At 52.3% G+C, this 115,343-nt stretch carries 94 protein-coding genes, 2 tRNA genes and 1 pseudogene (2 of these 97 cut by a window edge); 40 read left to right on the top strand and 57 right to left on the bottom strand.

Annotated elements, in window-relative coordinates:
* The 4 genes from IV433_RS03065 to IV433_RS03050 form a co-directional block, all read right to left on the bottom strand.
* Positions 1–918, bottom strand: partial view of a DUF3772 domain-containing protein gene (locus IV433_RS03065; RefSeq protein WP_195812487.1) — the start only. The gene continues 1,515 nt to the left of window position 1, outside the view; only the first 918 of its 2,433 coding nucleotides appear in the window; its start codon is at positions 916–918; the stop codon falls past the left edge of the window.
* A gap of 166 nt (positions 919–1,084) precedes the next feature.
* Positions 1,085–1,903 carry a hypothetical protein gene (locus IV433_RS03060; RefSeq protein ID WP_195812488.1) on the bottom strand — a complete coding sequence of 273 codons (819 nt, stop codon included), beginning with the start codon at positions 1,901–1,903 and terminating at the stop codon, positions 1,085–1,087.
* Between the two features lie 22 nt (positions 1,904–1,925).
* Positions 1,926–3,584, bottom strand: coding sequence for a multidrug ABC transporter permease/ATP-binding protein (locus tag IV433_RS03055; protein ID WP_195812489.1), 1,659 nt, complete (start codon positions 3,582–3,584; stop codon positions 1,926–1,928).
* Positions 3,585–3,663: 79 nt separating this feature from the next.
* Positions 3,664–5,052 (bottom strand): MFS transporter, encoded by a 1,389-nt coding sequence (locus tag IV433_RS03050; RefSeq protein ID WP_229893165.1) that lies wholly within the window; start codon positions 5,050–5,052, stop codon positions 3,664–3,666.
* Positions 5,053–5,223: 171 nt separating this feature from the next.
* Between IV433_RS03050 and IV433_RS03045 the strand changes: the two genes are divergently transcribed.
* A complete protein-coding gene (locus tag IV433_RS03045) occupies positions 5,224–6,144 on the top strand; it encodes a LysR family transcriptional regulator (protein ID WP_195812490.1) in 921 nt (306 codons plus the stop codon).
* Positions 6,145–6,175: 31 nt separating this feature from the next.
* The gene (locus IV433_RS03040; protein WP_195812491.1) at positions 6,176–7,462 is read left to right on the top strand and encodes a DUF445 domain-containing protein; all 1,287 of its coding nucleotides are present in this window, start codon (positions 6,176–6,178) and stop codon (positions 7,460–7,462) included.
* Between the two features lie 191 nt (positions 7,463–7,653).
* Here IV433_RS03040 and IV433_RS03035 read toward each other — a convergent pair whose 3' ends face one another.
* From IV433_RS03035 to IV433_RS02975, 13 genes are all read right to left on the bottom strand, one after another.
* On the bottom strand, positions 7,654–7,902 hold the full coding sequence (locus IV433_RS03035) for a hypothetical protein (RefSeq protein WP_195812492.1): 249 nt from the start codon (positions 7,900–7,902) through the stop codon (positions 7,654–7,656).
* Positions 7,903–8,223: 321 nt separating this feature from the next.
* Entirely contained in the window at positions 8,224–8,961 is a 738-nt protein-coding gene (locus IV433_RS03030; RefSeq protein ID WP_195812493.1) for an SDR family oxidoreductase, read from the bottom strand.
* Entirely contained in the window at positions 8,951–9,208 is a 258-nt protein-coding gene (locus tag IV433_RS03025; RefSeq protein WP_195812494.1) for an acyl carrier protein, read from the bottom strand. Before IV433_RS03025 ends, IV433_RS03030 begins: the two co-directional genes overlap by 11 nt.
* Before the next feature lie 8 nt (positions 9,209–9,216).
* Positions 9,217–9,996, bottom strand: coding sequence for a MaoC family dehydratase (locus IV433_RS03020; protein WP_195812495.1), 780 nt, complete (start codon positions 9,994–9,996; stop codon positions 9,217–9,219).
* A gap of 2 nt (positions 9,997–9,998) precedes the next feature.
* On the bottom strand, positions 9,999–11,249 hold the full coding sequence (locus tag IV433_RS03015) for a beta-ketoacyl-[acyl-carrier-protein] synthase family protein (protein WP_195812496.1): 1,251 nt from the start codon (positions 11,247–11,249) through the stop codon (positions 9,999–10,001).
* Positions 11,250–11,260: 11 nt separating this feature from the next.
* Positions 11,261–12,643, bottom strand: coding sequence for an efflux transporter outer membrane subunit (locus IV433_RS03010; RefSeq protein ID WP_195812497.1), 1,383 nt, complete (start codon positions 12,641–12,643; stop codon positions 11,261–11,263).
* On the bottom strand, positions 12,640–14,589 hold the full coding sequence (locus IV433_RS03005; RefSeq protein ID WP_195812498.1) for an ABC transporter permease: 1,950 nt from the start codon (positions 14,587–14,589) through the stop codon (positions 12,640–12,642). Before IV433_RS03005 ends, IV433_RS03010 begins: the two co-directional genes overlap by 4 nt.
* The gene (locus tag IV433_RS03000; RefSeq protein WP_195812499.1) at positions 14,582–15,754 is read right to left on the bottom strand and encodes an efflux RND transporter periplasmic adaptor subunit; all 1,173 of its coding nucleotides are present in this window, start codon (positions 15,752–15,754) and stop codon (positions 14,582–14,584) included. The genes IV433_RS03005 and IV433_RS03000 overlap by 8 nt, the downstream gene beginning before the upstream one ends.
* Entirely contained in the window at positions 15,751–17,886 is a 2,136-nt protein-coding gene (locus IV433_RS02995) for a peptidase domain-containing ABC transporter (RefSeq protein ID WP_195812500.1), read from the bottom strand. The genes IV433_RS03000 and IV433_RS02995 overlap by 4 nt, the downstream gene beginning before the upstream one ends.
* A gap of 18 nt (positions 17,887–17,904) precedes the next feature.
* A complete protein-coding gene (locus IV433_RS02990; RefSeq protein WP_195812501.1) occupies positions 17,905–18,846 on the bottom strand; it encodes an ABC transporter in 942 nt (313 codons plus the stop codon).
* 415 nt (positions 18,847–19,261) lie between these two features.
* On the bottom strand, positions 19,262–20,017 hold the full coding sequence (locus tag IV433_RS02985; protein WP_195812502.1) for a SapC family protein: 756 nt from the start codon (positions 20,015–20,017) through the stop codon (positions 19,262–19,264).
* A gap of 162 nt (positions 20,018–20,179) precedes the next feature.
* Positions 20,180–34,102, bottom strand: a complete 13,923-nt coding sequence (locus IV433_RS02980) for an autotransporter outer membrane beta-barrel domain-containing protein (RefSeq protein WP_195812503.1) — start codon at positions 34,100–34,102, stop codon at positions 20,180–20,182.
* A 1,027-nt stretch (positions 34,103–35,129) separates the two neighbouring features.
* Positions 35,130–36,227, bottom strand: coding sequence for a glycerol dehydrogenase (locus IV433_RS02975; protein ID WP_195812504.1), 1,098 nt, complete (start codon positions 36,225–36,227; stop codon positions 35,130–35,132).
* 381 nt (positions 36,228–36,608) lie between these two features.
* Here IV433_RS02975 and IV433_RS02970 point away from each other — a divergent pair, with 381 nt between their 5' ends.
* On the top strand, positions 36,609–36,791 hold the full coding sequence (locus IV433_RS02970) for a hypothetical protein (protein WP_152326042.1): 183 nt from the start codon (positions 36,609–36,611) through the stop codon (positions 36,789–36,791).
* A 224-nt stretch (positions 36,792–37,015) separates the two neighbouring features.
* Here the strand turns inward: IV433_RS02970 and IV433_RS02965 are convergent, their stop codons facing one another.
* Positions 37,016–38,674, bottom strand: coding sequence for a glucan biosynthesis protein D (locus IV433_RS02965; RefSeq protein WP_195812505.1), 1,659 nt, complete (start codon positions 38,672–38,674; stop codon positions 37,016–37,018).
* Positions 38,675–39,117: 443 nt separating this feature from the next.
* Between IV433_RS02965 and IV433_RS02960 the strand changes: the two genes are divergently transcribed.
* Positions 39,118–40,542 (top strand): pyridoxal phosphate-dependent decarboxylase family protein, encoded by a 1,425-nt coding sequence (locus IV433_RS02960; protein ID WP_195812506.1) that lies wholly within the window; start codon positions 39,118–39,120, stop codon positions 40,540–40,542.
* Positions 40,543–40,570: 28 nt separating this feature from the next.
* On the opposite strand, the gene IV433_RS02955 is transcribed toward IV433_RS02960, so the two are convergent.
* A complete protein-coding gene (locus IV433_RS02955) occupies positions 40,571–41,422 on the bottom strand; it encodes an AraC family transcriptional regulator (RefSeq protein ID WP_195812507.1) in 852 nt (283 codons plus the stop codon).
* A gap of 261 nt (positions 41,423–41,683) precedes the next feature.
* Between IV433_RS02955 and IV433_RS02950 the strand changes: the two genes are divergently transcribed.
* The 5 genes from IV433_RS02950 to IV433_RS02930 all read left to right on the top strand — a co-directional run bounded on the left by IV433_RS02950 (position 41,684) and on the right by IV433_RS02930 (position 49,015).
* Positions 41,684–43,522 (top strand): DUF2264 domain-containing protein, encoded by a 1,839-nt coding sequence (locus IV433_RS02950; protein WP_195812508.1) that lies wholly within the window; start codon positions 41,684–41,686, stop codon positions 43,520–43,522.
* A 42-nt stretch (positions 43,523–43,564) separates the two neighbouring features.
* A complete protein-coding gene (locus tag IV433_RS02945) occupies positions 43,565–44,851 on the top strand; it encodes an oligosaccharide MFS transporter (protein WP_195812509.1) in 1,287 nt (428 codons plus the stop codon).
* Positions 44,852–44,873: 22 nt separating this feature from the next.
* Positions 44,874–46,064, top strand: a complete 1,191-nt coding sequence (locus tag IV433_RS02940; protein ID WP_195812510.1) for a glycoside hydrolase family 88 protein — start codon at positions 44,874–44,876, stop codon at positions 46,062–46,064.
* 390 nt (positions 46,065–46,454) lie between these two features.
* Positions 46,455–47,069, top strand: a complete 615-nt coding sequence (gene rcsA / locus IV433_RS02935; RefSeq protein ID WP_195812511.1) for a transcriptional regulator RcsA — start codon at positions 46,455–46,457, stop codon at positions 47,067–47,069.
* A gap of 245 nt (positions 47,070–47,314) precedes the next feature.
* On the top strand, positions 47,315–49,015 hold the full coding sequence (locus tag IV433_RS02930) for a methyl-accepting chemotaxis protein (protein WP_195812512.1): 1,701 nt from the start codon (positions 47,315–47,317) through the stop codon (positions 49,013–49,015).
* Between the two features lie 96 nt (positions 49,016–49,111).
* On the opposite strand, the gene dsrB is transcribed toward IV433_RS02930, so the two are convergent.
* Positions 49,112–49,309, bottom strand: a complete 198-nt coding sequence (gene dsrB, locus IV433_RS02925) for a protein DsrB (protein ID WP_104921723.1) — start codon at positions 49,307–49,309, stop codon at positions 49,112–49,114.
* 199 nt (positions 49,310–49,508) lie between these two features.
* On the opposite strand from dsrB, the gene IV433_RS02920 reads away from it, so the two are divergent.
* Entirely contained in the window at positions 49,509–49,754 is a 246-nt protein-coding gene (locus IV433_RS02920; RefSeq protein WP_195812513.1) for a hypothetical protein, read from the top strand.
* Here IV433_RS02920 and cspE read toward each other — a convergent pair.
* The 5 genes from cspE to IV433_RS02895 all read right to left on the bottom strand — a co-directional run bounded on the left by cspE (position 49,747) and on the right by IV433_RS02895 (position 54,082).
* Positions 49,747–49,956 (bottom strand): transcription antiterminator/RNA stability regulator CspE, encoded by a 210-nt coding sequence (gene cspE / locus IV433_RS02915; RefSeq protein WP_013575246.1) that lies wholly within the window; start codon positions 49,954–49,956, stop codon positions 49,747–49,749. The genes IV433_RS02920 and cspE overlap by 8 nt on opposite strands.
* Before the next feature lie 298 nt (positions 49,957–50,254).
* Positions 50,255–51,043 (bottom strand): ion transporter, encoded by a 789-nt coding sequence (locus IV433_RS02910; RefSeq protein WP_229893164.1) that lies wholly within the window; start codon positions 51,041–51,043, stop codon positions 50,255–50,257.
* 239 nt (positions 51,044–51,282) lie between these two features.
* The gene (locus IV433_RS02905; RefSeq protein ID WP_152326032.1) at positions 51,283–51,621 is read right to left on the bottom strand and encodes a hypothetical protein; all 339 of its coding nucleotides are present in this window, start codon (positions 51,619–51,621) and stop codon (positions 51,283–51,285) included.
* A gap of 165 nt (positions 51,622–51,786) precedes the next feature.
* Entirely contained in the window at positions 51,787–52,848 is a 1,062-nt protein-coding gene (locus IV433_RS02900) for an NAD(P)-dependent alcohol dehydrogenase (RefSeq protein ID WP_152326031.1), read from the bottom strand.
* 223 nt (positions 52,849–53,071) lie between these two features.
* Positions 53,072–54,082 carry an AI-2E family transporter gene (locus IV433_RS02895; RefSeq protein WP_195812515.1) on the bottom strand — a complete coding sequence of 337 codons (1,011 nt, stop codon included), beginning with the start codon at positions 54,080–54,082 and terminating at the stop codon, positions 53,072–53,074.
* Positions 54,083–54,265: 183 nt separating this feature from the next.
* Here IV433_RS02895 and IV433_RS02890 point away from each other — a divergent pair, with 183 nt between their 5' ends.
* The 4 genes from IV433_RS02890 to IV433_RS02875 all read left to right on the top strand — a co-directional run bounded on the left by IV433_RS02890 (position 54,266) and on the right by IV433_RS02875 (position 57,952).
* Positions 54,266–54,925, top strand: coding sequence for an epoxyqueuosine reductase QueH (locus tag IV433_RS02890; protein WP_195812516.1), 660 nt, complete (start codon positions 54,266–54,268; stop codon positions 54,923–54,925).
* A gap of 361 nt (positions 54,926–55,286) precedes the next feature.
* Entirely contained in the window at positions 55,287–55,976 is a 690-nt protein-coding gene (locus tag IV433_RS02885) for a DUF969 domain-containing protein (RefSeq protein WP_152326028.1), read from the top strand.
* The gene (locus IV433_RS02880; RefSeq protein WP_195812517.1) at positions 55,973–56,923 is read left to right on the top strand and encodes a DUF979 domain-containing protein; all 951 of its coding nucleotides are present in this window, start codon (positions 55,973–55,975) and stop codon (positions 56,921–56,923) included. The genes IV433_RS02885 and IV433_RS02880 overlap by 4 nt, the downstream gene beginning before the upstream one ends.
* 12 nt (positions 56,924–56,935) lie before the next feature.
* A complete protein-coding gene (locus tag IV433_RS02875; RefSeq protein ID WP_229893163.1) occupies positions 56,936–57,952 on the top strand; it encodes a DUF2891 domain-containing protein in 1,017 nt (338 codons plus the stop codon).
* Positions 57,953–57,970: 18 nt separating this feature from the next.
* Here the strand turns inward: IV433_RS02875 and lpxA are convergent, their stop codons facing one another.
* Positions 57,971–58,759, bottom strand: coding sequence for an acyl-ACP--UDP-N-acetylglucosamine O-acyltransferase (lpxA, locus tag IV433_RS02870; RefSeq protein ID WP_229893162.1), 789 nt, complete (start codon positions 58,757–58,759; stop codon positions 57,971–57,973).
* Between the two features lie 374 nt (positions 58,760–59,133).
* Here lpxA and IV433_RS02865 point away from each other — a divergent pair, with 374 nt between their 5' ends.
* The gene (locus IV433_RS02865; RefSeq protein WP_195812519.1) at positions 59,134–60,768 is read left to right on the top strand and encodes a phosphoethanolamine transferase; all 1,635 of its coding nucleotides are present in this window, start codon (positions 59,134–59,136) and stop codon (positions 60,766–60,768) included.
* A 33-nt stretch (positions 60,769–60,801) separates the two neighbouring features.
* On the opposite strand, the gene IV433_RS02860 is transcribed toward IV433_RS02865, so the two are convergent.
* On the bottom strand, positions 60,802–61,698 hold the full coding sequence (locus IV433_RS02860) for a LysR family transcriptional regulator (RefSeq protein WP_195812520.1): 897 nt from the start codon (positions 61,696–61,698) through the stop codon (positions 60,802–60,804).
* 160 nt (positions 61,699–61,858) lie between these two features.
* Between IV433_RS02860 and IV433_RS02855 the strand changes: the two genes are divergently transcribed.
* Complete coding sequence (locus IV433_RS02855; RefSeq protein ID WP_195812521.1) at positions 61,859–62,365, top strand: phenolic acid decarboxylase; 507 nt, start codon at positions 61,859–61,861, stop codon at positions 62,363–62,365.
* Between the two features lie 76 nt (positions 62,366–62,441).
* Here IV433_RS02855 and IV433_RS02850 read toward each other — a convergent pair whose 3' ends face one another.
* Both IV433_RS02850 and aqpZ read right to left on the bottom strand, forming a co-directional pair.
* On the bottom strand, positions 62,442–63,455 hold the full coding sequence (locus IV433_RS02850) for an alpha/beta fold hydrolase (RefSeq protein ID WP_195812522.1): 1,014 nt from the start codon (positions 63,453–63,455) through the stop codon (positions 62,442–62,444).
* A gap of 105 nt (positions 63,456–63,560) precedes the next feature.
* The gene (gene aqpZ / locus IV433_RS02845) at positions 63,561–64,256 is read right to left on the bottom strand and encodes an aquaporin Z (RefSeq protein WP_195812523.1); all 696 of its coding nucleotides are present in this window, start codon (positions 64,254–64,256) and stop codon (positions 63,561–63,563) included.
* A gap of 271 nt (positions 64,257–64,527) precedes the next feature.
* Here aqpZ and IV433_RS02840 point away from each other — a divergent pair, with 271 nt between their 5' ends.
* From IV433_RS02840 to IV433_RS02830, 3 genes are all read left to right on the top strand, one after another.
* A complete protein-coding gene (locus IV433_RS02840; RefSeq protein WP_195812524.1) occupies positions 64,528–66,057 on the top strand; it encodes an EAL domain-containing protein in 1,530 nt (509 codons plus the stop codon).
* A 202-nt stretch (positions 66,058–66,259) separates the two neighbouring features.
* Positions 66,260–67,036, top strand: a complete 777-nt coding sequence (gene mtfA / locus IV433_RS02835) for a DgsA anti-repressor MtfA (RefSeq protein WP_195812948.1) — start codon at positions 66,260–66,262, stop codon at positions 67,034–67,036.
* Positions 67,037–67,179: 143 nt separating this feature from the next.
* Positions 67,180–67,255: transfer RNA gene (locus IV433_RS02830), tRNA-Asn, on the top strand.
* 78 nt (positions 67,256–67,333) lie between these two features.
* On the opposite strand, the pseudogene IV433_RS02825 reads toward IV433_RS02830, so the two are convergent.
* Positions 67,334–67,941 (bottom strand): annotated as a pseudogene (locus IV433_RS02825) (dTMP kinase).
* 434 nt (positions 67,942–68,375) lie between these two features.
* On the opposite strand from IV433_RS02825, the gene IV433_RS02820 reads away from it, so the two are divergent.
* The 5 genes from IV433_RS02820 to IV433_RS02800 all read left to right on the top strand — a co-directional run bounded on the left by IV433_RS02820 (position 68,376) and on the right by IV433_RS02800 (position 71,965).
* The gene (locus IV433_RS02820) at positions 68,376–68,978 is read left to right on the top strand and encodes a LysE family translocator (protein ID WP_195812525.1); all 603 of its coding nucleotides are present in this window, start codon (positions 68,376–68,378) and stop codon (positions 68,976–68,978) included.
* 198 nt (positions 68,979–69,176) lie between these two features.
* Positions 69,177–69,629, top strand: a complete 453-nt coding sequence (locus IV433_RS02815; RefSeq protein WP_195812526.1) for a GNAT family N-acetyltransferase — start codon at positions 69,177–69,179, stop codon at positions 69,627–69,629.
* Positions 69,630–69,714: 85 nt separating this feature from the next.
* Entirely contained in the window at positions 69,715–70,161 is a 447-nt protein-coding gene (locus IV433_RS02810; protein WP_195812527.1) for a GNAT family N-acetyltransferase, read from the top strand.
* A gap of 143 nt (positions 70,162–70,304) precedes the next feature.
* Positions 70,305–70,802: a hypothetical protein gene (locus IV433_RS02805; RefSeq protein WP_195812528.1), complete on the top strand. Its 498-nt coding sequence runs from the start codon at positions 70,305–70,307 to the stop codon at positions 70,800–70,802.
* A gap of 269 nt (positions 70,803–71,071) precedes the next feature.
* Positions 71,072–71,965, top strand: coding sequence for a LysR family transcriptional regulator (locus IV433_RS02800; RefSeq protein ID WP_195812949.1), 894 nt, complete (start codon positions 71,072–71,074; stop codon positions 71,963–71,965).
* Between the two features lie 53 nt (positions 71,966–72,018).
* On the opposite strand, the gene IV433_RS02795 is transcribed toward IV433_RS02800, so the two are convergent.
* The 6 genes from IV433_RS02795 to IV433_RS02770 all read right to left on the bottom strand — a co-directional run bounded on the left by IV433_RS02795 (position 72,019) and on the right by IV433_RS02770 (position 76,970).
* Entirely contained in the window at positions 72,019–72,870 is an 852-nt protein-coding gene (locus IV433_RS02795) for an aldo/keto reductase (protein ID WP_195812529.1), read from the bottom strand.
* Positions 72,871–72,981: 111 nt separating this feature from the next.
* Entirely contained in the window at positions 72,982–73,572 is a 591-nt protein-coding gene (locus tag IV433_RS02790; RefSeq protein ID WP_195812530.1) for a flavodoxin, read from the bottom strand.
* 11 nt (positions 73,573–73,583) lie between these two features.
* Positions 73,584–74,345 (bottom strand): carboxymuconolactone decarboxylase family protein, encoded by a 762-nt coding sequence (locus IV433_RS02785; RefSeq protein WP_195812531.1) that lies wholly within the window; start codon positions 74,343–74,345, stop codon positions 73,584–73,586.
* Entirely contained in the window at positions 74,323–74,802 is a 480-nt protein-coding gene (locus tag IV433_RS02780) for a (R)-mandelonitrile lyase (protein WP_195812532.1), read from the bottom strand. Before IV433_RS02780 ends, IV433_RS02785 begins: the two co-directional genes overlap by 23 nt.
* A gap of 68 nt (positions 74,803–74,870) precedes the next feature.
* Positions 74,871–76,274 carry a heavy metal sensor histidine kinase gene (locus IV433_RS02775; RefSeq protein ID WP_195812533.1) on the bottom strand — a complete coding sequence of 468 codons (1,404 nt, stop codon included), beginning with the start codon at positions 76,272–76,274 and terminating at the stop codon, positions 74,871–74,873.
* 15 nt (positions 76,275–76,289) lie between these two features.
* Positions 76,290–76,970, bottom strand: a complete 681-nt coding sequence (locus IV433_RS02770; RefSeq protein WP_195812534.1) for a heavy metal response regulator transcription factor — start codon at positions 76,968–76,970, stop codon at positions 76,290–76,292.
* 243 nt (positions 76,971–77,213) lie between these two features.
* Here IV433_RS02770 and IV433_RS02765 point away from each other — a divergent pair, with 243 nt between their 5' ends.
* The gene (locus tag IV433_RS02765) at positions 77,214–78,263 is read left to right on the top strand and encodes an alpha/beta hydrolase (RefSeq protein ID WP_195812535.1); all 1,050 of its coding nucleotides are present in this window, start codon (positions 77,214–77,216) and stop codon (positions 78,261–78,263) included.
* Here the strand turns inward: IV433_RS02765 and IV433_RS02760 are convergent.
* Together IV433_RS02760 and IV433_RS02755 are read right to left on the bottom strand one after the other, a co-directional pair.
* Positions 78,260–79,471: a multidrug effflux MFS transporter gene (locus IV433_RS02760; protein ID WP_195812536.1), complete on the bottom strand. Its 1,212-nt coding sequence runs from the start codon at positions 79,469–79,471 to the stop codon at positions 78,260–78,262. The two genes, IV433_RS02765 and IV433_RS02760, sit on opposite strands and share 4 nt — an antisense overlap.
* A 226-nt stretch (positions 79,472–79,697) precedes the next feature.
* Positions 79,698–80,723, bottom strand: coding sequence for an LLM class flavin-dependent oxidoreductase (locus IV433_RS02755; protein ID WP_195812537.1), 1,026 nt, complete (start codon positions 80,721–80,723; stop codon positions 79,698–79,700).
* 262 nt (positions 80,724–80,985) lie between these two features.
* On the opposite strand from IV433_RS02755, the gene IV433_RS02750 reads away from it, so the two are divergent.
* Positions 80,986–81,061 (top strand) — tRNA-Asn (locus tag IV433_RS02750).
* Positions 81,062–81,464: 403 nt separating this feature from the next.
* A complete protein-coding gene (locus IV433_RS02745; RefSeq protein ID WP_195812538.1) occupies positions 81,465–82,418 on the top strand; it encodes a hypothetical protein in 954 nt (317 codons plus the stop codon).
* A gap of 296 nt (positions 82,419–82,714) precedes the next feature.
* Here IV433_RS02745 and IV433_RS02740 read toward each other — a convergent pair whose 3' ends face one another.
* On the bottom strand, positions 82,715–83,368 hold the full coding sequence (locus IV433_RS02740; RefSeq protein WP_195812950.1) for an ECs1377 family protein: 654 nt from the start codon (positions 83,366–83,368) through the stop codon (positions 82,715–82,717).
* A gap of 127 nt (positions 83,369–83,495) precedes the next feature.
* On the bottom strand, positions 83,496–83,699 hold the full coding sequence (locus IV433_RS02735; RefSeq protein ID WP_195812539.1) for a DUF6434 domain-containing protein: 204 nt from the start codon (positions 83,697–83,699) through the stop codon (positions 83,496–83,498).
* Between the two features lie 193 nt (positions 83,700–83,892).
* On the opposite strand from IV433_RS02735, the gene IV433_RS02730 reads away from it, so the two are divergent.
* Positions 83,893–84,081: a YjfB family protein gene (locus IV433_RS02730; protein WP_195812540.1), complete on the top strand. Its 189-nt coding sequence runs from the start codon at positions 83,893–83,895 to the stop codon at positions 84,079–84,081.
* A gap of 148 nt (positions 84,082–84,229) precedes the next feature.
* Entirely contained in the window at positions 84,230–84,577 is a 348-nt protein-coding gene (yajD, locus tag IV433_RS02725; RefSeq protein ID WP_152325980.1) for an HNH nuclease YajD, read from the top strand.
* Between the two features lie 72 nt (positions 84,578–84,649).
* Here the strand turns inward: yajD and katG are convergent, their stop codons facing one another.
* From katG to IV433_RS02695, 6 genes are all read right to left on the bottom strand, one after another.
* On the bottom strand, positions 84,650–86,860 hold the full coding sequence (katG, locus tag IV433_RS02720; RefSeq protein ID WP_195812541.1) for a catalase/peroxidase HPI: 2,211 nt from the start codon (positions 86,858–86,860) through the stop codon (positions 84,650–84,652).
* A gap of 254 nt (positions 86,861–87,114) precedes the next feature.
* Complete coding sequence (locus IV433_RS02715) at positions 87,115–88,086, bottom strand: chemotaxis protein (RefSeq protein ID WP_195812542.1); 972 nt, start codon at positions 88,084–88,086, stop codon at positions 87,115–87,117.
* 195 nt (positions 88,087–88,281) lie between these two features.
* Positions 88,282–89,259 carry an oxidoreductase gene (locus IV433_RS02710; RefSeq protein ID WP_195812543.1) on the bottom strand — a complete coding sequence of 326 codons (978 nt, stop codon included), beginning with the start codon at positions 89,257–89,259 and terminating at the stop codon, positions 88,282–88,284.
* A 92-nt stretch (positions 89,260–89,351) separates the two neighbouring features.
* Positions 89,352–90,029, bottom strand: a complete 678-nt coding sequence (gene acuR / locus IV433_RS02705; protein WP_195812544.1) for an acrylate utilization transcriptional regulator AcuR — start codon at positions 90,027–90,029, stop codon at positions 89,352–89,354.
* Between the two features lie 138 nt (positions 90,030–90,167).
* Positions 90,168–91,505: an LLM class flavin-dependent oxidoreductase gene (locus IV433_RS02700; RefSeq protein ID WP_195812545.1), complete on the bottom strand. Its 1,338-nt coding sequence runs from the start codon at positions 91,503–91,505 to the stop codon at positions 90,168–90,170.
* A 9-nt stretch (positions 91,506–91,514) separates the two neighbouring features.
* On the bottom strand, positions 91,515–92,501 hold the full coding sequence (locus IV433_RS02695) for an LLM class flavin-dependent oxidoreductase (RefSeq protein ID WP_195812546.1): 987 nt from the start codon (positions 92,499–92,501) through the stop codon (positions 91,515–91,517).
* 240 nt (positions 92,502–92,741) lie between these two features.
* Here IV433_RS02695 and IV433_RS02690 point away from each other — a divergent pair, with 240 nt between their 5' ends.
* The 5 genes from IV433_RS02690 (at position 92,742) to IV433_RS02670 (ending at position 97,371) form a co-directional block, all read left to right on the top strand.
* On the top strand, positions 92,742–93,926 hold the full coding sequence (locus IV433_RS02690; protein WP_195812547.1) for a M20 peptidase aminoacylase family protein: 1,185 nt from the start codon (positions 92,742–92,744) through the stop codon (positions 93,924–93,926).
* Positions 93,927–94,127: 201 nt separating this feature from the next.
* A complete protein-coding gene (locus IV433_RS02685) occupies positions 94,128–95,051 on the top strand; it encodes an ABC transporter substrate-binding protein (protein ID WP_195812951.1) in 924 nt (307 codons plus the stop codon).
* A 17-nt stretch (positions 95,052–95,068) separates the two neighbouring features.
* The gene (locus IV433_RS02680) at positions 95,069–95,572 is read left to right on the top strand and encodes a GNAT family N-acetyltransferase (protein WP_152325958.1); all 504 of its coding nucleotides are present in this window, start codon (positions 95,069–95,071) and stop codon (positions 95,570–95,572) included.
* Positions 95,573–95,596: 24 nt separating this feature from the next.
* Complete coding sequence (locus IV433_RS02675) at positions 95,597–96,511, top strand: amino acid ABC transporter permease (protein ID WP_195812548.1); 915 nt, start codon at positions 95,597–95,599, stop codon at positions 96,509–96,511.
* Positions 96,512–96,525: 14 nt separating this feature from the next.
* Positions 96,526–97,371 (top strand): amino acid ABC transporter ATP-binding protein, encoded by an 846-nt coding sequence (locus IV433_RS02670; RefSeq protein ID WP_229893161.1) that lies wholly within the window; start codon positions 96,526–96,528, stop codon positions 97,369–97,371.
* Between the two features lie 898 nt (positions 97,372–98,269).
* Here the strand turns inward: IV433_RS02670 and kdgT are convergent.
* Together kdgT and fsa are read right to left on the bottom strand one after the other, a co-directional pair.
* Positions 98,270–99,268 (bottom strand): 2-keto-3-deoxygluconate transporter, encoded by a 999-nt coding sequence (gene kdgT, locus IV433_RS02665; RefSeq protein WP_195812549.1) that lies wholly within the window; start codon positions 99,266–99,268, stop codon positions 98,270–98,272.
* A gap of 248 nt (positions 99,269–99,516) precedes the next feature.
* On the bottom strand, positions 99,517–100,182 hold the full coding sequence (gene fsa, locus IV433_RS02660; RefSeq protein ID WP_195812550.1) for a fructose-6-phosphate aldolase: 666 nt from the start codon (positions 100,180–100,182) through the stop codon (positions 99,517–99,519).
* A gap of 141 nt (positions 100,183–100,323) precedes the next feature.
* Here fsa and IV433_RS02655 point away from each other — a divergent pair, with 141 nt between their 5' ends.
* From IV433_RS02655 to IV433_RS02645, 3 genes are all read left to right on the top strand, one after another.
* Positions 100,324–101,223, top strand: a complete 900-nt coding sequence (locus tag IV433_RS02655; protein ID WP_195812551.1) for a glycyl-radical enzyme activating protein — start codon at positions 100,324–100,326, stop codon at positions 101,221–101,223.
* A 5-nt stretch (positions 101,224–101,228) separates the two neighbouring features.
* Positions 101,229–103,661, top strand: a complete 2,433-nt coding sequence (locus IV433_RS02650; protein ID WP_195812552.1) for a formate C-acetyltransferase/glycerol dehydratase family glycyl radical enzyme — start codon at positions 101,229–101,231, stop codon at positions 103,659–103,661.
* Between the two features lie 63 nt (positions 103,662–103,724).
* Positions 103,725–104,468, top strand: a complete 744-nt coding sequence (locus IV433_RS02645; RefSeq protein WP_195812553.1) for a DeoR/GlpR family DNA-binding transcription regulator — start codon at positions 103,725–103,727, stop codon at positions 104,466–104,468.
* 33 nt (positions 104,469–104,501) lie between these two features.
* On the opposite strand, the gene araD is transcribed toward IV433_RS02645, so the two are convergent.
* Entirely contained in the window at positions 104,502–105,197 is a 696-nt protein-coding gene (araD, locus tag IV433_RS02640) for an L-ribulose-5-phosphate 4-epimerase (RefSeq protein WP_195812554.1), read from the bottom strand.
* 403 nt (positions 105,198–105,600) lie between these two features.
* Here araD and osmB point away from each other — a divergent pair, with 403 nt between their 5' ends.
* Positions 105,601–105,819: an osmotically-inducible lipoprotein OsmB gene (gene osmB, locus IV433_RS02635; protein WP_056780657.1), complete on the top strand. Its 219-nt coding sequence runs from the start codon at positions 105,601–105,603 to the stop codon at positions 105,817–105,819.
* A gap of 56 nt (positions 105,820–105,875) precedes the next feature.
* Here osmB and yciH read toward each other — a convergent pair whose 3' ends face one another.
* Positions 105,876–106,205: a stress response translation initiation inhibitor YciH gene (yciH, locus tag IV433_RS02630; protein WP_195812555.1), complete on the bottom strand. Its 330-nt coding sequence runs from the start codon at positions 106,203–106,205 to the stop codon at positions 105,876–105,878.
* A 12-nt stretch (positions 106,206–106,217) separates the two neighbouring features.
* Positions 106,218–106,946 (bottom strand): orotidine-5'-phosphate decarboxylase, encoded by a 729-nt coding sequence (gene pyrF, locus IV433_RS02625; RefSeq protein WP_195812556.1) that lies wholly within the window; start codon positions 106,944–106,946, stop codon positions 106,218–106,220.
* A gap of 190 nt (positions 106,947–107,136) precedes the next feature.
* On the opposite strand from pyrF, the gene IV433_RS02620 reads away from it, so the two are divergent.
* The gene (locus IV433_RS02620; RefSeq protein WP_195812557.1) at positions 107,137–107,424 is read left to right on the top strand and encodes an Arc family DNA-binding protein; all 288 of its coding nucleotides are present in this window, start codon (positions 107,137–107,139) and stop codon (positions 107,422–107,424) included.
* 148 nt (positions 107,425–107,572) lie between these two features.
* Here the strand turns inward: IV433_RS02620 and lapB are convergent, their stop codons facing one another.
* The 3 genes from lapB to pgpB all read right to left on the bottom strand — a co-directional run bounded on the left by lapB (position 107,573) and on the right by pgpB (position 110,070).
* On the bottom strand, positions 107,573–108,742 hold the full coding sequence (gene lapB / locus IV433_RS02615; RefSeq protein ID WP_195812558.1) for a lipopolysaccharide assembly protein LapB: 1,170 nt from the start codon (positions 108,740–108,742) through the stop codon (positions 107,573–107,575).
* Between the two features lie 6 nt (positions 108,743–108,748).
* Complete coding sequence (locus IV433_RS02610; protein ID WP_152326349.1) at positions 108,749–109,060, bottom strand: LapA family protein; 312 nt, start codon at positions 109,058–109,060, stop codon at positions 108,749–108,751.
* Between the two features lie 248 nt (positions 109,061–109,308).
* Complete coding sequence (gene pgpB, locus IV433_RS02605; protein WP_195812559.1) at positions 109,309–110,070, bottom strand: phosphatidylglycerophosphatase B; 762 nt, start codon at positions 110,068–110,070, stop codon at positions 109,309–109,311.
* A gap of 289 nt (positions 110,071–110,359) precedes the next feature.
* Between pgpB and ribA the strand changes: the two genes are divergently transcribed.
* The gene (ribA, locus tag IV433_RS02600; protein ID WP_101076876.1) at positions 110,360–110,950 is read left to right on the top strand and encodes a GTP cyclohydrolase II; all 591 of its coding nucleotides are present in this window, start codon (positions 110,360–110,362) and stop codon (positions 110,948–110,950) included.
* A gap of 77 nt (positions 110,951–111,027) precedes the next feature.
* On the opposite strand, the gene acnA is transcribed toward ribA, so the two are convergent.
* From acnA to topA, 3 genes are all read right to left on the bottom strand, one after another.
* Positions 111,028–113,703, bottom strand: a complete 2,676-nt coding sequence (acnA, locus tag IV433_RS02595) for an aconitate hydratase AcnA (RefSeq protein ID WP_195812560.1) — start codon at positions 113,701–113,703, stop codon at positions 111,028–111,030.
* 198 nt (positions 113,704–113,901) lie between these two features.
* Complete coding sequence (gene cysB / locus IV433_RS02590) at positions 113,902–114,876, bottom strand: HTH-type transcriptional regulator CysB (RefSeq protein WP_152325944.1); 975 nt, start codon at positions 114,874–114,876, stop codon at positions 113,902–113,904.
* 346 nt (positions 114,877–115,222) lie between these two features.
* Positions 115,223–115,343, bottom strand: partial view of a type I DNA topoisomerase gene (gene topA, locus IV433_RS02585; protein WP_195812561.1) — the 3' portion only. 2,477 nt of this gene lie beyond the right edge of the window; only the last 121 of its 2,598 coding nucleotides appear in the window; the start codon falls outside the window, past its right edge; it ends in the stop codon at positions 115,223–115,225.

The raw sequence follows: 115,343 nt of genomic DNA, 5'->3' as shown, positions 1-115,343 counted from the left end.
CGCGGAGAAGTACGTCAGCTCGACCAGCTGTTGGGCGAACTCATTCACCCACGCGGAAGTATCCGGCAGACGGGTAAAGATGTAGCCGATGAGCTGAACGCTGAAACCCAGCGTGAGGGTGGTGCTCAGCGTGGTGAAACAGGCGAGGAAACTGCGGCGGAAGCGGCCCTGCGGCAACCAGCGCGGCAGGATCCAGTTCATCGGTTTATCCAGCACGCGGCGGCCAAAGATGCCCAGTACCAGTGCCAGCAGGAGATATATGCCCGAGCCGGCGCGCCATTCCGGGCTCCACGCCTGCGTCCAGGCATCGCTCACCTGCGAACCAAAATCGCTGAAGCGTGCAGAATCGTCATCGTTAGGGTTGAACAACGGTGCCCAGAAATTTCCGCCCAGAATGCTGCCGGTGTTCAGGGCAATCTGGGTTTTCAGCGCGTCACGTCGCAGGCCGGAAATCTGTGAAGACAGGTTCCGCGCGCCCACGCTGATGGCTTTGGTTTGTTCAATCTGCGTGGTAAGAAGGGTTTTGCTGTTGTTGAGCTTATTACGCTGGCTGATCACCTGAGGCGTTTCGGTCAGCGTTCCCGGCGCAGGCGCAGGGCCAAGAACATCGAGCTGTGCCTGAACCTGCGTCAGATCGGGCGCGAGCGCCGCCGCCAGTTTATCGGCGTCTTCGGCCAGTGCCTGCGCGGCATCGGTCAGGCCGGTGAATTTTTTATCGGTTTTCGCCGAAGAGACCTGCTGTTTCAGCTGATCCAGACGTTTTTGCAACGCGGGCAGCGCGGTGCTGGCGTTAACTTTGACCGGCTGTTCGGTGGCAGATTGACCGGTGCTATCATCGGCCTGACTCAGCGCAGGCGTTAACAGCAGACATGACAACAATGCCAGTAACAAAAACGGCACTCTAAACATTTTTTGCATAGAAGGATGGTTCCGGGAGCTCGTTATTTTTTACGAAACAAAAGTGTTTTAGATGAACGGCGTAAGAATACCCTTTCCTGTTAAGAAGAATAGTAGGGATTGTCTGTTTATGTTGCCGTCAGGCCGCGCCGGGCTGCACGTTCAGACGCGCAGCCCGGCGGGAAATTCAGGGTTTCGCGCCCAGCATCTGGCGCAAGATTGCCGCCGAGTCTGCCGGTTGCAGCGCAAGAATACCGGAATACAGGCTGATGGAAATCTCGCAAACTTTCTCGCGATCGACGTCCGGTTTGGTCAGGTCACTGAACATCTGCAACTGCTCGCCGTACATGTTACCCAGCGCCTCACGCACCGGAGCCATCATGGCAATCACGCGTTCGGTGCTGACCGCCGCAGGTTGTTCGGTCTGCCCGCTGCCGGTCGCCAGCAGTAAGTCATTCATGGTATTGAGATCTTTGCGGAACAGTTCCGGCGGCAGAACCTGCGCGGTATTAATACCGCCGCTGACCTGAGGATACAGGAACTTAAAGCAGCTGCCGTCCTTGCGCGCCTGCAAGGTTTGCATCTCTTCCAGATTCACCTGCATCGCCTCGTTCACGTTGGCATCCGGCGCATGGCTGATGCGCTGCGTGAGCAATACAGAGACCATCGGTTTCACCGTATTAATGGCGTCCTGTTGCGATTTACCTTCTTTACGAAGCTTGAGAATATTGCTGCGGATCTGCGCGTACAGCGCCGGTTCCTGCGCTTTTATCGTGGTGTAAAGCGGCAGTTCAGCCAGCGCCTGATCGACCTTTTGCTCCTCACGGTTACCGGCAAGATGCGGCTTTATCACCGCGCTCCACAGCAGATTGCCACCGATAAACAACACCAGAAACACGATCACCGCAGGCACGCGGCTTAGCACGCCTTTTTTATGCAGCAGCCCGATCAGTAAGCCTGTTACGACGGCACTGACGCCCCACGCCACCCCTTCAGTCCAGTTCATTCCTGTTCCTTTTTATAAACGGTTAAAGGCCGATTTGTGCGACCGCATCACGGCTGGCATCGGCGCGCTCCTGCCCGTGCAGTTCTTTCAGTTTGCCCTGACGCATTTCCAGCAAACGATCGGCGTGTTCAAAATAGTGATCATCGTGGCTGATTGCCAGCACGGTTTTACCCATATCGCGCAATTGTGGCAACAGCTCGCGGTAGAAGGTCCGGCGGAATTGCGGATCCTGATCTGCCGCCCATTCGTCGAGCAGCAGGAAGTCGCGCCCTTCGGCCGCCGCCAGCAGTAAGGCCACGCGTTTTCGCTGCCCGGCAGAAAGCTGAAGGTTGGTCACTTCGTTGCCGGTGAACTGAAGTTTTTCTTTCATGTTCAGGCGTTGCAGCCAGTCTTCCACCAGCAGCGGATCCGGCTGTTTGCCCTGCGGGCCGATGAGCTGGCCGAACAGATGGAAATCGGTAAAGACCGCCGAGAAAAGCTGGCGATACTGTTCGGCGTTTTCCGCCGTGACCGGCACACCGTCGAGCAGGATTTGCCCGGAACGCGGCTGATACAGCCCGGTCAGCAGCATCGCCATCGTGGATTTTCCGCTGCCGTTGCCGCCAATCAGGAAAATCAGCTCGCCACGGGAAATCCGGAGGTTCAGCGGCCCGATACCAAAACCTGCCCCCTCTTCTTTCCCGGCATAGCTGAACGTCAGGTCGCGCAACTCCAGCGTTTGCCAGTTTTTCGCAGCAACCGCAGGTGTGAATGCGTCATTGTGTTCGGCCAGTTTCAGCGCTTTCAGTTTGCCAAAAGCCACCTGCGCGCTGAGCAACGTCGGCAACGCGCCCACGGCCTGCAACATCGGCGTACGCAGGAACAGCAGCGTCAGGGAATAGGTCGCGGCGACGTCTGTATTTGACCAGCCGAGCGTGTTCGCCATGAAAAACACCAGGCCAATCGCGCCCAGCATCATGATATTCGACCAGTTCACGGCGCTGAGATGGAAGGTATCGGCGCGGATAATATGATGGCGGTATTCTTCGGCGTCCTTGCGATAGACGTCGTCGAACAGATGGCGCGCACGTTCGCGGTTCAGCGCCAGCTCTTTGCGCCCTTCAATCACTTTCTGGTAATCCGTTTGCAGCTTGTCTTCGGCGTCACGCACTTTCGCCAGATGGCGATAAACGTGTGAGACCAGTTTGAAACCGCCAAAAATGGTGATCAGCAGCCAGATAACGGTGACCAGCAGCATTTCCGGGGAAAGCCAGGCCAGATAGCCCGCACAGCCGATGGTCAGAATGATGCCCTGCACCAGTTCCGGTAAACGCACGAAGGCCAGCGTGATATTGCGGATGTCGCTGCCGAGGCTGGCGAGCAGTTGCGCGTTACCGATTTGCTCGATGCGCTCGATGTCCGTATCCAGAATACGTTTGATGAATTGCCCGCGCAGGCGGTAGATAAAGTGGTGGCCGAGCACGGTGAGCGCCAGCTGAGAGCCGAGCGTAACAGCCATCAGCAGCAGTAATAATCCGAGAAACTGCGGCAAAACCATCAGGGAACCCTGCGTGGTTTCAATCAGTTTAAGATTGATGAACGCGATCAGGCCGATGCCCAGTATGGCGCTGAGCAGGCTCAGCGCCATTACGCCTAAAAACGGCCAGCGATATTGTTTAAATACAACGCGTAACAACTCCATGAATTGGTCTCATTCTGAATGCAGGGGAATAATGCTGCACGCAGTTTAATGACACACCTTGTCATATCAAGAACAATTCTCATTTTAGGCGCGGTTCCGGGCGGATCACCATGCGTTCGAACTTTCCGGCGACCACCAGATAGCCAAACATGCCGAGTAAACCGTGCGCACCCACGAACCACAGCGCGTAATTAAAGGAACCGGTGACGGCGACGATATAGCCAATCACCACCGGCGTGATTATCCCCGCGACGTTGCCCAGGCAGTTGAATACGCCGCCGCTGAGGCCGATCATTTTTTCCGGCGCGGTATCTGACATTACCGCCCAGCCAATCGCCGAAAGCCCTTTGCCGAAGAAGGCCAGCGTCATTAACGCAATCACTGCCGCGTCCGTGGACACAAAATTCGCCATCGCCAGCATGGCGGCAAAAAACATGCCCAGCACGAACGGTGTTTTACGCGCTTTCGACGGGCTGACCCCGCGGCGGATCATGTAATCCGACATCACGCCGCCCAGTACGCCACCGGTGAAACCGCAAATGGCGGGTAACGCCACCACCCAGCCCGCCTGCATCACCGTCATCCCGCGTCCTTTGATCAGGTAAATCGGGAACCAGGTCATGAAGAAATAGCTCATCGATGTAATGCAATATTGCCCGATATAAATGCCCCACAGCGTACGGCTCTGGAATAGCTGCATCACTTCACCGAAGGTGAATTTCTGCCGTGCGGCGCGGCGGTTGAGTTCCAGGTCGACCAGTGCCCCGTTGGCGCGCAAATGCTCCAGCTCTGCCGGTTTTATGTACGGACTGCTGTGCGGTTCTTTATAAAAGGCAAACCACGCAATGCCCGCAATCAGCCCCACCGCGCCCATCCACAGAAAAACGTGTTCCCAGCCGAGCGCGTGTGTGAGCCACGCCATAATCGGCGTAAAAACGCCAATCGCCATGTATTGCGCCGAATTAAACAGCGAGGTGGCGGTTCCGCGTTCGTTGGTCGGGAACCAGCAGGCGACGATGCGCGCATTGGCCGGAAACGCCGGGGATTCCACCAGTCCGAGCATGAACCGCAGGAAGAACAGCATGATGGCGGCGGAAATCCCGCTGACGCCAAACCAGCCCACGGTGCCCTGCAACATTGTAAACACCGACCACAGCACCAGGCTGCACCCGTAAACACGCCGTGCACCAAACTTATCCAGCAACCAGCCGCCGGGGATCTGACCAATCATGTAAGCCCACGCGAACGCCGAGAACACCATGCCGAGCATCACCGGATCGAGGCTGAGAACCCGTGACACTTCCGTACCGGCTATCGACAGCGTGGCGCGGTCGGCGTAGTTGATCACGGTTATCGCGAAAATCATTCCAAGGACGACATAACGAAAATGGCCCGGTCTGGCACTTTCGCCTGCGGCTTCACGGGTGGCCGTATTTTGGGTATCTGACACATCTGTAGGGGACGTCATGTTTTCTCTCCAGACTTATGAGTGCACTCCCTGCTTTTTGTGACCTGATGCACAAATTTTTGCGTTTGGGCCACGCCATCCAGATCTAAAAAATCCAAATTAATTAACAGAGTAGAAACATCTGACGATACGGTCTAAGTTAAAAAGACAATGGAACAAGTCAAAAATTGAATGATTGAATTAAATCAACTGCGGTGTTTTGTGGCGGTGGCGGAGGAATTGCATTTTGGCCGGGCGGCAAAACGTCTGTTTATGACGCAGCCGCCGCTGAGCCGTCAGATTCAGTTGCTCGAGCACGCGCTCGGCGCACGTCTGCTTGAACGCAGCAACCGGCATGTCAGTCTGACGGCGTCCGGCAGCGCATTTTTGCGTGACGCGCGGATGATCCTTGAATTCACCGGACAGGCGCAGGAGACGGTGAAGCGCGTTGAAAAAGGCGAGATGGGACGTCTGATGATGGGCTTCACGGCGGTCAGCGGTTACTGGCAAATCCCGCAGATTATTGCGCTGGCGACGCAAAAACTGCCCGCCATCACCCTGATCCTGAAAGAAATGGTCTCTTCCGCGCAACTTCAGGCGCTGGCTGCCCGTACGCTGGATATCGGATTTGTCCGCCAGCCTGTGCCGCTGTTCCCGCTGGCCTATCAGTGCGTGTTGCGTGAACCGTTGTGCGTGGCGCTGCCGCCCGCGTCGCCGCTTGCGGCCAAAGCCCGGCTGCGCGTGCGCGATTTCGCCGGGCTCCCTTTCATCATGTATTCCGCGACTGAGGGAAAATACTTTTACGATTGCGTGGCTGGGATTTTTGCCGGGGCGAACGTCGTGCCACATTACGTTCAGCATTGCAGCCAGACGCACACTATTCTCGGGCTGGTGCGCGCCGGTGTCGGGCTGGCGATTGTGCCGGACAGCGCACGGCATCTGGGTTTTCCCGGTCTGGAATTCCGCCCGCTCAGCCACCCTGACGCCATCGCTGAAATCTATATGGCCTGGCGACAGGACAGCGATACGCCCGCACTGAGCGCCTTCCGGCAACTGGTCACCGCGCATTCCGCCGCATTCCTAAAACAAAGCCGCAGACAAGAAAAAAGCTGACAGCCTGCATGACGCTTCCTAAACTGAGCTAATGGATAAAGAACAAGAACTTCGCCGAAGTAAACGTAACGCGCTCGGGCTGCTGCTGATTGCCGCCGCCCTGTTTGTCATCACCCTTTTCCTGCCGCCCAACTTCTGGGTTTCCGGCCTGAAAGCCATTTCCGAAGCCGCGATGGTCGGCGCAATGGCGGACTGGTTCGCCGTGGTGGCGCTGTTTCGCCGCGTGCCGGTGCCGTTTGTGGCGTCCCACACGGCCATTATTCCCAGGAATAAAGACAAAATTGCCGATAATCTGGCGGTGTTTGTGCAGGAAAAATTCCTCGCGCCCGCGACGCTTATCAATCTTATCCGCCAGCACGATCCGGCGCGGATGCTCACGGACTGGCTGAACGCACCGGACAACGCGCAGCGTTTCGCAAAATACGCGGTGAAGATGATCCGCGGTTTTCTCGATGTGACGGACGATCAGCGCATCGCGCAACTTATCCGCCGCGCGCTTTACCGCGTCATCGATAAAATCGATCTTTCAACGTCTATTGCGACCATGCTGGAAAGCCTGACCAAAGGCGGCCGCCATCAGCAACTGCTGGATCAGGCAATGGATCAGCTGGAAATCCTGCTGGCAAAAGACAGCACGCGGCAGTTTATTTCCGCGCAAATTGTCGGCTGGATGAAACGCGAACATCCGCTGACCGCCAAACTTCTGCCCACCGGCTGGCTGGGGCGAAACGGTGCCGATCTGGTGTCGAACGCGGTGAATTCGGTGCTCGATGATATGGGCAACGACAAAACCCATGCTTTCCGCAAAGGCTTCGACCGTTCGGTACAGAACTTTATCTGGAAGCTGCAAAACGACCCGGAAACCGCGCAGAAAGCCGAAGAGATTAAGCAGTATCTGAAAGATGACGAGAAGCTGAATGTTTACGTGTTGCAGCTGTGGGGCGACATGCGCAACTGGCTGAAAGAAGATCTGGAAAGCGAAGATTCGCGGGTGTTTGCGAAAGTCACGGAATCCGGCCAGTGGCTGGGAAATGCGCTGGCGCAGGACGAGAAACTGCGCAGTTCGCTGAATCAGCAAATGGAAACCATCGCAGAGAAAATGGCACCGGACTTCGCGCAATTCCTGACGCGTCACATCAGCGACACGGTAAAAGGCTGGGATCCGCGGGATATGTCGCGGCAAATCGAGCTGAATATCGGGAAGGATTTACAGTTTATCCGCATCAACGGCACGCTGGTCGGCGCGTTTATCGGGCTGGCGTTGTATCTGCTGTCGCAACTGCCGGTTGTGGTTCCGTGGGTGATGGCGCGGGTTTAATTGCATCCTGTCCTGCACTGAACTTCTACATTCAGTCGCGTTAAAACGTACTTACTCGCCCCTTAATAAACGATGATTTAGGGGTGAATGAGTACGTAAAGTGTTGTTACTTTGCATGTTGATAATAAATAATTCGCAAAAAAAAACCAGCCATTCAAAAATGGCTGGTTTAATTATTCATTATTTAAATATTAATAACGATTTGACCATTCTTTTGTCGGGCAAGATGCCAACATTGAAGGAATGTTATCTTTGGTGGTTGAACCCAACCATTGATAAATTTTCTGAACGTTATGCTTATTTGGCTTCGTTAAAGAATAACGGGAAGTCACAGTAAAACAGTTACGCTGGTCAGCAATATAACGTTGAGAAGTCCAAACTTCTACAGTCTTATAACCACCAACAATAGATTCAGCCTGCTCATTTGAAATACTAATCATTTAATAAATCCTTTTAATTTATTATTACTTAAGTGATAACCATTTAGATGAAAATGGTTTTGATGAACTTTAATGCAAAGAAGAACAAAGCACAAATATATACCGTATGCATTGGGAACGTAAAATACCCTAATACATTTTAATATAAATGCACATATTATTTCCTGCAAATTTCAGTTCGAAAAAATTATAACACCCCAATTTTAAAATACAACTATCAACGTTCATTTATTTTAATAATTAAGTCGGGTAATTTATTTTTTAATAAAAACAAAAATCAAAACCTGGACCTAATGTTATTTAATTGATCCCTTTATTCTCTTATATTGTAATTCCACCATCGACAACTAAACTTTGCCCGGTGATATAACTGCTTCCGTCGCTTAATAAAAAGCCAACTACCTGAGAGACTTCCTCCTTCCTGCCAAACCTGCGCATAGGAATCCCCTTCCTTAATATTTTTTTCTCAGCCTCAGCCATAACCTGAACCATTTCTGTTTCAATCAGGCCTGGCAGGACACTGTTGACCCGCAGATTAAACCGGGCGACTTCTTTCGCCAGTGATCGCGTCATACCCAGCATCGCAGCTTTTGTTGCGGCATAAGCCACCTGCCCGGCATTGCCCTTAATGGCAGAAACCGAAGACATCATCACGATACTCCCTTCACTTTTCGTCATCATTGCGGGTAATAAAGCCTGATTCCAATGAAATATCGCATTCAGATTCGTATTAATGACGGCATGCCAGTCTTGAGATGTTTGCCTGAAATGCAATGCATCACGAGTGATCCCGGCATTATGAATAATGCCAAAAGGCGCGCCATGTTCAGAAAGTAAGTTTGCTGCAAGTGTATCCACTTGCGCTGCACACGTTCCGTCGCAACGAAAACCTATTACCTTTCCGGCAAATTGCGCGCATTCAGACTCAAGCGCCCTGGCCTGTTCTTCCTCCCTGAGCCAGGTAAATACCACGTTATATTTATCCGCAAGGTGTTCCACAACGGATTCGCCAATTCCACGACTTCCGCCGGTCACCAAAACCCACTTATCAGGCTTCATTCATTTTCACTCGCTGGTCTTCCAGCATCTGAGACATTTCGCCAAGTGTTAACTGAGGATTTTCGATAAAGATATCGCCACTCAATGTCACATTAAATTCACGCTTAGCTAAGACCATCAGTTCGACATAATCCAGGCTATCAAGTTTAAGTGCCTGAACGCGTATATCCGGTGTCAACATATCTGCATCAAGATCTTTGGCATCACAAAGCATCTCACAAATAAGGGTATAAACTTCCTGTTTCATTTTATTTCCTAATTAATAATTGACCATAATTTCAAAGTAATAATGGTGGTTATACGGGAGCCTGCAGAGCAACTCCCGTGTATTGCAAGACGTATGAGCAATTCCTTTTCGGAACCACCCACGATTAGCGGAGTTAACAGGCCGTACTGGAATTCCACGTTTTCAGGCCACGCCGAACCTTTGGCCAGCAATCCACCGGTGAAAAATACTTCATGATGCGTTTGAACAACCCTGGCCTGGTGAAAAACTTCCGCAAGCGTGGAAGCTTTTAATGTCGGTAATACCTCGCGAACCGACGCCAAAACCTCAGGGCCCTGAATGATCTGCCGGAACAAAAGCGCATCAAGGAAACACCACTGCGTAAGGTCGTCATGGCCCGGACACTCTGCGCGTAACGCCCTGAATTGCGTCGCAGAAACTCTGTGCGTCAACGGTGCGGCTTCCAGGAGAGATGCAGAGGCTTTTCCCAGTTTTCCGGTAAAGCAGCGAAGCCCAGAATCCGCTTCCTTCAGGTGACTTTGACCATTTGCACTCTGCAATAAATAGGGTGTATGGCATTTTACCGTTTCACGCAGACGCGCATTAAAGCGGTAGCAGTGGGATATATTCTGGTCATCCAGCGCCTGACTCAGGTGTGATTTCATATCCAGCAATACCCGCATACCGTGGGCGGGTAAGTTGTCCATCCCCGCCGCTTTCGCCTTTTCAGAATCAAAATGTAGCGGGTTGTTATCACCTGAAAACAGTGCCCATTCAGACGCATGCTGAGGTCCGTAGCTTACAAACATGGTTACCCCCTGCCGATCACGAGAGCTGCATTTGCACCACCGAATCCAAAGCTCAGATTCAGGGTATTTTCTACAGGCTGGTAACGGTGCCCTTCAGCGATGAAGTCCAAAGCGCATTGTGGGTCAGGCAAATGAAGATTGCAGGTGGCCGGAACCCGCTGATGTTCGATGGCTTTCAGGCAGATAATTGCCTCAAAGCTCCCTGCGGCACCGATCAGGTGCCCGGAATAACTTTTCGTGCTGGAGATGGAAATGGTGTGCGCCTGTTCACCCAGCGCCATAATGATGGCTTCCGTTTCGTTGCGGTCATTGAGCTGGGTAGACGTGCCATGTGCATTGATATAATCAAGATCGGCTGCCTGGAGCCCTGACTGTGCCAGCGCGGCATGGATAGTTTTAACGCGTGCCAGTTTATCTTCCGCAGGCGCAGTGAAATCTACCGCATCCGAAAAATTGCCATATCCTTTAATCTCACCCAGTATTATTGCCCCACGGCTTATCGCGGACTCACGTTCTTCGAGGCAAACAATAGCCGCCCCTTCCGACAACACAAAACCGCTACGGTCGAGGCTAAAAGGGCAACTCGCCTTCGTAATATCGTGTTCTTCACGCGTGAGCGCCTGGAGTACATCAATATTCCAGATAGCAGAATCGCTTCTCAGTGATTCCGCGCCGCCCGATAGCATCATATCTGCGCGTCCGCTGCGGATAATCTCAAAGGCCTCGCCAATAGCCATAGTTCCGGTAGCGCAGGCCGCTACGGGTGAGTTCTGATATCCACGCAGTCCCCAAAGCTGGCTACACGCGGCGGTGGCGATACTTGGCATCGAATAAAAGCAGGCAAAAGGTGAACCGACCCCGGAGGATTGATATTGCTCATGGGAGGCTAATGTTTCATCAATGCCACCCCAGCCGGTTCCAACCACAACCCCGCTTCGCAGAGAAGCGTAATAGTCGTTTGCCGTTTTGTCGCCAAACGCCATTTGCATCGCTTCACAAGCCGCGATCATTGCCAGATGGGCAAATCGTGGAAGACGACGCCGTATTACCGCAGGTAAAAACCTGAGATCCAGTTTTTCGTCGATCACGCCAAAGAAACGGGATTTAATTCCTGCCTGGCGTTTGTCGATCAAACGATATCCCAGCTGATTAGCCATTATGGCTTCCCAATTTTCGGATGCTGTCAGGGCAAGCGGGGTTATCGCTCCGTAACCGGTAACAACGACTCTGCGAGGCGGAGGATTATTTTTCATAGACAAGATCCTTATGCCGAAGGAGGCTCGGGAATATTTTCACCCCCGAGCGCCATCCAGAGCTGGAGGGTTGAATTAAGGTAACTATTTTGAATATCAGCCAACTGATTTTCGACAGCGAGCAGATTGTCCTGAGCATCCAGCCAGCTTTGTATCGATACCGCACCGGAAAGATATTGGCTCTTTGCCAGCACCAGACGCTGCTGGCTCATTGCCAGTGATTGCAGGGCATTTTGCCTTTGCAGTTCACTGGTCTGACGCTGAGTTATGGATTTTTCGACATCGGCCAGCGCGGCGTAAACTTTGTCCCTGAAAGTGGCCGCAGCAATATCGACATCCAGCCTTGAGCGCTTCACTGTCAGTTCTACGGTATTCCATTGGATAAATGGCAATGCGACCGTACTGCCCAGCGTTCTGGCCGGGTTAGTGAACCATTGAGTGAATAAATTGCTACCCGCCGCGAGAGATGCATTGAGTGAAAGTGAGGGATAAAAATTCAGTTTCGCAACGTCCGAACCTGCAAGGGCCGCCCGTAATTGCCATTCAGCCGATTGAACATCAGGCCTGCGGCTGATCACCGTCAATGGCAACTCCGGCGATAACGCAATAGTTTGGCTGAGATCCAAACCAGCCCGTTCTGACAAACGCACCGAAGAAGGACGATTAAACAAAATCGCCAGAGAATTCCTGGCCTCTTCCCGCTGTTGAACTAAATCAGCAAGATTATTTGTCTGGTCGAGGCGTGACTGTGTAGCCTGAAGCAGATCAAGTTTGCTGACATAACCCGCATGGTAACGGGAAGTAATGATACTTTCTGTTTCATTGGCCAACTCGAGGCTGCGCTGATTATTGGCAATCTTCTGGTTCAAATTGCCTATCAGCCAGTAATACTGTGACGTCGTTCCGATCAGCATCAATGCTGTATTTTGCCGATCCAATGCTGAAGCCTCAGCAAGCCATGCAGATTGCTCACGCGTCCTGGCGAGTTTCCCCCATAAATCAAGTTCATAGCTTAAGCCGACAGATACACTGTAGTTTTCAATAGCATTAGTATCCCGACGAGTATTCTTGCTGTTACTGGCGCTACCGGACGTGGTGACTTCCGGCGTCAGGTTGGTGTTCGCCAGCTGGCTATCAAGACGCGCCTGCTGTAACCGGAAACCCGCAGCCGCCAAATCATTATTAGCGACAAGGACATCATTTATTGCACGGGAAAGCTGGGGATCCTCAAAGGTGTCCCACCAATGGCTCGAGTGAGCCACCCAGCTTGTACCGGTGTTGCGTTGATTCCAGTGTTCAGGAATTACAACCGCCGGACGCTGGTATTCAGTTTTCAGCAATGCCCCGCAACCCGATGACAAAAAAATCATGATAATTAACGTTAAATTTTTCATTCTCTTTTCAGCGCTTCAGTGGGATTTAAACGGGCAGCATTGAGCGCTGGGAAATACCCAAACACCAATCCTATAAAGACTGACGACCCACAAGAAAAGAAAATGGGTGACAACGTAAATTTCAAGTTGAAATCATCAATAAATAATGAGAGCAGGCTTCCTGCACTCAGCGCCAGTAAGACGCCGGCTACAGAACCTAAAAGGCAGATAACCACCGACTCAATAAGAAACTGGTTAAGAATATCTTTTTCTCGTGCACCAATGGCTAAACGGATGCCAATCTCAAAAGTGCGCTCGGTAATTGAAACGAGCATGATATTCATCACGCCAATGCCGCCGACAATAAGTGAGATACCGGCAATAGCAGCAATAAGCATCGTTAATGATTCCGATGTTTTCTTAATTGTAGAAACCATCATCTCATCCGTTTGCAAATAAAAGTCACGTCTGCCATGCGCAATATCTAATAACTCTTCCACGATATTTTGAACGCCTTCAACTGAAACTCCTTCACGGACTTGTAACTCAATGGCGCTCAGCGAGGTCTGACCCTGGAGTCGGTCCTGAAACGTCGTATAAGGGATCCATCCCTGAGGCCCGTCGCCGCTAATATGCAATCCCAAGTAATCTGTGATGCCGATAATGACGAAAGGCACACCGGAGAACTGGATAATCTCGCCCACAGGATCCGCTTTCATAGGAAATAATGTATTGGCTGTTTTGCGGTCGATGATTAGCTGGGCAGAACGTTCATCGATATCAGCCTGATTAAAGTATCTTCCTTCTGTCACTCTCATCCGGTGTATAGCAAAAAAGCTATCGGCAACGCCGTTAAGCGTGAACGCAACATCTTTACCATTGATCTGTGCTCCCAGCGTGGCGTTATAAACAGGGGTTACCCTGTCGCCATAGGGTTGACGTGCCAGTAATTCAACGTCCCGGGATGAGAGTGAAAATGCCATATCCTGGCGCGGGTTTTCCCACCCAAGCCCCGGCTTAATTGAAATAGTCCGTGCACCCAGCTGGCTTATATTTTTCAGTATTTGCTCTTTAGTGCCTTCGCCAATCGCCATAGACATCATGACTGACACAACGCCGATAATAATGCCCAGCATGGAAAGTAAGGTGCGGATGCGGTGACCCCTTAATGCCTGCAAGGCCATAGAAACCGTATCTTGTAAGCTCTGGATCCACTCAGGGCGACCAGTGTTTGAGACCTGAGGTAAGGTAACGCCCTTTTGTTTGTCATGGCTGGGCGTATTAGAACGGTCAGAGATAATTTCCCCGTCGTTCAGCGTGATGATTCTTTCGGACTGACTGGCAATAAGGGCATCATGCGTCACTAAAATGATAGTGTGCCCGGCCTGATGCAACCCATGAAGAATATCCATAAGCTCATTACCGCTCGCAGCATCAAGAGCCCCTGTTGGTTCATCCGCCAGAATAATATTGGCGCCGTTCATCAAGGCACGAGCGACACTGACACGTTGCTGTTGCCCTCCGGACAGTTGCTCGGGCCGGTTATCTATCTTGTCCGCAAGCCCAAGACGGGTGAGTAAGAGTTTGGCCCGTGTTTTTTGAGCGTCCTTCATCATTGCGGTATACCGGGCAGGGACGGTGACGTTGTCGCATGCACTCAGGTAAGGCATCAGATGATAGCGTTGGAAAATAAAACCAATATGCTGGCTTCGCAAAGTAGCCAGCTGGTTGCCCGTCGCATGACAGGTATTGACGCCTGCAATGCGGACCGCTCCCGCCGATGGTTGATCGAGACAACCCATGATATTCATCAGCGTCGATTTACCCGAACCTGACGGGCCGACGATAGCAACCATCTCACCTTTATTGATCGTCAGTGAGACCTCTTTCAGCACCGATAGACTCTGTTCACCAGAGTAAAAAGTGCGAGTGATGCCGGTCAGTTCGATGATGGGTGCGTTATTCATCCGCAGAGTTCTCTAAAGGCAATTGTGAAATCTGGATTTGATCTCCTTCAGACAAACCCTTTTTCACTTCAGCGAAATTATTGTCGCGGACGCCAATCTCAATATTACGCGAGACTTTTTTAGTCCCTTGAATAACGGTCACTTCGTACTGTTCTGGCTTATTACTTTTGGTTAAGGCAGAAAGTGGAACGCGCAAAACGTTCTTTGCTTCTTTTACAACAATGAACACTTGCGCAGTCATTGCAGTTTTCAGCAAATGCTCACTGTTAGATATTTCGAAAACTCCGCTGTAGTAAATGGCCGAAGCCGGTTGAGAAATAACGGAGCTATCGCCGGAATTATTGAGAACGTCATCCGGTGCGTTTTTAATTTCTCCCATCACAGTGTCATAACGTTGATCTGGCTGGGCCAAAACATAAAACCATAGTGGCTGACCTGATTTTACTTTGAGAATATCGGTCTCTGAAATACGTGTCTGAATACGCATTTTGCTGAGATCGGCGAGCACCAGGATCGTTGGAGCCGTCTGCGAAGAGACAATGGTTTGGCCCTCCTGAGTGACAATTCCCAGTACTTCACCCTCTATCGGCGCGGTCAGACGAGTAAAACCAACGTTAGCGCGGGCCGTTTCCACGGCCATTTCTGCCTGAACAATCTGTGCTTCATTAACCTTGACTTGCTCAGTTTGAGAATCAAACTGAGACTGTGCTGCTTCAAGATCACTTTGAATTCCCGATCCCTCTTCGCCCATTTTCTTTTGCCGACGCAGCGCCAGCTTATATTGGATGAGCTGAATCTGAGCAGAGCTAAATTGCGCTTTTGCACTTGAAAGTTCCGCTTCAGATTTACGCAGTTCATTTTGCTGCAGTACGGGATCAATTTCGGCCAGCAGCTGCCCTTTTTTAACGACGTCTCCCTGCCGGACATACAATTTTTTTAATTGCCCGTTTACCTGAGCACCAACACTTATTTGGCTCACAGGTTTGAGGGTTCCTGTCGTAATGACCGTATTTTGGATATCACCCTTCGTCACGGTTTCTGAGCGCGTAAGCACATGCGGTTCGCTTTGTGATTGATAAACAAACGCAGCCACGCCACACGCCAGCAGAATACACAAAAGCAGCAGAATCTTAGCCCTGGCTTTCCCTGTCCATTTTATGTTCATGCGCAACACTCTTGTGTCATATCCTGGCAAGGATCAAGTTCAGAGATTCGGCCCTGCTCGATTAAAAATACGTGCTGGAACAGAGGCAAAATTGACGTGCTGTGCGTGACGGCAATTAATGTTTTATTTTCCTGACGACAATGATCCACTAAGGCTTTCGCAACCTGCATAGCCGTTACGTCATCAAGATTTGCCGTCGGTTCATCGAGAACCAATATCGGACGACTGCTGTACATTGCACGTGCAAGCAATAACCGCTGACGTTGACCCAGTGAAAGACCGGTATAACTTTCACGAACCTTGGCCATTAAACCGCCCGGTAGTTGAGCGACAATTTCAAGCATCCCTACTGCATCAAGTAATTTTTGAATATAGTGAATTTTGCTTTCATCAAGATTGGGATCAAACAAACTGATATTTTCTGCCACGGACGCATTAAACATAATATCTTCCTGACTGAGGAGGTATGACAGAGAACTAATTTGTGTCGAATGCACTTCCTGTCCGTCAATTTTTATTTGCCCCTGTTGTGGAGGAAGAATTCCTGACATCACTTTAATCAGTGTGCTCTTCCCTGCGCCAGACCCACCCACAATCGCTAATGTTTCGCCCCGTTTCAGGGTTAATGAATTATCCTTTAGCGTGATGTTTTTACTGTCGTAACTAAAAGAGATATTGTCGTAGCTCAGGGAGTGGGAAAACTCCAGATATTGCTGTTTTGGCTCTTCTGCTGCGGACGTCTCTTTTTGTGTCGGGAAAATATCTTCCGCGCGGTTATCAATAACCTGAATCTGATTCTTTTGAATAATTGCAAAGAAAATTTTAGTTATGTATGAGGAGAATATTTCTCGCACAAAGCTGTAGGCAAAGAAATCCCCTAATGAAAGCTGCCCCGCCTTGAGCAAGGGTAATGCCAGCAGCATAAACAGAACCATTTCCAGACTGCCGACCAATTGATAAATTGTATTTTTTATTTGTTCATACATATTTTTCTGGCGAATAGAGCTGAATAATGCATCGGTGAATTTCGCAAACACCGTTTTACGGTATTCAACCAGTCCGGATGATTTTATCGTTGTGAATCCCTGAAGGGTCTCCAGAATAAATTCATTTTGTTCGGCGGATTTTACTTGCAGTATTTGAGTGAAATGGCGGTCGCGATAAATGGCCCAGACACTCACTAATCCCATTGCCGTGACACCGCCAAGTGAGACAAGCGCTAAAATCGGGCTCATATAGGCCAAAACACCCAATGCCAGAATACCGATAATCCATTCCGTTCTAAGGCTATTATCCAGTTCGATCTTTTGGCTGGCAGCAGACTCCCAGGCAGTAAAACGACTAAAGACATCACCAGGCGCCCGACGCTCAAAGAACCGTAATGGATTATTTAATAACCGGGCAAAACCTGCAGTGCTATTCAGGAAAACAAACTGTCTGACAAAACGTTCGGTAACATAACGGACAATTAATGCCAGAGACGTTGAAACAACAAAGGCCATCAAAAAAAGGCCATAGGGAAAATCAGTTTTCCCCGCAGAGATAAAGACATCATTAATTGCACGACTCACCATGACAGGCATAATAAAAAGAGTCAGTGAAATAATAAAAGCCAAAGTCATAAGCCGATAAATACCTTTAACTTTTGCCGTCTCCCGCAAACTCATCACGGATAAAAATTTACTCTTCTCTGTGCCAGAAGTTTTCTTTTTCCGTGGATTGTTTTTTTCCTTAACGTCATCAATAACCAGTGCATACCCGCTAATATCTCTTTTCAGGGCATCAAACGTTAGAAACTGCTGGCCAATTGCCGGGTTCATTACACAAACATGGCGGCCTTTCCGATAGGCTAATACCACATAGTGCCCGGCACCATAGTGCAGAATGCAGGGTAATGGGATCGCATCGAGTTCATCATGGTTAAACATAACCGGGTATGTATTGATACCGAGGTTTGACAGGATATCCCCCATATTAGCCAATGATGTCCCATGGCCAGAAATAGGATATTCCTCACGTAATGTTTTAAGTGAAATGTCTATTCCTTGAGTGCTTGCCAGCATCGCGACGGAGGCAAGTCCGCATTCGTTTATTTCGCTCTGGAATACCATGTCGGGGATATTTTTTTTCATATAATTCTACTGCTTAACTCATTTATTGATGAAATATAATGAATGAAGATGCCATAACAACCAATCCTGAGGGTGTCGTGTAATAGCACTTTCAATCAACTTAGGGATTTCTACAGGAGCATCCTTGCTCTCCAAAGGAGTGTGTACGTAGATCTTTAATCCATCGTCAAAATAAAGATGATAAAACACTATTTTTGCCGATAGAGTTCTGGCTAGCCGATATACACCGCTGTGTATATTTGCTGAGCGATTAAATAACTTGCATTTTATTTTCGAAGAAAACTGGGCTCCGGAACTGTGCGTATACTCAGGAACAATATCAGGAAATAAAATAATATTCGTTTTATGCTCAGCCGCATCAAAACAGGTCGACATGATATTATTAGCAATTCCTTCATTATTACTGTGTATTGAACAATATGTGAGATTTACCCCTGCCTTCGATCTGTCTTTCTCCTGATAATCCTCTGCATTAGATGAAACAATGATCGTCCCTTTTCCGGGAAAAACATTTGCTGCAATAATGCCTGCAAGGATATCTGAAACCATATGCATCGGAGCAAGAACGACCGGTATACCTGAATCATGCAGTGGTTTAACGACTGCACTAAGCTGGTCAGAAAAACTATTAAGCTGCGCAATTATTTCCTTGTTCTGGCCGTATGTCGCCGCATAATCTAAAATTTCTCTCCTCTCAGAGGCCAGAGTAAAATCTATATGAATTTTATCGCCAAGCAGACAGCGTTGATTTTCATGAGCAACGTTAGCAAGTCTCCTCTGGTGAGGTGATGAAATCCTGAATAACCGTTTTGCATTTAAAAAACGCAATAAAAGCTCAACCGGGATATGTTTTCTAAATGATAACCTTTGTAGAAATAACAAAAAAGAATATAGATACCCAAACAACCGGTCTTGCAAGCACTTTAAATTAATGGACAACCACACAGTAAAAAATTGCATTATTATTCGCTACATCTTCTATTTATTTTCATGAAACACAATTCCCTCGGCGATAAAAAATTTAACTCAGAGGGTTTAGATTACATGCGCCAAACGTCAAATATTAATCATTATGCCACGTTTAATTTATACAGAGTTTGGGTCTGCATAAACTGTAGAAGCGAACTTAAAAGTGTGAACACATCAATACATCATGTAAAAAAAGTCAATAATCTTTAGTGTCAAAATAATAATCATCCACATTATTGAAGTCAATTTAGATAATCCAGAAATAATATGCTAAAGATAAATAATCACCGACTGGCATTACAGCAAAATATGAAATAAAAATCATATAAGGCCATCATTCTGCATTGAATTATGGCCATATATTCTCAATAACTCTATTGGTGAGTCATTGATTAACCTTTAAATGTTATGCTTTCTTTTCGTCTTTCTTCTCTAAATGCATATCTAAAAGCTTAGGCAGGTTGCTCAGCGACATTAAATGGGCAACAATCCAACCCAAATAACCCTTTTGGTTAAGCTCTTCTAATGCCTTACCTTCCAGTTTTGCCATTTTTTCTTCACTGACGACCAGGAAGTCCTGAACGTTAAATGGCACTTTTGAGCTACTTATAATTTGAGCAGAACGCTTTTCAAGCAGCTGGTGTTTATTCAGGCAGTCTACAAACTCGCGGGTACGTTTCATTTCCGCATTAAAGCCATTAATGAACTGGATTGATTCCTCCAAAAATTCGCTGTTTGAACCATCTTTGCTAAATAACGGTTTACCTTTTTTCTCATTAAAACCAGCGAAAGCGGAGTCAAAACAGAGGGTGAATTCTTCTGCATCCTGGTTTTCAGCAGCAATGACGAAAGGATAACGTCGAATAAACGCGGGTAAATAGGTTCCAGATTTCCAGGAGAAATCTTTTGCCACGTAATCATTTTTCCCGGCTTCCAGGCCTAGCAGAATAATGGGCATTTCTGCCGTTTTATCTTCATTACCATCAGCCACAAACACAATAGGGTAATGCGGAGATGCCTGATAAAACTCAACACCCGCAGTGGGTACCCAGTGTGTGTTAGATGCAACTTCAAAACCGGTAACAGGCTCTAATTTTAATGCTTTATGTGTTTCACGAGATAAAGCGGTAACATTTTTATAGAACAACATAGTATTAGACATTTTCAATCCTGACAGAGTCCACAGACTCATTTATATATAAACATTAATGGGACTTAACCATTCTTAGTTAAATTCGTTTGAAAAACATTATTTATTTAAGCAAATAAAGTGTAAGCACTCTGTGAATAACAGGTGCTTACTTCTCTATTAAATAAAATATTCTTACCAGGAATATTTTATTCCGACTTGTCCTTGTACTGATGAGAAGTGGCTATCGCCCGCCTGCCCGCCTACTTGCGCAGAAACTTGCAGATTTCGGCTGACTTCGCTAACAACACCCGCTTTCATTTCGCCATAAGATTTCGGCGATCCATTCGCTATGTCGTCATTATCCATTACGACATGGCCAGTATTTTGTGTGTACCAATAATTGACTTCTACATAAGGTTTCACGGTCTGGCCGCTTTTCAACGAGTGAACGCTGTAAAGACGTGCGCCGGCGCGGGAGGTCAGACCATTACCGCCTTCAAGGCGAACTTTTGTTCCCCCAGCTTCAGTGTGATGATCAGCACGGTAAGATGAATACTCCACCTGCCCTTGTGGCTCCAGGAACACTTTGGTGGTATCGCTATCACTCAGTTTAAAAGCATAGCCTGTTTCTAAAGACATAGTGTCTGACTGGGCACCATAGGATTCGCCCCGTAAACCATCGCCATGCACTTCATTGTTAAACCAGTCATGCTGTGCCCAGGAATCGACATACGCGCCACCGAGGCCTTTGTCTTGTTCATACCAGGTGCTGTAAACGCCCATGGAATAACCATTCACAGAGCCACCAGATTTCTTATGCGAATAACGGTTCTCTGAAGAGGTTTTTGCATTACCCCAGCCGCCCATAACTCCGGCATATAATGAACCGTACTGCGTGTTCGGGCGGCTAAGCAAGTCAACGCCCATCTGAGTTGATACCATGTCAAAGCCATTAGAGAGAGTACCATCAGCCATATGACTTGCTGAGTGATTCCCTGTCACACGGGCCCAGCTAGAGTGTTCGCTCTCCGTTCCTTTCTCACCCATTGCACGGGTGTAAGCTTCACGATCGTGCAACGTCATCTGGAACATGTTCTGTGCAGCCAGCATATTGGCAGCATAGACGCCAGGCTCAGGACGAAGATTTTCAGCGTCACCGCCTGTATCCCCCGCTGCTCCGGAACTCAGGTACCAACTTTCTGCATTACCGTTATTGCCACCACGCACCAGGCTGTAGTCATACGCACCTGCTGCCAGTGTGCCCGTAGTACTGCGGAACCCTGTAGACGCGGATGAAAGTGCAAATGACCCGCTTTCTGTCGTCGCGCCATTCACCGCGTCGATAACCAGTATCCCTTGATCCGTCTTCGCGCCCACCCCACCCTGATTATTAATAATCAGTGAGGTTGTCCCTGTCGTCTGGCCGCCATCGAGGATGAGTTTGTCCGTTACAGATGAATCGTTTCCAAGCTCGGTATTGAGCACTATCGTGCCGCCCGCGCCAGTCAGGCCACCGGTGACCGTTAATGTGTTACCGACTTCTGCCCCCGCCAGCTGAATTAAACCTGGGTTGGTTAATGGGCCGACTGTCAGATTCGATACTTCATTGTCGCCAGCACCATTAATGCCCGGTAACACGTTGTAAGAAACAATGCGTCCCTGGTTAACCACAGAACCGTTGACATTACCCATACCGGAGAACGTGCCGTTGGCACCAATCGCCAGATCACCTGCCATTGTTGAACCCGTGGTTGAGCGGTCACCCAGTATTAACACGCCTTCACTGACGGTCGTTTTGCCTTTGAAGTTACTGAACGCCGAGTCAGTCAGCAGTGTGCCACCGCCCGTTTTCTCAAACTCACCGTTGCCAGTGATGGCGTTCTGGAATGTCCAGTCGAGGTTGTTATTGGCGACAAAATTGCCTTCAAGCTGGATATCTGCGCTGCCCACATTCTTGGCTTCAGAAGCTCTCAGGTACGTGCCACTGGCAACATCAAACGTGCCGCTAAACGCCGAGCTATCACCGGTTACCGTAATATCTGAACCATCACGCAGTTCAACGTTGCCCATCCCTGAGAAGCCCACTTTGGCGACGCCATTCAGAGCCGATGTCCATGTGCTATCTACTCCGGAGATATCCGCGAAGGTCACCCGGTCACGTTCTGTGAGTAAAGAGATACCCCTTGCGTTGTCCAGCGCATCTGCGCTGTTGAGCATTAACTGTGAGCCATTGTTAACGTCAATCTGGCCAGTAAAGCCCATCTGTGAACCATTCATATTCACAACGGATGGGTCGATAACAAGAGTGCCGCCGCCGAACAGGGTATTTTTATCAATACGCCCGCCCGCTGTGTCAGCCGCATCAGCCCGCAGACTATCGTTAATTGTCAGTGTTCCGTCGAGATTCAGCACACTTCCGGAATAGGCAGAAAGCGCACCCACACTTTGTGACTGATTATTCATATCGACAGTGGCGCCTCCGTCGATAGCAAGGTGAGTCGTGTTGCCCAGGACATTATCAGCGGCAAGTTTCAATGTGCCGCTCTGTACTACGGTTTCACCCAGATAGTTATTGGTGCTGTTAGAGAGTGAGACTGTCTGCCCGGCACCGGCGTTAATTGCCAGACTGCCACTGCCTGTGACTTTGGCACTCAGATCTGAGGCCGCGCCCGTTGCCCCGGCGTCCGGCGTTAAGGTCAGTTGCTCACCCGCCTGGATATCAAGCTGCTTCAAACCATAACCGGCATACAGACCGTCATTGTTATCACCAAACGTAAGGGTGTAGTCAAATGTTGCCTGCGCCACCCTGCTACCATGTTCAATGACATCAGTAGTGCTTGAATCTGTGATCAGATTGCCATTCTCATCAACCATCACAAGATTGCCCGCTGATGAACCTGCAGCAATAGCTGCCGCGTCGATCAGCTTGATTTGAATATCGTCATCCTGCTCCAAAATGCTCATGGATCCGGAAGGGTTCGGGTTAATGATTTGCGTAGCCGAGGTCGCATTGATCACAACCTGACTTTCACCGGTGACCGCAAGCGTCCCCGTAGAAATACTGCCTGTCGCACTGTCGTCTGCCGGAATAGTCGTGCTGCTGAAATCGATCGTACCGCCTGCCAGCGTCACATTCCCCACGTGCTGAATACCCTCGCCCACGGTCGTGACGTTGTTCTTGCCAATCGACAAGGTGGCATTCTTCAGCGCCGTGGTGTTATCGCCGGACAGATCAAAGGTACTGTTGCTCAGCGCGGCTGTCCCTGCCCACGCACTCCCGGTACCAATGCCGAAGCTGAACGCTTTGCCGCTATCAGAGATATTCAGAACACCTTGCCCGGTCAGCGCATTGTTAAAGACAAATGCATCCGCCGTGATGATATCCAGAGAGCCTTTCGCTGTAAGGTCTACGCCACCTGTACCCAGATTGGTATTGCTGTTCTGTGCCAGTGAATCAACCGCCGCCTTGCCTGAAATATTCCATTTACCGGTATAACCTGCATTAGCCCCCGCAATGGTGGCAATGCCCGCTCCTGTCACGGACGTTATTCCTGAACCGGCCAGGTCGTTAACAAAACGCTGTGCCGTGTCGAAGGCAAGATTCAGCCCCTGAGCGGTATCAGCGGCGTTACTGTCAACGTTGACTGAACCAGACCCTAATGCGTCGGTATTAGTCAGCGTTAATTGACCGGCCATGATGGCTGTTTTGCCGCTGCGGTTATTCGCCCTGTCAATCGTCAGATTGCCGGTACCGTTTTTGGTCAGCAGACCGCTACCGGTTAACGCATTTCCCAGCGCCCAGTCGGTGCTGGATCCCACGTTAAATTGTCCGCTGTTGTTGATCGCGGCAGAGCCAAGATTTTGTGCCGCAGAAGCGGTCAGCGTGTTGTCTGTAGCAATATTCCAGCTTCCTGCCAGGGTATTATTACCGGACAGTATGACTTTGCTGCCTGATGACAGGTTAACAGTACCGGCACCTGCAACAGTTTTACTGAGCGTTCCGGTCGCACCGTTGAGAATCAAATCACCCGATGTGTTGATCGTTCCTGTATCACCCAGCCCCGAAACATTGTTCAAAGTGGCAGAAGCACCAGAGGCAATCGTCACATTTGCAGTCAGGTCTTTATTCGCATCCGTCACCGCAAAATCACTGCCGTTAAGGGCAAGTGTGCCTGCACCCGTTAATTTGCCAGCAGAACTCCCACCCTTGGTGAGCGCCAGTGTACCGCCGCTCAGGTTAAGCATTGACCCCAACGCGCCGGTAAAGCTGCCGGCAGTTTGTGTGTAACCATTAATATCCGCCAGGCCGTTCTGTGCCAGGCTGAGATTCGTGGTATTCCCCAATGCATTATCAGAGCCCAGTTTTAGTAACCCGCTGGTCACTGATGTGGCGCCGGTATAGTTGTTTGATGAGTTCGTCAGGGAAACAGTATTACCCGCACCCGCAGTAATATTCAGATTACCGCCACCCGTTATCGTCGCGGACATATCCGTCGCTATGCCGGTACTACCCGCGGTTGGCGTGAAGGTCAGTGTCTGACCATCAAGTAATTCCAGGCCTTTCAACGCATAGGAAACATATAACCCATCATTGTTATCGCTGGTATTCAGACGATAGTCATAGGTACCAATGGCGACTTTCGTTGCGCCGTTGAACACGCCAATCTGCTCGTTGTCGCTGATAACCTGACCGTTTTGATCGACTAACGTTACCGCACCGCCCGCACCGATAATCGAACCCGCTGCCGCAAGTTTGGTGATAGCGCCTGAATCATCTTGTGATAACAGGTTAGTTTCCGTCGGCAACGCAGGATGGGCATTTTTTACGTCCGGAGTTGAAATCTGCACGGTCCCGGAATCATTGATATTCAAAGACTGCGCGGTAACGATGCCGTTTGCCTGAGTCTGAGCGGGGATCGTAGCGTCAAAAATAATCTTGCCGCCCGCCAGATTCAAACCGCCAATCTGCTGATTACCGGCACCGACGTTAATCACTGAACCCGCATCGGCTTTCAACACAGCGTGAGTTAGCGCGGCAGTATTACCGCCGGACAGCATGAAAGTACCCTGCTTCATATCAAACGTACCGGCAAAGGCATTACCGGCTGTCGATGCGAAATCAAAGGTGTTTTTAGTATCTGTCAGCGACGTCATCAGGGTGCCAGTTCCCGTAAGCGCATTGCCGAAGGTGGCATTACCTGTGACAGCCGAATAATCCAACAGACTCGCGGTGCCATTAAGATTAACGCCAGCGGCGCCCAGATTAGCCGCTGAATGTGCACTGGCGCTTCCTGTAATGTCCCACTTACCGTCTAAGGTGTTCGTGCCGGTAATCGCCACCTGACTACCAGAAACGCTAACTGTCCCCTGGCCTGCAAGCGTATTAGCAAAATCTAAATCACTGAACGCGAGTTCCAGATTTGCTCCTGAAGCCACTGTCACGACCGAGTTGCCCAGAGACTTATTGTTGAGGGCTTTAATACTGCCGGCATTGATTTGTGTTGCGCCGCTCAGGGTATTCACTCCGGATAACGCAAGTTGGCTATTGCCCGTTTTCGTCAGGCCGCCATTACCATTCAGCAAACCGCTAAAAATTGTGTCTGCTGTGTTATTGACCGTCAGTGCGGCCGAAACCAGGACAGAACCTGCACCGGTTAAATTATTCAGCAACTGCGCATTGAGGTTCATATCCAGCACAGCGGATTGTTTGACATCGACAGCACCGCTGCTGGCAAATACGTTTGCGGCTCCGGCTTTTGCAGTCCCGGATGTCACCGTGGTTGAGCCGCTGTAACTATTGTTGGTGTTAGAAATCGTAATCGCTTTGGTTGCTGCGATATCCAGATTGCCCGTACCTGCGACTTTGGCTTTTAGTTCAGCCGCCGCGCTGGTCGCACTTCCTTCATTGAGTGAGAGCGTCTCACCTGCCTGCAGATCAACCTGATCGAGTTGATAAGAAATGTAGATCCCACTGCCACCGGCTCCTGTGCTTGAAAGAGATTCGGAGTACGTACCTTTGGCGACAACATTCCCACCCTGAGTAATATTTTGCGTGCTGGTGGCGCCTAAGACGTCACCGCTGGCATCAACCATTTGCAGGTTTTTGATATCGCCAGCCAGTGAATTAGCGGCCACAAGCTGCGCATTCACACCATCATCGGCACGCAGAATTCCCGCCGATGTATTGAGCGGTGCCAGATCCAGCAACACGTTCCCGCTATTCAGAGTTAACGTGTTGGTAGCGATTTTTCCATCAAGTGCACCGGTCGCAACATCCATATTGGTCAGCAATGTGCCGCCGTTAAACGTCATGTTGCCTACAGAAGAATCGCCCGTGGTTTGTGCTTTACCGCCAGCATCAAGTTTCAGCGTGGCGTTAGCCAGTGCACTCGATGAATTAGCATCCAGTGAGGCAATACCGCTGGAAATGGCTGCTGTTCCGGTAAAGGCCGAGCCGGTATGAGTGCCAAAGGTCAGGTGCTTATCGCCCCCCCCCAGCGCAACAGACAACACGCCGGTGCCGGTAAGCACATTGTTAAACATAAAGTCAGCGTCATCCGGTGCCAGCGTTAACAGGCCATTGCCGTTAAGGGCAATACTGGCATTACCCAGATTAACGCTATTTATCACTTCTGCTGATGCGTTATCCGCAACAGCCAGCACACCGCTAAATGCCGAGTTATCTGCCGCCACGTTGACGTGGGTGCCGGTAATGTTAACGGTACCTGCGCCGCTGAGCGCATTGCTGAGTGTGGCATTAGAGAAATTGGTATTCATTGCGGCCGCTGCGGCGACATCAATTTTTCCTGAACTCGCAGCGCCGGCATCATTAAGGTTCAGCGTGCCTGCTTGTACAGAAGTATTTCCGTTATATGAAGAGGCGGCGTTAAGCGTTAACGCACCGGAACCAGTTTTGACAAAACCACCCTGCCCGGAAATATTACTGTTCAATGCAAGGTCATGATTACCTGTCGAAATCGTCTGAGCGCCAGCACCTAACATAATCTGATTTGCCAGAGTCAGCCCGTTTACGTTCGCGGCAAGCGTTGAACCGTTATTTAACGCCAGTGTCCCCACACCTAATCCATTATTGACGCCCACACCTACGGTGCCGCGTTGAGCAATGACGTTGCCGGAGAAACCTGAGCCATCAGAGTTAAAGTTAAGCGTGCCCGCCCCAACTTTGGTCAGATCAGTGACGCCAACCAGCGGAAGATTATTGCCAAAGGTCAGTGAGCCTGCGGCATTTTGAATATCCAGCGTTGAAGCTTGAGTTAATTTGCCCGTCGTGCCGAAACCGCCCGCCAGTGTTAATGCATTATCGCCCAAAACAATCAGATCGCCGTTTAGCGTCAGTCCGTTATGCAACGTCTGCTCACCATTAATGGCCTGAATCGCCGCCCCCTCATTCAGGGTCAGTTCACCAATACCGGCCGGCCCTCTCAGAATACGATTAGTATTGTCCACTACACTCGACGCGCCGATTTGTAACAATCCTCCGGAGACATCTAGGCCATTAGTGAAGATTGATTTATCGGACGTTAACGCCAGCGTGCCGATCCCCGTTTTGGTGATACCGGTATTCGCACCGCTGATTGCGCCGCTAAAGGTCAACGAGGAACTCGCCTCAAGCTCGTTGATATTAAGATTGCTTATCAGGTTAACCGCTGAAGCAATGATAGGTGCCGAGTTATGCAGTACGCGGATCAATGAAGAACCGTTTTCTACAGCGCTGTCGAAAGTCAGCGTTCCGTCCGCAATGGTAAAGGCCTGATTTTGTGTACTCTCGAACGACAACGCACCGAGGGTTGCACCGCTGCCCATCGAGATAGTTCTGCCATTAAGATTCGAATCAATATCGCTAAATACCGCAGCACTGCCACTGATCGTTGGTGCACCCGGGTTATTCCAGTTTGATGAAGTCCACATGGCATTGCTTGAATGATTATCCCAAATGTACGCGACGCCACTAGGGACCAGTTCATTCAGGCCTGTCTGGTTGATCAATACTTTGGCCCCCGGTGCATACCCGCCCGTGAACCAGATATTCTGGATTTTTTGTCCATCAGCCAGGCCATTTGTCACGATAAAGCGATCGTTACCGCTTCCCGAGACGACATTACCGTCCCAGTTATCGAGGTTTAAGGTGAAGTCAGAACTGCCGACAGATTTCCCGTCAGCGCTCATGCCCAGTGAACCTACAGTGACAATCGCTGAGCCCGTACCAAAGTCGATGTGGCTATCTGCACCCAAAATGAGCTGAGTTGAAGGACTAAACGTTTGGCTGAGTCCATTCACGGCCAGCGTGCCGCCGTTCATGTTCAGTGTGCCCACTCCGCTGACCAGATTGGCATTAGTCAGGGAAAGAATGGATTCATGCGAAATCACCAAATCAGGCGTGATCAGTTTTGCGCCCACCTGAGTGGTCGTGCCTGCGCCCTCTTTGATCAGACGCCCGGACGTTGTAATCGACCCTGATGTATTGGTGCCGGTAAAATATGAGTTGGTATCAAAAACGGTATCGGTATCCGCGCCAGCATCAATAATCAGTTTGCCGGCATTATTCATGGCAATACCGTTACCCGACAGGCGCACGGTGGAACCATTTCCGGTCGCAATTTTTATCGTTCCGCTACTGACCGTTAATGGCCCGGTGCCCAGATAGTTATGGCCTTCATCAGCGACACCGGTCGTCACATCACCTGCCGCCGTTGCCAGCAGAGTAGCATCGGTCGAATTAACGATGACGCCTTCTGAAATCTGGTTACTTCCGTTTTTCAGTTCAAGCGTGCCGGTTCCACCTAAAGTGATACGATTGGTAGCCGCAGAAGCGCTATCAGTAATCTGAGATTCAATAGAAAGTTTTACGTTCTTCCTGACATTTATTCCCAGGTCTGGTAAAGCGAGAGTTTTAGCGTCCCAAACTAATGTATTGGCATCGCCTTCATCGCTGACGTTGACCGTTGTTTTATCGGTAAGCTGTATCTGGTTAGATAAACGGCGCGTTGTGATACCGCTGCCAACGTCACTCCAGGAATACAATGTCCCGCCATTAAACGCAAACGCCCCTGTGCCCACAGGGCCGCTAATTAATTTGCCCGATTCGTCCAGGGTTGAACTGGCACCAAGATAAAGATAACCAGAAGAAAAATTGACTCCGCCGGTAAAGGTATTTTGCCCCAATAATTGGATACTGCCGCTATTGGTATAAGCTGAATTTCGGCCAAAGTTAAAACCACCCGTCCCTGTGAGGATATGGTCCTTACCAAAGGTAATAACGGTACCATCGTAAAGTGAAATATCGTTTCTGTTGCTGACATTACTGGTGCCATGATGATCAAAGTTAATCAATCCTGTCGCCGAGAATCCACCGCTGAAATTGAGTTCATTACTCAAATCAAGCGTGTCTGCCGCCGTTGAATTGATTCGGTTACCCGTTGTGTTTCCGTAAATGGTGATAATACCCGTGCCGAGCCCCTGATCCTGAGAAACCGTTACGCGGCCGGACGTCGAACTACTTCCGTTGAGTGTCACTCCCCCGGAGAAAGTATTATTCGCGCCGTTGATCACCAGATTAGAACCAGTAACTGATAAACCGCCCGTTCCCGATATGTCACCATTCAGATTGAACATACTCGAGCCGCTCGTGCTAATGGTATGCATTCCATTAGTTAGCGTTGTGTCACCGGTAAACGTTAATGCTCCACCCGTACTACTTGCCGAAGTAATACCTAAATCCGTGGCATTTTGTAATGCCAGATTGCCATTAATAATTAACGGGTTGCTTACAGTGTGGCCTTGTCCGATATTTTGCAGAGTATAGTTTTTGTTGGTTCCGTCGCCCACGGTCAAACCGGCGCTGCCAAACAGAGCACCATCGGCATTAATTTGTATTAACGAGGAATCTTTCCATAGGAACCCACCTGAATAAGTATTGTCACCCACGCTTGAAATACGTAATGTGCCCACACCTGTTTTGGTCATTCCACCGCTGCCATCAACATTCCCGGACCAATTTAAATATCCGGAAGTATTATTAACAGAATCATTATATTGAAGGTTACTGACCAAATGGCTATTTGCAGCTATGGTCGCCACACTATTACCCGTGTGGTTTAACTGTGCAGCATCTGAGGCACCCTGATTAAAAGTGAGAGAACCTGTGCCACCCAATGTAAAACGCTGACCATAAACGGCATCAAGGTTAAGGTGGCCCAGGGTATAGTCAGCGTCAACATCAATCGTTTTACCCGTAAGCGCGGTGTCAATATCACGGATAGTGGCGCTTTGCCCCACGCCATTCGGCGTAATACCGGTTAACCAGTTCCCAACCGTACTCCACTTGCTGTTGGATTCTGAACCATCCCATTCCGTCGTTGCTGCACCAGTAGGTAACAAACTAAAATATCCCGGATAAAGATCGACAGAAACGTGGGAACCATTTTCATAGCCAGTGAACGCAATGTTGGCAAATTGACTGGCAGTAAAATTAGGGTTACTGATAAAACGTACATAGGACGCCCCGGGTTGATTCCAGTCAGAACCATCATTCTCAAGCGTCAGCCTCTTACCATCGATCCAGTAACTGGCTGAGTTACGCGCGGATGAGAAAGTCATGCCGCCGTTATTGCCAACCAGAATGGCTGCGCTATCCAGCAATGATAGCGTACCGACTTGTTGTCCGTAATCAGTCGAATCAAGTGCACTGCCGCTAAGAATGAAGTTTGTCGTTGAGCTGACCTGGTTATCTGCTCCAAATTGCAAAATACCCTGAGTAATGCTCACATCTATAGCAGCAAAATTGGTAATGCTGCTATCAAGTATTACCCTGCCGGTTCCTGACGTCGAGAAATGCCCTAGCCCAGAGACATTACCACCGTTGGTCGAGCGTAAAGTGCTGGTGCCATTGGTATTGACAGAGATATCGGGTCTGTAAGCCAGTGTCGTTGCGCCAAAACTGAGATCGCCTTCGACATTAAGGAGGCCACTTTTACCCGTCGCACCGCCATCCAAAACACCACCGGCCAGCGTAAACAGGCCACCACCCAGATAGTTAAAAATACCCCCCGTGTAAAGATTCAGTGCTGACCCATTAAGCGCGCCGTCAAAACCATTGCTCTTGACATCAATGCTGTGCGAAGTACCGGTGACAGTAATATTTCCTGAACCCAAATAGTTATGGCCGGGATCTAACTGGCCGATATCCAGCGTGCTGCGTAATGAGGTTGTCGGGCCGCCGGAGCTGCCGTTATTTAACACAAATAACCCGCCGCTGAAGGTGTTATCAGCACTTAGCAAGCTCAGTGATGTGCGTGCGCTGCCCGAACTGGTTTGTGTTAATGAACCTGTACCGGTCAGGTTCGCATCAGCGCCAAAGGAAACCGCCCTGCTGGTCTGAATGGTCGTATTTGCATTAGCCAGGTTAATATCGCCGGCCTGGGTAAAATCGATACTGGTCGCTTCAAAATCCCCCCCAATTGCCAGCTTATTGTTCACCACGGCGTTGGCAGTGAAATTGCTCTCAATGCTTCCCCCGTTGATCAATAAATCTCCGGAGCCAATAGTGCCCACGGTGACTAAGCTTCCTGAGTTCAGCGTAACCCCGCCGCTCAAATTGGTTGTAGTAGCTGTAATTTGGGTTGTGCCATCACCCTGGATAATTAAACGACCGGGGCCTGAAAGCGTAGACCCAAAATAGGCGTATGAATTTTTGCTGACAGGATTGACTAAGGTATCGCTGTTGAGCTGAACGTTAGTATTAAAACTCGCCCAGGGGTTATTCAGCGCATTCACCGTAATAGACGATTGCTTATCAATGCTACCGCTATCAAAGATCAACGTACCGTTGGAAAAAGTAGGTGCTGCGTTTGTGACTTCCAGAGAACCGAGTGTGCGCGTATTGCCAGCTAAAGAGATGCTGGCAGACTTCATCGGATTGCTCGCAGGGTTGTCAAAGAAGACCTGTGTCCCTGCGTGGTCGGGCACGTTATAGCTATCCCCACCCACCCAGTTGGCACCGGTATCCCATAAATTATCACCAGCCAGGCCATTCCACGTTGCTGACATATACTCAAACGGACGTAAATCATCGCCTACCTGAATGGCGCCCTGAGTAAAGCCTTTAAACCAGATCGAACCGAGTTGTTCGGCGCTGAGCGTTCCCGCCACCTTGATGTGGTCAAATGAGCTATCGAGCGTGCCGTCCCAGTTACTAATGCGCAATGCCTTCGCTGCGCCGGACAACGTCCCTAAAAAGAGCGAATTTGAGGTCGAAGATGTACCGCCAAGATTGAATGTCAGAGCGCTGTTATTGGCCGAATTCACCCCAGCAAGGGTTTGATCAAAGCCATTTAAATTTAATGTTGAATCAGTGTCTTGAGTGAGATTTAGCATTGCATCTGCCGAAATCTGATTCGCCTGATGCAAAGCCATTGTCCCGCCACCCAGATTGACGCTGTTGGTCGTTATCAAAGCATTACCGAGATCCAGCGTTCCCTGCAAGACCGATAACGACAAGACCCCCAACCCTGCCAGACCGCTTTGCACGGTTGCAGTGCCCTTGCCCGTTTTAGTCAGATTGCCCATCCCGGACAAAACACCTTGCCCGCTGATTTTTTGCGCGCTGCCTGAGTTCAGCATCAGATCGATACCCGACTGGGCGGCAGCTGAACCCGACAAGAATGTCAGATCTTTCACGACTGTCAGGACAACCCCGCTGGCGTTCACCAGACTGGTGTTACCCAACGTCAAATTACCTGCAATGTTTAAACGGCCTTTGGTTGCGGTATTACCAAAGTCAATCGTCCCTCCGGACAACGTCGTCGAAGCACCGTTGAGCACGTTAATCGCAGCACCGTTCGACAGGCGAACAGAACTGCCGGCAAAATCAATATTGCCGCTGGATGTGGAATTAATATTTATGTTCGAAGAAGAATCGGACAGGGTGATATCACCGGTTCCCAACATATGGTTTGTACCAGCGGTGCTACCAATAGTCAGCGTATCGGTGAAAGAGCCCGTATTGACGGCCCCCTGGTTAACAATCAGTCCGCCAGAAAAATCGTTTTTCTTCGACTCGAGTATTAATGAACCAAACCCGTTTTTATTGACACCGGCGGCTCCGCTGAGATTGAACCCTGAACCAAAATCTAAAGTTGTACCATTACCTACGTTAAGACCCAGATTCTGTTGAAGAACCTGAGTTTCAGAAGCATTCAACTTCAGCGAGTTGCCGACACCAGTGACTGAGAATCCATCACTGAGAGTTATTTGGTTAGCAAGCGTACGGCTTCCTGATGAAACATCGAAAGTCTGGTTTCCGCTCTTAGCCATCAATATCTGAGAAGAACCAAAGGCCTTATCATTACCAACACCGATAGTGCCTGCATTAAAAGTGAAATTTTTATTAAAGGTATTGGCATTGTTCAGTTCAAGAATACCCAGCCCATCTTTAACGACAGAGCTTGTATTTGAAATAACGCCATTGGCAATAATGGAAGAATTGACAATATTTTCAAAAGTCACTTCATGCCCACCACCGTTTATTTCACCACTCAACGTCAGTTTCCCTGCATAGGCACTGCCGTTGCTGAAAATGAGGTCATTGGCGGTAGTAATGTTGGAGCTAATGGTTGCACTGCGGTTGTCCGTTAAGGAAATCGCGGATAAACGGCCAAGATTATCAAGGTTGAGCGTGCCATCGACAATACTGAAACTCTCAAAGGACGTGTTATCCATTGAAGCAATAGTCATTGTACCAATGGTAAAAATCGATGAACCCAGTGAGATTGAAGAGCCATTAAAATTAGGATCGCTATCCAGAAACAGAATCTGATCCCCGGCAGCGTTAGGTGCGACTAAAGAGGACCAGTTTGAGTTATTTCCCCAAAGATCATCACTCTCACCGCCCCAAACAGAAATGGCTGCGTAGGAACCGCTGCTGAGTAAAATAGCGCTGGCACCGACCATTTTGACAATCAGATTACTACTCAGGCTTTCATTAGATGTACCCATTTTTTTATGCTGCTTAGTAACAGGTTCATTACAATTTGCATATAAAATATTTGATAGTGCATTTGATAACTGACTGTATGTAAAAATTTTTTTGCTTTTCATTTATTGAATTCACTTTCAATTTAGTGGGTACATCTAAATACTTATGAGCAATCTATTCTCATTAAGCCCCGGTGCTTACAAGCGCACATTGAATGCAGTGATTAGAAATAATCACATTCATACTTAAATGCGGATTTTTTAATCTTTTGTTTTCTCATGCGTTCTGGCGGATTTTTTGAATGAATAGATGACTCATATTGCATAATTTAATTCACTTGAAGACAGGGTTGTTTAAGTCGGATATTTCTTACTGGCGACAATTCTATGATCCCAGTTTTTTTGGAGAAGGTGGCAAATCGAAATAATACATGTAGGAAAACTAAAACACGTTTTTCATGGATTTGAATGAATAATTAACCCACTGTTTAAAAGGTTCTTTTTAAAGACAGGCATTAAGATGCTGTCTGATTAACGTGAACAGCTCACAGGAATTAAGCACATTTTGTTATTTTGTAATTCCGAAAAAAACATCTTTTTATTATCATTTTATTAACAAGTGACTTAACCTTACTTACAATTCAATAATGATAGAAGTTTAACGAGCGGAAGTTTAAAGAGGTAAATTTCAAGATGGGGGATTATAGATACTGAATACAAAAGAAATTATTAAAATGCCTTTAGGAATTTTACTCCGAAACGTTTAAATAGTTTTCTCATAAAAACAAAAAATCAACAAATCGCATAGATTCTTCTGAAGTAGCTTTAAAGGACAAGTATTGTATAAAAAGCAGATAAACCGATGTTCGCTTAGCGCTGTAAATAAAAAATGATAAATAAAACTTAACATTTGATGGCTTATTATATGTTTCAGCATAAATCTTTTACCGTGCATACTGGGGAGTTAAAAATCTTTGCGCCGTAAATAAGGCATTGTTAAACATGAAATATCTTTACTTACCTACGCTTAGGCCAGATAGACAAAAAAAATGGACCACGAAATGTGATCCATTTTTTTCCTGACGATACGTCAAATTTTGATTAGCACAGGCTCAGGTTGTCTGCGAGCCTTAAAGCATGTCAGCGGTAGCTACTTCACGGTTTTACTGAACGCGTCCACGGCCAGAATCGCATTCGCGACATCTTCGGCAGACAGGTTGCGGTTCAGGTTGCCGAGCGTATCGCCCTCGCCGCCTGCCAGTGCACCGATTTTCACCAGACTGGCGAACGATTCGTTTTCCAGATGCATCTCTTTAAGCGTGGTCGGCATTTTGATGGAACGGTAGAAACGCACATAACGCGCGATTTCTTCGTCCGGGCGCTGCTCAAGCACCATCTGCGTCAGCGTGCCGTACGCCACCTTTTCACCGTGCGTCAGGTGGTGAATGTCACCGGAAATCGCCGTGAAGCCGTTATGGATGGCATGCGCCCCCGCCAGACCGGCGTTTTCAAAACCGAGACCGGAAAGCAGCGTGTTGGCTTCCACGACGGCTTCCACCGCCGGTGTCACCAGTTTCTGCTCAACCGCCGTGTACGCGCTGTAACCGTAAGTCAGCAACGTTTTCTCGCAGGCTTCGGCAATCGCCATACCGGCAATTGTCGGGTCACCGCCGACCATGGATTGCGAATGGGAACGCAGCACCGCCTGCGCTTCCACAAAGGTCGCCAGACCGTCGGCAATGCCGGATGCAAACAGACGAACCGGTGCCTGCGCGCAAACGTGTGTATCGACCAGCACCAGATCCGGGTTTTTGTGGTAGAAACGGTAAGATTCAAAAACACCGTTGTCAGAATAGATCACCGACAGCGCGCTGCACGGCGCATCCGTGGACGCCACGGTTGGCACAATCACCACATTCTGTTTCAGTTCATCGGCAATGGCTTTGACGGTATCAAGCGTTTTACCGCCGCCCAGACCGACCACGACGTGGGTCCCGGCCTCGCGGGCAATTGCCGCCAGACGGGTAATTTCGCTGGCAGAGGCTTCACCGTTAAAACGTTCGAAATGGAATTCAACCTGGGCTTTATTCAGCGACGCTTTCACGCGATCGCCGATAATTCCCCAAACGACATCATCAGCTATCAGAAATGATTTTCCGCCTAACGCAGGCAGATAATCACCCAACTCATCCAGAACACCGCTGCCCTGAACGTATTTTCCTGGCGAAGAGAAGATAAATTTACTCATGATAAAAACCTCTTTTCGTTGATAATGATCCGTGGATAACTTCCCTGAGGGTACCCCAGCAGGATGTAAAGCCCAACCCTTTTAATTCACATTAACAGCATGACTCGCAAAGAAATTTTATCTTTCATGAAGTTGAATTTTTCGCCACGCCAGATAGCCACCTGATGAATTAATCACCAAAAATGACTATTCAGATTTGCAATCAAAAAACCCTTATGAGTTAGGTTTTAACTATTGAATGCATAAACAACACCAACTTTCACTTATCAATCATTTCCGTAGAATGCATTGCATTGGCAGCACGTCGTAAGCAGTGGTTATAAGCCAGCTCGCTGTTCGCCATCCCGTTAATATTTTTTTGATTAATAAGGAACTGACAGCATGTATAACTTCCAACGTTACAACGCCAAAGAACTGGCCCTGGCCTACATGAGCGGCAAATCACACGATTTCTCGCCACAAGAATTCTTACAACAGTTGAAAGAGATCGAGAGATCCTTCGATGCGGCGCTGAAAAATCCTCAGCAACAACCGCAGAACGGAATGCTGGTGAAGGCGTTTTGATTGCCATCTTGGCCTTCAGCAGTTGAGTACCGTGCGTTACCCTTGCTTTAACCTTTGAAGTATTTTTGCAAGATCCTGTGTCTGGTTCACCTGCAAATGACAGATAAACAGAAAAGTAAGAAAGCAAAAGCCCCGAATCGGGGCTTTTTGTTTTTCTGATCTTTCGATCCTCAAAATCATTCAGATTGCAGTCAGCAGCACTGCAGCCTGATTGATGAAGGGGATTATTTGGTCATCTGACGGTCATCGATGTATTTGCGTTTATCCGGCGCTGGCGGGAAATACTGATACAGCCAGGTTTCCGACAACGCTTTCTGGCCGGAACGCAGGAACATGCGCAGTTCGACCGGCGCGACGGAATCGCTGTCCGGATACCAGTCGAACAGGATCCGGTAACCGTCGAACGGTTGCACATACAGAATTTCGATGTTCTTAATTTTACCCGCAGAGACGTTAATCACCGGCTCGATGCCTTTATCGGCAAAGGCTTTCAGCTCGCCGCCGGTGAAATCAATGGCGAAACGACGCGCCCAGACTTGCGGATAATTCTCGCCCGGTGCCCAGCCTTCCGGGAAACCGCCCATACCGGTGCGGGTCGCCAGTACGTTAGCCATCGGGCTGCGGTGCGGTGGCTCGCCACTCCAGTAAAGTTTGTAGCTGAAATTGAATTCAGAACCGGCCTTCACCGGGGTTTCCGGCTGCCAGAAGCAGACGACGTTATCGAGCGTTTCGCCGGTGGTCGGGATTTCCATCAGATTGACGGCCCCTTTCCCCCAGTTTCCGACCGGTTCCACCCACAGGCTCGGGCGTTTGTTATACCAGCCAATCACGTCCTGATAATTATTGAACTCGTGATCAAGCTGCAACAGGCCAAATCCTTTCGGATTGTTATCGCTGTAGGCATTAAATTGCAGACGCTGCGGGTTATTGAGCGGACGGCAAATCCATTCGCCGGTGCCGGTCCACATTTGCAGGCGGTCAGAGTCGTGGATCTGCGGATGAATCGTGTCGCAGCGCCCGCGTTCGTTGGTCCCGCAGCTGAACATGCTGGTCATCGGAGAAATGCCCAGCTGTTTGATGTCTTCGCGGGCGTGAAGATGGTTTTCAATCTCCATCACCACGCGGGTCGGTTCGCAGTGGATCAGGAATTTATAGGCACCGGTAATGCTCGGGCCATCCAGCAACGCGTAAACCGTAAAGGTAGTGTCGCCCGGTTTGGGTGTATCAAACCAGAAAGCGGTGAAATCCGGGAACTCTTCCGGCTGGTCGGTGAAAGTATCCACCGCCACGCCGCGCGCTGACAGGCCGTACTGATACGTGTCGTCCACCGCACGGAAATAGCTGGCTCCGAGGAATGACACCACGTCGCGGCGCGTCAGCTCCGGGGCTTTATTGACTTTGAAACCGGCGAAACCGAGATTCGAGAAGCCTTCCAGCTGTTTGGTATCAACACCGGCGTCGTGATAATTGAACAACTCCGGGCGGAAATGAATCTCGCGCGCGAGATGCTTCACCGGATCGACGGAATACATGCGCACACGGCGGCGGAAACCCATGCCGACATGGAATAATTCGACGTCAAGCTGGCGGTCCGGCAGGCCATTCCACAGGGAATGCGCGTGATCGTACTGAATGGCGTTATAAGCCTGTGGCGTTAATTCTGCCAGCGTCTTGGGTAAAGGAAGAGGCGCGCCGCCGTAGGGCTTATCCGCTAACTCTTTCGCCATCTTTTGCAGCGCGTTGAAATCAAATGGCAATTCGCCGCCGTCTGCCACATTCGCCTCTGCCGCCTCAGCGGAACGGGTGAACAGTGTGGACATTGCCGGCACACCACACCAGGCGGCGAATGCCATTGATGCTTTAATAAATGCTCTTCGTTCCATGCCAGAATCGTTTCCTGTACTGGGCAAAAATCTGGGGGCACCGCCTCACGACGTGGCCCCCGCGTATTCAAAAAATTTCGACCCTAAGGCTAACGTAAAATTCACAAGCCGAGTACAAGAAATTGAATGCATTCAGCTAATATTTTACTTGAAAAAGTAAGCACATCTGACAGCGTCATTCCCCGCCAGACAAGGGCTGCGCGTGATTTGGACAACCGGTGTTCAAAGGGCGAGCACTGCCCCGTTTTAGGGCAGAAATTGTGCCTTATTTTAGGAGCATTCTGTTACAGAAAGGTTATTTACCGGCGAATCCCTTTCTTAGTAAAGTGACAACGTCACTCCCTCAGCGGGGTAAGCGAGGTGAAAATATGTCAATTTGCCGCAGCCGGGTAATCGGGTAAGTTAAAGAATGGTATTAATCATCTGAACCTTAATGGAATTTTATGCACCCACTGCTTCAGCACGATCTGGACACCCTGCCTGAAATCCTGCGGCAGGCCTGTGACACGGCGGTTTCTTTTCTCGAAACGCTGCCTGCGCGTTCCACCTGCCCGCCCGCCAGCGCGCAAAATCTGCAAGACGGAGACGAGCGGTTGCCGGAAAGCGGCATCGGCGCGCAGGCCGCGCTGGAACATTTCTGGAACCGGTACGCCAGCGGAATGTCCGCCAGCGCCGGTCCGCGCTATTTCGGTTTCGTGACCGGCGGCGGTACGCCCGCGTCTCTGGCCGCCGACTGGCTGGTCAGCACCGTCGATCAAAACACTCAGCTGAATTTTGATTCGGTTTCCGCCGCCATCGAGCTGGCCACTATTGATCAGCTCAAACAGTTATTCGGCCTGCCGGATGCGCTGTGCGGCACGTTTGTCAGCGGCGCGACCATGGCGAATTTTGTCAGCATGGCGATTGCCCGCCAGTGGCTGGGGCAGCAGTGCGGCGTGGATATCGCGCAACAAGGGCTGGCGGCGCTGGGGCCTATCCGCGTGCTTTCCGCCGCCGCGCATTCGAGCAGCGTAAAAGCACTGAGCATGTTAGGCATCGGGCGCGACGCGCTGGTGACGGTGGCAACGCTACCCGGCAGCGAAGCGATTGATCCGGCTGCGCTGGAAGACATTCTGGCCGCCGACCCTGATCGCCCGACGATGGTGCTTGCCAGCGCCGGAACGGTGAATACGGTCGCGTTTGATGATTTGCCCGCCCTGCTGCGGCTGCGTCAAAAATACGGTTTCTGGCTGCACGTTGACGCCGCGTTTGGCGGTGTGGCGGCGGCCTCGGCGCGTTATGCCCCGCTTCTGGCCGGTTGGGAAGACGCGGATTCGATTACGGTCGATGCCCATAAATGGCTGAACGTGCCGTATGACAGCGCGGTTCAGTTTACTCAGGAGCGTCATCTGGCCTTGCAGGTTCAGGTTTTCCAGAACCATTCGGCGTATCTCGTTCTGCCCAGCGTGCGTCCGGACAATTACCTGCATCTGACGCCGGAAAACTCACGGCGTTTTCGTGCGTTGCCGGTGTGGATGGCGCTGAAAGCCTATGGCCGCGACGGGCTGGCGGAAGTGGTGGAGCGCAACGTCGGGCTGGCGCATTTGCTGGGCGAGAAACTTGCCGCGACGCCGGGCTTTACGCTGCTCGCACCGGTTAATCTCAACGTGGTGTGTTTTGCGCTGGAGGGTGCCGACGGCACGCCGGAAGCGCTGGCGAAGCGCAACCGGTTCCAGCAAAGGCTGGATAACGCGGGTGTGGTGCGCTGTACGTCAACCTCGCTGAACGGCAAGCCGGGCATACGCGCCGCGCTGGTGAACTGGATGACTGAAGAAGCGGATATTGAGCTGGCCGTGAATTCCATGAAAACCTGCTACGCGGAGATCTGATAAGCATCACTTTTCAGGTGGTTCCGGGTCAGGTCAGTAACGAAAACGCCGCCTTGCGATATTGCAGCGGCGTTTTACCTATCATCTTTTTGAACCGCGTAATGAAATACGGCGCGTCAGAAAACCCGCATTGCAGGCCGATGGCCTCGATGGAACGATCAGTTGAACGCAGCAGTTCGCAGGCGCGTTTCACCCGCCGCGTCGCCAGATAATCCTGAATGGAACCCCCGGTTTCCTCGCCAAACACCCGCGAAATATAACTTTCCGATAGACCAATCGCCGCCGACAGTTCCGCCAGCGAGAATTTCTGCACGTAGTTTTCTTCAATCCACTGCATCACTTTTGACGCCGTGGTGCGGCTGACCGTTTTCGGTAACGCATCTTCCGCAGGCATAAACGCCATCAGCTGCAAAACCAGCATGGCGATCTCTTCCCACTGATGCTGGCGGCTTTCCGGCAGACGGTGGAACTGTTCGAGGATCACTTCGATATGGCTGGCGTGTTCGGTGAGGTCATAAATGTGCGCGGCGCGGTCGGCGTCCCACAAACTGGCAAACCTCGCCCGCCGCTGCGGGAAGGATTGCAGGCAGCCGTCGAGCAGAACGTGGTCGAGATGCATAGTGGTGCGTAAATAGGCATTTTTCGCATCGGCTTCCACAAATACCTTGTGCAGTTTGAAAGGCGGGAAAACAAATAACCGCCCCGGCCGTAACGTGTATTGCTGGTTATCGACAATGACGATGCCGTAACCCTGGCTGACAAAGAGTAATTCCAGACACTGGTGCCAGTGAAAATAATTGGCGCTGCCGCGGTTCATCCGGTTAAAAGAAACCTGACGATCGGTAAGGGCAATACGTTCAAGATAATCGGATGCCGGCATTGCGGGGTTCCTTGCGTTATTTAACACCGGATTTTTGCCGGGACAACAAAACACAATTTTTCGTCTGCTTTTTATAATTTAAGCCGTTTTACCGCCAGTTTAATAATCACAATTTCAAAAATCACCGCATTCTGTGAAGCACGTAACAATCAGAGATCGCCAGTTCTCTATATTTCACTCGCGACACAGAGAACTGAAATAATATTTCAAATTAATAAACCCTTATTTTCTGGTACCCATCATGTCACCGGGAGTCCCTTTATGACGCTGAAAAAAATAAATACCGGCAATCCGCTGCGTACCCGCGACGATGTACAACATCTTCTAAACGATCTGCTGGCCGCCGTTTCGCCCTACACCGAAGAAGGCAAAAGTGGAATCGACCTCGGCAATACCACCACGCATTACGGTAAAGGGATTGCCAAAATGGAAGCGCTGTCACGCATGCTGTGGGGGATTTTCCCGCTGCTCGCCGGTGGCGGTGAATGCCCGGATTTGCCGTTTTACATTAATGCGATCCGGTTCGGTACCGATCCGCAGCACCCGCAATACTGGGGAAAAATCCGCGATTTCGATCAGCGATGCGTAGAAATGGCAGCGTTTGGCGTCGGGCTGACCCTGCTGGATAAACGTCTTCTGAGCCATTTTTCGGTGCAGGAACAGCAAAATCTGGCTGACTGGCTGAATCAGGGACGCGACGCCGTGATCCCCAATAACAACTGGAATTTCTTCCCGATCATGGTGCAGATGGGCTTCAAACAGGCCGGAATGCCGTGGGATCAATCCGCCGTGGCCGCACGCTTTGCGCTGATGGAAACCTATTACCTCGGTGACGGCTGGTATTCCGACGGACCGGGGCGCCCGCGTGATTACTATATTTCGATGGCCTTTCATTATTACGGCCTGATTTACGCACAGAATATGGCCGACGTGGATGCCCCGCGCGCCGCCGTGCTCAGGGAACGCGCGCAGCAATTTGCGCAGGATTTCATCACGATGTTCTCCGCCAGCGGTGCCGCCGTACCGTTTGGCCGCAGCCTGACTTACCGCTTTGCCGAAGCCGCGTTCTGGAGCGCTGCCGCCTACAGCAAACTGGACGTGTTCACGCCGGGCATCGTGAAAGGGGTGATTTTGCGCCATCTGCGGCACTGGCTGAAAGAGCCGATTTTCGACCGCGACGGCGTACTCAGTATTGGTTATCACGCGCCGAATCTGGCGATGGCCGAAGACTACAACGCGCCGGGCTCCCCTTACTGGGCCTGCAAACTGTTTCTGGTGCTGGCGCTGCCGCACGACGACGCTTTCTGGCAGGCAGAAGAAGCGCCGTTGCCCGATATTCCCGCCACACACTGCATTGCGCACGCCAGCCAGATCCTGACGCGCGACGCACAGGGCCAGCACGTGGTGATGCTCACGTCCGGGCAAATCGAGCTGAATAACTTCGTCAATACCGAAGCCAAATACACCAAATTCGCCTACTCCAGCCAGTTCGGTTTTACGATTGACCGTGGCCGCTATGGGCTGAATCACGCCGGTTGCGATTCCCTGCTGATGTTCTCGGAAGACGACGGTTATTACCGAGGACGCCGCGACTGCGCAGAAACGCACATCACGGAATCGATGATTTATTCCCGCTGGCTGCCGTGGCACGACGTCACGGTGCGCACCTGGCTGATCCCGTGCGGCGACTGGCATCTGCGCGTTCACCATGTCGAAAACCGGCGGCCACTGACCTCGGCGGAAGGCGGTTTTGCGGTGATTCAGGAACCGGCGACGCGCACAGATATGACGGCGGACACACGTGCCGTCACCGTCAGCGCACGCAACGGCGTCAGCCGGATTGTGTGTCTCGATGAGGCCACACCGCGCGACGCCGCCACCGTCATCACCCCGCCGAACAGCAGCATTATGTTTGCCGAAACCGCCGCGATCCCGGTGCTGACCGGCGCACTTCCCGCCGGTCAGCACTGGCTGATCACCGCCGTTTGTGCCTCATCAACGCAGGATATCTGCGCGCAAGGTGTGCCGGAAGTGATCCGCGAGGGGCAGCAATTACGCTGGCACTATCAGGGGCACAGCGGGCAAATCACGCTGCGTTGAGAGCCGCCGTCAGGGCTGCCAGAACAGTCTTCAGGAGTCATTATGAAAGCGATAAAAACCGCCAGTAAACCGGCGTATTACAAAATGAGTGGCTTTATATTTCTCTACTTTTTCACCTGGTCTTCCAGCTTCGGGCTTTACGCCTTGTGGCTCGGCCAGAAAGCCGGGCTGGACAGCGTCACCATCGGCACGGTCTTCGCGGTCAACGGCGTATTCGCGGTGATCATGAAACCGGTCTACGGCTACATCATGGATAAGATCGGCATGAGCAAATCCCTGCTCTATTTTGTTGTGCTGGTCTCAGCCCTGATGGCGCCCTTCTTTATCTTTGTGTATCAGCCGCTGCTCGACAGCCATCTGATGACCGGGATTATCGTCGGCGCGCTGTATCTGAGCCTGGGCTGGTACGCCGGTGTGGCGGCGTCGGAATCTTATGCCGACCGCTTCAGCCGCCTGTATCACATGGAATTCGGCCAGGTGCGGATGTGGGGCTCGCTTGGCTGGGCGCTGGCCGCGTCGTTTTCCGGCGTGCTGTTTAACCTGTCTCCGGCCTGGAACTTTGGCCTGAGTAGCGCGACGTCACTGGTGATGCTGGCAGTCCTGTTGTCACTGAAAATTGGTGATGAAGAACTCAAAGACAATGATGTGATTTCCCAGCAGAAAATCATGTTCAGCGATGTGATTCTGTTGCTGAAAAACCGCAAATTCTGGATGTTCTCGCTGTATGTCGCCGGTGTCGCGTGGATGATGTTTGTCGCCGAACAACAGTTCTCGCGCTACTTCGTCACTTTCTTCGATACCAAAGAGCAAGGCAACGCGTGGTACGGCTATCTGAGCACCGTGCAGTCCGGTCTTGAGTTTCTGATGATGATGGTGATCCCGTTCCTGGTGAACTATTTCGGGGCGAAAAAGAGCCTGCTGCTGGTCGGCGCGCTGGTCGGGCTGCGCCTGATTGCGTCCGGACTGACCAGCGATCCGCTGCTGATTTCCATTATCAAACCTTTCTACGGGCTGGAAATCGCGCTGCTGCTGGTATCGGTTTTCAAATACATCGCCGAACATTTCAGCAAACGCGTGAATGCCACCATGTACCTGCTCGGCTATCAGGCGATGATTTACGTCGGTTCCATCGTCGTCGCCCCGCCTGCCGGATATTTCTACGACCGCATCGGATTTGAACACACTTATCTGTTTATGGGCGGCATCGCGCTGTGCTTTACGCTGATTTCCGCCTTTACGTTATCCGCCTGCCAGAGCCTGCGTCACGGCTCACCGGCCCCCGCTGAAACTCCTGAACACAGCCCTGAACTGGCACCGTTAAAACGCTGAACACGTTAAAAAGGAAGAACTGATGACACTGAACATCGCTAATGAAAAGTTACGCCCTGTAGAACTTAACCAGCTGGACCGGATTGCTTTCGCGCAAAAAATGCAGCGCGCCCGCGAGACTGTGCTGAGCAAAATCTCGCGCAATCTGGATAAATTCGGCGATAAATTCCCGGCGGAGAACTGCGAGAAAGGCCATTATCCGCTGACCGACAATGTGGAATGGACCACCAGTTTCTGGACCGGACAGCTGTGGCTGGCGTGGGAAATGACCGGCGATGACCGTTATCGTGCGGCGGCCGAAAAACAGGTGACGTCTTTCGGCAACCGTATCGCCAACCGGATGGATACCGCGACGCACGATCTCGGTTTTCTTTACAGCCTGTCGTGCGTGAGCGCTTTTAAGCTGACCGGTAATCGTCAGGCGCGCGGTTTTGCGCTGCTGGCCGCCGAAGCGCTGATGGAGCGTTTCAACACAAGAGCCAAAATCATTCAGGCCTGGGGAGATTTGAACGATCCGGAACAGGCCGGGCGCATGATTATTGACTGCAATATGAATCTGCCGCTGCTGTACTGGGCCGGTGAACAAACCGGGGAACCGCGCTTTGCCGACGCCGCGCGGGCACATGCGGAACAGGCGGCGAAGTATATCGTTCGCCCGGATGCCTCGACTTATCACACGTTTTACATGGATACGGTGACCGGTGAGCCGCGTTTCGGCAATACGCATCAGGGTTATTCCGACGATTCCTGCTGGTCACGCGGTCAGGCTTGGGGGATTTACGGATTCCTGCTCAGCTACCGTTACACCGGCGATGCGGAGCAGGTCGAGCTGTCACGCCGTCTGGCGCATTATTTCCTCAATCGTTTACCGGAAGACGATGTGTGTCACTGGGATCTGGCGCTGCTGGGTACCGATGCGGTCCGCGACAGTTCAGCGGCGGCGATTGCGGTTTGCGGATTGCTGGAACTGGCCATCACGCTGCCCGCCACCGACGATAAGCGCGCTTATTATGAAGAGATGGCGCTGCGTATCATGGATTCACTGACGGAGCGTTATCTGGCGGGGAATCAGGAAGATTGTGACGGGTTGCTTAAGCATTCTGTCTATCACATGGGCAGCGGAAAAGGCGTGGATGAATGTTGCAGCTGGGGAGATTACTTTTACGTTGAGGCGCTGACACGGCTGACGCAGTGCTGGCAATCCTACTGGTGAGTTTTCAGACGCGGCGTTTACACGCTGCGTCTGGTTTTATTGCCATTTTTCATTCGTGAATTATTTTAAAGGATAATGTGCCTCATCATTTTACTGCGAACAGTTCCCTCGTGTTACGGTAACACGCCGTGAAACAAGCACTTCTTGTATGTCATTACATCTATTAGGAATAGTCTTAATTTATGTTAAAATTTTGATCAGTATCAAAGTTAAGCGTGACATAAACCAAATTAATCTAAGCACCTGCCCCTGTGAGCCCTCAAAAAATAAGGCTTCCACGCTGACGTTTTTCATGCAAAAAGTAGGTTCAGCACGCTGTATTAAGAATTTGTGCTGACCCTATCGCGTCCAATCATTATGCAGAACAAGGACGTCCTATGAGGACTTACTATGCAAACGATAATCTTGGATCCATGCCGGTATACCCGACTCGGCCTGCAACAATTTCTCACCAGCGAACGGGAGATCACTGACGTTGATCGCTTCGATCAGCTTCAGGCGGGATGTGCAAAACTCAATCCCTCCGTGGTATTCATTAATGAGGATTGCATGTCTTCGCATCCGGACAGCAAAGAACGTCTGGGCGCACTGATCACCGAATACCCTGACACGTTATTTTTTATCTTTATGTCACGCACGCGTATTCATTTTGAAGAATATATTTTCGTTCGTAAGAACGTCATTATCACCTCGAAATCCATTAAGGCGGAAACGCTCAAACAGCTGTTAAATCACCCGTCACTGCCTCAGGCGCAAAACCCGGCCAGCTGTGCCGTGCTGGATATCCGGCCGGTTATGCTCAGCCGCTCTGAATCTGCGATGCTGAAAATGTGGATGTCAGGCGACGGGACCATTGAAATATCCGATAAACTACAAATCAAAACCAAAACGGTGTCTTCATACAAAGGAAATATTAAGAGGAAGATTAAATCACCGAACAAACACATTATTTATCACGTCGTCCGTTTGTGCGACCAGCTCAATAACGGCATCTACGCGATTTGATATTTCCACCTCTGGTTTTCGCTACAGGCTGAGCGCGCGCTTCGCCTGTAGCGCCCCACTTAAACCCTGAAATGCGATCCAGCTCTCATATATAAATTGAATCCCTGCGGCGAAATGCCGATGTCCTTTATATGGCGTTTTCTTTTCGTCACGGCCGGACTTGCCCCGCTGGCAATGCCTTTATCGCTGTTTATCACCGCCGGGAACAGGCGGTATGCAGGATCAATTGAGCGGAACAAAATAAAATGGATACTCCTACATTCTCTACAACGCGCACCTCTTTTATCAGTAATATCCGACTTATCACCCTGATCAGCCTGATTCTCACCGGGATCCTCTTTCTGTTCGCCCTGTCCATCGGGTCATCCAGTTTTTTCTTAAAGCAGAGTAATGCGGCGCTGGCGAATGCCACGCAGGAATTGCAAATCCGTCTGGCGCTGTCGAACAGTTCTAACCATTTACGCACCGCACGTCTGTTACTTATTCAGGCAGCAGCCGCGGCGCGGATCGGCGATCAGGACGTCTTCAAACAAAACCTGACGGATGCGGCCAGCCGCATTAAACAATCGCAGTCGAGTTTTGACAGTTATATCAACCGCCCGAATAAGACAGACAAAGATCTGGCGCTGGATGAACCGCTGAAAAAAGCCTACACCGCCTATCTGACCAAAGGCATGGCGCCGATGCTGGAATCCGCGCAGCAGGCGCATTTCGAAGAAGTGATTTCACAGGAAGCGGAGACCGTACGCGGGCTGGATCTGGCCAACAACGTCCCGCTGCTGGCGGCGATTGCGTACCGTACCGACACGGCTAATGCGATTAATGACAAGGCGCAGCGCAATGCGGTACTCGGCTATATGCTGATGGGCGGCGGGTTTGTGATTGCGCTGGTGCTGACGTTCATCACTTATCTGGTGATGCGCAAAGTCATCATCAACCCGCTGAACCGTCTGGTGACGCGTATTCAGAAAATCTCTGAAGGCGACCTGACCCAACCGGCAGAAAGCCATGGCCGCAATGAAATTGGCGTGCTGAGCAGCAATGTCGAGCAGATGCAAAGCTCGCTGTCTTCAACGGTCAGAACCGTACGTGAAGGTGCGGTATCGATTTATCAGGGTTCGACAGAAATTGCGTCGGGCAATACCGATCTTTCTTCCCGCACCGAACAGCAGGCCGCCGCGCTGGAAGAAACCGCTGCCAGCATGGAACAGCTGACCGCAACGGTGAAACAGAACTCCGAGAACGCCCATCACGCCAGCAAACTGGCGGCAGATGCCTCGAACAAAGCGCAGAAAGGCGGCGATATCGTGGCGGACGTGGTGACGACTATGGATAAAATTTCGCGCAGCTCGTCTAAAATCGCTGAAATTACCAACGTCATCAACAGCATTGCTTTCCAGACCAACATTCTGGCGCTTAACGCCGCCGTCGAAGCCGCCCGTGCCGGCGAACAGGGCCGCGGTTTTGCCGTAGTCGCCAGCGAAGTGCGCAATCTCGCGCAACGCAGCGCACAGGCCGCCAAAGAAATCGAAGTGCTGATTGAAGAATCGGTAGATTACGTCGGTGAAGGTTGCATTCTGGTGGGCGATGCCGGGGATACAATGTCGGAAATCGTGACCGCCGTCAGCCATGTCACCGACATTATGGGCGAAATCGCCTCGGCGTCTGATGAACAAAGCCGCGGGATCAGCCAGGTAAGTCAGGCAGTTTCAGAAATGGACGGCGTGACCCAGCAGAACGCTTCGCTGGTGCAGGAAGCCTCGGCGGCCGCTGCGTCACTGGAAGAACAGGCGGCGCGTCTGACCCAGGCTGTCGCCGTATTCCGCCTCGATGCGCATACGCAGAGTTCATCTGCCAAGCGCCAGCCACCCACGCGCGCGCTCACATCCCCTTCTGCCCGCGCGTCGAAAAACGTGAACGAAGAGCCAAACTGGGAAACGTTCTGATGCGTCATCACGCCGGTTAACCCGGTTTAAAGACAAAAAAATACCGGTGCATGGCTACCGGTATTTTTTTATTCAGAATTTGTGCTGGTGCGCGATTTACTCAGTGCCTTCGCGCGGTTCGACGAACGTGCCGTCTTTGGTATCGCCTTCATTGAAGAACCATATGCCTGCCGGATAATCTTCCAGCGACACCAGATACATGACGCCTTCGTAAAATTCCTCTACGGCTAACACTTTACCTTCGCGACGCGGGCCGCCGTCGGTTTTCACTGTCACAAGATCATTAACTTTCATCAGGTTATCCCATGGTTTTCAATTATCTTTATTGTAGTACAGACCGCCCCACAAAGGCACCGCGCAAGCAGAAAGTCGGGCTGAAAATGAGAAAATGACCCTGCGTTACTAATTTGCATTTCCTTAACCTTTTGATGCCAGAATCCTGACTTTCATTTCTTCTATACTGCCTGCGTGCTCACCCCCGAGGGAGTACATAATGAATGTCATAAGAAATATTTTTGCCCGCCTCTATGCGGGCATTTTTTTGCCTGCAATTCAGGGAGTTTTTTTCGAAGACAGGGATGATGCGGGGAGCTATGGCGGGATTCTGAACGGATATTCGCAAACTGTCGCTATTCACGAACAACCGATAACAAACAACAGACGTAAAAAAACCCGCGCATGCGGGTTTTTGTCATCTTTGCAATTATCGCTGAAACAGCGAGAAAGCAAGATTAGATAGCGGTAACGTTAGCCGCAGACGGACCTTTAGCACCGTTCTCGATAGTGAACTGTACGTTCTGGCCTTCAGCCAGGGTCTTGAAACCTTGATCCTGGATAGCGGAGAAGTGTACGAACACATCTTTGCTGCCGTCAGCAGGAGTGATGAAGCCAAAGCCTTTAGACTCGTTAAACCACTTAACCTGACCTTTCATCATTGACATAGGAATTACCTTTTAAAAATAAATTTCGCCACCATGGGCATGTTATAGCCGGATTTCAGTCGTTACTTATGGAGGCACTAAGAAGGAAATTCGTCAGAGCAGGGTTATCATGGATAACGCTTTAAATTGGAACAACTTTACTCAGGATGTCGTGCATAAATAGGTCTGTACCACAGGCCGGTACGTATTTACTCATGACTGCCCTTTAATAGCAACTCTTTTTAATGCAATGCGTGGGTAAAGTCTAAAATTAGCCAGTTTATGTACCACATAGTACAATTCGCGTACAATTAACGGGCTATTTTTCAATAGGTTGAGAAGTTTCCGAGGCCAGAACCGCGCCACAGTGCGCGCAAAATTTAGCGTCAATTTCATGGCCGGAATGCAGACAAGTCTGACAAGAACGGGCGGCACGCCCTTTTTCCAACTCTTGTGACATATAAGCCGTTAAAATCCCGGTCGGTACGGCAATGATGGAATACCCCAGCAGGATAAGTACCGACGCCAGCATTCTGCCTATTGCCGTATGCGGCGTAATATCGCCATACCCCACCGTCGTCAGCGTCACTACCGCCCAGTAAACGGAGGCACCGAGCGAGGTAAATCCGTCCTTCCCGCCTTCAGCGGCAAACATCAGGCCGCCAAACAAACACAAGATAATCGCCACGAAGCCAAAAAAGATGCCCAGTTTGCGTTTTGCCCGCATCAGGCTGCGCCACAAAATCCCGGCGTCGCTCATATACCGCAGCAGTTTCAGCACACGCAGGACGCGTAAAATCCTCAGCAACCGTATTAGCACAATCAAATCCGTGGCGGTGCCAAAGGACGGGATCAGCCAGATGATGTACATCGGCAAGATAGTCAGCAGATCGATAATGCCGAAAAAGCTCAGCGGATAACGCGTTTTGCGCGGGGATGAAAACACCCGCAGAACGTATTCCACGGTGAACAGCGCCGTAAAAGCCGCTTCGGCCAGACCGAACCGCCAGAGAATATCCGGCGTATTGGGGAATAAATCGGTGGCGCTGGATTCGAAGAACAAAATAAACACGCTGAGCAACGACGCCACAATCCAGAACGTTTCCATTCGGCGGCCGCTGCGCGTGCGGTGCTCAAATAAAAGCGCGTAACATCTGCGCCGTGGGGAAGCCAGAAAACGAAAGTCCTGTGACATAGTCAGCACCAGCAATAAAGATATCCTGAAGAATAAACGCTTTTTGCCGCGCCGCCTATCGCAGCCGACGCCAAAAAAAACGCCGGTCACACAATGTCTTGTAAGACGTGGTGTGACCGGCGTTTGTTAAAACGTGATGTGCTGGCGGGATATTAATCCATCAGCTCAGAGACAGCATTGCGAACGTAAGCCGTAATCTGCGCGACGTCTTCTGCGTCAGCGCTGCCGCCGCCAATGGACCGCACCGTGCTCTCCAGATGGCCAATATCCTGCTCAACTTTCTTCGCAATCTGCACTTTCACAATGGTGTCGACTGACGAGATAAAAGCCCGCATCACGGCTTTCAGGGCGAAAATCTCACCGAAAGAGTCGTACGCAGGTTTGTCAGCAGCTGTTGGTTGAGCTGCCCGTGGTGGCAAGTTTTTCAGCCTGTCCACATGTTCAATCATCAGATCCATGTCTCTGATGAGTTCATCAAAACTCTTAGCCACTGGTTTTCCTTCGCCCGGCGAAAGGCAGCAGGATACCACCGCGCTTACAAACCGAGAAGCCACAGAAATGCGTAAAGAGTAAATTTCGTCACAATGCGCCCGCCCTGCCGTTCGCAATGAACATCAGGAAAGGCGCATCAGGTCGCTATTTAATCAGATTGCTGATTATCCGGCGTTTTTCAATGAAGCCATGTCAACAACAAAGCGGTATTTCACGTCGCTTTTCAGCATACGTTCGTAAGCGCCATTGATGTCCTGCATGTCGATCATTTCAACATCACAAGAAATGTCGTGTTCAGCACAGAAATCCAGCATTTCCTGAGTTTCTGCGATGCCGCCGATCAGAGAACCTGCAACGGTTTTGCGGCCCATAACCAGTTTTCCGCTGTGCAGCGCAGGTTCGATTGGCTCAATCAGCCCAACCAGAATATGCGTACCGTCGCGTTTCAGGGTATCCAGGTAAGGATTCAGGTCATGTGGATTCGGCACGGTATCAAGAATGAAGTCAAAGTGACTTTTCACCGCAGCCATTTGTTCTTCATCGGTAGACAGCACAACGTGGTCTGCGCCCAGACGGTACGCTTCCTGCTCTTTGCCTTTAGAACGCGTGAACAGGGTGACGTCTGCGCCCAGCGCTTTGGCAAATTTCAGGCCCATGTGGCCCAGACCGCCCAGCCCCACGACGGCCACTTTATGCCCTTTACCGACTTTCCAGTGCATCAGCGGAGAGTACGTGGTGATACCGGCGCACAGCAGCGGTGCGGCAGATTTGATGTCCAGTTTTTCAGAAACGCGCAGAACGAATTTTTCTGAAACAACGATTTGCTCGGAATAACCGCCGTAGGTCATCATGTTGTCATGACGATCATGGCTGTTATAGGTCATGGTAGCGCCTTCTTCACAGTACTGTTCCAGGCTTTCCGCGCAGGACTCACAATGCTGACAAGAATCGACCATACAGCCTACACCGACAGTATCACCGACTTTGAAGCCGGTCACTTTTGCGCCAACCTGCTTCACGCGACCGATAATTTCGTGCCCCGGAACCATCGGATAAATGCTTTGATGCCATTCATTACGGGCCTGATGGATATCTGAGTGGCAGACGCCGCAATACAGAATGTCGACAACAACGTCGGTATCACGCGGGTCACGGCGAACAAAATTATGAGGCGCAAGAGGCGCATCCGCTGAAAGTGCAGCGAAACCACGAACGTTAAGAGTCATTTTTATCTCCTGATAGGCTAACGGAATACAGCATGCCAGCAGAAACTGGCACCGCGAAAGTATGCCCCTTTACGATGACAGACAGGTATAACGATTCTCGCCATTACTTGCCTGAATCTGTTTTTTTCAGGATTTTTGGCGGAGGGAAGGAGTATTGCAAAGAGATGACAAAGAAAGGATAAACCGTGACGACGCGAGAGTGCGGCGCCACGTTAACGTAAACTCAGATCAGGCCCGCGTCTTTCAGTTCGCTTTTCAGATACGCGTAATAGATAGGTGCAGCGACCACGCCGGGAATGCCAAATGCGGCTTCGAACACCAGCATCGCCAGCAACACTTCCCAGGATTTCGCCTTGATGCGGCCGCCGACTATCCGCGCATTCAGGAAGTATTCCACTTTATGAATAATGATGAGATACGCCAGCACCAGCGCCCCGACCCACAGTGACAGCGAAAGCCCGACGATAAAAATCAGCGTATTCGAAATCAGGTTCCCCACCACCGGCAGCAAACCACAGACAAACGTCACGACGACCAGCGTTTTCGCCAGCGGCAGATGAATACCAAACAGCGGCAAAATCCCGAACAGGAAAACTGCGGAAAGCACGGTATTGATGAGGGAAATCTGGAACTGCGCAAACACCACATTTCGGAAAGCGTCACTCAGTAAACGTACGCGCTGAAGCAACTCTTTTTTCAGCGGCGCGTGATGCTCGCCCTGCGTGTGGTGCTGAAGTGAAATAATCGCGCCGAGGATCATCCCGATCAGCATGGTGACGAAAACGTGCGCGGCGTTCTTACCGAAGGTCTGAATCATCACGATATGTTCACGCAGCCATTGCAGGAAACTGCGCTGCAACTCTTCGATATTGGCCGGAAGGTAATGCAGGAGCACCGGCGACAAGCGGCTTTGTGCATCCGTCAGCAGCCGCGACACCATCGCGTTAAAGGCCACCGGGTTTTTCATATCTTCCATCAGGAAATCGGCCAGTCCGGCGACAGCAATGGTCAGGAAACTCACTACCACCGTGCTGATAAACGCCACCACCACCCAGCGCGCCCGTTCGCCGCTGATAATTTTCTGAAAATACGGCGTCAGTCCGTTGACCAGTTCATACACCAAAAAACCGGCGATAAAACATGCCAGTAAATGAAGAGGAAGAACCAATAAAAGCCCGCCCATCACAATGAATACACTGAGCCAGCGAATCTGATTCGATCTCACAATTTGCATTGCCTGCATCCTTAATCCTTTGAGTACCGGTCATAACCCTGATGAATCACATCATAGCACCGAACTGGAAAGCACAATCCGCCACAAACTTAAACAGTTAACGAATTTTTGACAGTCCGGCAGGATCTTCTATTATCCCCGATGAACATTACATAAAGAAAATCTTAGAATCTGGTGAACAGTATGTCTGAATTACTCCGTGAAAAACTCGAACTTCCGAAAGGGCACGATAAATTATTGCTGCATTCCTGCTGTGCGCCGTGCTCGGGAGAAGTGATGGAAGCCATTCAGGCATCGGGGATCGACTACACGATTTTCTTCTACAATCCGAATATTCACCCGCAAAAAGAATATCTGCTGCGCAAGGAAGAAAATATGCGGTTTGCAGAGCAGCACGGCATTCCGTTTATCGATGCCGATTACGACACGGATAATTGGTTTGCGCGCGCGAAAGGCATGGAAAATGAACCTGAGCGCGGCGTACGCTGCACAATGTGTTTCGATATGCGTTTCGAACGCACGGCGCTGTTCGCCTGGGAACATGGTTTCAGCGCAATGACCAGCTGTCTGGGTATTTCACGCTGGAAAGACATGAAACAAATTACCGGCAGCGGCGAGCGCGCCGTCGCGCCTTATCCGGGCATGGTTTACTGGGATTACAACTGGCGTAAAAAAGGCGGTTCCTCGCGCATGATTGAAATCAGCAAGCGTGAACGCTTTTACCAGCAGGAATATTGCGGCTGCGTTTACTCCTTACGCGACAGCAACTTACACCGAAAATCCCAGGGCCGCGGGCTGATCAAACTCGGCATCAAATATTACGGTGATGAAGACGACGAATAACGCCGGTTTATTCCCCTTCCCGCTAGCCCGTTTTCTGTCGTTTGTTTTCATTATACCCGGCCAAATCGCCGGGTTTATTACTCTGATATTCCCCGCCGCGACCCGTCAGATTCTCCGGAAATAAATCGCCAGCCAGTGGTTTATTTTGTCCGGTAACAAAGCCTCTGAATAATAGAATAATTTCCTATGACGCCCTTTTGCTTTGCATCTTGCGTTCACTGTTAACGCTTGTTACTTTCCGCCTCACGCATTTTTATGCTAATTAGCACTGACTTATTACACGCAGTAATTACCTGCGTATTTTTACCGCCGATATTCACCAAAAAAATAAAGCAAACACAACATTATTGAGGGACAAATCATGTGGGTTTTAATTGGCATTCCTATCGTCGTGCTGGGTTTTGCGCTGCGGTTCAATCCATTATTAGTGGTCACTGTGGCGGGAATTTCCACCGGGCTGGCGGGCGGTATGCAAACCGTCGAGATTATCAGTGCTTTCGGAAAAGCGTTCACCGATAACCGCTATATGGGCCTGATCTGGCTGACATTGCCGGTCATCGCCCTGCTCGAACGCAGCGGGCTGAAAGAACAGGCCAGACACCTGATTTCCAAAGTGCATGCGGCGACCACCGGCCGCGTGCTGATGTTGTACTTTTTCCTGCGCCAGATGACCGCCGCGCTGGGGCTGAACTCTCTGGGCGGACACGCGCAGATGGTGCGCCCGCTGATTGCGCCGATGGCCGAAGCCGCCGCTACCACCAAATACGGCGATTTGCCTAACGACGTGCGCCAGAAGATCCGCGCGCACGCTGCCGCTGCCGACAACGTCGCGGTGTTTTTTGGCGAGGATATCTTTATCGCCGTGCAGTCCATCCTGCTGATTAAAGGTTTTCTGGATCAGTACGGCATTAACGTCGAACCCCTGCACCTTTCCGTGTGGGCGATCCCGACCGCCATTGCTGCGCTGATTATCCACTTTATCCGGCTCTGGCTGCTCGACCGCTCGCTGGCAAAACGCTTTGATACCCAACACGGGAGTGCCGCGAAATGATTACTTTGCAAACCGTGTACATCCTTGCCGGGCTGATGTTCTGCGCTTACGCCTTTTTTAACCTGCGCGATAAAAGCAATGCACGCCGTTATGTCAACGCGCTTTTCTGGGGCGTTTACGGCATCACTTTCCTGTTTGGCGGCGAGTTACCGCATTTCGTCACCGGCTGCATGGCCATTTTGCTGGCGGTCATTGCCGGAACCGGCAAGCTGGGCAAAGGTAAATCTGACAGCGAACAACCGGAGCTGGTGGAAAAACGCGAAGCCGGTGCGAAGCGTTTCGGCAATAAGCTGTTTATCCCTGCCCTGCTCATTCCCATTGTGACGCTGATTGGCACGCTGACGCTGAAATACACGCCGCTGGTGGAAGCCAAAAACGTCACGCTGATTTCGCTGGTGATCGGCACGCTGGTAGCGTTTATCGTCGCGCTGGTGATGCTGCGTGATTCGCCGGTAAAAGCCATTAAAGCGGGCGGTCAGACGATGGATACCGTCGGTTGGGCAGCTATTCTTCCGCAGATGCTGGCCGCACTCGGCGCGCTGTTTGCGCTGGCAGGCGTCGGTGGCGTGGTGTCGGAGCTGGTCAAAAATATTATTCCGCTCGGCTCACCGCTGGCGATTGTAGTGGCGTATACCTTCGGCATGGCGTTGTTCACGATGATTATGGGCAACGGCTTTGCGGCGTTCCCGGTGATGACTGCCGGTATCGGATTGCCGCTTATCGTCAATCAGCTCGGCGGCAATCCGGCCATTATGGGCGCCATCGGCATGCTTTCCGGCTTCTGCGGTACGCTGATGACGCCGATGGCGGCCAACTTCAATATCGTGCCTGCGGCGTTGCTCGAATTGCAGGATAAAAACGGCGTGATCAAGGCGCAGTGGAAAACCGGCGTGCTACTGCTGCTGGTTAACACCGCGTTCATGTACCTGTTTGTGTTCCGCTTCTGATAAGGAAATGAGATGACGATGACAACTTCACTGACGCCGGAAATGGCGTCGCGCTTTGCCTCGCTGGCGCTGAATCATTTGACGCGTGAGTTTCCGAATAAACTGATGCACGCCATGAGCAGCGCCGCCGATGCGCAGACGCCACGCCAGCTGCACCCGATTTTTTACGGCAGCTACGACTGGCATTCCTGCGTCCACGGTTACTGGCTGTTATTACGTTTGCTGGATCGCTTCCCGGATTTACCGGAAGCCGGTGCGATTATCGCCGTGGTCAGCGCACATTTCACCGACGAGAACGTAGCCAGCGAGATGGCCTATCTGCGCCAGCCGCAGCACGCCGGATTTGAACGGCCTTACGGCTGGGCCTGGTTCCTGGCGCTGACGCAGCAGCTGCACGAAATGGCGTTGCCGCAGGCGGCGCAGTGGGCAAAAACGCTGGCACCGATGAGCCGGTTCTTTGAGAAAAGTTTTGCGGATTTCCTGCCGAAAGCCACCTATCCGCTGCGCGTCGGCAGCCACTTCAATACGGCCTTTGCGCTGGCACTGACGCTCGGTTACGCCCGCTGCGTGAAGCATCACAAACTGGCGGAACTGATTGAGGAAACGGCGCTGCGCTGGCATCTGGAAGATGTCCATTGTCAGGCGTGGGAACCGGGCGGCGATGAGTTTCTTTCGCCGTCGCTGATGGAAGCAGAACTGATGCGCCGCGTGTTACCCGCCGATGCGTTTGTGACATGGTTCGGGCGTTTCCTGCCGGACTTAGCGCACAGCCAGCCTGCGACACTGTTCACCCCGGCCACGGTCACCGACCGCAGCGACGGGAAAATCGGCCATCTTGACGGGCTGAACCTCAGCCGCGCCTGGTGCCAGCGTTCCCTTGCAGCGGCATTACCGGCAGGCGATCCGCGTGCGGCGCTGCTGCGTCAGACCGCAGAAGCGCATCTGCACAGCGCGCTGGATCACCTCGACAGCACCTATATGGGTGAGCACTGGCTGGCGACGTTTGCGCTTTTAGCACTCGAAGCCTGACGCCTTCATTTCACCCGTTCAGCGAATAATACCGCGCGCTGAACGGGTGAAAAATTCATTGAAATGGCGCAGTAAAGGATATTCCTGACTGAGCCGTTCAATCTCCTGCTTCACCGCGTCGACCGCCGCCTGCTGGTGATACAGCAAATCGTACAAATGCCTGATCACCTTCTGCTGCATCACATCGCTGCCGATAAAGGCTGCCGCCTGTTCATGAATGCCTTGCGGCACGGCGCGGTTGCCATCGGCCAGTACGTAAGGCGGCACATCCTGCACCACGCAGGTACTTTGCAAAAGCCGTGCGCCCGCCCCCACAATACAGAACTGATGCACGGCGCACATGGCGTCGATCCGCGCTTCGTCACCCAACGTAACATGCCCTGCCAGCCCGCTGTTTTCGCCGATAAACGTGTCGTTCCCCACCTGGCAGTCATGTCCGATATGCACGCCGCCGTCGAAAATATTCCGGTGGCCAATCCGCGTGAAACCGCCGCCCTGCGCGGTGCCACGGTGAATTGTTGCGTGGCGGCCAATCCGGTTGTCGTCGCCGATTTCCAGCCCGGCGGCTTCCCCGGCATATTTCAGATCCTGACTGACTTCCCCGATTGAAGATTCCGTTCCTATCATGTTGTTACGCCCGATGCGGGTGTTGCCGTTAATCACGACGTGGGAGGCAATTTGCGTCCCTTCACCGATGTGAACACCGGCGGAAATAAAGCAGAAAGGCCCGATAACCACCTGCGGGCCGATAACGACACCGGGTTCAATGATACTGCTGGCCGCAATGGCGGCCGAAGATGAAATCAACGCGTACATCCTTCTGATAGCTGAGGCGCTACCAGTAGTGAATTAAGCCTGTCGGGATTAATCAGGGAGGGAAGGTCAAAATGAGCGGAGGAAACGCGCCCAGAAAGGTTTAAACGAAGCGGTTATTTTTTCACCACACACTTCGCCATGCCGCACAGCATAAGGGTTTCAGGCCGCTAACCCAGCCTGTTATATTTTATTTATTTTCTGAACCTTTTCTATAAATGTAAACGGTAAGGAAAGGATCAGTATTTTGTTACAGCAGCATTAAGGCTTTCTTAAGCTTGCAGTTATATGATTCGCGGCAAATCATTTCTGCACGTTATGTTTCCATCACATTAACGCCCGCGACCTCAGCATGTTGGGAGTTTTCATTGCGCTATTTATTGCCGAAGATCAGCTATTTCAAGCTGACTTTACTGTTGACACTGTATTTTACTTTTGTCGTTAACTTGCCGATTTTGTTGCACTTTTATCGCATTCTTCATGCGTTACCTGCCTACAATCTTTTGTTCGCACTGACCATTCCGGTGGTGCTTTTTGCCGCGCTGAACTTTGTGTTCACGCCGTTCACTTTCCGTCCGCTGCTTAAGCCTTTCTTTATCATTGTGCTGCCGGTCAGTGCGCTGGCCAGTTTTGCGATGATGACCTATCAGGTGGTGTTTGACCGCGGCATGATCGAAAACATTCTGGATACCCAGTCTGCCGAAGCGACGTCTTACCTGAATTTGAAAGTGGTGCTGTGGTTTGTCTTCACCGGCATCCTACCCGCGATCCTGTTATTTTTAACCCCCGTCACCTATGAAAAAACCGTGCTGCGCCGTCTGGGCGTGCGTCTGGTATCGATGGTGATTTCCCTGCTGGTGGTCACGTCCATTGCCGGTGTGTTCTACAAAGATTACGCCTCCGTGGGCCGTAACAACCGCACGCTGAATCTGGAAATCGTGCCGACGAATTACCTGTACAGCGCATTCCAGTACATGAATCACCGTTATTTCACGCCAAAAGTGCCGTTCCAGACGCTGGGCAACGACGCAAAACTGGTGCAGCAGCCGGGGCAGAAACCCAATCTGGTCTTCCTGGTCGTGGGTGAAACTGCGCGTGCGCAAAATCAGTCGTCGAACGGTTATGCCAAACCGACCAATCAGTACACGCAGGCCATCCCGGATGTGGTGTATTTCAATAAAATGACGTCCTGCGGGACGGCGACGGCGATTTCCGTTCCGTGCATGTTTTCGAATATGAAACGCACCAACTACGACGCCAACCGTGCGCGTAACAGCGAAGGGTTGCTGGATATTCTGCATAAATCCGGCGTCTCCGTGTTCTGGAAAGATAACGACGAAGGCTGTAAAGGCGTGTGTGACCGCGTGCCGAACGTCATTATCGACACCAAAAAAGACGGAAAATATTGCGATGGCGATACCTGTTACGACATGGCGCTGATGCAGGATATCGACGACGACATCCGCCCGGACGGTAAAAATACGCTGATTGCGCTGCACCTGATTGGCAGCCATGGCCCGACGTATTACAAACGCTATCCGCCGGAATTCCGCAAATTCATGCCCGATTGCGAGCGCAGCGATATCGAAAACTGTTCGCAGGAACAGCTGGTAAATACCTACGATAACACCCTGCTCTACACCGATTATCTGGTGTCTCAGGTGATTGAAAAGGCGAAGCAGTATCAGGATAAGTACAACGTGGCGGTGATTTATCTTTCCGATCACGGCGAATCGCTGGGTGAAAACGGCCTGTATCTGCACGGTACGCCGTACAGCGTGGCACCCGCCCAGCAGACGCACGTTCCGATGCTGTTCTGGCTGTCTGACGGCTACACCAAAGCGCAGGGCATTGACCTGCAATGCCTGAAAGCCAGTGCGGCAAAAGACGATGTGTCGCAGGATAATCTGTTCCACACCGTGCTCAGCGTCATGAACGTGCAAACCACGGAACGTGACCCGCAGCTGGATATTCTTGCAGCCTGTAAAGCCCCGCGCGCCTGAATCTCGCTTTAACCTGAGGGTTTGCTGCCTGCTTCAGGGCAGCAAACCACATTCCGCCACAATGCTTTTTGCCAGCGCGCTGACGGTCTGATCAAACCGCTCCGATTCATTATCCTGCACCATATACAACGCCGTTTGCCGCACCGTTCTGGCCGATAACGCCAGACGACTCAGTTGCCCGCTATCCAGCGCACTTTGCACACTTTCCAGCGGCAGCCAGCCGTATCCGACGCCCACCGCAATCGCCTCCATCGCTGCGCCAACGGTGGTAAATGTCCAGTTCGCAATCGTCCCGGAAGAGTGATTGTCAGTGCGCGGCATATGCCGGTCCGCGACGCTGATCAGCGGGAAACGCGCCAGATCCTGCGCCGTCAGCGGAACGGGAAGTTGCAGCAACGCATGATCGCTTTTCGCTACCGGCACAAAATCGACATCCAGTAAAAAGCGCCCGTGGATTGCATTCTCCGGCGCCAGCGTGGTGATGTACAAATCCGCCGACCGCTCGTTAAGCTGTTCAATGCTTTCCCCGCGCAGGATCTCCGTCAGATGAACCCGCGTATCAGGGAACTGCTGTTGAAACGCTTTCAGGGCGCGGAACAGACGATTTTTCGGGAATACGCTGTCCACCACCAGGCTAAGCTCCGTGCGTACGCCGTCTTTCAAACCGGCGGCGCGATGCTCCAGTTGCAAAAACGCGGTGATCAGCGGGCTGGCCTGAACCAGCAACGCACGCCCCTGTTCGGTGAGCACCGCCTTACGTCCGTGGATTTCCAGCAGCGACAGCCCGAGGCGTTCCTGTAAACCACTCAGTGCGTAACTGACCGATGACTGGCTGCGGTTAAGCACCTGCGCCGCCTGAGCATAACTGCCCTGCTCGATAACCGTTTGTAAAACCACCCATTGTTCAAGCGTCGTACGCGGAAGTGCCATAGAGTTCTCCTTGTCCAATGCGTTTTTCAGCGCATAACCGTTCTGATTTTCAGATGATTTATATCGGAAATCAGCGTTTTTATATCTGATTTATGAAGTGTAATCTTCTTCTCAACGAAACGAAACGTTTCATCCCAACACTGAGTTAAGGAGAATTACAATGAGCAGCTTCGATAAACATGACCTGAGCGGTTTTGTGGGCAAACACGTTGTTTACACTTACGACAACGGCTGGAATTACGAAATTTATGTGAAAAACGCCGAAACGCTGGACTACCGTATTCATAGCGGCCTGGTGGGTAATCGCTGGGTGAAAGACCAGCGCACTTATATCGTCCGTGTGGCGTCCGACGTCTACAAAATTTCCTGGACTGAACCGACCGGCACCGACGTCAGCCTGATTGTGAATCTGGCCGACAACGTGTTCCACGGCACCATCTTCTTCCCGCGCTGGATCATGAACAATCCGGAAAAAACCGTCTGCTTCCAGAACGACCATATTCCGCTGATGAATTCTTACCGCGACGCTGGCCCGGCGTATCCGACCGAAGTGATCGACGAATTCGCCACCATCACTTTTGTACGTGACTGTGGTGCCGATAACGATACCGTCATCGACTGCGCCGCCAGTGAATTACCGGCTAACTTCCCGGATAATCTGCGTTAATTCATGCTATTAGCGCAATAAAAAAGCCGCAGCGCGTCATGCACTGCGGCTTTTCTTTCTGCTGAGTTTCTTTAAATCAGCGCGCCAGCGTTTTCAGCAACGCCGCGTTGAATTTCTCCGGTTCTTCCATCTGCGGCGCGTGCCCTAATCCGGCAAACTCAATCAGCTTCGCGTGTGGGATCAGCTTCGCAGCCTGTTTACCCAGCACTTTGTAATTGCCGATTTTCGCTTTCACCGCAGGCGGCGCGATATCACTGCCAATCGCCGTGGTATCGGACGTCCCGATCATTAAGGTTGTCGGAACGCGGATATTTTTAAATTCGTAAAACACCGGCTGCGTGAAAATCATGTCGTAAATCAGCGCCGAGTTCCACGCCACCAGTTTATGCCCCGGCCCGTTATTCAGCCCCGCCAGCATATCAACCCAGCGGTCATATTCCGGTTTCCATTTATTCACGTAATAGGTTTTCAGCTCGTACTGCTTAATACTGTCCGCCGAGGTTTTCAGCTCGCGGTCATACCACTGATCGACCGTGCGGTAAGGCACGCCTTTGGCTTTCCAGTCTTCCAGCCCGATCGGATTGACCAGCACCAGTTTTGACACTTCCGGCGCAAACATCAGGCTGTATCGGGTCGCCAGCATCCCGCCGGTGGAATGCCCGACAATCACCGCTTTCTTAATATTGAGGCTTTTCAGCAGGTCATGCGTATTGTTCGCCAGTTGCTGGAAACTGTACTGATAATGCCCCGGCTTGGTGGAGGAACAAAAACCAATCTGATCGGGCGCAATCACGCGGTAACCTTTCACCGCCAGCGCGCGGATGGTATCGCCCCAGGTCGCGGCGCAGAAATTCTTGCCGTGCATCAGCACCACCGTCTGGCCATTTTTATGCCCGGTCGGCGCGACGTCGAGATACCCCATTTGCAGCGGCGCACCCTGCGAGGTAAAGGAATATTGTTTGATCGGATAAGGGTAATCAAAACCCTGTAATTGCGGACCGTAGGAAGGCGCATCGGCAGCAAAAGCGGGCGCGGTGACACAAAGGGATAAAGCAGCAGCGCAAAAAAGCAATTTCAAACGGGGAAACATCGTTCAGTCCTATTGTCGTTTATCGGACAGGCGGCTTAAAGTCTTATGCTATAAACTTTAAGCCGCCAGTAAAACCCGATAAAACCGAAACAGCACGAACTGGTTTTAGTCTTTAGAGGCCAGAACACAGCGGTAAATCAGGCCGCCGATCACGCCGCCGACAACAGGCATCAGCCAGAACATCCACAGCTGATCTAACGCCCAGGTTCCCTGGAAAATCGCCACCGCGGTACTGCGCGCCGGGTTAACAGAGGTATTAGTGACAGGAATGCTGATCAGGTGAATGAGCGTCAGCGCCAGACCAATCGCGATCGGAGCAAAACCCGCCGGTGCGCGTTTGTCGGTTGCGCCGTGGATAACGATCAGGAAGATAGCCGTCAGAACGCCTTCCGCCACCATCGCTGCCGCGAGGCTGTAGCCGCCCGGTGAGTGCTCGCCGTAACCGTTGGAAGCAAAACCGCTGGTCGTTGCGTCAAAACCAGCATGACCGCTGGCGATAACGTACAACACCGCCGCTGCCGCAATCCCGCCAATCACCTGCGCGATGATGTAAGGCACAACGTCGCGGCCCGGAACGCGTCCGCCTGCGAATAATCCGAGCGTGACCGCCGGGTTAAAATGGCCGCCGGAAATATGGCCGACGGCGAACGCCATGGTCAGAACGGTCAGACCGAAAGCCAGCGCCACGCCTGCAAAGCCAATCCCCAGGCCGGGGAAGCCCGCCGCAAAAATCGCGCTACCACACCCACCAAATACCAAAACAAATGTGCCGATAAACTCGGCAGATAATTTCCTGAACATAACAAGATCCCTGTTAGAATAATCTGATAAATTCACCTTATCCCACACGAAATAACCTAGTAGAAGGTGATCGGCGGGATAATACTCTTGATGTTTCGGAAAAAAACTAAATTTTGGAAACAGTGAAGCATTCATGATTTACATCAAATGCATGTTAATTATCAGGACGGTAAATATCTTAAAAGTGTGGTGTCACAGAGGATTGAGTCTTTATAGGTTATTATTAACTTAACGAAACTTCTTTCTGTGGCGCTCACTGGTGGAACTCCCTTTGGCCTTAAACTGGTTAAACCGACCGTATATCCGGATCTGCCTTTCCGTTCTGGCATTTTTCATTGTGGCTGCACTGGGTGTACTGGCTATTTCCTGGCAAACCTCGCAAGGATTACGCCGCGATACCGCCGCCAGTCTGGCGCAATCTGTCCGCCTTGTGGACATGACACTCAACAACGCCTCAACCGCTGCCGATTCCGTCCAGCACCTGGTCGGCCAGGACTGCGATCAGGACGTCATTCAGGCCTTACGCTGGGAAGTCGCGCGAGTTCCGAACGTGCGAACCGTTAACCTTTATCGCGGCGATACCATCTACTGCACCTCGCTGTTTGGTAAAAAGATCGACTACGTTTCCACCGACAAATACGCAGGCGAAACCTTACTCCTCATGAGCGGTAATCCCGTCACGCCGGGTCATCCGCTGATTGCTTATCGTCGCGATATCAAGGGCAACGGCATACTGATTGGCGTGGATGGCTATTTCCTGCATAACATTCTTGAACTGCTCAGCACGCACGCTTACCTGATTTTGCAGGTCGGCGATCAGTGGATGGACAGCAAGGGCAAAATTCATCAGGGCGAAGGCTGGCCGGATGGCACAAGAATGGCGCTGGCGTCGGCGCGTTATCCTTACAACATGCGGCTGGTGATCCGTAACAGTGACCAGTGGCGCTATGTATTTGATTACGCCACCGTCAGCCTGGTGTTGTTCCCGCTGGTCAGCATTTTTATCGCGTTCATGACCTACATGCTGCTTGGCCGCGTGGGCAGCCCGATCTCCACGCTGAAAGATGCGCTGGCGAAAAAGCAGTTTGTACCGTTCCTGCAACCGGTGGTCGACGGCACAAATCACCGGCTTACCGGCGGCGAAGTGCTGATGCGCTGGCAGCATCCGCAGTCGGGCCTGATCCCGCCGTATCAGTTCATTCCGCTGGCCGAAGAGAGCGGCCTGATTGTGCCGATGACCCGCCTGATGATGGCGCAGGTGCGCGATCAGTTCGGGCCGGTTGCCGCGCAGCTGCCGGATAATTTCCATTTCGGTTTCAACATCTGTGCCGGGCATTTCAAAGACCTGACGCTGGTTGAAGACTGCAAAGCGTTCCTGCACGCGTTCAAAGATAAACCGGTCCTGCTGGTGCTGGAGCTGACTGAACGCGAGCTGATTGAATCGAGTGAAATCACTCACAGCCTGTTCAGTGCGCTGCGCAGAATGGGCGTGCTGATTGCCATGGACGATTTTGGAACCGGTCATTCCAGCCTGACGTACCTGCAAAAATTCCACATCGATATCCTCAAAATCGACCAGAGCTTTATTGGCCGCATCGGCACGGACGCGCTGGCCGGGCATATTGTGGATAACGTGATTGATCTGGCGAAACGTTTGCAGATGGTCATTGTGGCGGAAGGCATCGAGACTCAGGAGCAGATCGACTATCTGACGCCCTTCCATCTCGACTATTTTCAGGGTTATTTTTTCGGAAAGCCGGTGCCGGTAACAGAATTTATGGAAAAATGGCTGCAACGATAACAGCCTTATATTCTGCGACTAGAATAATAACGTGAGCTACGTCTTATAAGATGCGTGCGCTTTTTGCTAAAAATCCGCCGATGTGTAACATCCACACAGACTCAGCCCGGCAGAGCGGCTAACTTGTTGAAGTTACATGTATTGACGTAGTCTGTCAGTGAACCCTGCTGAAAATTCGAATGATCACTTTGCGAGCAAGATGATGATTAAGTGGCCGTGGAAAGCGAATGACCTGAAAATTGAAAAATCAGACGCGTGGAATGACGCTCTGAATATCCCGCTATTATCTTCCCTAAACGAGGACGAGAAACAGCGGCTGGTTCAGGTCGCCAGTCAGTTGCTGAATCAGAAACGGCTGGTTCCCTTGCAGGGCATCGAACTGACGGAACAGATGCAGGCGCGCATCGCCCTGCTGTTTGCCCTGCCGGTGATGGAACTGGGCGCATCCTGGCTCGATGGTTTTCATGAGATTTTGCTTTACCCTTCCCCTTTCGTCGTCGATTCCCCGTGGCAGGATGAAAACGGGCTGGTTCACGCCGGTTCGCAAATCCACGCCGGGCAAAGCTGGGATCAGGGCCCGATTGTGCTCAACTGGCAGGACATCGAAGATTCGTTCGACAACTCCGGTTTCAATCTGGTGATCCACGAAGCGGCCCATAAACTCGATATGCGCAACGGCGGTGAAGTCAGCGGCATTCCGCCAATCCCGCTGCGGGAAGTGGTCGCGTGGGAACACGATTTGCAAGCCGCCATGCAAAATCTGCAAGATGAAATCGACACGGTCGGCGAAGAAGCCGCCAGCATGGACGCCTACGCCGCGACCGATCCGGCAGAATGCTTTGCGGTGTTATCGGAATACTTTTTTAGTGCGCCTGAACTGCTTTCAGAACGTTTTCCGCTGGTATACGGTCATTTCACCCGTTTTTACCAGCAGGACCCGCTGGCAAGGCAACTTCGCGGCCAACGCTGCGATTGTTAACCCGCGTGATCCACAGCGATTTGCAATGGAAAAGTCCTGTTTTATCGCCGTATTGATTAGTTGCTGAGCAGTCGGAGGATTTTCGTGATTTTAGCGTTGACACTCCGCCCCCCTCTGGATAACATGCGCCCCGTTCACACGATTCCTCTGTAGTTCAGTCGGTAGAACGGCGGACTGTTAATCCGTATGTCACTGGTTCGAGTCCAGTCAGAGGAGCCAAATTTAGAAAAGCCCGCTTAAGGAAACTTAAGCGGGCTTTTTGGTTTTTTAGCTCGCGAAACCGGTGCCATCGGAGCATCAAAGCGCTTTGTAAATCTCAGCTATCACCTGCCTCGTTGCGTCTTCAATCGTCCCTTCATTACGGCATAAAACCCGCCCTGACCGGCAATTTCCCGCTCAAACGCCTGAGTACAAGCGACATGTTCTTCCAGCTTATGAATCACCGTACTGCTCAGCCCACGCGTCCGGGCCGCGGCCCTCGCCCATGAAATTTCAGGCGCAGTAACAACCCCGACATGAAGGTCTGGCGTTCTCACGTTTCGTTCAATATTAAGCTGTAAAATCTCTGCGAATGGCACCATCCTGCGAAACGCGGCATCCGACGGGTACCAGCGATCCATCAAGATAATGCTGTCCGGTGGCTGTTTAGTCAGCACATTCCGGGAAATCCAGGCACGGCTATCCGCAAGGCGCTCACAAACTTCCCGTTCTAAATCCAGGGAGGGATTTCTGGCGAGCCTGTTAACGAGAACCATTGTTTCCGCCCTGAAGGGATCGCTTTTTTTCTCGCAAAGTCGGATCACCTTCTTGTTGTCTGCCCTGAGTACTTTCGTCATGGCTTCCAGCAGTGTGGTTTTACCGGCGCCCTTGGGCCCGTCCAGAGAGACAAACAGTTGTCGGTTCATACTTCTGTAGACGATTGATATGCGGTTTTTGTAAAACCTGAATCTGGCAAAAACATCTTAGTTCCTTCGTATGAATAGCGGTCCGCCTTGTTCGTTCATCAGCGATGAAGCTGATAAAGGGCGGTTAAAAACAGACACTGATGAATATTCTGACAATGATTCTAACTCATTCGTTTAAAAACGAGGATGAAAGCCGTCTATGGTCATTGCAGATATGTTGCGACCTGAGCGGTGTTGATTAAGGTAACGGCTTCAGAAACGGGAGACTTCACACGTTAAGCCTGGTTTATAAGCGGGAGAAGTTGACGGGCTGGTTTGAGCGAGGGGCGGGCCTTTCATTCATTGTGGCTATATGTTTTCATTGTGTTAAATACAACATTCCCATAGCGCCTTGACTGGCAATACAGTAGAGCGTCAAAGACTATCAAAAATCTATGGATCTAAACCTTCTTGGCTTTATGCCAGCACTACTCCCTGTTGCACTGTCCCCCGGAGCAAGCTTCACTCTTGTTATGAGCGGTGCTCTTGCAGGCGGTCACAAAGGACTGTTCAGGACTCTTGCCGGAACAGCTTTGGGCATTTATACCCACGCAGTTCTCATAGGGTTTGGTATTACCGCTGTGCTCATATCGTCTCCAGCAACTTTTGCTGTGTTGACATTTTTCGGAACCGCCTATCTGCTCTGGTTAGGAGCGATGCTCATACGCAACGGCATAAGGGCAAACCCAGAAGAGTTTGCTGATACGAAGCATTCGGTGACTTTAAGAGAGGCCTGGATAGCGAATGTTTTGAATCCTAAAGCCATCATTTTCTATCTGACAGTCGTTTCACAGTTCGCAGGGATACAGGGAGGTGTTTGCAACTATCTGACACTGGCATCAGTACATGTGGTCGTGATGAGCGTTTGGCTTTACGCAGTCAGCCAAACACTGATCTTTTCAGTAAAAAAAACCAACCCATTAATGCTCAAAAGATACGTCAACATTGCGGGCGGGATGTTGCTAATTGCTTTTTCTCTGCACAGCCTGATCCCGTAATTCATTACCTGTAGCGACAGCGTCCGTTCTTGGCACGAAGCAGCCAAAGGCAAATTTCAAGGGCTGCTTTGAGCGAGGAGCGGACATTGCATCCCCGATAAAGCCAAGGATCAGGGTTGTCCCATTATCTGTTCCAGCATGGTGATTTTTCAGGCAGCATACTTTATTCTAGTTAAACTCCCTTTGCAGGATATAACCATGATAACAGTAGAGAAATCAGATCCATTTTCTTCAGAATCCCATCGCTTAATCGAAATGCTGTCAGCTGAACTTGCCGCTATTACTGGTGAGAATGGCGAAACCAACTTCAGCGTTGAAACTATGAACAATGACAAAGCATTATGGGTATTGGCAAAAAATGCACATGGCGACGCGATAGGATGCGGTGCAATCCGCCCATTAACACAAAACATAGCTGAGCTTAAAAGAATGTTTTCGGATCGAAGCGAGCCAGGCGTGGGTAGTGCATTACTTACTTTTCTGGAAACCTCTGCAAAGCAAATGGGATATAGAGAACTTAAGCTGGAAACCCGACATATCAACCTTCGGGCTGTCAATTTTTATGAGAAAAATGGATATGTTCGTATTGATAATTATGGCCCATACATAGGCAGAGAAGAAGCCGTCTGTTTCTCAAAGTCATTGTACTGATTGCATTTATCGGATCTAACTGCCGCTCCTGGCGCACAGTCAGCTATTCGGGATACTTAATACTTTAAATGCAAAGGGACTACTCATGAATATTCTTATCGAGAGCATTACCCCGGATAACAAAGGCTTTTTTGCGTTAAAAGCAGAGAGCATGGCTGCTGGATTTAACATGCTACACAGACTGGCAGAAAACTGGCTGAACGGGCAAAACCGCTTTGATAAGGCAGGTGAGAACCTGTTAGGTTTTTATGCCGACGGGCTACTCATTGGCGTGTGTGGATTAAACCAAGACCCCTACACGCCTTCAGTTCGGACTGGACGACTCCGTCATCTCTATGTAGGAATTGAATGGAGAAGAAGGCAAGTTGCCATTGCTTTGCTCAGGGCAATACTGGAGGGTTCTGGCCGCTGGTTTGATTTTATCAACACTAACGCGCCTCAATCAGCGTTCATCTTCTATGAACATGCTGGCTTTATTCCGCTAGTAGATGTCGATAAAGTTACCCACCGTCTGTATCTTACAGATATATAAAGTTAATAACTGTCAATTGATTGATGGGCAATGATGTGACCAACGTCTGCTCCTGGCACAAAGCAGCCTAAAAAGATTTTATTAGGTTGCTGTGAACGATAATCTGTTGTGCTATCTGAAGCTTTCTATGGAGCATGCAAAATATGTTCGACCATTCTACCCAACCCGAAGTCGCCGAATGGTTCGCCTGGTTCGGTGTCGCCGAGGTGTCTTATAGCGGGTGTTCCATCGACCTGACCAACGAACCGCCTGAGCACTGGTTTTACAAGCGCAACAAGCTGCGGCCTGAATGCCTGAAACTGGATTTGCACATCCCCTCTTACGGGAACTGGTTGGTCGACCTGTCGCGTCATGACAACCTGTTCAACGTTCAGTGGCGCCCGAATGATGACTTGCGCATCGAGTCGGAGCAACTGCGCTACCGAAAATTGATCAAATGGCCGCGACTATCCAGCCTCATGGATTTTCCCCTGCTGGCCGGGCAACTGGAGCAATGCCTGGATGTGCACTTCCTGCGACATGCCAATTTCGGAGCGCGCTTGCTGGAACCCGAGGCGCTGTCGTGCAATTCTAAAATCCATCAATGGTTAGCCCCCTGCGCCGACACTTTTGGATGGAACAGAAAAATGCAGCCGGAGTAGCGGGTATGGCGAAGCACTCACATTCATTTCGACAAATTCCAGAAAGGTTCGAATGAAGAGGCTCAATTCTCCCGGACGGTTACGGGTCAGATTTGGAGTGACCAGAGTCTTAATGCAGGTCATGCCCGCTCCTGCCACTTAACAAACTCCCGCATGTTCCAGATCACCAAAATCCCCCAACTTCTCCCCATTCCCGCTACAATAACCCCATCTCCGGCTGTCATCGTAAGTTCTGTATGCGGCTGATCGTATTGAAAAAGGTAATGGCCGTGCTGAAAGAAAACTTTAATGAATTGCAGATGTTTCTTGTCGTGGCGCGAGAGAGAAGTTTTACCAAGGCGGCGAGTAAGCTTGATGTTTCGCAATCGGCCATCAGCCACGCGATAAAGGCGCTGGAAGAGCGTCTGAATATCCGTCTTCTGACGCGCACCACCCGCAGCGTGACGCCAACGGAAGCGGGTGAACGCATTATTGCCTGCCTCGAGCCACGTCTGGCAGATCTTGAGCAGGAGCTGGAAACGCTGCTTCATCTGAACGGCAAGACCTCGGGGAATATCCGTCTTTCGGCGGGAGAACACTCGGCGCGCAAACTTGTGTGGCCGAAGCTGAAGCCGTTTCTGAAACAGTATCCTGAAATCAGTATCGAGCTGGTCGTCGATAACGGGTTTGTGAATATCGTCGAGGGGCGTTATGACGCGGGCATTCGTCTGGGCGAAAGCGTCGATAAGGATATGATTGCGGTAAAAATCGGCCCGGACATCCGTATGGCGGTGGTCGGCTCCCCGGCCTATTTCGCGGAACACCCCATTCCGCAGACGCCGCATGATTTGCAGAATCATCAGTGCATTAATATGCGTTTACCGACCGCCGGTGGCGTGTATCACTGGGAGTTTGAGAAGGACAGAAAACCGCTGCGCGTGCGGGTTGAAGGGCAGCTGACGTTCAACCTGCTGTCCGAAAGAATCGATGCCGTGCAGTCCGGTTTTGGTATTGCCTGCGTGCCGGAAGATATGATTACCGATCTCGTGAAATCGGGCGAGCTGGTGCAGATTCTGGAAGAATGGTGCCCGTATTTCCCCGGTTATTATCTTTATTACCCGAGCCGAAAACAGCATCCGCCCGCTTTCGCGCTGCTGATTGATGCGCTGCGTTATTCAGAATAGAAAACATCCGCGACACCTTTTGAGTGTCGCGGATGTTTTATAAACGAGGGATATCAGATATCCAGTTTGCGGCCCGTCAGCCATTCAACCATTGCCGGATCACGGTGCGAGAAGAAGGCACTGGTCGCCGTGTCCATCGCGCTGATTTTAATCATTTCGTCCTGACTCAGTTCAAAATCCAGCACGTTGATGTTCTCTTCCATCCGCTCTTTGCGCACTGATTTTGCCAGCGAAACAATGCCACGCTGGAAGACCCAACGCAGAACCACCTGCCCCACGCTTTTGCCATATTTTGCGCCAATCGCCGCTAATACCGGATTCTGGAACAGGCCGTTTTTGCCTTCCGCAAACGGCGCCCAGGCTTCCGGCTGGATCCCGCGGCTCTGCATCCACGGCACCGCATGCAGCTGCTGGTTGAACGGGTTCACTTCAATCTGGTTGACCGCAGGAACGACGTTATTAAAGGCCATCAGGTCGGCCAGACGATCCGGCTGGAAGTTACTCACGCCAATCGCGCGGATTTTCCCTGCCTGATGCAACTCTTCCATTGCGCGCCACGCGCCGTGAACGTCACCATACGGCTGGTGAATCAGATATAAATCGACGTAATCCAGTTGCAGCCGGTTCAGCGACCGCTCGAACTGCGCTTTTGCGCCTTCATAACTTGCGCCCTGTAACCACAGTTTGGTGGTAACGAAAAGCTCGTCGCGCGCAATGCCGCTTTGCCTGAGCGCGTTGCCCACCTGCGTTTCATTCTTGTAAGAGGCGGCGGTATCAATCAGGCGGTAGCCGGTTTCAATCGCATCGATAACGGCACGCTCGCATTCTGCGGCGTCCGTCATCTGGAAGACACCAAAGCCCAGCAGGGGCATTTCAATACCGTTGTTCAGTTTTACTGTTTGCATGACGTTATCCTTGAGTGTTGTGCCTGAGATAAGCATAACGCAGAGCGATTAATCGGATTAGAGGCCCTAATCCGATAGGGTTCATTAGCAGAATTCATTAATTGCGGAACATCAGCTGCGTACAGTTTCCAGCCAGCTGGTGACGGTTTCTGTGGTTCTTCTTTCCTGACTGCCTTCAATGACCAGCGGTTTTTCGCGTTTTGCGCCCGCCGCCAGTCGCGCGAGAACGTCTTCACTGTCGCCCTTTCCGTAGCCGCCGTGGGTAATAAACGGGATGAGTAACTTACCGGCGAGATCGTGAGTGCTCAGGAAAGTCTGCACCACTGGCGGCACGCTGGTGCCCCAGACGGGAAAGCCCAGATACACCGTCTGATAACCTGCCATGTCGGGAACGGTATTTTTTAAGGCGGGCAGCGTTCCCCGGTCGTGTTCGCTTTTGGCCTGCGCGACGGTCTGGAAATAATCTTCCGGATAAGGTTTCGCGGGTTCGATTTCAAACAGATCGGTTTTCAGGCTGCGGTGGATGACGCCCGCAATCACGCGCGTGTTGCCGCTTCTTGTGAAATACACCACCAGCGTGCGGTTGTTGCTCAGTACGTTGGCGTTATCGCTGGCCGCCGCGACCAGCGGGACATTGGCGAGCGTTAACCCCGCCAGCGCGGTGAGCAAGATTCTGCGCGCCGGATCATGTTCTTCTGACATCGCCCTCTCCTTTATTTTGCAGTGGCCAGTTGCAGCGCATGTTCAGCGCGGGACGCCGCTTCGTTTTCGCCATTTTCACGCAGGGTTTGCGCCAGCTGTTGCAGCTGCCCCGCCGTCAGCCCGACGCGCAAACTTGCCCGCGTATGGGATAACAGCTGCGCTTCGACGCCGGGCGTGGCGGCTAACGCCCCGACCGTTGCCAGCTCGCGGCTCTGCCAGTCCAGATTGTCGCGGGCAAAAATGTCGCCGAATAAATGCGTTTGCAGAAACTGATTTATCACCGGCGCAAAATCAAACAACGGGCCCTGCACCGGCGCACCGGAGATTTTGGTCTGATTGGCGGTTCCCATGCGGCGGAGTTCTTCCCCGACCGGGATCGGGCTTACCGGTTCCTGGCCTTCTGCGTCGTGTATGCCTCGCTGTTTGCGGGCTTCGACCACTTTCATGAGTTCGGTTAATGCGTTAAGGCTGCGCGGAAAACCGGTATACGCGTAAAGCTGTACAAGGATTTCTTTGGTTTCGTTAACGGTCAGCCCGGCGTCCAGCCCCTGATTCAGTGCGGCGCTGAGTTTTTCCATCTGGCTGCCTGCCATAAACGCGGCGATTAAAGGAATGGCCTGCTGACGTGCAGACAATGTTTCGGAAACGCTGGATTGCGGGTTCATTGTTGAGGCTCCTGTTGTAACGGGCGGCGCGGCAAATGACATCTGGCCGGAACCGAAAATCAGTAATGCCGCCGCCGTGAGGGTTTTAATGCGCGTGATATTGTTCATCGGTCACTTTCTCCATCCATTCAACACTCTTCCCCTGCACCATTCCGGTCACTGCCAGATGCGTCATTGCGCTGCCCGGCGCGGCACCATGCCAGTGTTTAACGCCGGGCGGGCACGAAACGACATCACCGGCGCGGATGATCTGCACCGGCTGGCCTTCCTGCTGGGTCAGGCCCACGCCGGAAGTGACAATCAGCCGCTGACCGGCCGGATGTGTATGCCAGGCCGAGCGGGCGCCCGGTTCGAAAGTGACATAGGCACCGGAAGCGCTGATGTCTTTATCCGCACCGAATAAAGGATCCACCCGCACATGGCCGGTTAAATTCTCCGCCGGGCCGGTGACTGGTTTTTGCGTTCCTGCGGCGGCGATTTGCACCGACGCAGGCGGAACCTGAGCGGTAACAGAAAAAGTGATGAGAGGCAGAATCAGCCCGAAATAACGTATTTTCCCGATCATGCGATGCGTCCTTTTAGCCAGTAATGTGGATGCTGCGTCGCGATGATTCTAACGGGGGCGACATGTCGTCAGGCTGACGGCCTCCTGACAATCTTGTCAGCCGTCATCGCCAGCGTGAGTCCGAAGGTATTGACGCCGCCTTCGCTGCGGGCAAACACATCGCCCTGATGCATAATCGCCACCGCGCGGACGATGGATAACCCCAGGCCATGATGCGTATCGCTTTTGGTGCGCGAGGAGTCCACCCGGTAAAAACGCTCAAACAGGCGGTGCAGATGCCCCGCCGCGATAGGCTCGCCGGGGTTGGACACGGCAACGAACGCCTGATTATTTTGCTCACTCAACCGGACGGTCACGGTGCTTTGCGGCGGTGAATGTCGGGCGCTGTTCTCCAGCAGATTCGCCAGCGAACGGTGGAACAGACGCCGGTCAATCAGGGCGGTGACATCCCCTTCCACTTCCAGAGAAAGCTGTTTTTCAGCGAAAGAAGGCTCGACGTATTCCGCCGTTTTCAGCGTTTCTTCACGCAGGGAAATGCGCGTTAGCTGGGACGCATGTTCACCGGCGTGCGCGTGTGAAAGAAACAGCATGTCATTGACGATGGACGTCATCCGCCCGAGTTCTTCGAGGTTCGAGCCGAGCAACTCTTCCAGCTCCTCATACGACCGGCGACGCGAAAGGCCGAGCTGTGTCTGGCCAATCAGGTTGGTCAGCGGCGTGCGCAGTTCATGGGCGACATCCGCGTTAAAACTTTCCAGCTGCCGCCAGGCGATTTCCTGCCGCTCAAGCACGCCGTTAAACGAGGCGGCCAGCGGTTGCAGTTCGTGAGGTAAAAACGTGGTGTCCAGCCGCTGCCCGTGATCTCCCGGCGCAAGCTGCTGCGCCTGATCACTCAGCGCGCCGACCGGCCGCAGCCCGATTCGCGAAACGGCGTATCCCAGCAAGGCGACAATCAGCGCACCCAGCGCCGTAATCACAATCAGCGTCTGCGTAAACGCATCCAGCGTGCCCATATACGGCGTGGAATCGATAGCCACAACATAGCGCAGCGCCGGTCTGTCGCCGTTGGCGGGCAGAGTTTTCACCAGCAGAAACAGCGAACAGGAACCTTCGGAGGAACCGGGCAGTTTATTGAATCCCTCTTGCAGGGATGACCACGTAACGCCTACCGGCGGCGTGCCGCCTACGCTGAAACGCGGATCGTCGCTGACAATCCAGTAACGAACCCGCTCGCCCTCCGAACTCGCCAGAAGCGTGAATTTACCGGCCAGCGTTGACCAGCCTTCCGCCGATGTGCGCGCGGTGATCCACGGGCTCATCAGCGATTCACGAAACAGCAGCTCGTTATGCATCTGTTTTTGCAAAGAATCATGCAGCGAGCTTCGCAGCAAAATCCCGATCGCCGAGACAATCAGCAAGGCGGCGAGCGCAAACATCAGCGCCATGTGGAGCGAAATCGAACGTCTGAACATGCGTTTCTCCTTCGCTTACTCGGGCCTGACTTCAAGGACGTAGCCCATACCGCGAACGGTATGCAGCAGCTTGCCCTCAAACGGCATATCAATCTTGGCGCGCAGGCGTTTAATCGCGACTTCAACCACGTTCGCATCGCTGTCGAAATTCATATCCCACACCTGTTCGGCAATCATCATTTTGGAGAGGATCTCGCCCTGATGGCGCGCCAGCAGGCTCAGCAGCGCAAACTCCTTCGCCGTCAGTTCCAGCCGCGCACCGGCACGAAAAACGCGGCGGGCCAGCAGATCCAGATGCAGATCGTGAATTTGCAGCTGCGTGATATCGGCACCATCCGTTGTACGGCGACGCACCAGCGCCTGAATTCGTGCAACCAGCTCAATCAGGGAAAACGGTTTTGGCAGGTAATCATCCGCGCCCAGTCGCAGGCCTTTAACGCGTTCATCCACCGAACCCCGCGCAGAAAGCATCAGCACCGGCGTTTGTTTACTGGCACGCAGCCCTTCCAGCACGCGGTAACCGTCCATGCCCGGCAGCATCACATCCAGAATGATCGCGTCGTAATCAAATTCCAGCGCGTAGTGCAGCCCCTCGGCACCGTCCGCCGAGACATCCACGGTAAAGCCGGATTCGCCCAGCGCGCGGCTCAGATACGCCGATGTTTTTTCTTCGTCTTCAACCAGTAACAGTCGCATCCTGATTTCCTCTCAAGCTTTCCTGTGCCCGCGTGCAGGGGCGATAGTAGCGTTTCATCCCGTACAGCTGGCTGACATTTTCCTGACAATTCTGTCAGTTACGCATTTTCCTGACTGACAGGATTGTTATTTTCCCGTCACGGTGCTGACAGCCCCGCCGCCCTACCCTGAACCGGCTCATTCACAGTCGAAGTCCGTTTCGTTATCACAACGACAGCGAACACCACACATTCGGGAGATACCATGAAATCCACTTTCCTCAGCGCCATGCTGCTGACAGCCATTGCCGGAATGACGTCCGCCCATGCGGCTGATTACCGTAAAAATCCATTCACGCTGGTGTATGACGGCGCGATCACCGAAAACGTCCAGGGCAAGGTCAACATTCATCCGGTGAAATACGATCTTCACGGCATTCAGATTGCCGCGAATGTCTACACGCCCGCCAACTACGACCCGGCAAAAAAATACCCGACGGTGGTCGTCGCGCACCCTAACGGCGGCGTAAAAGAACAGGTCGCCGGGCTTTACGCGCAGCGCCTCGCCGAACACGGCTACATCACCATTGCGGCCGATGCGGCGTATCAGGGAGCCAGCGGCGGTATGCCGCGCAGCGTCGATAAACCGGCAAACCGCATTGAAGATATTCACGGCATGGCCGACTACATCAGCCAGTATCCGGGCGTGGACACCGCACGCATCGGCCTGCTGGGCATCTGCGGCGGCGGCGGTTATTCCCTGAAAGCCGCCCAGACCGACAAACGCTTCAAAGCACTGGCGACGCTGAGCATGTTTAACTCCGGCCTGGTGCGCCGCAACGGCTATCAGGACTCGCAGATTTCCACCATTCAGGAACGCCTGAAACAGGCAACCGACGCACGCATCAAAGAAGTCACCACGGGCGAAATCAGTTATACGGGCGACGCGAAGCTCACCGACGAACAGGTCGCGAAACTCCCGTTTGATCTGTACCGTCAGGGCTTCGAGTACTACGGAAAAACCCACGCGCACCCGAACTCGACCTTCCGCTACACCACCAGCAGCCTGCTGGATCTGATGAGTTTTGATGCCTCGACCAGTATGGATCTCATCAACCAGCCTTTACTGATGATGGCCGGCACCAAAGCCGACTCGCTTTACATGACGGAAAGCGCGTTTAAAAAGGCCACCGGCACACAGAATAAAGAGCTGTATCTGATCGAAGGCGCGACGCACATCGAGACGTACTGGGTGCCGCGTTATGTCGATCAGGCAATGACCAAACTTGATACCTTCTTCGACAAAAATATCTAACCCGCCGTTTTAGCCCCTCGCGTAGTCAGTGCCATCACGGCGCTGGCTACGGTAAATACCGCGATAATCCAGCCCATCGTCCACGGCGTCCCGTCACTGAGCAGCGCCAGCAACAATGAAGAGATAATCCCGCTGCCGTACTGCAACGCCCCCATCAGTGCAGAGGCAGAACCGGCAACGTTCGGCACGGCGTCCAGCGCGGCGGCGGTTGACGTCGCGGCAATAACGCCATTCATCGCAAAGAAAACAAATACCGCCGCCACAATCAGGCCGATCCCGCCAATTCCTGCGCCGGTCGCCAGCGCCAGCACCAGTGCGGCCAGCATTGCGATACACACGGCGTATCTGAGTAACGTTTCCAGCGGATAACGATGCACCAGACGCCGGTTAACCATGCTCACCGCCATCAGCCCGACGATATTGATGGCAAAAAGCCAGCCGTAATGCTGCGGCTCGACGCCAAAATAGGTGATGTAAACGAAAGGTGAGCCGGTGATAAACGCATACGCCGCGACGTAATAGAACGTCAGGCACAACGTAAAACGCATGTACTGTGTGTTGCTCAGCAGCGTGAAGTAGTTGCGAAAGGCACTGCGCAGTGACGCTTTCACGCGCTTTTCTTCCGGTAAGGTTTCCGGCAGCCAGAACAGGGAAATCAGCATGAATGTGCCGATCACCGCCAGCAGCCAGAAAATAGAATGCCAGGAAGTCACTTTGATCATCTGCCCGCCCAGCAGCGGCCCGGCAATCGGGGCGATCGCCATGATAATCATCAGCGTCGAAAGCATTTGCGCCGCGCGGGTGCGGCTGAACAGGTCACGGATCATCGCCCGCGCCAGCATCGGGCCGGTACATGCGCCCAGCGCCTGAAAGACACGCCAGAAAACAATCTGCCCGATATCCGTGGATAACGCGCAACCGGCGGAACCGATGACGAACAACACCATGCCGATAAACAGCGGCAGACGACGCCCAAAATGATCGCTTACCGGCCCCCAGATCAGTTGTGCAATACAAAAACCGATTAAAAAACCGGTGATGGTCAGTTCCGCGTCGCCCTGTAAATCCTTCGCCATCAGCGGCATGGCGGGTAAATAAATGTCGGTCGATAAAGACGTGAAAGCCATTAATGCGCTGAGAATAAGTACAAACGTGAGGCCGGTCGTTTTTCCGGTAGCGATCTGCGATCGTGCCTGAGAATCAGTCATGGTGTTCCATCGGGAAATAAGGAGAGGACTTTATACTAGCGGGTTCACGGCGGGAGATAATGGCGGGGAATCGGATAGAGATTATGAGCTGTATTCATGAATGCGGGCTGTTGCCGCCCCGCCAGACGCAAAAATGCCCGCTCAGGAAAACCCGGCGGGCGTAGTGTTTTTATCGCTTAAAGTTTACGGCTTAACGTTACCGGCTTAACTGTTGATTTCAGGCAGTTCAGTCGCGCCAGCCCATCGCCGGTGCCACGTGTTTCAGGATCGATTCTATAACGTGAACGTTGTAATCCACGCCCAGCTGATTCGGCACAGTCAGCAATAACGTGTCCGCTTCAGCAATCGCTTCGTCCTGTTTCAGCTGTTCAATCAGCCTGTCCGGCGTCGCCGCATAGCTGCGCCCGAAGATGGCACGGGTTTTCTCGTCAAGATAACCGACTTTGTCACCGTCGTTGCCGCCACCGCCAAAATACATGCGATCGCGGTCATCCATCAGCGCAAAAATACTGCGGCTGACAGAAACGCGTGGCGCGCGTGTATGCCCCGCTTCGGCCCACGCCGCGCGGTACGCCCGGATTTGCGCCGCCTGCTGGATATGGAACGGCTCGCCGGTTTCATCATCTTTCAGCGTCGAGCTTTGCAGATTCATACCCAGCTTCGCCGCCCAGACTGCGGTCGCATTCGAACCCGCGCCCCACCAGATGCGGTCACGTAGACCTTCAGAATAAGGCTCAGGCCGCAGCAAGCCCGGCGGATTCGGGAACATCGGCTGAGGATTCGGTTTCGCAAAACCTTCGCCGCGCAGCACGTCGAGGAACTTTTCCGTCGTGCGGCGCGCCATATCCGCCTCGGTTTCACCTTCTTCAGGCTGATAACCAAAGTAGCGCCAGCCATCAATCACCTGCTCCGGTGAACCCCGGCTAATCCCCAGCTGCAAACGCCCGCCGGAAATCAGATCCGCCGCGCTGGCGTCTTCGGCCATATACAGCGGATTTTCATAACGCATGTCGATCACGCCGGTACCGATTTCAATCTTGCGGGTCTTCGCACCAATCGCGGCCAGCAGCGGGAACGGCGAACTCAGCTGACGCGCAAAGTGATGCACGCGAAAATACGCGCCATCCGCGCCCAGTTCTTCAGCGGCGACGGCCAGATCGATAGATTGCAGCAAAGCGTCAGCCGCCGAACGGGTGCCGGACTGTGGCGACGGCGTCCAGTGACCAAATGATAAAAATCCAATATTTTTCATCGAGTATTCATCCTCATATTCAGGGAGATAATCCGCAAAGAGGCCCTTTTCGCCAGGCCGCAATAATAGATTCACTCTACGCGATTCAGGATGAGAATAAATATCATTTGTTTAACATAAGGATTCAATAAATTTGAAGGAGAGCAGACTTTTTTGCTTGTTTTTTAATAACCTGAACAAATAGTCGCCATAAAAACGCAGATGTAAAAAATCCTTTGCCAACGACGTCATCACCCGTTATTATGCGCCCCGTTCACACGATTCCTCTGTAGTTCAGTCGGTAGAACGGCGGACTGTTAATCCGTATGTCACTGGTTCGAGTCCAGTCAGAGGAGCCAAATTTAGAGAAGCCCGCTTAGGAAACTAAGCGGGCTTTTTGTTTTGGTTTTTTTGAGTGACGGCTTTAAGCCAAAGAACAAATTGATGAGGGTATCTCGCACTTTTCCTGGAGTGGCAGGTTGCGAAAACGCGCCTCGTCAACCTGAATTCGCTATAAAATCCGCCGCATTAAAAAGTAACGTATTTTTAAATTTTAAAAATCCATTTACAGCGAAATTATCTACTATTCTTAGTCATGGAATAAATTTCCATTGTGATTATTAGTTCTACTTTTTTCAGTTTTACAGCCTTCCTTTTTATAACTTGCATCACCCGGCTCGTGAAGAGCCTTAATGTTGAAGATGAAAATGTTTTCTGTTTCTTCAATCAGTTGAACGCAAAGATTAATTAAGGACAACATAAATGACTCACATTCCCGAACACTCAACAGCGACGTATCCCGATACGCGTCTGCCCGCCGCGAGCAGCAGCGCCGTATCATGGGGTGCGATATTTGCTGGCGCTGCAGCTGCGGCATCCCTCGCTTTAATTTTGCTTATATTGGGCGCTGGTTTAGGTCTCACGTCCGTTTCGCCATGGGAAAATCATGGGCTTGACGCAGGCACGGTGGGTATCGCTGCCATAGCCTGGCTGGCGTTTACTCAGATTGTTGCGTCGGGCATGGGAGGCTATTTATCCGGACGACTGCGCACGAAATGGGTCGATACCCACACCGATGAAGTCTATTTCCGCGATACTGCACATGGGTTTTTAGCCTGGGCTGTCGCGGCGCTTGTCTCTGCTGTGCTGTTAACGAGCACGTTGGGAACACTCGTCGGAGGGGGGGCTAAAATCGTGGGTAACGTTGCCAGCGGTGCGGCGAGTCTGGCGAACAAATCGTCTGCGATACCCGGTTCGTCAATGGACTATTTCGTTAACACGATGTTCAGGGCGAACAATCCTGCCACACCTGCAAACGGTGTAGCCGATCCCGCGTCGTCAACAGTCGCACCTGCTCCTGCAACGCCATCGGCATCTCACCCATCCGTTTCTCCTGCACAGTTAGCCGAAGTGACCGGTATATTTGCCAACAGCATAACGTCCGGCGCCTTACCCCAGGATGATCGTCAGTATGTCGCGCGGTTGATTGCTCAAAACACGGGTATCAGTCAGCAAGAGGCTGAACAGAGGGTACAAAGCACCTATGACAAAGCCCAGGCTAAATTAAAAGAAGCGAAGGAAAAAGCGCAGCAAGCTGCTGATGCCGCACGCAAAACCACGAGCTATCTGATGCTCTGGACATTTATTTCTTTGCTGGCGGGCGCTTTCGTAGCGAGCTTGTGTGCGACCTTCGGTGGCCGTCAACGTGATTTATAATCCTTAAATATGAGAGAGGTTTACCATGCGCTCATTGTTACTGTTATTTTTAGGCGTGCCCATTCCAATCATTATCCTGATTGCGCTCTTTGCCCATTAATGCTTATCCGGCACGTGGCATTGTGATCAGTCATATCAGAGTAGTGGCAGGGAAACCAGGAATCACCCGCCTTTGTTAATCTGCCTCTGCAGCGGGTCATTCAGAGGCTCTTGACGAAAATTGAACCTGGTTTTAGCAAACAGATTAGCCAGTTACGGGTAATGGCGATCCCGACCAGAAAAGCCCGCTCAGAAAACTAAGCGGGCTTTTTATTTTCCAGAGGATGCCCTAACCGGTAGACAGGGATCTGCCGCGTGGTCCCGGTCAGATTATCGAAGGCTTCGGCCCCGGCGGTGGCAATCCGCATGCCGGACTTTCTCAGCGTTGAAACGTCAGCGGCGATACGCTGCATACCGAACCAGAATAAACCGTCCAGAGCGCTGACAGATAAACCGGCTTCCAGCGCCAGACGCAGACGTTCACGAGGTGCTTTAACCTGTTTTGCAATGTCCTGATACGCGGTCGTTGTCACGCCATCCGCCGTCACGCGGCGGATCCGGTGGGTAAAACGATAGCGAAAAGCATCGGGGACATTGTTCAGATCGGCCCTGATGCTATAAACACAGCCATACCGGTTTTCGCTGATGTTGACCGGCTTGCGGCCCAACGGCAGCGTTTTACGCAGTTGATCTATCAGCTGCGGGGCGCGGATCAGCTGGAGGCGAAACGGGATTTCAAAGCTGGTGACGTAATCCACATTCAGTAACGCAAGATGCAGCCGCTCTTCACTTCCGGCTTTTATCTGCCTGCACTCTTCTGTCACTTCCGCCCACTGCTGCGTTAGCCGGGGAGATTCGTCAATTGCCGCAAATTGGTATTTTTCGATTTGATAATCGATACGTTCACTCATCATTATTCCCCGCGCCTGTCTGTCATCAAACCGTATAAAACTAAACCAAATACCGTTGTTTACGCGACAAAAAAATCATCTATTTGACGGTAAACGACATCCCTGTTTTGCACCGCCTGAGACACGCTTACTGCCGGCGTTTCCATTCATCCACGACATCGCCCAACGTCTTTTGAATATCATTGCGGATCCAGGCCATGAAATCGCGGTCGAACCGGAACTCCTCTCCGCAATGCTCAGTCATGAAACGACGAACGTTTTGCGTGTTTTTATACTCTTTATCGACGACCGTAGCGGGTGTAAGTGATGCACTGTGCCAGTCAGTTTTCATCGGTCCTGCTCCTGAAATGCAAATAAGGGGAAAGCCGTTTACCTTAAATGAGCTGCTTTATATTTTCCATATCACCGCAATATTTCAACGCCCGCCTCATACAGTCAGTTAATCAACACATTAAAGTTTTCCCCCGGAATGCCGATAACTTCCCTGTGAGTTCCTTTTTTGCTGTACCGAACAGGAGAACGAAATGGATGTATCGCAAATTGCTTCGCTGGCGACCGGGCTTGATAATCTGGATCTCAGCAACAAAGTTGACACCCTGATGTTGAAAAAGACCCTGGATAACCAGCAGTCAACCGCAAGCAGCCTCATCGAATCAATCCCGCAGCTGCCTGCTAATCCGGCAATTGGCCGCAATATCAATATCACCGTCTGAATCCCCTTTTCACCTGTTCACTGTTGATGAACGCACCGCGTTTTCAGCAGTGTCAGTTTCTGACTCTCCGTCACAGGCAGAGCATTGGGCGACTGCGCCGTTATGGGATATATTACGGGCAATCTTTTTATGACAGGTAACATCGCCAATGGCTCTGATCCCAAAAAACTACGCGCGCTTGGAAAGCGGATATCGTGAAAAAGCCCTCAAAATCTATCCCTGGGTCTGCGGACGCTGCACGCGGGAATTTGTTTATTCAAACCTGCGGGAATTAACGGTTCACCATATCGATCACGATCACACCAATAACCCGGAAGACGGCAGTAACTGGGAATTGTTGTGTCTGTATTGTCATGACCACGAACACTCAAAATACACCGAAGCGGATCAGTACGGCACCCGCGTAGTCGCGGGCGAAGACGCACAAGATGATGTGGATGCGGCAACCTATAATCCGTTTGCCGATTTAAAGTCGATGCTGAATAAGAAGAAGTAATTTAACGATACAAAAAAGCCCACCCGATCAATCCGGGCGGGCTTTCAACTTAATACTTCAGCTCATCGCATCTCAAATATCAAAACGGTCCAGATTCATCACTTTGGTCCAGGCGGCGACGAAGTCTTTCACGAATTTCTCTTTCGCATCACTGCTGGCGTAAACCTCGGCGCTGGCGCGCAGAACGGCATTCGAGCCAAACACCAGATCGGCGCGGGTGGCGGTGAATTTAGATTCTCCGCTGACGCGGTCACGCCCTTCGAAACGTTCACCGGTGGAATCAGTGGCTTTCCATTCGGTGCGCATATCGAGCAGATTGGTGAAGAAGTCCGCGTTCAGCTCGCCGGTTTTATCTGTGAATACGCCGTGCTGGCTGCCGTCGAAGTTGGTTCCCAGCGCACGTAATCCGCCAATCAGCACCGTTAATTCTGGTACGGTCAGCGTCAGTTGCTGAGCCTTGTCGATCAGGAGATTTTCAGTCGAGGTTTTGCCGGTATCACCGCGATAGTTACGGAAACCATCGGCTCTCGGTTTAAGCAAATCAAACGACTCAACATCGGTCTGATCCTGACGCGCATCCACACGCCCCGGCGTAAACGGCACATCGATGTCGACGTTAGCCGCTTTCGCTGCTTTTTCCACACCGACGACGCCCGCCAGCACAATCACATCCGCCAGCGACGCTTTCGGATGCGACTGCTGAATGGACTCCAGCGTTGGCAACACGCGCACTGCGGCGGCGTTAACGTCCCATTGTCTTTGCGGCAGTAACGCCAGACGCGCACCGTTGGCCCCGCCGCGTTTATCACCGCCACGGAATGTCGAGGCCGATGCCCACGCTACCGACGTCAGTTCGCCAGCCGTCAGGCCGGACGCCGCAATTTTCTCTTTCAGCACGGCGATATCGGCAACGGTCGGATGATAAACCGGCACCGGCAGCGGATCCTGCCAGATTAAGTCTTCTTTCGGCACTTCCGGCCCGATATAACGCGCTTTTGGCCCCATATCGCGGTGAGTCAGCTTGTACCAGGCTCTGGCAAAGGCTTCGTTAAAGGCCTGCGGATCGCTGTGGAAACGGCGCGAAATTCTCTCGAATTCCGGATCGAAACGCAGCGTCAGGTCAGTCACCAGCATGGTTGGTTTGCGTTTTTTCGACGTATCGAACGGATCAGGAATGATGTCCGGCGCATCGGCGGCTTCAAACTGAATAGCGCCCGCCGGGCTGCGGGTCTGCACCCACTCATATTTGAACAGGTTTTCGAAGAAGTAGTTGCTCCACTGGGTTGGCGTCTGCGACCAGATGACTTCCAGACCGGACGTAATCGCATCCGGCCCGGCACCGCTGCCGTAGCTGTTTGCCCAGCCCAGACCCTGCGCTTCAATCGGTGCGGTTTCCGGATCAACGTCCACATGGCTGGCTTCTGCCGCGCCATGAGTTTTACCCAGCGTATGTCCACCGGCGATTAACGCGACAATCTCTTCGTCGTTCATGCCCATATTGCCGAAAGTGGCGCGGATCGCCGGCGCCGCAGAGGCCGGATCGCCGCTGTGGTTCGGGCCTTCAGGGTTGACGTAAATCAGCCCCATTTCCGTTGCGCCCAACGGGGATTTGGCAAGTTCTTCAGGATGACGATGTTCCAGCCAGGTGGTTTCGTCGCCCCAGTTCACATCCAGATCCGGTTCCCAGACGTCTTCGCGCCCGGCACCAAAACCAAAGGTGCGAAAACCGGAATTCTCCAGTGCGACGTTACCCGCCAGAATATAGAGATCGGCCCAGGAAATTTTTTGGCCGTATTTTTGTTTCACCGGCCAGAGCAGGCGGCGCGCTTTGTCGAGGCTGACGTTATCCGGCCAGGAGTTCAGCGGAGCAAAACGTTGCTGACCACGGCCTGAGCCACCACGGCCGTCAACGGAACGGTATGTCCCGGCGCTGTGCCATGCCAAGCGAATGAAAAGACCAATGTAGCTGCCCCAGTCGGCGGGCCACCAGGGTTGCGACTCGGTCAGGACGCCTTTGATATCGGCTTTGAGCGCGGAGTAATCTAACTTGGCAAATTCTTTGCGGTAATCAAACGCCTCACCCAACGGGTTTGAGCGGGCGGAATGCTGGTTCAGTAAATCGGTTCTGAGCTGGTTTGGCCACCAGTCGCGATTGCTTGTCCCGCCGCCAGACGTTTCATTGCTTTTGCCTGCATGAAAAGGACACTTACCGGCGGAGGCTTCACGGTCTGCTTCAACAATGGGTTTTGCGTCGTTTGCTTCTTCATCAATAGAACTGCTCATGCTCACACTCCTGTTATGTAGTCTCATTGCTACTCTATACGCGGATTTAAACCAGTCACATCTGGAACATCCTATGCATTTGATAGACCTTCCCTTCCTTCTCAGCGTTCGTTCTGTGAGTTTCCACAATTTCTGAATCCCGACACTGATTATAGAATAGCCAGTTAAAGTGAAAGGCTTCTCTTTCGGTGTCGCAAAATGAAAAAAGCCCGCTCAGATTTCCTGAAGCGGGCTTTTTACAGAGAAGCTCAATGTTATGCGTGAACCACTTTCTTCGCGTCCAGTGCTTTATGAATTGCAGCTTCGAGTTCGTTGATTTCGAATTTCGCCACATACCCGTCGGCACCGACTTTGCGGACGTGATCTTCGTTGGCGCTGCCCGAGAGCGAGGAGTGGATAATCACCGGGATATTCTTCAGGAACTCGTCACGCTTGATATTGAGCGTCAGCGTGAAACCGTCCATTTCCGGCATTTCCAGATCTGTCAGCACAAAGGAAATTTTGTCTGAAATAGGCACGCCCGCGGCTTTACATTCTTCGGCCATTTTGCGGATTTTATTCCAGGCTTCCAGGCCGGTTACGTGCATCTGCGCCGGGATTTCCATCATGTTCAGGCCTTTTTCCAACATCTGTCGCGCAACTTTGGAATCTTCCGCAACAATCGCCACCGTGCCCGGTTTCATCTTGAACGAGCTGGTTTTCTTTTTATCCATGTCGATATTGTTGTTCGGAATAATGTCATGCAGGATTTGCTCGACGTCCAGCACCAGCGCCAGACGGTTGCTGGATTTATCGTTATCCAGACGCGCAATACTGGTGATGTTACGGCTCTTCACGCCGGATTCTGCCGCCAGCACCTGGCTCCATTCCAGACGAACAATATCGTCCACCGATTCCACCGCAAATGCCTGCGTGCTGCGGGCATACTCGGTAACCAGCAAAATATTCAGCCCGGTTTTCGGCACACAGCCGACGACCGCAGGCAGGTCAATTACCGGGATAATTTCACCGCGAATATTGGTCATCCCCATCATCGGCGATGACATTCCCGCCGCTTTGGTCAGCGTCGGCATAGGGACAATTTCACGCAGTTTGAAAACGTTGATGCCAAATAATTCTGACTGCTCTTCATCAGGCGATGAGCCCAGACGGAACAACAGTAATTCAAACCGGTTTGATGAAGTGAGATTTGTTCTTTCATCAATTTCTTTCTGAAAATTATCCATACTTTCCCCATGCCTTCGTTATTAGTTTTCGTGTGCGTTTGCCGTGCGCGTCATTCGGAAAAACAGGAAATTAATTTTCTTTTTTTCTCAGAGGGACTGCTTATTTATCGGCTCGGACGGGGAAATTCTTTAGTGCAGAGAGGAAATTGAGCAGGAGAAAGGGATCCGGCACCCGTAAGATGCCGGAAAAAACGGTTAACCGGCGATTTTCACCAGCGTTCGGCCCTGAATTTTATTATCGAGGAAATCAGCCGCCACGGCCGGAGCCTGTTCCAGCGTGATTTCAGTCGCCGCCTGCCCGTAGAAACTCTGCGGCAGGGTTTTCAGCAGACGTGCCCAGACGGCAGAACGGCGGTCAGCCGGGACAGAAACGGAATCGACGCCCTGCAAACGCACGTTGCGCAGAATAAACGGCATTACGGTGGTCGGCAGACCAAAACCGCCCGCCAGCCCGCAGGCCGCCACGCAGCCGCCATAGTTAGTTTGCGCCAGCACTTTGGCCAGCACTTTGTCACCGACGGTATCCACTGCGCCCGCCCAGATCTGTTTTTCCAGCGGACGGGTTTCGGCGAAATCATCGCGGGAGAGAATTTCGCTGGCACCCAGTTTACGCAGGTAATCATGCGTGGATTCACGGCCCGTTACGGCGGCAACGGTATAACCGAGCGTATGCAGCAAGGCGACAGCCGTGCTGCCCACGCCGCCGCTGGCACCGGTCACGACGACGGTTCCGCTTTCCGGTTTAACGCCCGCGTCTTCAAGCGCCATCACGCACAACATGGCGGTGAAACCTGCCGTGCCGATGATCATCGCATTACGCGCCGCCAGTCCCTCCGGCAAAGCCACCAGCCAGTCGCCTTTCACGCAGGCCTGTTCTGCCAGACCGCCCCAGTGTGTTTCGCCCACGCCCCAGCCGGTGAGAATGACCGGCTGGCCGGCAGTATAGCGGGCGTCATTGCTGCGGCTGACGCGGCCGGAAAAATCGATCCCCGGCACCATTGGAAACTGACGGATGATTTTGCCTTTGCCGGTGATCGCCAGCGCGTCTTTGTAATTCAGACCGGACCAGCTGATATCAACCAGCACATCGCCTTCCGCCATTTCCGGCAGTGCGATCTCTTTAACTTCGGCCAGTGTGGCTTTGTCTAGCTGTTCCAGAACCAGTGCTTTCATTTTTTTCCCTTAATTATTCAGGATTTCGAAGAGTTGTCGTTAGAAATGCGATGACTAACGTAATGATTGCAGGTGCTATTTTTGGATTTCTTCTATTTTTGAATTTCTTGTTGAAGGCTTTTCTGAAAATAGGCCCAAAACTGATTCAGGGGTTCGGCTGAACGGAACAGTTTGGCGCGCATCACCGCCCCTTCCCAGCCCGACCAGAAAATTTCTGCCAACTGCGCCGGTGGCATGTCGGAGTTTATGTCTCCCGCCCGCTGCGCTTCTTCCAGACAATGCGCCACGCGGCTTTCCCACTCCTGCAAAATCGCTTTCAGCTTTTCCGGGAAATCATCGGGAAGCAGCGGTGATTCCTGTAATAAATTGCCGACCAGGCAGCCGCGTTTAAATTCAAATCTCGCCATGCCCTGACCGGCGTGACCGACAAATGCACCGATGCGTTGCAGCGGCGGCAATGCGTCGTTGAGTAAAAATTTGTCGAGCTTATGGGCGAAGAACGAGCCGTAGGACGTCAGCACCGCCATGCCGAAATCCTGTTTGCTGGCGAAATAGTGGTAGAACGATCCTTTGGGCACAGAGATGTTTTTAATCACCGCATCGATGCCCGCAGACAGATAGCCCATCTCCGTGATGACTTCCAGACCAGAGCGGATCAGCGCTTCACGCGTATCCGCAAACTCGCGTTCGGTTTTCGGTGGACGGCCACGGCGGGGCTTTTTAGCTGCCTCTGGCGGGACTTCCTGCGGGATTGTCAGCGCATCACTCATAATTTAGACCGATCGTTTTTTAATTGCCAAAAGCCTACGCCCAATTCCCTGCGCAGGCAACCCCGTCATCCCCTGAACAGCAAAAAGCCCGCCGCGGCTGAACCGGGCGGGCTTTTTGTAACTATCAGTATGTTGTAACTATTTCACGCTCACTGCCTCACGGACAGTTTCCTGCACGCTGTAGCGGTTAGTTTTGAACGGAATATCCAGACGCTCGCGCAGCGTATGCGCCTCGGAAGGATGCCAGTAACCGCGCGCCGCCAGCACCGGCAGCACCAGACGGGTGATGTCGTCGAGCGCTTCGGTCAGCACCGGTCCGCTGATGATAAACCCGCTCGCACCGCCCTCCTCCACCCAGCGGATCAGCCGGTCGGCGACCTGTTCCGGCGTACCGAAAAACTCGCCGCGCGGCAGCGTAGTCTGATACGCCACTTCACGCAGCGTCAGGTTTTCTTCTTTCGCCTGTTTCTTGATGCTGTCGGTTGTGGAACGGAATGTGTTCTGGCCTAAATCGCCCAGCTCCGGGAACGGGCCATCCGGCGGATACTGGCTAAAATCGTGATGGTCAAAGAAGCGGCCGAGATACGCCAGCGCGTCGTCGAGCGACAGCAGCGAAAGCAGATACTGATACTTGGCTTCGGCTTCTGCTTCAGTTTTGCCGACAACCGGGCTGATACCGGGGAATATCCCCACCGGATGACGGCCATTTTTTGCCACCTGCGCCCGGAGTTTGGCGGAGTATTCCTGCGCCTCTTCCAGCGTGCGCGCATTGGTGAAGACCGCATCGGCAGATTTACCCGCCAGCGCGATTCCCGCATCAGAAGCGCCTGCCTGGAAAATCACCGGCTGCCCCTGCGGCGAACGCTGGATATTCAGCGGGCCTTCGACCGAGAAGAATTGCCCCTGATGATTGAGTTTGTGCAGTTTAGCGGCATCGAAAAACACGCCGCTTTCACGGTCGCGCACAAACGCGCCGTCTTCCCACGAATCCCACAAACCCTGCACCACGCTGATGTACTCTTCCGCAATCTGGTAACGCAGCGCATGCTCAGGGTGATCTTTGCCAAAGTTTTTCGCCGAACCGGCCAGCGGCGATGTCACCACGTTCCAGCCCGCACGCCCCTGACTGATGTTGTCAATCGATGCCAGCTGGCGCGCCACGGTAAACGGATCGCTGTACGACGTCGAAATCGTCCCGGCCAGCCCGATGCTGTGGGTGGCGGACGCCAGTGCCGACAGCAACGCAACCGGCTCAAAACGGTTGAGGAAATGCGGCAGCGATTTTTCGTTGATGTGCAGACCGTCGGCCACGAACAGGAAATCAAAACCGGCGGCTTCGGCGCGCAACGCTAAATCACGAAAATACGGAAAATTCACGCTGGCATCGGCAGGCGCTTTTTCGTGACGCCACGAATTCATATGCCCGCCTGCCCCGTGCAACATCAGACCGAGCTTGATACTTTTTGAATGGCTCATGAGATCTCCTTACAGCTGGCCAGCCAGCAATTCGATGGACTTCAGACGCACGGCGGCATCTGTAAGCGGGGTATGAATGACGAATTCGTTAACGCACAGACGGCGCTGAATGTCGCGCAGCTGTTCATGAATGTCGGCGGGCGTGCCGTGCAGCACGCTGATCTGCTGCTGTTCGATGCGGTATTGCGTCGCCCCAGCCTGCCGGACGAACGCTTCGGCCTGTTCGCGGGTGCCGACGGTCACATGTTTATCGCCGACGGTGACGCGGAAATTATGTTGCTCTGCCACCAGCGCGGCGGCTTGTTCCCGCGTTTCAGCGGCCAGTACCGCAAGGCTGACCAGCGCCTGCCCCTGTCCGGCGGAATATTCGTGATACGCCAGCACCGATTCGGTCATCACTTCTGCGGACGTGTTGATGAAACCGGCGAAGACAAAATTCCAGCCCAGCGACGCCGCCAGACGGGCGCTTTCTTTGCTGGCACCCAGCAGGAAACGCTGCGGCGCAACCGGCGGCTGCGGCAATGCGCGGGCTTCAACACCGGCCAGATTGTCGTCGAGATGAGTCAGATAATGCGTCAGTTGCTGTAACTGCGCAGGGAAACCGGGTGCGGAATCTGCCGGACCATGGCCCCGCAGCGCTTTGGTTGAAAGCGGTAAACCACCGGGCGCTTTGCCGATGCCGATATCCACGCGATCGGGCGCGAGTGCGGAAAGCAGATGGAAATTCTCAGCCACTTTGTACGGGCTGTAATGTTGCAGCATGACGCCGCCGGAGCCGATCCGCAGTGTCGATGTCTGGGCCAGCAGCCAGGCAATCAGCACTTCCGGCGAGCTGCCTGCCAGCTTTTCTGTGTCGTGATGTTCAGAAACCCACAGGCGGTGATAACCGAGTTTTTCTGCCGTTTTCGCAAACGTCAGCGTCGCCTCCAGTGCCTGTTCCGCACGTTGTCCTTCATTTATCGGGCTTTGGTCTAATAAGCTCAGTCGGTAATTCACTCGGGGTATTCCTTTTATCCACAGGTTTCAATTCATGAAAAAAGTCAGTTCATGTTAAAAAGAGTTCCACGAAGTGAGGTCAAAGCTAAATAATTAAATTGCGCATCGATAGCCATTATTTTGCTATGCGCCCTGAGAAGAAAACTGCTTATAAAATATAGCCACAGAGTCTTTAGCGAAAAGGAGTTTCCTGTCTACGATGAAATGACTGCAACCACACCTTATAAAAGGCTACGAATAATGAGCATTTCACTTGCCAATGAAGAGCGCACCGGGACAGTGTCCGGTTCATCCTTATTAGAAAGCAAACTCATCGCCCATCGTCGTGAATTACATCAGAACCCTGAATTATCGAATCAGGAATTTGCGACCACGCAAAGAATTACCGGCTGGCTGAATGCGGCCGGAGTACGGATTTTGGATCTCGGGCTGAAAACCGGCGTTGTAGCTGAAATCGGCCCGCCGGATGGCCCGCTGGTGGCGCTGCGCGGTGATATTGATGCGCTGCCGATTGAAGAAGCGTCCGGCGTACCTTTCAGCTCGCAACATCCCGGCGTGATGCACGCCTGCGGCCACGATTTTCACACGTCCGTGATTCTGGGCGCTGCGTATTTACTGAAAGCCCGTGAAGACCAGCTTCCGGGTCGCGTGCGTCTGTTTTTCCAGCCTGCGGAAGAGCGGTTTGGCGGCGCATCGCAGCTGATTAAAGCCGGTGCGCTGGAAAACGTTGATGTCATTTTCGGCCTGCACAATGCGCCAGAACTGCCGGTCGGCACCTTCTCCACCAAAGGCGGCGCGTTCTATGCCAACGTTGACCGGTTCAGTATCACGATCACCGGCAAAGGCGCACACGCCGCGCATCCCGAGGAAGGCGTCGACAGTATTGTCACGGCCAGCCACATCATTTCGGCGCTGCAAACCGTGGTCAGCCGCAACGTCAGCGCGCAGGAAGCGGCGGTGGTCAGCGTCACGCGCATTGAAGGCGGCAATACCTGGAACGTGCTGCCGCAAACCGTCGAACTCGAAGGCACCGTCCGCACACATAACGACGCTGTCCGCGAACAGATCCCGGAACGTATCCGTCAGGTGATTTCTGGCGTCGCTACGGCACTGGGTGCGAAAGCCGAACTACACTGGTTTGGCGGGCCACCGGCGGTGGTGAATACGCCACGCTGGGCGGATTTCAGCCTGGAAGCTGCGGCTGAATTTGGCTATAAAACGGAAGTCGCGACGGCGCAGATGGGCGGCGAAGATTTTGCTTTTTATCTGCATCACGTCCCCGGCGCGTTCGTCAGCATCGGTTCCGCCAGTGAATTTGGTTTGCATCACCCGCAATTTAATCCTGACGAATCCGCTATTTATCCTGCAGCCGCATATTTCCAGCAGCTGGCTGAAAAAGCCCTGCGGGAATTAACCGAAAAATAACCCTCTTTAATTTCATTCCTGTTGAAATGCCCGGTAATCCGGGCGTTTTACGTGGTTACTTCTGAAAGCGCTTTATTTCCAATTTATCTCTTTCATTATTTAATTTTGTTGTTTTACATCCCTGTAACACTCGGGAATAGTGAAATTGTCGTCTCACTGTCATCACCACATACAATAAGAATGCAGGGTATAAAAATAATGATGAAACACAGCCTTAAATTAACCACCATCGCCGCTTTATTAAGTCTTTCTGCACTGGCACAGGCCGCACCGGGCATCGATCTGATTGCGAATGAAAAACCCATTAACGCGCCGAAAAGCCCGGAAGCTGTGGCCAAAATCCCGGCTAACTTTAAGTTTGTTGAACCCGGCACGCTGACAGTGGCGCTCGCCGTGCTGGGCAGCGCCCCGCCGTTCGGCCTGTATGCCCGCGATAATAAGACCGTGATCGGCAGTGAAGCGGATATCGCCCGTCTGGTCGCCGACGGTTTGGGCCTGAAACTGAAAGTGGTTCCGGCTTCCTGGGAAGACTGGCCGCTGGGCGTGACCTCCGGGAAATACGACGCCGCCATCTACAACATTACCGTCACCAAAGACCGCAAAACCAAGTTCGATTTCGCCACCTATCGCGAAGATACGCTGGGCTTCTACGTGAAATCCGACAGCAAAATCACCTCGATTCAGTCCGCGCCGGATATCGCCGGGAAACGCATTATTGTCGGCTCCGGCACCAATCAGGAAGCCGTGTTGCTGGCGTGGGATAAAGAGAATCAGGCCAAAGGCTTACCGGCGCTGAAACCACAGTACGTCACTGATGACGCCGCCGCGACGCTGGCGATTCAGTCTGGCCGCGCCGATGCGACCTTCGGGCCGAACGTCACCGGAGCCTACAAAGCGCTGTTAACCGGCAAAACCAAACTGGTCGGCACCGTACCGGGCGGCTGGCCGAAAACCGCGAACATTGCCGTGACGCTGAAAAAAGGCAACGGCCTGGTGGACGCAGTTCAGGCATCCCTTAACAGCGCCATCGCCAACGGCACTTATTTGCAGGTGCTTAACCGCTGGGGTGAAAGCGTTGAGAAAATCGATCACTCCGAAATTAACCCGCCAGGACTGGGCGACTGAGTAAAGAGGATTGCATCATGAGCGATGACGTTTTTATCCAGACCGTGCCGGAAGACCCGCTGATTGCGCCGTTCATTCAGGGGCTGTTCGGTGAATATCGCGAGCGCTACGGCGAGTATTTCTCCAGCCAGCCGCCGGAAGATGACAGCGTATTTTCCAAACCGGACGGCACGTTTATTGTGCTGCTGAGAGACGGAGCGCCCATTGCGATGGGCGCGTACAAACGCTACGACGAGAAAACCGCAGAGCTGAAACGCATCTGGACACACCGCTCACTGCGTCGTCAGGGGCTGGCGCAAAAGGTTTTACTTGAGCTGGAACGTCGCGCCGCCGCTTACGGGTATCAGCAGGTTTTCCTCACCACCGGTTTCCGCCAGCCGGAAGCGGTCGGGCTCTATTTGTCCCACGGTTATCAGCCTTTATTTGACACGCGTCTCGACCCGGATGTCTATTCCCGCCCGCCGTACGACGGTCGTCTGCCGTTTACCAAGGCGCTGACCGCTGACGTCCCTGTCACCTGAAATTGCCAGAAGAAAGAGAACACCATGAGCGAAAACGCCCCGACTTCCGTGAATCATCCGCCGCTGAAAGTAGTCCCGGCACGCTATCCGTGGCGGGTGGCTGGCGCGATATTTTCAGTTTTTATCCTGCTGGGCATTGTTGAGTCCATCGCCACCAACGCCCGCTGGGAATGGGGCGTTTTTCGCCAGTGGTTTTTTGACCCGGTCATTCTTTCCGGGCTTGGGAAAACGCTGCTGCTGACCTTACTGGGTACGCTTTTTGGCATTATTTTAGGAACGGCGCTGGCCCTCGCGCGCCTGTCAAAATCCTATCTGATGAATGCGCTGGCCTGGGGATATATCTGGCTGTTCCGGTCCCTGCCGCTGTTGCTGGTGTTGATCATCCTCTACAACTTTTCGTATCTCTACGACAACCTGTCGCTCGGCATTCCGTTTACGTCCATTTCCTTTTTCAGCACGCCTACCGTGAATTTGCTGGATCAGTTTTCGGTCGCGGTTCTGGGGCTTTCGCTGGTGCAATCGGCCTATACCGCAGAAATTATCCGTGGCGGGATTTTAGGCGTCGAACACGGCCAGCACGAAGCCGCCGCCGCGCTCGGTTTACCGGCCTACCGCCGGACGTTCCGCATCATTTTGCCTCAGGCGCTGCGCTCGATTCTGCCGACCGGTTTTAACGAAGTGATCAGTCTGGCGAAAGGCACATCGATTGTTTACGTGCTTTCCATGCCGGAGCTGTTTTACACCGTGCAGGTGATTTACAACCGCACGCAGCAGGTGATCCCGCTGCTGATGGTGGCGACCGTGTGGTATCTGCTGATCACCACCGTGCTGTCGGTGCTGCAATATTACGTCGAGCGTTATTTCTCGCGCGGCACCGTGCGCCAGGTTGCGCCCACGCCGTTGCAGCGTCTGCGCCAGTGGCGTGTCGCCCGTTCATAATTCTGGAGAAATTTATGTCTGAAGCCTTTGATTTATTCGTAAAACCGCCTCATGACGCATCCGTTGAACGGTTGTTTCCGCGCCAGCCACAGGCCGCCACCGTCGGGCGCATCGAGATCAATAACCTGAGCAAATACTACGGCGCGCATAAAGCGCTGGATAACGTCAGCCTGAGCATCGAACCCGGCACGGTAACGGTGATCCTTGGCCCGTCCGGCTCGGGGAAATCTACCCTGCTGCGTACCATCAATCACCTGGAGCGCGTCGATGAAGGATTTATCCAGATTGACGGCGATTACATCGGTTACCGCCGCAAAGGCGACACGCTGTACGAGCTGAAAGAACGCGCAATCCTCAAACAGCGTACCCACGTCGGCTACGTTTTCCAGAATTTCAATTTGTTCCCGCACATGACGGTGCTGGACAACATCATCGAAGCGCCCGTGGTTCACGGTTTGCTGAACCGTAAACAGGCCATCGCCCGTGCTTATGAGCTGCTGGATACCGTGGGTTTACGCGAAAAAGCCCACGCCTGGCCGCGCCATCTTTCCGGCGGCCAGCAACAGCGCATCGCCATCGCCCGCGCCTTAGCGCTCAATCCGAAAGTGATGTTGTTCGACGAACCCACCTCCGCACTCGACCCGGAACTGGTCGGCGAAGTGCTGGACGTCATCAAAAAACTGGCGCAGTCCGGTGTGACGCTGGTGGTGGTAACGCACGAAATCGGTTTTGCGCGGCAGGTCGCCGATCAGGTGGTGTTTATGGTGGATGGCGCTGTTGTCGAGAGCGGGAGTGCAACGCAGGTGCTGGACAGACCGGTGCATAAGCGGACAAAAGCCTTCCTGGAGAAGGTGCTTTAAGATTGGCAAATTTTGGATTTTCTCACTTGCCGTGAGGGGCAAGACATTGGGGTTGCCATCCAAACTGGCTCTAAGGTCAAGGTCAAGTTCAAAACCTTGGGTTGCCACCCAAACTGGCTCTGAGGTCAAGTTCAAAACCTTGGGTTGCCACCCAAACTGGCTTCAAGGAGCGCCTGTCGCCGCGCCCCTTGAAAATCCCGGGCTCTTTCACTGCGCGCTATCGCTCGCTGGCTATGTTTCAGCGGCACCGGCTATTGCCGCGAAAACTTGCCGCTGCGCGGTTCCCTCACTCGGTTTCGAGCCACAGGTCTCGAAACACTTCGCTCAGCAAGCTTTCTAAAAGCGGCCAATGGCTTTTTCACCCTATTACAGTGGTTTGGTTTGCTCCTCCCCCTGCGAAGGGGGAGGTTGGGAGGGGGTTTAGCAGACCACTGAGCGGCTACAACCCACACCCCATCCCGGCCTTCCCCTCGTGAGAGGGGAAGGTGCAGACCAAAATTAGTGAGGTTGTGAACTAAAAAGCCTCTGGCCGCTTTCAAAAATCACGCTGAAAGGAGAGGTGGAAAACCGCGTATTTTTTTCGCGCGGTTTGTAATCCGACTGGAAGGAACCGCGCAGCGGCGGAATTTTGCGGCACTAACCGGAGTTGCTGAAACAGTGCCAGCGAGCGATAGCGCGCAGTAAAAAAGACGCGGAGATTCAAAAGAGGGCTCGTCATAGCCCTCTTTTGTCGGTTTCGGCGCAGGGAGTTAAGTGATCACAGTTATTGAGAAACCGAAACTTTCCCGGTCATCTTAATGTTTTGCCGCCCTTGCAGCGGCATCTGCAATCAAACCAAAATCCCTACATTTCTAAATGTATGACTGGCGTGATTGAACACCGCCTCGTGTTCAGACAGCTACTTCACACTCGCCATCGGCGGATCCATCGCCACTTTGCCTTTCACGGCTTTATTCTTCACTCTCCGCGACCACATCGCAGTCAAAATCGGCACCAGTATTGAGGTGACTATCACTGACGTGGCGACCAGCGCCGTGGCGGCCGGGGCGACGGGTTTGAACTGTGGAACCATTTCGGCAATCAGTACCGGCGTGGCAACCGCGGCACCGGCGGAACTGGAGGCGGCAATCCCTGCTGTGCCGTCACCGCCACCGATGAATTTATCGGCCAGAATCAGCGGAATACCGGTGAGGATAATCACTGAAACGCCCAGCATCACACCCAGCAAACCGGTTTGTGCGATAACGCTCAGGTTGATGGTGTTACCCAGTGCAAATGCGAAGAACGGGATCAGCGTCTGAACGGCTTTACTGAAGAATTCGCGTAATTCCGGGTCAAGATTCCCCAGACCAAATCCAATCAGGAATGGCAGGACGGCGCCGACGAAAACGTGCGGTTCAAACGAGGCAATGCCCGCCGTACCGAGGATGATCATGGTCATCAGCGGGCCGGATTCCAGAGACATCAGCACGAAGGCGCCCGCCTCTTCTTTTGTACCGTATTGCTGCATGACCGAGGCGTACAACCCCCCGTTGGTCATGTCCATGGACGCGACCAGCGCCAGTACGGATAGCCCGGCGAAGAAGCCAAACTCGACGCCGTTTTCCGGCATAAAGCGCGACGCCACTGCCGCGACAATCCAGGCGACGGCAATTTTTGTGACCACCAGCGTGCCGGATTTACGCAGAACCGTCCCGGTGGCGCTCAGTTTGATCGACGCCCCCATACAGAAGAACCAGACGGCCAGAATCGGCACCGTACCGGTGATCAGACCGTTGGTGAAGGAGCCAAAATACTTACCGGAATCAGGCGCAAAGGTATGACACAGCGCACCGATGAAGAGAGGCACTAACATCATCCCGCCAGGGATTTTTTCTATCGCTCGTTTAATGTGCATTATTTTTCACCTGATTTAAAAGTAACGGACTTCCGAATGCCGCTACGTTATCCATTTCTCAGGGCTATAAAAGTGATGCAACTCATAAATTGAAACGTTGTTTCTATTTTTTAGATCGGTAGTTTTAATAAATATTTCCGTCAATATTTAATTTCCGAGCGAAATCACAAATTCGGATTTTTCTACGGCACAAAAACAAAAAAACCCGCAGCAGTTGCCTGTGCGGGTTTCTGAAATGCCGGGAATTTTTAGCTTATAGATGTCGTGCCGAAAGCCTGCTGCCAGTCGGCGTCAAACTTTTGTACCGCCGCCTGAACCGCTGGCGTGCCGAGAAGTTGTTCAGCAACATCCACCGGTAACGTAACCGACTGACAGCCCGCCAGCAGGCAATCCACCGCCTGACGCGGCGTTCTGAAACTGGCCGCCAGCACTTTTGAGTGCGGCGCGTGCAGGCTCAGCAGCGTCTGTAATTCTCTGACCATCGCAATGCCGTCACCGCCCTGCGCGTCCAGACGGTTCACGTAAGGTGCCACGTATTCAGCACCCGCCAGCGCGGATAAGAGCCCCTGACCTGCGCCGTAAACAGCCGTGCCGAGCGTTGGAATATTCATGCTTCTTAAAGCTTTAATCGCCGCCAGCCCTTCCGCCGTGACGGGGATTTTCACCACTAAACCGGGCACCCGCTGCGACAGTAGCAGGGCTTCGGCGATCATCTGTTCTGCATCCGCTGCCATCACCTGGGCAAATAATTTCCCGGTTCCGCCGAGGGCATCACGCAGTGCAGGCAACACTTCCCAGAGGGATTTTCCTTCTTTCGCCACAATGCTCGGGTTCGTCGTGACCCCCTGCAACGGCAAAATGCGCGAAAGACGTTTCACCGCAACAACATCGGCAGTATCGAGATACAGCTCCATAACTTTCTCCTTAAACCTGTGAGCGAATGCAAAGTATCGAAGAGTGTACCCCTGCAAGCGGCGGGTTTATTGATCGTCATCAAAATGACTTTCGAATGAAAGCATGTAAATTACGAAAGAAGAAAATAAGGGAGCGCCGCGATGATTTTTAATGTGCAACGTTATTCCACCCATGACGGGCCGGGGATCCGCACGGTTGTTTTTCTCAAGGGCTGCTCACTGAGTTGCACCTGGTGCCAGAACCCGGAAAGCCGTTCAGAGAAACCCGACGTGCTGTTTGATTCGCGGCTGTGTACCGCCGGTTGTCAGCATTGTGCGCAGGCATTTCCCAAAGCGGTGACCGCCGAAAATGGCGGGATCAGCCTGTGTCGCGAGGCGTTCTCTGCACAAGATTTATGTCAGATGGAACAGGTTTGCCCTTCCGGTGCGCTGAGCGTTTGCGGCGAAGACGCAGATATGGAGAGCCTGATGCAGCAAATCCTGCGCGATAAGCCGTTTTATCAGCGCACCGGCGGCGGCGTTACGCTTTCCGGCGGCGAGCCTTTTATGCAACCACAGACGGCGCTGAATCTGCTGCAACGCTGTCACCACGAGGGTTTGCATACGGCGGCGGAAAGCTGTCTGCACGTTCCCTGGAAATATATCGAGCCTTCTCTCGGCGCGCTGGATTTGCTGCTGGCCGACCTGAAGCACGTCGCCGACGCGCCGTTCAGACGCCTGACCGGCGGCTCAGCAAAACGCGTGATGGACAATTTCCGCCGTCTGGCGACTGCCGGTCAGAAGCTGATTGTCCGCGTGCCGCTGATCCCTGATTTTAACGCCGACCGGGCGTCCATCCGCCAGATTGTGGATTTCGCCGCAGCGGAAACCGGTTGTGAAGCCATCCACTTTTTGCCTTATCACACGCTGGGCATCAATAAATATGTCCTGCTCGGCGAACCCTATCTGGCCCCGCGCCAGCCATTAAATGACCCGGATCTGCTGACGTTTGCCGAAGAGTACGCCGCCGGAAAAGGTCTTTGTGCCCAGTTAAGAGGATAAAAATAATGACGACATTGAATCTGAATACCCTCTCCGCCCGCATCCGCGCCCATAAAGACGCGCTGATCCACATCGTAAAACCGCCGGTGTGTACCGAACGCGCGCAGCATTACACGCAGATTTATCAGCAACATGCGGATAAGCCGCTGGCCGTCCGCCGCGCGCTGGCACTGGCTGAACATCTCCAGAAACGGACTGTCTGGATCAAACATGACGAACTGATCGTCGGGAATCAGGCCAGCGAAGTACGTGCCGCGCCGATTTTCCCGGAATACACCGTCGGCTGGATTGAAAACGAAATTGATGCGCTGGCCGACCGGCCGGGAGCCGGTTTCGCGGTGAGTGAAAAGAATAAGAATGTCCTGCACGAGATTTGCCCGTGGTGGCGCGGACAGACGGTGCAGGATCGCTGCTACGGTATGTTTACCGATGAGCAGAAGGCGCTGCTCGACAGCGGCATCGTAAAAGCCGAAGGCAATATGACGTCCGGCGATGCCCATCTGGCGGTGAATTTCCCGCTGCTGCTCGAGCTGGGGCTGGACGGACTGCGCCATAAAGTCGATGAACGCCGCAGCCGCATTAATCTTACTGACTGGGAAGATTTGCATAAAGAACAACTGCTGAAAGCCATTGATATCACGCTGGCCGCCGTCAGCGATCATATCGTTCGCTTTGGCGATCTGGCGCAGGAAATGGCCGCCGCTGAGCCGCGCGAGAGCCGTCGCGATGAGCTGCTGGCGATTGCCGCAAACTGTCACGCGATCGCCCATCAGCCGCCTTCCAGCTTCTGGCAGGCGTTGCAGCTGTGCTATTTCATCCAGCTGATTTTGCAGATCGAATCCAACGGGCATTCCGTTTCGTTTGGCCGTATGGACCAGTATCTTTACCCGTTCTACCGCCGTGACGTCGAACTTGAGCAAACGCTGGAGCGCGGTCGCGCCATTGAGTTGCTGCAAAGCTGCTGGCTGAAATTGCTGGAAGTGAACAAAATCCGCTCCGGCACGCACTCCAAAGCGTCGGCGGGTAGCCCGTTGTATCAGAACGTCACCATCGGCGGCCAGAAACTGCATCACGGCGTGGCGTCCGACGCGGTTAATCCGCTCTCCTACGCCATTCTTGAATCGTGCGGCCAGCTGCGTTCCACACAGCCAAACCTCAGCGTGCGTTATCACGCGGGCATGAGCAGCGATTTTCTGGATGCCTGCGTGCAGGTGATCCGCTGCGGTTTCGGGATGCCCGCGTTTAACAACGATGAAATCGTGATCCCTGAATTCATCAAACTCGGCGTTGAGAAAGAAGATGCCTACGATTACGCCGCCATCGGCTGCATCGAAACCGCCGTCGGCGGAAAATGGGGCTACCGCTGCACCGGCATGAGCTTCATCAACTTTGCCCGCGTTATGCTGGCTGCGCTCGAACAGGGGCATGACGCCAAAAGCCAGTCGCAATTTCTGCCGCAGGAACGCGGGCTGTCTCAGGACAACTTTGAAAACTTTGAGCAGGTTTTCGCGCAGTGGGATGAGCAAATTCGCTACTACACGCGTAAATCGATTGAAATCGAATGCGTCGTCGATACCGTTCTGGAAGAAAACGCGCAGGATATTTTGTGTTCCGCGCTGGTCGATGACTGTATCGAGCGCGGCAAGACCATCAAACAAGGCGGCGCGAAATACGACTGGGTTTCCGGCTTGCAGGTCGGGATTGCCAATCTCGGCAACAGTCTGGCGGCGGTCAAAAAACTGGTCTTCGAACAGGGTTCTGTCGGCCAGCAGGAACTGGCGGCTGCGCTGGCTTCTGACTACGACGGGCTGGACGGCGAGCGCTTACGCCAGCGGCTGATTAACGGCGCGGATAAGTACGGCAACGACCATGACGGCGTGGATAATCTTCTGGTACGCGCCTACCAGTGCTACATCGACGAGCTGTCGAATTATCACAATACGCGTTTCGGGCGCGGCCCGATTGGCGGAACATACTATGCCGGGACCTCGTCAATTTCCGCTAACGTGCCATTTGGCGCGGCGACCACGGCGACACCTGACGGACGTAAAGCGTTCACCCCGCTGGCCGAAGGCGCAAGCCCGGCTTCCGGCACAGACCATCTGGGGCCAACGGCGGTATTTAATTCGCTGGGGAAATTACCGACGGAAGCGATCCTCGGCGGCGTACTGCTGAATCAGAAACTCAATCCGGCATCGCTTGAAAATGAAGCCGACCGCCAGACGCTGATGCTGATGTTACGGACGTTCTTTGAGGATCATAAAGGCTGGCACGTGCAGTACAATATTGTGTCCCGCGAGACGTTGCTGAAAGCGCGCGAGGAACCGCAAAACTACCGGGATCTGGTGGTGCGCGTGGCCGGTTATTCGGCATTCTTCACCGCTTTATCGCCGGAAGCGCAAGATGATATTATCGCGCGAACGGAACATACGTTGTAATCTTCGAAACAGAATTCACTTCAGCTGACGGGCAGCCTGCGCTGCCCGTATTTTTGGGCACTTATGAACGACAGACAGCAAGTCATTTTGCAATGGGTAAACGATAAACAGCGGATCAGCGTGAGTGAGCTGTCGCAGATTTGTCAGGTTTCAGAAGTGACGATCCGTCACGATCTCAATCAGCTTGAGCAACGCCATTATCTGCGCCGCGCACACGGTTTTGCCGTCGCAATCCAGACCGATGACGTCGATACCCGAATGATGTCGAACTTCGCACAGAAGCAAAAACTGGCAAAATTCGCGGCATCATTAATCCGGGATGGCGAAACGGTATTTTTCGAAAGCGGCAGCAGCATTGCCCTGCTGGCGCAATATCTGGCGGATAAAAAGAATCTCACGGTGATTACCGTCAGCAGTTATGTGGCGTCGTTACTGAAAAGTATGCCGTGTGACGTGGTGCTGCTCGGCGGAATGTACCAGAAGACCAGCCAGACGGTGGTCGGCCCGCTGACAAGATTGTGTTTGCAGCAGATGAATTTCAGCAAAGCCTTTATCGGGATTGACGGATTTACTGACACCACCGGTTTTACCGGCCGTGACATGTTGCGTGCCGACGTGGTGAACACGGTCGTGGCGAAAGGCGCGGAAAATATCGTGCTGACAGATTCTTCGAAATTCGGCCAGATCAATCTCAATCCGCTCGGCCCGGTCAGCGCTTTCAGTCATGTCATTACTGACGAAGCCCTGCCGGAAACGTTCCGCCAGCAACTGACCCACTTAGGCATAAAAGTCAGCCTCGTCGGCTGACTTCTTCATGTGATTTTCCAGGTACGGCGCGGATTACTGCCCGTAGTAAGCATTCTTGCCGTGCTTACGCAGATAATGTTTATCCAGAAGTTGTGGCTGCATATCCGGCAGCTGCGGCGTTAACTGGCGGGAGAAAATGCCCATATAGGCGATTTCTTCCAGCACCACCGCGTTGTGTACGGCGTTATCGGCATCTTTCCCCCAGGCAAAAGGCCCGTGCGAATGCACCAGCACCGCCGGAATATCTGCCGGGTCGAGGTGACGTTCCGCGAACGTTTTAACGATCACTTCGCCGGTTTCCCACTCGTAGCGACCGGCGATTTCTGCTTCGGTCATTAAGCGCGTGCACGGAATATTGCCGTAGAAATAATCCGCATGCGTGGTACCCCAGGCCGGAATATCAATCCCGGCCTGCGCCCAGATGGTCGCATGGCGGGAATGGGTATGCACAATGCCGCCCGCCTGCAGGAAGTTAAGGTAGAGCACGCGGTGCGTGTCGGTATCCGAAGACGGTTTCTTGCTGCCTTCCACGATTTTCCCGGTTTCCAGCTCCACTACCACCATGTCTTCGACGCCCATATGATCGTATTCCACGCCCGACGGCTTGATGACGACCAGCCCCTGCTGGCGGTCCACGGCGCTGACATTTCCCCATGTAAAGGTCACCAGATTATGGCGCGGCAGTGCCAGGTTGGCCTCCAGTACCTGCTCTTTCAGTTGTTTAAGCATCTCGGTTTCCTCATCTGTCGATGCTTTATTGTCTGGTCGGCGGGCGGGTGCCGGTATGGGGCAAATCGCTAAAGAGTGCGTAAGGTTCTGCTGCAAACGCGAAAGTGCCTGTTTGTGCCACATTCAGGGCACGCAGGCGCAATGCTTTAGTTAATTGTGTGGTGAGAGTGCGGCTTGATGGTGAATTAAGATTATTCACCTAGTGAATAGATACTAATTTCACTATTTTTAGTTAACGGATGCAAAAGTGCGTCCGGATGAGTCGAATTATGAATAAAGGTTAGGAACAGCTCAAAAAATCATAAGTTGTGTGAAGGATCACCCGGTGAAATACAGTGAGAACGCTGCAAGTTACCTATACTTATCGATGATGCTGAACGTTAATCCTTTGAGGAAGATAACTATGATGCTCGTAAATAAACGCGTTGCCAGTATTGCACTGGTTCTGACTCTTGCGATGTCTGTTACCGCGTGTGGTAACTGGTCTAAACGTGACCGTAACACGGCGATTGGTGCCGGTGCCGGTGCACTTGGTGGTGCGGTTCTGACTGACGGAAGTACTTTAGGTACGTTAGGCGGCGCAGCAGTAGGTGGTATTGTGGGTCATCAGGTCAGTAAATAAGAATAGATAAAAACAGTAAGACGCTGCGCTCATCAATGGCGCAGCATCTTGTTTTATCAGCCACCCGCCAGTTTGACTTTCATCCCTTTGGCTTCCAGCAGCTGTTTCAGCAAATCACGTTTATCGCCCTGAATTTCAATGACGCCGTCTTTCACCGCGCCGCCGCAACCGCATTTCTTCTTCAGTTCGGCTGCCAGTTTTTCCAGCGCAGCATCATCGACATCGACGCCAGTAATAAGACAAACGCCTTTCCCTTTGCGGCCGCTGGTCTGACGCGCAATGCGAACAATGCCGTCACCTTTCGGACGCGACACAACGGCTTTCGGTTCGTCGATTCTGCCGGTGTCGGTGGAATACACTAACCGGCTGTTGTTGTCATTACTCATAAATTCTCCTGCTTATCGCAGTGATGCACGGATATCACGCAGCGTCTGCGCCGGATCGGCGGACTGCGTAATCGGACGGCCAATCACCATGTAATCCACACCCGCCGCGAGCGCTTCCTGCGGGGTCATCACGCGGCGCTGATCGTCGGCTTTGCTGCCTGCCGGGCGGATCCCCGGCGTGACCAGTTTGAACTCCTGCCCCAGCGCCGATTTAAAGCGCGTGGCTTCCTGCGCGGAACATACAACGCCGTCCAGCCCGCAGTCACGGGTCAGTCGCGCCAGACGTTCGGCGTAATCTGCCGGAGATAACGTGATGCCCAGATCCGCCAGATCGCAGCCTTCCATGCTGGTCAGCACGGTGACGGCAATCAGTAACGGCGCGTCTTTACCAAACGGCAGCAACGCTTCTTTTGCTGCGGTCATCATCCGCGCACCGCCGCTGGCATGCACATTGACCATCCACACGCCCAGCTCCGCCGCAGCGGCAACCGCATGCGCCGTGGTGTTCGGGATGTCATGGAATTTCAGATCCAGAAAGACGTCAAAACCGCGAGTCTGCAAATCTTTCACCATCTGCGGGCCGAAATGCGTGAACATCTCTTTTCCAATTTTCAGACGGCAATCACGGGGATCGATTTTATCTGCAAAAGCCAGCGCGGCAGATTTATCGGCATAGTCGAGAGCGACAACAATAGGTGAGGAATTTAAGTCGTTGTTGTTAATGCTATTTTCTGACGTCATATCTTCAGCCTCTTGTGTTTTTTCATTTCAGGAAGGGAAAGCCTGTTTTCTGCCGCCCGCATTTTACATGGCAAAAGGCTGAATTCACAGCTACACATAATGTGACAGTTTTATTAAATTTTTGTGATGCACTAGACGCCGACACAACGCTGGCATAGCTTGTAACTTTACTCTAAGGAAAGGCTGAAAAATGAGTGAGATAACAACCCTGACCGTCAAAATTCCGGTTGAATTGAAGGAACTGATCAAGAACGCCGCCGCTGAGGCTGAGCATTCTTTAAGTGCGGAAGTGGCAGCACGTCTGGAAGAGAGCTTTAATCCGGCGGCACCTAAGGGGAAAAAGGCGGCGAAAGCCACCGAGCATGAGATTGATAATCAGCATCTTGCTGAAGATTCTGAACCGGCGCTGACGGCAAAAGAAATTAAGAAACTGCGTACGTTACTTAGCGCCCGTAAAACCACCGGTAAGAAGAAGTAATTTAAGCCTTTGTATCGCCGATTTTCCCTAAATAATTCGTGTTGCAGGAAGGCGGCAATTGAAGGAACCCGATGAGCTTACTTGAGTAAGTGATTCGGGTGACAGAAAGCAGCCAACGCACCTGCAGCGCGAAGTATGAAGGGAAAAATTATTGCCCGTCGAGACCACGTATAGGCTTGATCGTCGCCCAGCCGCGGCATGACGGACAATGCCAGTACAGCGAATGCGCGGTAAACCCGCATTTGTGGCAGCGGTATCGCGGTTTTGTGCGGATCTGCTCACCCACCATGTCCCGCAGTAAAACCAGACTCTCTTTCGCCCTGCCTTCTTCTGCATCGGCCAGATGGTAGTCCATCAGGTGATGGAAGACGCGCATGGTCGGATGACGTTGCAACTGGCGGTTGATGTAGTTCTGCGCCGTTTCACGCCCTTCTTCCTGCTGGATGATTTCCGCCAGCATCAGTTCTGCCGTCGCGCCGGTGTTTTCATCGACACAGCGTTTGAGGAACTCTGCCCAGCCCAGCGTATCTTTCAGGTTCTGGTAGCACTCCTGCAGCATCGGCAGCGCTTCGCTGACCAGTTCTTTGTCCTGCTCGAGCACACGCTGCAGCGCATCAACCGCTTTACGGTATTCGCCCTGCGCCAGGAAAATGCGCCCCTGCATGATAGACACGCGGGCACAAAGTTTATCTGCCGCCGCGGCTTTTTTCAGCAGGCCGGTGGCCTTATCGAAATCATCAGCAACCATCGCCAGCAGCGCCAGTTCACACCAGAAATGTGCGATTTCCTTGCGACGGTTTTCTTTGCCCAGCTTGACCAGACGCTCGGCCACATCGATAGCATTCTGCCAGTCGCTGGTCGCCTGATGGATGATCAGCAACTGTTCCAGCGCAAACAGCTGGTAGTCCTGCTCTTTCACCAGCTGATTAAACATGTCTTCCGCGCGGTCATAAAAACCGGCAGCCATGTAATCGCGCCCTAACTGCTGCACGGCAAGCAAACGCTGTTCGAAGGTCAGCGAAGCACTTTCCATCAGCGACTGGTGGATGCGGATGGCGCGATCGACTTCGCCACGGGAGCGGAACAGGTTCCCCAGAGTCAGGTGCGCTTCGACCGTACTGCTGTCCTCTTTCAACATCTCAAGGAACAGATCGACCGCTTTATCCTGCTGGTTGGAAAGCAGGAAGTTAACCCCTGCTACGTATTCACGCGACAGGCGGTTAGCATTTTCCTGTTTGTCCTGCTGAGAACTTCTGCGCCCCATGTACCAGCCATAGGCGGCCGCAACGGGCAACAACAGAAACAGCAGTTCTAACATAGAGGGTTATTCCTTGCTGACATCATAAGATGCTGCTGGCGGCGTAACGGCAGCCGCGGGTTCAATTTGTTGTTCAAGGCGTTTGATTTTCCGCTGCGCACGCCCGAGAGATAAACGGACACGCAGGTAAAACAAACCGCAGATGACCCAGCCGAGAATAAAACCGGTGGCAAAGAGCACGGCAAGTAGTGTGGAAACACGATAGTCACCCTGCGCCAGCAAATAATTGAAGGTCACAGTCTGATCGTTATGGGCACCCAGAGTGATAGAAATCACCACGATGACCAGCAAAAATAAAAAAATCAGCAGATATTTCACATTCATTCCTGTAATGCCGGATGTACCGGATGAATTATGCCAAAAACTCTCGTCCCGACCTAATAAGTTAGCATTTCCAAACAAAGCTGGGAAACATTGCGGAGGCTTTAAATGCAGGTTGTTGGAACTTCGTGCAACTTTTGCGGCGTGTCGCAAATATCGCTGCAATTTACGATATGGAAGAGATATGGGGACGGAAAGCGATGAATTAAAGGGGTTTTGTTAAACCCCTTTGAAATTGCCGGTGTTTATTCTCCGTCGCGTTGCGCGATTTCCTGATTTTCTGCCGGTGGCGGCGTCAGCGGCCCGATATAGCGTTCGGTCAGCCAGCAGGCCAGTGTCACCAGGATCCAGCTGATCCCTACGGACGCCATCAGGTCACGCGGCCAGTGCATCCCCAGCATCAGGCGGCTGCCCATCACCACAACCGCCCACACCATCAGGAAGGTGACCGTTTTGTAGTGTTTACGCCGCCACAGTAGCCCGATGCCCAGCAATGCCCAGGTCGCGGCGAACATAGTATGGCCGGAAGGAAATGCGTAGCCGGTGTCGTTTTGCCAGCTTTTGTTCAGCCAGTGCGGGATCTGAGCGTTATCGCCGAGGACGTCTCTGACCTGCTGGCTGCGCGCCTTGCGTTTCAGGCCGTAAAATTCCTCAACGTTCATCTGATGGTCAGTACCCAGCCAGGCCACATAAGGCCGTGGTTCGCGCACCTCCCCTTTGATGTAAGTCTTGGCTGACTGGCCGACCAGAAGCGCCACCGAAATCATTAGCACCAGCCCGATCGCCGCTTTGAGACGAAAGCGCAGACACCATAAAAACCATCCGCACAGAATTACCGTGGTTAAAATGCCCCAGGGCTGACTGACCGTTTCGGTAACCCAATACAGCGGAAGTAAAATTGACGGATTACCGCCCGGCGTCCATAACCAGCCACTGAGCCAAACCGCTGCGGGCATCAGTAATAAAAGAACCGCCCCGAATGCGGTGCGTCTGGCGATATCAAACATAGTCGTCCCTTCCGTCATTGATAAAAGAGTTGGAGTGTAGCAACGTTGTTACCGCTTCACATTCCCTAAGCGGGGATTGTTGAAGAAGCGGTTATAATTCATAAGTTATGAACTAATCGTTCAAATATTCGCGCTAAAAACTGCGCCAATCTGTGGCAAAATAACGCCCTGTCGTGATGGAAAGGCACCGATTCCCTATCCAGAGGCCGCATCTGAACGTAGGATGCGCATCAACAAGTAAAATACTCACTGTAAATGAAGACACTTTGTGGTTTTTTTGGAGCGTAAAATGCAGCTGAAACGGGTGGCAGAAGCCAATCTGCCAACACCTTGGGGCGATTTCCTGATGGTGGGTTTTGAAGAATTGGCCACCGGGCACGACCACCTGGCGTTAGTTTTTGGCGACATCAGCGGTGAAACACCGGTTCTCGCGCGTGTTCACTCGGAATGTCTGACCGGCGATGCCTTATTCAGCCTGCGCTGTGACTGTGGTTTTCAGCTCGAAGCCGCACTCAATCACATCGCCGAAGAAGGCCGTGGCATCCTGATGTATCACCGTCAGGAAGGCCGTAACATCGGTTTGCTCAACAAAATCCGCGCTTACGCTTTGCAGGACAAAGGCTACGACACCGTCGAAGCCAACCATCAGCTCGGTTTTGCGGCTGATGAACGCGACTTCACCCTGTGCGCAGATATGTTCAAGTTACTGGGCGTTGATTCTGTCCGCCTGCTGACCAACAACCCGAAAAAGGTCGAAATCCTGACTGAAGCCGGTATTAATATCACCGAGCGCGTGCCGCTGATCGTGGGCCGTAATCCGGAAAACGAACGTTACCTCTCGACCAAAGCGGCCAAAATGGGCCACCTGCTCGATAAGTAATTTTTTCAGGATATGACAGAAATATTAAGGGCACCTTAACGGTGCCCTTTTTCATGGATTTTCGGCAGATAACAAATTCAGAGCATTTTGCGGATCACGTAATGCAGAATGCCGCCGTTCTGGAAATACGTCAGCTCGTTGCCCGTATCAATACGGCAGCGCGCGTTCACCGTTTCCGTATGCCCGTCGGCAAAGGTGATGTGTACCGAGACGTCCTGCCCAGGCGTCAGGGTTTGCAAACCCCGGACGCTGATCTGCTCATCGCCGGTCAGTTTCAGCGTCTTGCGCGTCACGCCCTGCGGGAATTCCAGCGGTAAAATCCCCATGCCGATCAGGTTTGAGCGGTGAATACGTTCGAAGGATTCCGCAATCACCACGCGAACACCCAGCAAACGCGGCCCTTTCGCCGCCCAGTCACGGCTCGACCCGGAACCGTACTCTTTACCGGCAATCACTGCCGTTGGCACGCTTTCATGCTGATAGCGCATCGCCGCATCGTAAATCGCCAGCTGATCCTGCGACGGAATATGGCGGGTAAATCCGCCCTCCACGCCCGGCACCATTTCGTTTTTAATACGGATATTGGCGAACGTCCCGCGCATCATCACTTCATGGTTACCGCGCCGCGAACCGTAGGAGTTAAATGCCTTCGGCTCTACACCGTGCTGTTTCAGATACAACCCTGCCGGGCTTTCGGCTTTGATATTCCCGGCTGGCGAGATGTGGTCAGTGGTGACGGAGTCTGCCAGAATCGCCAGAATACGGGCATCGTTGATGTCTTCCAGCGCGTCCGGTTCCGCTTTCATGTCGCTGAAGAACGGCGGATGCCGGATGTAGGTCGAATCTTCCTGCCAGGTGTAGGTCGGCGTGCCTTCAACCTGAATTGCCTGCCAGCTGGCGTCACCGTTAAACACTTCCGCATATTCTTTATGGAACATGGCCGTGGTCACCTGCCCGACCGCATGAGCAATTTCTGCCGCAGACGGCCAGATATCTTTCAGATAAACCGGTTTGCCATCCGCATCTTCCCCCAGCGGATCGTGGGTCAGATTGACGTTCATATTCCCGGCCAGCGCGTACGCCACCACCAGCGGCGGGGACGCCAGCCAGTTGGTTTTGATCAGCGGATGAATGCGCCCTTCGAAGTTCCGGTTTCCGGAAAGCACCGCGCCAACGGTTAAATCCCCGGATTTAATGGCGGATTCAATCGGTTCCGGCAGCGGCCCGGAGTTACCGATACAGGTGGTACAGCCGTAGCCCACCAGATTGAAGCCGAGCTGTTCAAGATATGGCATCAGACCGGCAGCATTCAGATAATCGGTCACCACTTTGGAACCCGGCGCCAGCGAGGTTTTCACCCACGGTTTGCGGGTCAGCCCTTTTTCAGCAGCATTCTTCGCCAGCAAACCGGCCGCCATCAGCACGCTGGGGTTTGACGTATTGGTACAGGACGTAATGGCGGCAATCACCACCGCGCCGGTCGTGAGCGCGTAATGCTGCCCTTCCAGCGTGAAGGTTTCCTTGTCGCTGCGCCCCGGTTTACTGTTTCCCAGTTCCAGTTCAGTGGCTGCTTTAAACGCTTTCGGCACATCCGGCAGCGCCACGCGATCCTGCGGACGTTTCGGGCCAGCCAGACTCGGTTCAACGCTCCCCATATCCAGCGGCAGCGTACTGGTGAATACCGGCTCGTCGCCCGCATTGCGCCATAAACCCTGCGCCTGCGAATAAGCTTTGACCAGTTCAATCTGCTCGTCGCTGCGGCCGCTCAGTTTCATGTAGCCGAGCGTGACGTCATCCACCGGGAAGAACCCGCAGGTGGCCCCGAATTCCGGTGACATATTGGCGATCGTGGCGCGGTCGGCCAGCGGTAAATCCGCCAGCCCGTCGCCGTAGAATTCAACAAATTTGCCGACCACGCCGTGCTTACGCAGCATCTGCGTGACGGTTAACACCAGATCGGTTGCGGTGATGCCTTCGCGCAATTTGCCGGTCAGTTTGAAGCCAACCACATCGGGGATCAGCATGGAAACTGGCTGGCCTAACATCGCCGCTTCCGCTTCAATCCCGCCGCAGCCCCAGCCCAGGATCCCCAGACCGTTAATCATGGTGGTGTGCGAATCGGTGCCGACCAGCGTGTCCGGGTAGGCGACCGTTTTACCGTCCTGCTCTTCGTACCAGACGGTCTGCCCGAGATACTCCAGGTTAACCTGATGGCAAATCCCGGTGCCCGGCGGCACAACGCGGAAGCGGTTGAAGGCTTTCTGGCCCCAGCGGAGGAACTGATAGCGTTCGTTGTTGCGTTCCATTTCCAGCCGGACGTTTTCATCAAACGCTTCGTCATCACCAAATTCATCTACCGTCACCGAGTGGTCGATAACCAGATCGACAGGCGATAACGGGTTCACCTGGTCGACATTACCGCCGAGACGTTTTACCGCCTGCCGCATGGCGGCTAAATCCACCACCGCCGGCACACCGGTAAAATCCTGCATCAGGACGCGCGCAGGCCGGTAAGCAATTTCACGATCGGCGTGGCCGGTTTTCTGCCAGCCGACCAGTTCGCGCAAATCACTTTCCGTTACGGTGTCGCCATCCACGTGGCGCAGTAAATTTTCGAGTAAAACTTTGAGGGATTTTGGCAGGCGCTGGAGATCACCCAGCGTTTGGGCTGCGAGCGGCAGGCTGTAGTAATGAAACTCCTTGTTCTGGACTGCCAGTTTATCCAGACTTTTCTCACGAATATCGGACGACATAGCTTCTCCTTTTACTGCTCATTTCTCGCGCGTGCGTGGCTATTAGGGAATAACCCGCAAGCTTATAAGTGCATAGTTAAACATAACACAAAATTCAATTAACATTTTCATAACAACACGAAGTGTTCATCAGGCAAAAAAAATCCCGCGGCATCGTAAGACGTCGCGGGACGGAGATTTTCAGCAGCGCGTGACGGTTTATTTCACCGGCAACTTAATGTCTTTGAACATCTCTTCGATATCTTCATTCGAGCGCAGGGAAATGGCGGTGTCCACCACGTCGCGCGTCAGATGTGGCGCAAAACGCTGGATAAAATCGTACATGTAGCTGCGCAGGAAAGTGCTGCGACGGAAACCGATTTTAGTGGTGCTGTACGTGAAGATATCACGCGCATCGACCGTCACCAGATCCGGATCCTGAATCGGATCGACGGCCATGCTGGCGATAACGCCGACGCCTAAGCCAAGACGGACGTAGGTTTTGATCACGTCAGCATCGGTGGCGGTAAAGACGATACGCGGCGTCAGCCCGGCGCGGTTAAACGCGGTGTCCAGCTCAGAACGGCCTGTGAACCCGAAGGTGTAGGTGACAATCGGATACGCCGCTAACTCTTCGATGGTGACTTTATCTTTGCCCGCCAGCGGATGATCCGGCTGAACCACAACCGCACGGTTCCAGTGGTAGCAAGGTAGCATAATCAGGTCGTCGTAAAGATGCAGCGCTTCGGTGGCAATCGCGAAATCAGCATTACCTTTGGATACGGCCTCGGCGATTTGCGTTGGCGAACCCTGATGCATATGCAGTGAAACGCGCGGGTAGCGCTCGATGAAACCTTTAATGACGTTTGGCAGTGCGTAACGTGCCTGAGTGTGTGTCGTGGCGACGTACAGTGACCCTTTATCGGGATAGGTGTGCTCGCCCGCGACGGCTTTAATGGCGTCAACTTTCGACAGCACTTCGCGCGCGATGCGGATAATTTCCTGCCCGGCGGGCGTGACCTGCGTCAGATGTTTACCGCTGCGGGAGAAAATCTGGATACCCAGCTCATCTTCGAGCATGCGCACCTGCTTACTGATCCCTGGCTGCGACGTGTACAGGCCTTCTGCCGTCGAACTGACGTTCAGATTGTGATTAACAACCTCTACGATGTAGCGCAGTTGCTGCAATTTCATATCTCATACCACCCTGGTTTCAAACCCTGTCACCATCCCTGTTCACCCGCTGGCTGAACAGACTGGAAATGATTTTTATTGAATGCCCGAAGTCTGTATTGCGTCGTCTTATGTCACAGACGCATTAGCTTATTACAAATGTGAATAAAAACAAATTTTATATAACAATTATATCAAGAAATGACACATTGTATAGCCAGATAACATAAGGATTACAGCAGGCAGCACTGCCCTGAGAAGATATTCGCGAAGAACTTGTCGATGATAGATCTTAATGCAATAAAAAAACCAGCCCGAAGGACTGGTTTTTTACAATCGAATAACAATGGGTTCCGGCTAAATAATACTATTTCTTACCTTCGACCCATTTACCGTCGACATAAAATGCCGTCCAGCCAGTGGCTTTGCCGTCTTTTTCTGAAGACACGTACTGCTGCTTCGTTTTACGGCTAAAACGCACCATCGAT

It is taken from the genome of Rahnella laticis, from assembly GCF_015644585.1.
Taxonomy (GTDB): domain Bacteria; phylum Pseudomonadota; class Gammaproteobacteria; order Enterobacterales; family Enterobacteriaceae; genus Rahnella; species Rahnella laticis.
Note: the sequence above shows the minus strand (reverse complement) of the source record. Positions and strands in the feature narration are given on the sequence as shown.

Excerpts from the sequence above, each read along its gene's own strand:
- IV433_RS02655 (WP_195812551.1), top strand. The coding sequence starts at position 100,324 with ATGATTTTTAATGTGCAACGTTATTCCACCCATGACGGGCCGGGGATC.
- IV433_RS02895 (WP_195812515.1), bottom strand. The coding sequence starts at position 54,082 with ATGCAAATTGTGAGATCGAATCAGATTCGCTGGCTCAGTGTATTCATT.
- IV433_RS02940 (WP_195812510.1), top strand. The coding sequence starts at position 44,874 with ATGACACTGAACATCGCTAATGAAAAGTTACGCCCTGTAGAACTTAAC.
- IV433_RS03055 (WP_195812489.1), bottom strand. The coding sequence starts at position 3,584 with ATGGAGTTGTTACGCGTTGTATTTAAACAATATCGCTGGCCGTTTTTA.
- IV433_RS02960 (WP_195812506.1), top strand. The coding sequence starts at position 39,118 with ATGCACCCACTGCTTCAGCACGATCTGGACACCCTGCCTGAAATCCTG.
- IV433_RS02735 (WP_195812539.1), bottom strand. The coding sequence starts at position 83,699 with ATGAAAACTGACTGGCACAGTGCATCACTTACACCCGCTACGGTCGTC.
- IV433_RS02965 (WP_195812505.1), bottom strand. The coding sequence starts at position 38,674 with ATGGAACGAAGAGCATTTATTAAAGCATCAATGGCATTCGCCGCCTGG.
- IV433_RS02670 (WP_229893161.1), top strand. The coding sequence starts at position 96,526 with ATGTCTGAAGCCTTTGATTTATTCGTAAAACCGCCTCATGACGCATCC.
- yciH (WP_195812555.1), bottom strand. The coding sequence starts at position 106,205 with ATGAGTAATGACAACAACAGCCGGTTAGTGTATTCCACCGACACCGGC.
- IV433_RS02885 (WP_152326028.1), top strand. The coding sequence starts at position 55,287 with ATGTGGGTTTTAATTGGCATTCCTATCGTCGTGCTGGGTTTTGCGCTG.
- osmB (WP_056780657.1), top strand. The coding sequence starts at position 105,601 with ATGATGCTCGTAAATAAACGCGTTGCCAGTATTGCACTGGTTCTGACT.
- IV433_RS03020 (WP_195812495.1), bottom strand. The coding sequence starts at position 9,996 with ATGTTTGTAAGCTACGGACCTCAGCATGCGTCTGAATGGGCACTGTTT.
- IV433_RS02770 (WP_195812534.1), bottom strand. The coding sequence starts at position 76,970 with ATGCGACTGTTACTGGTTGAAGACGAAGAAAAAACATCGGCGTATCTG.
- IV433_RS02775 (WP_195812533.1), bottom strand. The coding sequence starts at position 76,274 with ATGTTCAGACGTTCGATTTCGCTCCACATGGCGCTGATGTTTGCGCTC.
- IV433_RS02875 (WP_229893163.1), top strand. The coding sequence starts at position 56,936 with ATGACGATGACAACTTCACTGACGCCGGAAATGGCGTCGCGCTTTGCC.
- IV433_RS03045 (WP_195812490.1), top strand. The coding sequence starts at position 5,224 with ATGATTGAATTAAATCAACTGCGGTGTTTTGTGGCGGTGGCGGAGGAA.
- IV433_RS03000 (WP_195812499.1), bottom strand. The coding sequence starts at position 15,754 with ATGAACATAAAATGGACAGGGAAAGCCAGGGCTAAGATTCTGCTGCTT.
- dsrB (WP_104921723.1), bottom strand. The coding sequence starts at position 49,309 with ATGAAAGTTAATGATCTTGTGACAGTGAAAACCGACGGCGGCCCGCGT.
- IV433_RS02740 (WP_195812950.1), bottom strand. The coding sequence starts at position 83,368 with ATGAGTGAACGTATCGATTATCAAATCGAAAAATACCAATTTGCGGCA.
- acuR (WP_195812544.1), bottom strand. The coding sequence starts at position 90,029 with ATGAGTGATGCGCTGACAATCCCGCAGGAAGTCCCGCCAGAGGCAGCT.
- IV433_RS02650 (WP_195812552.1), top strand. The coding sequence starts at position 101,229 with ATGACGACATTGAATCTGAATACCCTCTCCGCCCGCATCCGCGCCCAT.
- pgpB (WP_195812559.1), bottom strand. The coding sequence starts at position 110,070 with ATGTTTGATATCGCCAGACGCACCGCATTCGGGGCGGTTCTTTTATTA.
- IV433_RS02690 (WP_195812547.1), top strand. The coding sequence starts at position 92,742 with ATGAGCATTTCACTTGCCAATGAAGAGCGCACCGGGACAGTGTCCGGT.
- IV433_RS02810 (WP_195812527.1), top strand. The coding sequence starts at position 69,715 with ATGAATATTCTTATCGAGAGCATTACCCCGGATAACAAAGGCTTTTTT.
- IV433_RS02790 (WP_195812530.1), bottom strand. The coding sequence starts at position 73,572 with ATGTCAGAAGAACATGATCCGGCGCGCAGAATCTTGCTCACCGCGCTG.
- IV433_RS02995 (WP_195812500.1), bottom strand. The coding sequence starts at position 17,886 with ATGAAAAAAAATATCCCCGACATGGTATTCCAGAGCGAAATAAACGAA.
- IV433_RS02930 (WP_195812512.1), top strand. The coding sequence starts at position 47,315 with ATGGATACTCCTACATTCTCTACAACGCGCACCTCTTTTATCAGTAAT.
- IV433_RS02920 (WP_195812513.1), top strand. The coding sequence starts at position 49,509 with ATGAATGTCATAAGAAATATTTTTGCCCGCCTCTATGCGGGCATTTTT.
- IV433_RS02945 (WP_195812509.1), top strand. The coding sequence starts at position 43,565 with ATGAAAGCGATAAAAACCGCCAGTAAACCGGCGTATTACAAAATGAGT.
- katG (WP_195812541.1), bottom strand. The coding sequence starts at position 86,860 with ATGAGCAGTTCTATTGATGAAGAAGCAAACGACGCAAAACCCATTGTT.
- IV433_RS02815 (WP_195812526.1), top strand. The coding sequence starts at position 69,177 with ATGATAACAGTAGAGAAATCAGATCCATTTTCTTCAGAATCCCATCGC.
- IV433_RS02975 (WP_195812504.1), bottom strand. The coding sequence starts at position 36,227 with ATGAGTAAATTTATCTTCTCTTCGCCAGGAAAATACGTTCAGGGCAGC.
- araD (WP_195812554.1), bottom strand. The coding sequence starts at position 105,197 with ATGCTTAAACAACTGAAAGAGCAGGTACTGGAGGCCAACCTGGCACTG.
- IV433_RS02685 (WP_195812951.1), top strand. The coding sequence starts at position 94,128 with ATGAAACACAGCCTTAAATTAACCACCATCGCCGCTTTATTAAGTCTT.
- IV433_RS02950 (WP_195812508.1), top strand. The coding sequence starts at position 41,684 with ATGACGCTGAAAAAAATAAATACCGGCAATCCGCTGCGTACCCGCGAC.
- IV433_RS02795 (WP_195812529.1), bottom strand. The coding sequence starts at position 72,870 with ATGCAAACAGTAAAACTGAACAACGGTATTGAAATGCCCCTGCTGGGC.
- IV433_RS02855 (WP_195812521.1), top strand. The coding sequence starts at position 61,859 with ATGAGCAGCTTCGATAAACATGACCTGAGCGGTTTTGTGGGCAAACAC.
- IV433_RS02970 (WP_152326042.1), top strand. The coding sequence starts at position 36,609 with ATGTATAACTTCCAACGTTACAACGCCAAAGAACTGGCCCTGGCCTAC.
- pyrF (WP_195812556.1), bottom strand. The coding sequence starts at position 106,946 with ATGACGTCAGAAAATAGCATTAACAACAACGACTTAAATTCCTCACCT.
- IV433_RS02850 (WP_195812522.1), bottom strand. The coding sequence starts at position 63,455 with ATGTTTCCCCGTTTGAAATTGCTTTTTTGCGCTGCTGCTTTATCCCTT.
- IV433_RS02765 (WP_195812535.1), top strand. The coding sequence starts at position 77,214 with ATGAAATCCACTTTCCTCAGCGCCATGCTGCTGACAGCCATTGCCGGA.
- fsa (WP_195812550.1), bottom strand. The coding sequence starts at position 100,182 with ATGGAGCTGTATCTCGATACTGCCGATGTTGTTGCGGTGAAACGTCTT.
- IV433_RS02780 (WP_195812532.1), bottom strand. The coding sequence starts at position 74,802 with ATGATCGGGAAAATACGTTATTTCGGGCTGATTCTGCCTCTCATCACT.
- IV433_RS02985 (WP_195812502.1), bottom strand. The coding sequence starts at position 20,017 with ATGTCTAATACTATGTTGTTCTATAAAAATGTTACCGCTTTATCTCGT.
- ribA (WP_101076876.1), top strand. The coding sequence starts at position 110,360 with ATGCAGCTGAAACGGGTGGCAGAAGCCAATCTGCCAACACCTTGGGGC.
- IV433_RS03015 (WP_195812496.1), bottom strand. The coding sequence starts at position 11,249 with ATGAAAAATAATCCTCCGCCTCGCAGAGTCGTTGTTACCGGTTACGGA.
- IV433_RS02955 (WP_195812507.1), bottom strand. The coding sequence starts at position 41,422 with ATGCCGGCATCCGATTATCTTGAACGTATTGCCCTTACCGATCGTCAG.
- IV433_RS02645 (WP_195812553.1), top strand. The coding sequence starts at position 103,725 with ATGAACGACAGACAGCAAGTCATTTTGCAATGGGTAAACGATAAACAG.
- IV433_RS03040 (WP_195812491.1), top strand. The coding sequence starts at position 6,176 with ATGGATAAAGAACAAGAACTTCGCCGAAGTAAACGTAACGCGCTCGGG.
- lapB (WP_195812558.1), bottom strand. The coding sequence starts at position 108,742 with ATGTTAGAACTGCTGTTTCTGTTGTTGCCCGTTGCGGCCGCCTATGGC.
- IV433_RS03025 (WP_195812494.1), bottom strand. The coding sequence starts at position 9,208 with ATGAAACAGGAAGTTTATACCCTTATTTGTGAGATGCTTTGTGATGCC.
- IV433_RS02860 (WP_195812520.1), bottom strand. The coding sequence starts at position 61,698 with ATGGCACTTCCGCGTACGACGCTTGAACAATGGGTGGTTTTACAAACG.
- IV433_RS03030 (WP_195812493.1), bottom strand. The coding sequence starts at position 8,961 with ATGAAGCCTGATAAGTGGGTTTTGGTGACCGGCGGAAGTCGTGGAATT.
- IV433_RS02745 (WP_195812538.1), top strand. The coding sequence starts at position 81,465 with ATGACTCACATTCCCGAACACTCAACAGCGACGTATCCCGATACGCGT.
- IV433_RS02785 (WP_195812531.1), bottom strand. The coding sequence starts at position 74,345 with ATGAACAATATCACGCGCATTAAAACCCTCACGGCGGCGGCATTACTG.
- IV433_RS03050 (WP_229893165.1), bottom strand. The coding sequence starts at position 5,052 with ATGACGTCCCCTACAGATGTGTCAGATACCCAAAATACGGCCACCCGT.
- IV433_RS02820 (WP_195812525.1), top strand. The coding sequence starts at position 68,376 with ATGGATCTAAACCTTCTTGGCTTTATGCCAGCACTACTCCCTGTTGCA.
- mtfA (WP_195812948.1), top strand. The coding sequence starts at position 66,260 with ATGATTAAGTGGCCGTGGAAAGCGAATGACCTGAAAATTGAAAAATCA.
- IV433_RS03010 (WP_195812497.1), bottom strand. The coding sequence starts at position 12,643 with ATGAAAAATTTAACGTTAATTATCATGATTTTTTTGTCATCGGGTTGC.
- IV433_RS02710 (WP_195812543.1), bottom strand. The coding sequence starts at position 89,259 with ATGAAAGCACTGGTTCTGGAACAGCTAGACAAAGCCACACTGGCCGAA.
- IV433_RS03060 (WP_195812488.1), bottom strand. The coding sequence starts at position 1,903 with ATGAACTGGACTGAAGGGGTGGCGTGGGGCGTCAGTGCCGTCGTAACA.
- rcsA (WP_195812511.1), top strand. The coding sequence starts at position 46,455 with ATGCAAACGATAATCTTGGATCCATGCCGGTATACCCGACTCGGCCTG.
- IV433_RS02700 (WP_195812545.1), bottom strand. The coding sequence starts at position 91,505 with ATGAGCCATTCAAAAAGTATCAAGCTCGGTCTGATGTTGCACGGGGCA.
- IV433_RS02880 (WP_195812517.1), top strand. The coding sequence starts at position 55,973 with ATGATTACTTTGCAAACCGTGTACATCCTTGCCGGGCTGATGTTCTGC.
- IV433_RS02680 (WP_152325958.1), top strand. The coding sequence starts at position 95,069 with ATGAGCGATGACGTTTTTATCCAGACCGTGCCGGAAGACCCGCTGATT.
- acnA (WP_195812560.1), bottom strand. The coding sequence starts at position 113,703 with ATGTCGTCCGATATTCGTGAGAAAAGTCTGGATAAACTGGCAGTCCAG.
- aqpZ (WP_195812523.1), bottom strand. The coding sequence starts at position 64,256 with ATGTTCAGGAAATTATCTGCCGAGTTTATCGGCACATTTGTTTTGGTA.
- IV433_RS02760 (WP_195812536.1), bottom strand. The coding sequence starts at position 79,471 with ATGACTGATTCTCAGGCACGATCGCAGATCGCTACCGGAAAAACGACC.
- IV433_RS03005 (WP_195812498.1), bottom strand. The coding sequence starts at position 14,589 with ATGAATAACGCACCCATCATCGAACTGACCGGCATCACTCGCACTTTT.
- IV433_RS02990 (WP_195812501.1), bottom strand. The coding sequence starts at position 18,846 with ATGCAATTTTTTACTGTGTGGTTGTCCATTAATTTAAAGTGCTTGCAA.
- kdgT (WP_195812549.1), bottom strand. The coding sequence starts at position 99,268 with ATGCACATTAAACGAGCGATAGAAAAAATCCCTGGCGGGATGATGTTA.
- yajD (WP_152325980.1), top strand. The coding sequence starts at position 84,230 with ATGGCTCTGATCCCAAAAAACTACGCGCGCTTGGAAAGCGGATATCGT.
- IV433_RS02755 (WP_195812537.1), bottom strand. The coding sequence starts at position 80,723 with ATGAAAAATATTGGATTTTTATCATTTGGTCACTGGACGCCGTCGCCA.
- IV433_RS02980 (WP_195812503.1), bottom strand. The coding sequence starts at position 34,102 with ATGAAAAGCAAAAAAATTTTTACATACAGTCAGTTATCAAATGCACTA.
- IV433_RS03035 (WP_195812492.1), bottom strand. The coding sequence starts at position 7,902 with ATGATTAGTATTTCAAATGAGCAGGCTGAATCTATTGTTGGTGGTTAT.
- IV433_RS02910 (WP_229893164.1), bottom strand. The coding sequence starts at position 51,043 with ATGGAAACGTTCTGGATTGTGGCGTCGTTGCTCAGCGTGTTTATTTTG.
- IV433_RS02620 (WP_195812557.1), top strand. The coding sequence starts at position 107,137 with ATGAGTGAGATAACAACCCTGACCGTCAAAATTCCGGTTGAATTGAAG.
- IV433_RS02890 (WP_195812516.1), top strand. The coding sequence starts at position 54,266 with ATGTCTGAATTACTCCGTGAAAAACTCGAACTTCCGAAAGGGCACGAT.
- IV433_RS02730 (WP_195812540.1), top strand. The coding sequence starts at position 83,893 with ATGGATGTATCGCAAATTGCTTCGCTGGCGACCGGGCTTGATAATCTG.
- cysB (WP_152325944.1), bottom strand. The coding sequence starts at position 114,876 with ATGAAATTGCAGCAACTGCGCTACATCGTAGAGGTTGTTAATCACAAT.
- IV433_RS02805 (WP_195812528.1), top strand. The coding sequence starts at position 70,305 with ATGTTCGACCATTCTACCCAACCCGAAGTCGCCGAATGGTTCGCCTGG.
- IV433_RS02675 (WP_195812548.1), top strand. The coding sequence starts at position 95,597 with ATGAGCGAAAACGCCCCGACTTCCGTGAATCATCCGCCGCTGAAAGTA.
- IV433_RS02900 (WP_152326031.1), bottom strand. The coding sequence starts at position 52,848 with ATGACTCTTAACGTTCGTGGTTTCGCTGCACTTTCAGCGGATGCGCCT.
- IV433_RS02715 (WP_195812542.1), bottom strand. The coding sequence starts at position 88,086 with ATGGATAATTTTCAGAAAGAAATTGATGAAAGAACAAATCTCACTTCA.
- cspE (WP_013575246.1), bottom strand. The coding sequence starts at position 49,956 with ATGTCAATGATGAAAGGTCAGGTTAAGTGGTTTAACGAGTCTAAAGGC.